This window comes from Paenibacillus sp. FSL R7-0312 (genome assembly GCF_038004445.1).
Lineage (GTDB): Bacteria > Bacillota > Bacilli > Paenibacillales > Paenibacillaceae > Paenibacillus_AQ.
The window spans coordinates 5,012,709-5,128,051 of sequence record NZ_JBBORE010000001.1; the positions used below are offsets into that span (position 1 = coordinate 5,012,709).

Consider the following 115,343-nt stretch of genomic DNA (forward strand, 5'->3'; position numbering starts at 1 on the left):
ATCTCCGCCTCATCGTCCACCGTCCAGGGATTGACCTCGAACCGGCTGCGGTTCGCCAGCTCCATGAAGGCTTCATCTACGCCGGGGTAATACGGATGCAGCACATCCGCCCGGCAATTCGCCGCATATGCCTCCAGCCGGTAGAAGCTCTCCATGAACGCAATCGCCGTCTTGAGCTCCGGGTAGTCACGCTTCAGCCGGGCTACCGCTGTATGATTGATCGAAGAGATCAATGTATTCTCTGTATAGCCATAGCGGCGTACCAGCTCCGCTGTCCGCAGATTCACTTCACCGTAAGGCCGAGAATAATCCTTCGTCTCGATGTTGATGTACAACCCGTGCTTCATGGCGAACTCCATCACCTCTCCAAGCTCGGGCAGGCGGCTTCCGTCCGTTCCGTATTTCCCGGCAAAAGTATACGAGAAATCATACTGCCGCAGCTCCTCCAGCGTCAGCTCTCCGACCAGACCTGTCCCGTTCGAAGTCCGGTCAATGGAGAGATCGTGGATCACCACCAGCTTCCCGTCCCGGGTCAGCTGTACATCCAGTTCAATGCCGTGTGCCCCCATGTCAAGGGCCAGCCCGAAAGCAGACATCGTATTCTCCGGCGCATAGGCGCTTGCTCCCCGGTGAGCCAGTATCTGTGTCTGCTTCATGCCCGTACCTCTCTAAGCGGATAGCAGACATCGGGACGGTCAGTGATGATCGCGTCTACACCGGCCTCCATCACCATGCGGATATGGACCGGATCATTCACTGTCCAAGCATTGACCTGAACCCCCGCTGCGTGCGCTTCTTCTACCAGTTCGCGGTTAACCCCGATGTACAACGGATGCAGGGCATCGGCTCCGGTCATTTGCGCATATTTCCCACCCTCGTACAGCCCCGCGATGTAGAGCAGCGCTGTCCGCATCTCCGGACAAGACTCCTTGAGCCGCACCATAGAGGTATGATTGAAGGATGAGAAGATGACATTTGCACCGAGGCCGTATTCCTCTACCAGCTTCGCCGCCTCATTACCGAGCCCGGAGTAGAGCTCCGACTTAGAGAGGATATCTTTCACTTCGATGTTCAGATATAGATCATGCTCCTTCACCAGTTCCAGCACTTCTCGTAGAGAAGGAATTTGAGCATCCGGGTATTGCTCCTCGAAGCCTGTATTGAAGCGGAAGGTCTTAAGCTCAGCCAGCGTGTAGGACATAATATCTCCTTTGCCGTTAGAGGTGCGGTCAATCGTATCATCATGAATCACCACGATCTCTCCGTCTTGGGTCAGGTGAATGTCGATTTCCAGACCGTCGGCATGCTGCTGCACCGCGAGCCTGAAGGCTTCCATCGTATTCTCCGGTGCATAGGCGCTTGCACCGCGGTGGGCGAGTATTTTACAATCCTGCATCGTTTCTCATCCTCCTGTTATTGGGGTTAGACTTACTTGTTGAACAGATCGGCCAGGGAGTCCAGAACATAACCCGGAAGAATCTGCTGCCGCGCAATATCCGCTCTTGTACTCACGCCGGTAAGGACTAGGGCCGTCTGCATACCGCAACGATTCCCCATCAGAATGTCTGTCTCCAGCCGGTCGCCCACCATCAGGCAATGCTCCGGAGGGTGAGCCAGCATCCGAAGCGCCTCCTGCGCATAATAGGGAGAAGGCTTGCCAATAACCAGCTCAGCCTCTGTCCCGGCCGCAGTTTCCAGCGCTTTGACAATCGCCCAGGTGTCCGGGATATAGCCTCCGGGTACCGGGCAGACCGGATCGGGATTGACCGCCACCAGCCTGGCGCCCCTTCTTGCTGCTCTCATTCCGAGCACCAGCTTCTCATAATTGAAATTGCGGTCCATGCCTACCAGTACATGGGTTGCTTCCTCCGGGTCCCCGGTGACGGCCACTCCGGACTCCTCCATTTGCCTTCGCATCACCGCTTCTCCAACCAGATACACCCTCGCCTCCGGTTCCTCCCGGGCGAAGTAGCTGCCGCTGACATAGAGTGCCGTCAAGATTTCATCTTCTCCGCAGGCCAGCCCCATGTGCTCCAGTCTGCGCTGACAATCCCGGGGAGTATGGACCGAGCTGTTGGTCAGAAAAAGAACTCTCCGGTCTCTTCGCCGCAGCTCCGCAACCGTCTCCACCACACCTGCAAGCAGCTGATCGCCAATCAGCACGGTCCCATCCAAATCAAAGCAGTAGGCTTCATATGAAGCGATGTCCATCCGCGCTTGCTCCTTTTCATTCAGGTTCACTGGTTCTCCGCGCCGGAATTTCCGCGCAAAAAAACCAGCTCCAGAAATTAAGCCTCCGTCTACAGCCTGGCAAGGCTCCATCGAATGCTAATGACTGACCGCTGGGTTTTCTCATCGTCTCCACCCGGGGGTACGTTATTCACTTGTTCCACGCGTCCACTGCCACAGGGCCGCATCCCCAATGGAGACATAATCGGCGCCGCTGTCCAGCGCACTGCTGATTTCCTGCTTTTCCCGGATCAGTCCGCCTACGATCAGCGGCTGCTTAATGCGTTGCTTCATGTCCCTGATAATTCTCGGCATCAGTCCGGGCATCAGCTCGACCTCGTCGGGGTTACAGTTCTTGATCATCCGCAGGGCAGTCTCTACTGCCGCCGTATCAATGGCGAAAACCCTCTGGATACTGGCGAGCCCGTGCGCTCTGGCTGTGGCGATGGCATTGCTCTTGGTGGTAATGATTCCGTCGATCCGGAAGGCTTCAGCCAAATACTGAATCGCCGCCGCATCTCTGCCAATCCCGCCGACCATCTCTACATGGACGAATACCTGCTTGCCTGCCTGCTGCAGCGGCTTCACAATCTGCCCCAGGTTGTTGATGTTCCCGGTCATCAGATTCACACGCTTCACACCGCAGGCAACCGCCTGGTCCAGCTGTGACTCCTCGGTGATCGAAGCAATAATGGGGTTACGCTTCAAGTAAGCATCCTCCCTTCACTTATAGCTTGCAGCTGCCAGCTTGTCTTCCTGCTGGTCCTACCCCCTATGTTACAGAGCTTTTATTCGCTTAATATCAGAGCGCTGTAAAAGTTACAGTTAACATTCAGGCAAGGAATTCCATTGCCGCAGATAACTGACAGGGTATGCAGTGATATATTGGAGCCAGCCAAGGACATGTAATTTTGAATAAGAGTACCCCGGGCAAAAAACGAGGAATTGATAATCATTTAACGATCAGCGTCTCACCATCCATCAGATTCAATCTATGATTATTTATTAGAATCATGTTTTACTATTATTTATGGAAATTCCGATCTATTTACGTTGTTTAATAATTAAAAATGACCTTAACTATAGCAACTTAATTCACTGTCATGTTCTATAGTACCGTCCATAAAATACCCAACTTTTGTGGAAAGTTAGACTTGCTGATATAAAGGCAAACACTTACGACCAAAATTCGCTCCTAAGTTCCATTCTGGCGCAACTAATCATCTCGACGGTACTCAATGGAATCATATTCCTGGTGTTAGCCTACCCGTCATTTTAATGAGGCGCCAGCCAGTCTAATACTTGTTTTTCAGTCTATATAGAACGCATTTAAGAAGGGATCGAAGTCATTCCAATCGCCCAATCGGGTAATAGATAGGAGTGGATTGAGCAGGAATTTGGCATCAAAACGAGCGAGCGTGAGCAACACTAAAGCCGATGAGGTCTTACCCAGACCGATGATTTGACTATAGTCTAATCAGACTATACAATATATTTAGTCCAATTAGACTAATATTGTGATGTGAAGGAGTGAAGCCTAAATGATAAAGTCATTTTTAATGCTGGGTCAGTCGAATATGGCGGGCCGTGGTTTTTTGCATGAAGTCGATCCTATCTATAATGAAAAAATAAAAATGCTGCGCAATGGACAGTGGCAGATGATGACAGAGCCGATTAATTATGACCGTCCCGTTTCCGGGGTTAGCCTGGCGGCGTCATTTGCCGAGGCCTGGTCGAAAGTAAGTCCCGATGAAGAAATTGGTTTGATTCCTTGTGCGGAAGGTGGCAGTTCATTGAATGACTGGCATCCGGAAGGCATCCTATTTCAGCATGCGTTGTCCGAAGCCCGCTTCGCCCTGCGATCCAGTCAAATCTGCGGAATCCTGTGGCACCAGGGTGAGAGCGACAGCTATCATTCGCTACATGAAACTTATTACGAAAAGTTGTCCCTCATCATTGAGACCCTCAGAAACGAATTAAATCTTGATGGGGTACCTTTGATCATTGGCGGACTTGGTGATTTCCTCGGGAAGACCGGTTTTGGACAGCAAGCGACAGAGTACCGGCAGATTAATGAACGATTGCAGAACTTCGCTAACGAACAGCCAAATCGTTATTTTGTCACAGCGGAAGATTTGACCGCGAATCCCGATGGCATTCATCTAGATGCGGTTTCGCAGCGCATATTCGGCTACCGCTATTTCGAGGCTTTTTCGAAAAAGTGTCATGTCCTGGTACCCATCCCGGGGGAGGAACAGTCACTGAAAGTCGAGCGCGACTATTCAAAAACAGAGCAGATGTATCTTCATAGCCTGGACTTAGCTTCGGGTAAAATCACGTACGCGGAATTCGAGGCGAAGATGGTGACGGTGATGCAGCCTTGATTCCCTTACTCATCCTTGGCTTGCTCATCCAAAACCCCGGTGCTCACGGATACGAACTACTGGCCTTAATGGAAAAGCGCCATTACAAATACATTGTAAACTTCACAAAGGGCTCGTTTTATTACAATCTGCAGCAGCTTGAAGAAAAAGGCTGGATTGAACAGATTCAGCAGAAACCTTCAACCAGCGGGCGCGAAACTCGGAACTTTAAAATCACCGGATCAGGAATCACTGAATTCGAAAAATTAATGGTCACGTACGGCAGTAAATCAGAATATGTCAACCTGCAATTTTATGGTGCGCTGCTCTTCGCTGATGAATACGACAAAAGCAAATTGCTGGAACTGATCCAATTGCAAATCGACCTGACTGCAGCCCGAATCTCCCGCCTTGAGGAATACCTGTCCGGCACACAAGAACTTCCCGGTACAATCGATTACTACCGCCGCATGAACGAAAATTCCCGTTCCCATCACTTTGTTAACTTAGAGTGGTTTAAACAATTAAAAGCAGAAATAGAGGGTCCTGCTGTATAAAGACGAAGAGGCATCCCCCATACATCATTCACTGATGGGGATGCCTCTTGTAAGCATGCAGACTTCTTCAACAAATTAGATGGTAATCAAATCCTTGATGCGGACCGGTAGTCCGGTCCGCATGGCCTGATTGGCGGCGATTCCGGTCATGATGGAGCGGGCTCCGTCCCGGTGGTCGGCCGCACGATGGTAAATATCCTCGTCCGGGGTTCCGAACAGATCATTCAGCAGCACAGGATCGCCGCCGCCGTGTCCTCCCGTTCCTTCATCCACATGGACTTCATAAGGCGCTCCAAACATGGGATGCACCACAATATGTTTGCCCTCCACAGCTCCCTCCAGGGCGCGGTCGCCCCCGGCATTGACATAGGATTTTTCCACGATACTCATTTCGATTCGGCCCTTGGAGCCGTTAAAAGCTATCCGGTAACCCTCCCAAGGCATGTAGGCGTTCAATGAATACGTAAGAATCGCCTTATTGCTGTACCGGACCATTACCCCCATGGTGTCCTCAATGCTGATTCCGTCGCCGAACACGCTTTGATCCCGCTGATAGCCGTCCTCTGCTTCCGCATCCAGGTACATCTCCTTCAGAACGGGATTCTCATCCAGCTGCAGGGCAAAGGGATCGTCCTTGGCTGCCGGATTTCCGGTGGCACGCTGATAGAATGAAGTTACGCCGCGGTTCTCGGCATTCTCCCGGCCATAGAATCGCAGGTCACCGAAGGCAAACACCGTTTCCGGCTCCGCACCGATCCAGAAGTTGACCAGATCAAAATGATGAGTGGATTTGTGAACGAGCAGTCCCCCGCTGTTGCGTTTGTCCCGGTGCCAGCGGCGGAAATAATCCGCCCCATGCTCAGTATTCAGCAGCCATTCGAAATGAATGGAATGCACTTCCCCGATTACCCCGGAGGCAATCAGCTCGCGGGCTTTCGTATGATGCGGAGCATAGCGGTAATTGAAGGTGACCCTGACCTTGCGTCCGGTACGCTCCACCGCTTCGTAAATCTCCTTGCATTTCTCCACATCAACGGTCATGGGCTTCTCTGTGATCACATCACACCCAAGCTCAAGCGCACGGATAATATATCTGTGATGGGTCCGGTCGACACTGGTGACAATGACAATATCCGGTTTCTCTGTCTTGATCATGGTGTCAAACTGTTCAGCCAGGTAGGTGTTCACCTGCGGATACCCATGTGTCTCCGACAACAGCTTGTTGGCGTAATCCATACGTGTCTGATTCACATCGCAAAAAGCGGTAAGCTCCGCAGAATCCCTGTACTCCTTCGCGATAGCTTCATAGAAAAATTGCGCCCTGCCGCCAATGCCTACCTGTACATAACGCTTCTTGTCCAATTACGTGTGCCTCCTAAAGTTAGCTTTTATATCGAATTTCAGTTTTTGAATATCACATTCCCAGACTGAACAAATAGGGGGTCAGCGGCTGAAGCTCTATAGTCTGGCCCGCAGAGCTTTGATCTGTAATCAGATCCATGAAGCCGTTTGCCGTTACTCCACTGCGGACCGCCTTCACCTCGACGGGTTCCGGGCCATAGTTAACCACATTCACCAGTGTTTGTCCCCCGTATTCAACGGTCCTCCACTCCACATTGTATACGGGAGCATTATCCGCCGGATCAAGTAATAACAGCTGCCCCGGATTTACGGCCATCAGGACCGGCAACAAGAAATCTCTGATTTGGCCTGCGGTCCAGTCCGTTGCCGATATCTTGTCCGCGTGGGTGAATACATAACTTCTGTCTGCGGCAGAGAGCGGTGCGCCGTGCGGTGTTAGCTCCAAAGCGTGTGAACCGATCAGCAGCACCCGTCCGCCCTGCTCCATAAACTGCCTGATGCCGGTCAGCGTCTCCGGATTGACTCTTGAAGCGTTTGGCACAATCAGCAGCTTATACGTGTCCAGCCCGCCATTGTCCACCTGCTTTTCAGATACATATCCGGCCTTATAGCCGCTGTAAGACAATGCTTCATAAGCGCGGAGCGAGACTGCCGAGTATTCTCCCGAAAAGACACCCGAGGCGGTAGAATACAGAATCGCTGCTTGCGGCTGTTCATTCTGGAAGGCGGTAACCTGTCCGGACAGCCGGTTCAGGTCCAGATTGGTCCGCCCTGCCTGCGCTATAACATCCGGCCGGTGCAGTATACTGCCCTCGGTGCTGGCCGTCTCATTGTAAGTCCGCTCCCATACCCAGATGGCCGAGCCGCCCCGGCCGTGAATCGCGCTCTGCCACAGTACCGAACGGACATGCTTCGCCTGCTCCGGCGTATACATTTTGTCCCCGTCAGCGATCAGATGATGCTCCGAATTAAAGACTGGGGCTTCTTTGAAGGAGGCCTGCAAATCATAGAAGCTGAGTTCTTCCATGAAGCCCTTCGGGCCTTCGTTGATATAATTCCAGTTGTCATTGCCGTTGATCTGGCTAAATTCCGAGAAGCGCTCGATATCCACCCCCCAGGATAGGCTGCCCCGGGGATCACCCATGATTTTTGCCTGCACGGGCAACCCGGGAGCAAGCTCATGGATAATTCCGGCCATCCATTCATGCCAGCTGGCGAAGTAATCCTGGTTGAACAGCACATAGTCATAAGACGCCGGAGAAGCTGTAATATTCTCAGGCATAGGTACTCCGGTAAAAGAGCTATAGGCCGTTTGATAGACGCCGTTAAGCTGCCCGATATCTCCGTCATAGATGCCTTCAAGATACTCGTGCCAGGCAGGCAGCGCATAGGCATCCTTATTAGCCGTATAGACCGATTCGTTGGTGAGCGTAAGACTCTGCAGCGAATCATAATCCTTGATGGCGGGAATCAAGGCCCGCAGATAATCCTCTATAATGGATTGGGCCATCGGCTGAAACAGGGAGAATTTGATAGAGCCGTTATTCTCCACCTTCAGCTCCGGCCACTTTGCGAGCACCCAGTCCGGAAAATAATGCGGGGAAATCAGGAGATTGACCGCTACATCATAATCCTCAGCCCGCTGCAGCGCCGGTAACAAATCCGATTGGATTTTGCGGGTGGAGACAACGTATTCCTTGTCTGGGGAATAACCACCCAGATCCTCAAAGCCGGGATTCTGAATCAGATTCACCGTGCTCCCGGCCTTGACGACACTTAAGTCATCCACCCAGACCGTACCTGTGTTCTCGGATAAAACGACCAGCGGGTAGGATACCTCCCCCTTCGCTGTGGTATATTCGAACGTTACCTCCGTCCAGTCATAGGTTCCGCCAGGCAACGGCTGACGCTGCTTCCAGCCCGTTCCGCCCGGGAACCAGACGTTCCTGGCATTGTCACCCTTCACCCATACCTTGAATTCATAGGTAGTCTCCGGCTCTACTGCTATGGTCTGGGCGACATTGATGAATACATTCGACTGCCGCGGCGATGCATTGGCAATCTTCAGGGAATGATTGCCGGAATGGCTTATCCCTTCTGTAATTGCTGCTGTAGCGGACACCGCACCGGAGCGGTTGACGGTGTAACGGTTTACGAAATCTTGTTTGTCCAGAATGACATCCCTTGGCCCCAGCTCAATCTGGATTACGTTAGCTCCGAGATCCTGAAGCTTCGGAATATCCCGCTTCACCTGGTTGAAGTGACCGTAGCCCGTGAAGAAGATTGGCCGTTCTTCGGTGACGCCCGTACTCCTCACGATGGTGTCACCCACGAAGGAATATCCGGAAATCTCCGGGCGTCCGGAGACATATCGGGGTGCGGACTGCGGGGTCAGGCTGCCATCCAGATACCCTTCCAGCTGCTGCTTGCTGCCTGCAAGCATCGTTTCCAGCTCAGCCGCCACATACTGTGCTCTGCCGAGCCGCCCCTGCACGATATCCTCCTTGCCGTAACCAATGAAGTCCTTGATTACGGTATAATCAATGCGCTCATAATCTGTGGACAGTCCTTGTGCCTCACATTGCAGCAGCAGCTGCTCCAGACCGGGCAGTTGTGCATTCACACTGTCCAGCATGGCCTCAATCTCTGCGGGATCGAGCACCGCAGTCACCTTCAGCTCCTGCCGCTTGCCGGCAATACTCCCTTGCTGCGCAAGCGTGAATTTAAGCAGATGCTCTCCGGGGTCCGCCGTGGTGAACGGCAGGCTCCATCCGGCAGCCGAGCCGGCAGGCAGCGTGAAATCCACTTCAACGCCCGGCAGGCTGGATGACAGATGGAGGTTATGCGGTTCACTGGTCGTATTCACAGCGTACACCGAATAAGAGACGGTCGTATTCACATTGATCTCCTTGGGGCCTTCCACCCAGAAGCTCCATGGATCGGTATTGGGGACCAGATGAACCACTGCATGGTCAGCCGGACTTTTGGCTTTGCCGATGCCCGGTGTCCATTCCAGCCAGCCCCGGCGGCCCGCGCCGTCATTGTCGTTGAACAGCAGCGTGAACGGAAGCTCTCCGTTCTCCGGGATACCCGTGGAGATGGCTGACCACGGCATCCGTACCTCAAAGGAGGTCTCCTGTCCGGTCCGGCTGGCTGCAGCCGTGATCACTTCCTCTCCTGCTGGGGCTCCGCCTTCGCTGAACTGCCAGACATGTGCTTGCCCGTCCATATAATTGATGGCGTATTCCGGCCCGTAGCTGCCGCCGGGACTGAAGGCGAACTGGATACTGTCCCCTCTCCACATGGTGCTGTCGGAGACAGGAACATGCACATTATCCTTCACCTTCGCCGCCCAGTAGAAGTAGCTCTGGTCATAGGCGAGATACACGCTGGCAGACACATCCGCAGGCCCTCCCCAGCCTTCGACCAGTACCTGTCCGGCAGCCTCCGGCAGCCGCATCTCTGCGTAGCGGCTCCACTCGTCCACTGCACCGTCAATGACGATGTCCTCCGCTTCCAGAGCCAAAGCGTGCGTATGCTTACCGAAGCTGCCACGGAAGTCTTCCCAGTCTGTAATGACCGGGGACCCCAGTTCTTCATAGACGGACTCCGTTACGCTGGCGGGAGTACCCGAAGCATCCGGCGGTATGATTCCCCCAGTTGATGCAATCGCTCTCAATTGTTCTCCGTAGACAGCAGAGGGGAACCCCTCTGCCGCCATGGAGAATACCAGCAGGATGATCAACGCCCACACTGCTTGCTTGCCTCTTCTCCTCATCGTTGCCCGTTCCTCCCTTCTGAATGGTCAGTCATGACTTGACTTGAAGTTCGGTTCCAATGATACAGGCTGTTCCTGATGCGGACTGGCCGGAAGCGGAATCCGCTCCACTTCACCATCTGTGAATTGCCCCCGCAGCTGCAGCACATAACGGATATGTGCAGGCATCACCTCCCTTACATCCGCCTTCCCCTGAATCACGGCCAGCGAGGCAGCAACCCCCGCCGCTTCACCGATGGCGCTGACCGACGCCATGATCCGGTAAGAGCTGTGCGCCTCATGGGTTCCGCTGATGCAGCGGGAGGCAAGCAGGAGATTGGAGCAGCCCACGGGGATCAGGGAACGATAGGGAATATGGTAATATCCGTCCCCGGGAATGCGCTCCAGCCGGGTCGCTCCTCCATCCGGGCTGTGAATGTCCAGTGAGTAGGCGCATGCTGCAATCATATCCCCGAAATGCCGGTTGTTCAGGCAATCTTCGGCTGTCAGGACATACTCACCAGTGATCCGCCGGCCTTCCCTGACACCGAGTCGCGGCGCGATATAATCCAGCTTGGCCTGCCGGAATGCCGGATGCCCGCAGATGGCCCCGAACAGTTCATTGGCTTGCCGGGTACCCTCCTCCATGCCCAGGCTTACTGAATCCCGACAGGTAGGGTCCACTCCCAGCACAGAGGTGGAGTTGAAGAGCAGCGACTTGCCGTCCGGATAAGGAAAGCAGGTGATGCTCTGCCTTGGATTAGCGGTCTCCCCCTTGTCCTTAAGCTCCTGATAATACGGCAGCAGCTCAAGCCGCAGGGAATGGATCGCCGGCCAGGTCTGGATATCCGGATTCTTCAGCTTCATGGGATCGAAGCCGCTCACTCGAAAGGTGGCGGTGGCTGATTGCAGCTTGCCGTCACCTTCACGGCCGATTTCGTACTGCATCCCTGCCATTGCGGACAGATTACCGTCCGCCGTTGCATCCAGAAATACCTCTGCGGCAACCGTTCCAGCCTGATTGCCCTGAAGGTGAAGTCGCTGAATCCGACCCTTCTCCACATCAACCTCTTTCACCGAGCACCCGGTCCACACAGTTAGCGTTGGCTCGGCTTCCAGGAGCTGCTGGTAGGTGGACTTCAGAGACTGCTCATCATAGGTCGGCACCCGCTGTTCGTTGTAATGGGTATACGCCGCCGGGAACAGCTCTCTGTGAATGCCGCTTGTAACCGGGCGTCCCATTCTGTCGCGGAAATTGCAGATCAGCGAGACGCTGGAGAAGACGCCGGTGCCTCCGACTTCAGGCCCCGCCTCAATCAGCAGCACCCGCCGGAACAACCTCGCAGCGGCCAGGGCTGCGCTGATCCCGCCGACTCCGGCTCCCACCACCACAAGCTCGAAATTCCAGTTTCCCTTCATAGCGTCCGCTCCTTTCTCTCTCTTCAATTCCTCCGGCTCCCGGTGGACTGAACAACCTCACGGAGGCTGGGCACACCGCTGTAGATTACCTCTTCATCACAGATGATTTCGCACCATTCCGGGCTCATCCGCACATCAATGATATGCCCCCGGAAAGCGAAACCGGAAAGAGAGACCCTTCCTTCAGCGGGCGGGCGGGGATGAATCCATAAGCTGCCGTCCAGGCGGGGATCAAGACCGGCCAGGCCGAACAGAATGGCTTCCGCACCGGCCAAACCTGCGACCACATTCGCCCGCTTATGCACGGGTACAGCCGGGCGGTCACAGTAATGCTCCTGCGGATAATACGGCAGATGCTGCCCCATCCAGAAGTGACGCCTCAATGTATCCCACGCCAGCTCATCGCGTCCGGATTCCCACAATGTCAGCGCCAGCATCGGCCCATCCCCGGTATAGGCTCCGCCTCCCGACCAATCCGGATCATTCTGCTCATAATGCAGCTCATCTTCGGCCGAGATACTGCTTACGCCGTATTTGCCGAGAAATGCCCCATCCCTAACCTGTGCGAACATTCCCTCCTTCATCTCCTCGGTGCAGGCCCCGAACCGCAGCGCGTCATAATATTGAATCGAATAGATCGATTCCGCATGGCCTTCGGGATATATGGCCTTGAACCAGGCTTTGTCCTCATCCCACAGATGGGTGCGGATCGACTGGCGGATACGCTCCGCCTTGTCCCGCCATTCCTGTGCGGGTTGATCCGCCGCCAGATCCAGATGCTGCGCCAGATCGGCCAAGCGGTCATAGCTCCAGGCCCGCTCGGCATTCGGACTGGCTACAATATGTTCATAGCCTGCCCCCCGCATTTCCAGCAGGTTCGGTTGAAGGCCGTAATCCAGCAGCTCATTCCACTCCGGCAACCGGCTATCGTCATATAAGGCCAGTGTCCGCATGGTCGGGAACAGTTTTGCCCCTTCTCCGTGCAGTACAAAGATCGACCAGGCAAAGTTCAGGAAGGACCATAAGCTATACGAATAGGGCACATGGGCGCCTTGTCCGCTGGGAGCAAACCGGGAGTGCCGTTCAATGCCGCTGGCTGCCATCAGACTAGCCAGCTCTGCCGCTTTGTCCTTCCCCAGCATCAGCGCCAGCGTTCTTGCACCGTATCCCCCCGCATCCCATGGATAACAGCAGATTCCGGCACCTTCCAGCCCGGAAACGGCAGGAAACGGCTGAATGGCGAATTCCGGATTCTCCCACAGACAGACCATCCCGCTGATCAATGAGCGGCGGTAATAGTCTTCCAGACCCGGAATATCCGATTGCAGCACCGGCAATTCACGGCAGGCCTCCTCAAGCCGGTGCTCCCAGACAGCGGTTGTCCGCCCCCCCAGCTCTTTCAGGGTCTGCCCTTCTTCCCAACGGAACTCTTGTCCGGCAGGAGTCAGAACCGCAGCCAGCCGGAACACGGCCTCCTTCCCTTCTCCAAGGCTCAGCTCCTGATCGCCTTCCCGAAGCAGGGTAATACGGACCTGTTCATTCTCCCAGATTCCTTCCTCAAGCTGCAGCGCAGGACCGGCAGAGGTCAGCGGTGCTCCATAGTCCCAATCGTCCAGCGGAACCATGGCCGGGCTTCCCGGCACCAGCTCCGGTAGAACCGCAACCGTTACCGTTCTACGACTGCGGTTCTTGATCCGCTGAGTCAGGAGGAAGCCATGGGTATCCGTCAGAGGCGTCAATTCACTGGACACCGCAAGTGATAACAGCTCTCCTTCCATCAGATGATGATAGGTCCCTTGCCTTTTGATCTGATCAGGCTGCCAGACGCCCTTCGCATACAGTACGCCACAGTCCCCTTTGCCTAAGTCTCCGTTATCCCGGACAGGATGTCCGTCCGCTGTTATATGAAGTTTCACGCCCAGATCCTTGGCGGCAAAAGGCGGTGAATAGCAGCCTTGAACGCCGCAGACCGTTCGCGCGGAAGGCGCAACTGTACTATAGCCGCTGCACACCCATAGATGTTCCGGGGGGGCCAGACTTTTCCGTAAATCAAACGCAAATGAACCGAGTGTATAGTTTGTAGTCACCTTCATGTGTTCCCTCCGGAAATGGAATTCTGCACTTCAGCCCTTCACCGAGCCCAGCAGAACCCCTTTGATAAAATGCTTTTGCAAAAACGGATAAACGCAGAGGATTGGCAGCACAGTGATGATGATCGCCGCGGCCTTCAGCCCCTCCGGCTGGATGTATTGGGAGGAATCCCCGCCTGCAAGCAGGGAATCAATCGGCGTCTGCAGCATCTGGTACAGCTTGACTGTTACAGGCAGCAGCTGCGATTTGCTGATGAAATACAAGGCATTGGAATAGGTGTTCCACAGAGCAACCGCATAGAACAGCGAAATCGCAGCCAAGATGGGCTTGGATAAAGGCAGCGTCAGCTTGAAGAACACCGTCAGATCCGTTGCGCCGTCAATCGTCGCTGATTCCTCCAGCTCGGCCGGCAGGCCTTCAAAAAATGATTTCATCACAAACAGATTGTAAGCACTTACCAGCCCGGGAAGCCAGATCGCCCAGAAGGTATTGATCAGGTGCAGCTGCTTAACCAGCAGGAACAGCGGGATCAGCCCGGTGCCGAACAGCATGCTGAACATGACCATAAACGTAAAGATCTGCCGTCCTTTCAATCTCCGTTTCGAAAGCGTATATGCGGCCAGTGTGGTTGCAATCATCTGGAGTATAGTACCTACGGCTGTGATGATCACTGTATTCTTGAGGGCGATGAGCAGCTGCCCGTCGATAAACAGCTGTTTATAGGCCTGAACGGTAATTTCCACCGGCCACAATACCACTTCACCCGAAATGATCGCCCGGCTGCTGCTCAGCGACATCGCCAGAATATTCAGGAGCGGAAACACCGTTATGAACGCACACAGGGCCAGAAACAAATACAACGGCATACTTTTGAGCCGGTTTACCATAATCCGCCTTCTCCCAGCTTTTTCACAATTTTGTTGACAGTCAGCACCAGAATCAGCCCGATCAGCGCCTGGAATAATCCCACAGCCGTTGCCAGACTGTATTGCGCGTTCTGCAGCCCTGTGCGGTACACGAACGTGCTGATGACATCGGATACACTGAAGACAGCGGCATTCTGCAGATTAAAGATATGCTCGAAGCCCACATCCATCATCTTCCCCATCTGCAGAACCAGCAGGACACCAATGGTCCCGCGGATACCCGGCAGCGTAATATGCCAGATCTGGCGCAGTTTGGTGGCTCCGTCGATTTTGGCCGCTTCGTATAAGCCGGGGTCAATAGATGAGATAGCGGCCATATAGATAATCGTACCCCAGCCCGCGCTCTGCCAGATGGTGGAGACAATGAACACCACAGGCCACCATAAGGTGCTGGTCATGAAGTAAACCGGATCGATCCCGAACAGGCGCAGGGCCGCGTTCACTACTCCGGTGGAAGGTGACAGCAAAGAGACAATGATCCCCGCCAGAACTACCCATGAGATGAAAAAAGGCAAATATAGCATGTTCTGTACAGCCCGCTTGAACCAGTTCACCCGCAGCTCATTCAGCAGCAGGGCAAGCAGGATCGGAGCCGGGAAGGCAAAAACAAGATTGTACAAATTCAGCAGCAGGGTATTGCGCAGCACATTCCAGAAATCAGCGCTTTCAAACAAAGTATGGAAATGCTTAAGCCCCACCCAGGGACTGCCCCAAACCCCGTCCAGCAGACGGAAATCCTTGAAAGCGATCAGCTCGCCGTACAGGGTGACAAATTTGAACAGGAAGAAATAGGACATGGCCGGAATAAGGAACAAGTACAGATAACGGTCCCGGTAGAGATAAAATAACAGGCCCCGCCCCGGCTTGTTCAGGCCTTTGGAGCGTATGGCAGCCGGACCGGAGGGCTGGTGCAATGTTTTTGGCATATAGCTCTTTCTCACTCCTCTATACATTTCGGGAGCCTGGAATAGGGTACATTCCGCAGCTCCCTTATATCCAAGAACCGTATGTTTTACTTCAGCTTGTCTTTGTTCGCATCGTACCAGGCCTGAACCTTGGCGGTTACACTGTCTCCGTCCAGACTGTTCCAGGCTTGGCGCAGCTCTTCGACCGCTTCATCCGGTGTCTGATTGCTCATCGCCATACGGGTGTTGATTTCTTTCCATTTGGTTTCAAACTGGCCGGCGATGGAGGCGTATTCCGCAACTGGCGGGATATATGGCAGATCCTTGCGGAAGGTATAGGTCTCACTGTTCTTTATAATCGTACTTTTGAGGGCAGCCATATCCTGATCATCCTTGCTGTCCCCTGCCCGGGTGACCAAATAATCCGGTGTCTGCTGCTCCTGCTGAACCAGCCGGTATTCCGAAGCATAGCCGACCTCCGTCTTCCATTTGTCAAAATCGGTTGTGACCGGAATGCTGTCCTTCAACTGATAATGTACGCCTTCAGTTCCATAGGTCAACGGCTCCCAGCCTGAATCCAGCATCCAGTCGATAAATTCCATCGCGGCCTGCGGATTTTTCATGTTTTTGTTAAAAGCGGTCAGCAGATGGTTAGGGACTTCGACCTCATAGCCGTTCGTTCCATATTTCGTGGACAGAGGCGGAACTGCGGCCAGTGTGGCCTCCGGATTATTTTTCCGCAGCTCGGTAATGGTATTGTCCATGTTCAGGTTACTGAAATAGATGCCGGAGCGACCCGTGGTCCACAGCTGCTTCTGCCGCGAAAATTCCTTATCTGTCGCAAATTCCTTGTCAACGAGACTCTCATGGTAAGCAAGCTGGCGGAAAGCAAGCGCGTCTTTATACCGTTCGGTGAAGAAGCTCTGGGTGAGCTTCCCGTCCTCTACGAACCAGGCCGCACTGCGTGCCATATACCAGTCGTCGGTTATCGCCGTGTAGGCCGTTGACATCGCCATTGGAATGGTATCGGCCGCACCGTTGCCGTCTGGGTCTTTGTCCCGGAAGGCTTTGGCGACCTCCACCAGCTCATCCACCGAAGTCGGCATAGCCAGCCCGAGTTTATCCAGCCAGTCCTGCCGGATGAATATGGCGGTATTGGCACGGGCAGGCCGCATGCTGGCGATGGCATAGATTTTACCGTCATCCAGGGTCAGGTACGGCTTCAGCTCGGGATGCTCCTGCAGATATTTTTTGTAGCTGGTGCTGTACTTGTCGATATACTCATCCAGCGGCTGAATGGCTCCTTCATCGGCCCAGCGGACAATAAAGTCGCGGTTGAAGGTAGTCATCATATCCGGCGCCTGATCGGAAGCAATCAGCACATTGAATTTATCCGCCTCCTGATTGCGCGGAATCGGCACCCAACTCACCTTCACTCCGGAATTCTCATTGATATACTTTGTCCAGCGGTTCTCTTCATAAGAGCCTTCTCCCGTTGCCACCTGCCCCCTGTCATAAATGGAACCGGATATTTCCTTGGGCAGCGAAGCATATGGATCTGCGCTTGGCGCCTGTGAGGCAGCGGCCGGGGATGGCCCTTCGGACGTGCCGGCGTTTCCGTTACTGTTGCCGCATGCGGACAAAGCCGCCGTTCCTAGCAGCAGCACCGCGAGAAACGCGGGGGTGAGCTTTCTGTTTCTGTACATTCTTTTGACCTCCAATGGACTTGTGATGTTGGGCAGATCATGTCTTGCTAAGACGGTGAAGCCTGGCGCCTGGCCTCCACCTAACTATAGCGGGCTATCCGGCAGACTGAATAGTTGCAGAACCTACAATGAACTCTCATCTCCCGCTATCGGGCGAATATTTGTAGATAACGCTACATCATAATGGAAAGTGACACCCGCTTACCGCTGCAATATGTCATATAATGAAGTGAACATCCGCCGGTTAAGGAGCGATAGCAAGTGAAGAGAAGAATTTCTGCCAAAGTACAGCTCATCTATACCGCATTATTCATCCTTATTATCCTGATGACTGTGGCGATCAGCTATATCAGCTCTATCCGCCAGTTAGAAAGGCAGGTGATTGGTTCCAATCAGAATGTGCTGAGCCAGATCAGCAAACGGGTGGACAGCACACTTCAGGAAATCGATTTGACCACCATCAATCTGCTGCGGAGTAATGATACCCGGTCTTTTTTTGAGGACGCCGGCCCGGATTCCGCACAGCATTTGCTGGGCCTCTCTATGCTCCAGGATCAGCTGGGCAACAATCTCGCAGCCAATTTTAATATGAAGGCGATCTATCTGTATTCGGAGAAAAGCGGCAAGCTCCTCTCTGCGTCCGACTATTACCCGCTGGAATCAGCGCCTTCCATGGGCTGGATCAAGTCCTTCACCGGCAGCGGCAAGACCGGCAAATGGAATGCCTCTCCTCCGGCAGCAGAGAGCAGCGATTTCCTGCTTGTCCGCAATTACCCTTTTACCGCCGGACCCAAAGACAGAAGCGGTGTAATGGTCACGCGAATTAATGAAAAGAGTATCTCGAAGATGTTCGGCGATCTGCAATTCAGTGACAGCTACAATGTATTTCTGGTCGACCGGAACGGGAACGTGCTGTCCCATAAGGACCCCAAGCTGATTCATCAGAGCATTCTGGACAACAGCTACGCATCCCGGGTACTTGCACGCGAAGGGCGGGGGTACGTGGTAGAGAAAACGGCCACCGGGAAAAATCTCGTATTCTACGATAACTCTGCGTATACCGGCTGGAAGCTGATTTACATCGTATCCCAGCAGCAGCTCAGTACGCTTTCGCTTACAGTGCGCTATATTCTGATCGCCATGGCCGTGCTCATGGTTGTCATCGCGGTTTCTGCAAGCCGCTTCGTCAATCACCGCTGGTTTGCTCCCATGGAGTTTTTCATTGCAAGGCTGGAAGAGATTACAGTGCGCACGCCATCTGGTTTCCAGAGCGCAACATCCTCACAGGCTCTCTCCTATAATGATCTGCAGAACAGAATAGAGCAGGTATTCACCGGCTATTCCAATGCAGAAAAGAAGCTCCACGAGAGCATTCCGGCGCTGAAGCTGCAGATTATGTTCGATATTCTGACCGGCAACCGGACGAAATTCACCTCCGCTGAGCCCATGCTTAATCATGTGGGCATTGAACTGTATCCGCAGCATTATATTGTTCTCACCATTGAATTCGATAATAAGGCTATGCTGGAGAAGGTTGGAGACATGAATCTGTACCTGTACGCGCTGTGTAATGTAGCTGAAGAGATGATCCGCTCCCGGCAGGACAAGGTCAAAGGGGCTGCGATTCAGATGAACGATGATCAGGCGGTAATGATTCTGAGCTTCAGGGATGCAGGTCGTGCGGAGAATACAGCGGAAGCCAGGTCATTCGGAGAGTATTTCATGGCCTATGTTGAGGTGCAGTTCAGACGGACAATTTCTGTCAGCATGGGTGAGTATTACGATCATTTTCAAGATATCCGCAAATCTTATCTGGAGTCGGCAGGGCTGATATCCTGTAAAATTCTCATGGGTCATAATGCGCTCATCACCTCAAACGATGTTGGCGCATGGGACAGCGGCAGGCTGCTTGAGGTCTTTGAATCCGTTGATGCCGTGCAGGAAACGGTCAAGCAGGTGGACGCGGAGAAAACCGGAATCGTGCTGGAGGAGCTGTTCAAACGGGCGGCGCGATGCAATCTGTCCAAAGAGATGATGGTCCAGCTCTGCCTGCAGGTCATTCTGAAAGCGCTGCGGACCGCAGCAGACTCCAGCCTGAATGAACAGTTTCAGACGGAGCATGAAGCGGTGTTCATCCGCCTTCAGCAATGCGAGACATTGTACGAGATGCGGATGGTTCTAAGCTCGCTGATGACTGAACTGATTCAGTCTCTGCAGGAGAAACGGAGCAGTAAGAAAAAAAGCAGCGAGTTGATTGAAAGCGTTCTCTCTTACATTACGGAGCATTACGCCCAGAGTGACATTTCCGTTAATTATCTGGCGGATCGGTTCAGCATCAGCCCCAATTATTTAAGCAAGCTGTTCAAGGAATATACCTTCAGCAATTTTGTCGACTATCTGATTGAAGTACGCATGAAGGCCGCCCACCGGCTGCTGCTGGAAACCCCCATGAAGCTGAATGATATTGCCGAGCAGGTCGGCTACACCAACTTCTCCAGCTTTCTGCGCAATTTCAAGAAATACTATGGCATGACCCCGACGGAATACCGGCAGCTGCATTTGAATTCCTGATTGAAACCTCTTTGAAAACACAGAAAGCCGCCCATCCGGCGGCTTTCTGTGCGTATATGTTCTTGTCCGACAATGCTGTTATCTATTTACGGTTCAAATGCGCTCCAGAAAAGGAACAGCCAGCTCAGCAATCCGCTGAAAGCCAGCCTCGTTCGGGTGAAGACCGTCAAGGGTGAAATAATCCAGGGTCAATCGGTCTACAATGCTACCAGTTACGGGTTACGCACAAATCTGACCGCATCGGCAGCAACATATCCGCTTGTTCCGTTATTGCGGATCGTCACACTGCCGGAGGTGCCGGCATTGAAGGTGTACGTTCCGATTAAGTTCCATACCCCGCCGTTTGAGGTCTGGTCTATGGTGAGTGTTGCCGTCCCGCCGGCATGAATGACTTCAATTGGGATTGCAGTGGAGCGGTTAAAATGCTCCGGCCACATCATATAGACGCTATAAGTGGCGGTGACGGGCAACTCGGGTGTATACGCAATACTTTTGCTGCCTTTGCCGCTGTTGTCATCATGTACATAGTTGATTCCGTACCGGTCGGTCTGTACCGCAGAGGTCTTCCAGCTTCCCGTCTTTAGCACACCTGTGGTGTCGCTATTGTCCACAATAACCTCTTCTCCAGGAAGGGTTGGCGGCATACCGCTGCCCGGTTCAAAGAAGGCCTTGAACGTCTTGCCTTTGGCTGCGTTGACATTGACTGTTAATTTGATGGTCGGGCTGAGCTGCGTCACTGTAATTCCGGGATCTGCAGTATATCCGCTTGCCGAACGGTCCAGTTCAACCTCAATTACACCGGTATTTAACTGTGTCGGATCGCTGACCGATAGTTCCAAAGCGCCCTCTTCGGCTTCTCTGGTCATGACCGATGCTTTCTTGTTCACTGAGATCAGATCGACGGAGCTGGCCCCATCTTCCCAGAAATTCGCCCCAATGATGCCCAGCTTCGTTTCTTTTACCGCTTGAACAGAGGATGTGTTTGTCAGTACTTCAATATCAGGCGCTGCGGCATAAGCAGCCACTTGAGCAGCGGTCTTGCCCGGCAGCAGGACATATTGATATTCCCCGCCACCCGGATTCACGCCATGATCCAGCCATAAGGTCATATAATTGCGGGTTATCGTTGTGGACGGGGTTACCGGACGTGGATTGATCTGCTTCCAGTTCCCTGTTCTGGCCTCTCTCTTGGCGGTAAGCGATACATTCTGGGGAAAATAATATCCGGTATCAGCACCGGCTGTGCTGCCGGACAGGTGAGCCCAGTCTACCTGGTCTAGGGTATCCGCCCATCCCACAGCTGAAGGCTGTACTTCGCCATTCACAGTGAGCGTATTGCTGCCCGCCGTGTTCAGCTTCCGGTTCTCCACGATGGTTTCAACGGCAATATTGTCCGTGCTGTTGATGCCTGCACCCAGGGAGACGATTTCGTCGTCAAACATGAACCAGGATTTCCGCGCGCCAAGCGTATGATCCGCATACTGCAAATCCATACCTGAGCTGCCGTATAGGTTCTGAATGCCGGTGCCGCCGGTCCACGTATTTGCACTAGTATGGCTGCTTGACGGGGTCTGGGACAACACGGTTGTTCCCGGCAGGCGGTAATTATCGACGGTTGGCCAGAAATCATCGCTGTATTGTCCGAGATCGCTGTTATACAAGCTGGTCATCCCGGCCGAGGTGTACCAGGCTTTGGCGTTCTCGCTGTTGATCGCTTCAAAGCTGCTGATGCGCTTCGAATACATCGCCAGTCCGATGCTGTAGCCCGGCCGGTGCTGGACTGCGCGGTCCATCGCCGAGAACTGCTTATAGACCTTAAGCTCTTCCGCCGGCTCAATCAACGGGTCAGCGCTTATGCTCTTGGCCAGAACGATGGATGGGATCGGTGCACTGGAATAGAAGGACTTGAAGGTATCCGACATTATCCAGCCCTTAATCATCTGCTTGAAGTCAGCCGCTTGCGCGGGCGGTGCGATCCCCGACAACAGCAGTATACCTTGCATTGCTGTATGTCCCGCGTCATGATCCTGACTGTAGTTTCTGGAGATTTCCCTGCCGCGAACCATATCCATCATGGCGCCTTTGTACATCAGCGGCTGATAGGTATTGTATACCCAATCCCAGACATTAGACTGGTTGGGATCGGTGACCTGCCATGTTGAACCGTGGAGCATCCCCATCAGATCGCTTACAGCCAGCAGCAGACTGAGTCCATACCCTCCGGTATAGGGGATATTGCCATGCTGAATGAATGATCCATCACGATAGAAGCCGTCTCCGCTAACCGTGTAATTAAAAATTGAGGAAAGCCCGTCACGCGCAGCGGCAATTTTGGCACCATCTTTGACGAGGATTCCCCGAACGCCTACGACGATCGCTTTCCACGAACGGTTGGCTCCTGTTAAGGTGACGCTTGGCGAGAAACGTTCTACGGCTTTCATATAATTCGTAATTTGAGCCGGACTTAGGGAGTCATACATCAGCACTGCTGTATCGTTCAGCTGCATCGGTATGCCGATCTGCCAATCCCACCAATTGCTGGTTCCGCTGGCGGTCGTAGTTACCGCCTCATGGTATCTGGTTGCATACATATAATCGAGTGCAGCAACGATGTCGGTCTCAAGCTGACTATCCTCGTACAATGCCGAACCGTTGGTGGCATAAGCTAGCGCCAATGTGTACAGACGTTCATAGGTCACCCGGATGTGAATCGAATTCCCAATACCAGGGTTATCGCTCCACAGATAGGTACGGCTGGGCGAGGTATTCATTGTCTGCCAATAGCCGTTCGCTTCGGTAGTCAGCCTGGTAATTGCAGCGGCTATATCGGTATCCGCAGTATTCAGCGAGGCTCCTCCGGTCAGCATAACCCTGCGGTGCTCCCTCATCCCGTCGAATTCATCCGCTGCGCGGGCACGATCCGTACCCGTTATTCCTCCAAAGCCGCTGACAGACAGGAGCAGAATTAACATAATCATGCAGCTTTTGATTAGCATTCTTCTCATCCATAATCCTCCTTTTTCATCCATTGCTTCGTTTGCTTCGTTTTCGTAATCCAAACGCTTTTTTTTCCAGCCATAATTCTTCCTTTACCACGCCTGTAATTCCGCCTTACGATGAAGCGCTTACATTTAATAGTATGATATGGAAGGGCCGCTAAAGAAACTACGTGAATTCGAGAAAAGGTATGAAATTTCGAGCGATCTTGAAAGGCCACCTTTCATTTTGGACCATCAGCTAGTCAAACCAAACGGACTGAAAATCCGCTATTTCCACAAATATTCCAATTTTGCTGGCTAAGCGGACTCAGATTCCGTTAATGGGGCTGCCGCAGCCCGTTTCAAGCCCAAATGAACAAGTTAGCGGATTCTCAGTCCGCTTAAGCCCCAGAAAGGGGCTTGGCTGCGAAATAAGGGCTTTTGAGTCCGCTTCACTCTGCTGACGGCACACTCCCCTGATCTTCCAACTGTAGCTTGGCTAGGACTCCTCCATTCATGAGCAAATGGAGAAAATCCAACTATTCCAAGCCATCTGCGCAGACAACTCTGCCAATGTTGTTCCTCATTTCATAGATTCGCTAGGGCCCAAGCTCAACGTGAAACGAGGCTCCCCGGCACCATCCGGGTCAAACCACAGTCTCACCTTCCCGGGTTCAATGTGTTCTACCGTTATCCGGTCTGACTTGTTCATCACTCGGGTAACAGAGTGATTGAATTCAATCCCGATTTCGATCAGACTGTGCTGCCTTTGTGTCGGATCGGCTATAGCCAGGCTCCAGCCTGCCGGATTCCTTTGCAGCACAATGGAGGCCTGACTGCTGCAAGCAATCCCCCCACTTGTATACCAGCCGGGCTTCCAGAAATGGGCTGCTGTAATTCCCAGTTCAGAATCTTCAACCGCATGCACCTGAGCATTCAATTCCAGGATTCTCACCCTTGGTTCCTCAGCAAAACAAGCAGTCTCTTGCTCACTGTAGCCAGGCAGAAGCACATATGCATAGGTATCTCCCGCCGGGGCTTCGCCATGATCGAACCACAACATCTGATAGAACCGTTCCATCTTCTCAGGTGAACCGGCATCGTTGATTTCCTTCCAGGTCCCTTGCCGCTGTTCACGCATGGCATGTACACAGCATTGCTCAGGAAAGAAGAAGCCCACATCTGCTCCCCGCTCACTGCCCGCCATATGAATCCATTTGGGGTTAAGGGTCTCTATCTCGCCAGATCCAGGCTTCCGGCAGATCCTTGTTCCGTCTGCTGTAATCGCATGTTCTCCCAACGGGCTCAATTTCCGGTTGTCTATAATCGTTTCCACTTTAGCGGAATTACGGCTCGTAATATCCGTTCCTAAGGCGATAATATGGTTTCCGAACAAAAACCAGCTTTTGAGCGCTGTCAGTCCATCGGCCTCGTTAACTACATCCTCCAATTCCATGACGATGGCGCCGCACTGGTTATGAAGTACGGCCCCGCCGACAAAAGACTTGGTGCTTAAACGGCCTTGCCCGGCTCCGTCTTCCTTCCGCATATTAGTTACTGTAGTTCCGGGCAGGCGGCAGGGATCAACCGTCGGCCAGTAAGCATCGGCATATTGCCCCAAGTCACTATTATACAGCTGGCACATGCCATACGAAGTATACCAGCCCTTTAGATTTTCCCCATTGATAGATTCATAGCTATAGATCCGGCTGGAGAACATACTAATGGAGTAAGCAAAACCCGGACCCTGCAGCACCACCCGGTCCATATGCGCAAACAGCTTGCAGAAGGCTTCTTCCCGGGCAGGCTGCACGAGTTCATTGTCCAGCAGAGCTCTGGCTTGTGCGGCAGTATCTGGCGGTGCACCGGCTGTATAGGATTTATACGTGTCAGCCACAATCCACCCTTTCACTCTGGAGAGCAGCCGTACCTGCTCTACTTCATCCAGTATGCGCGAGAAGCGTAAGCAGGAGGTGATCACCGAATGTCCGCTCTCATGATTCTGCGAATCTGCCCGCGAGATTTCCCTGCCGCTGGCCATATCCAGCATAGATCCCCGGAACATAAGGGGCACAAATGAAGCTTCAATCCACTTGGCTGTCAAATCGCGGGCTTCACCCGGAAATTCCCAAGGAGTATCATGTAGCCACACCATCAGGCGGACCACATCCTGCAGCAGTGAGACCCCATATCCGCCGGTGTACGCGTATTTATCATGCTGAATAAAGGAGCCGTCCTCATAGAAGCCGTCCCCTTCGCTAGCATTCTTGAATACCGGAAGCAGCGCACTAAGGGCGGCGGACAGCTTCTGCCCGTCGCCCTGAATAACGGCAGCAAGAGCAACTGCCGTAGACTTCCAGACCAGATTCGCTCCGGTGGACGGCGGAGCCTTAGCCACGAACCACTGTGCATGAAACGCCGGATCGCCCACATATTTGTCTATGGTGAGGAGCAGCCGCTCTATAAGTTCTGTATCCAGCAGCTGCTCCATGAGCAGCAGTGTTTCCAGCAGCGCAATCGACACGCCAATCTCCCAATACCACCAGTTTCCATAGGGACGGAAGCTTTCGTTGTATCTCTGTGCATTTAGCCATTCCAATCCATAGATCACCTGCTGCCTTAATGTAGAGTCCAGATAACAAGGAGACCGTGATGACTTCAAAGCGATTGCCATCCCTCTTAATCTGCCGATGATCATAAACACATCCGAAGCGTTCTCAGCATAAGGAACATCAGCCCATAGCAACACCTGGTGATAGAGCATCGTCTCCTGATCATGCCTGACACTTTGCAGCGATTCATGACTCAGCGTATCTCCCGAGATATATTGCAGCCATTTGTTTTTCAGAATCTGCATGCGTATTCTCTCCTTGAGCCAGCGCCTACCATGATGTTTGTTTGCCTTGCTCCCGTTCCTTGAGCGGGGAAGGTGGAATCATGCTTCCCCACTCTCCGGCTTCAGAACCAAGCTCCAGCAGAAGCGTGCCTCCTCCGGCGATTTCTTCATGGCGGACCCAGGCACGGTTCAATTCCATACCGTTGATTGAAGCAGACCTTATATACCGGTTGCCGGACCCGCTGCATTCACCCTGAGTCTCGATCGTCAAAGGAACGGGAGTCTCCTTCGCTCCCAACAGCAGGGTTACCTTATTGAACAACGGTGGAACGAGGAAATAGATGTCCTGACCCATCAAAGGGTACAACCCCATAACTGAACAGATGAAAAAGGCACTCTGACAGCCCATATCTTCGTTATCACCCAATCCGTCACGTTCAGCCCTGAAGTATGTCTCCAGACATTCCCGGACCCGGTCAGCCGCCCGGTCGGGTCTTCCCGCATAAATATATAAATAAGGAATATGCAGCATCGTTTCTTTGGAGTTATAGAATCCGCCGTCAAAAAAACGGTCTAAATGCCTGATAAAAGCTTCTCTCCCCCCATGCCGTTCGACCAGTCCATGAAAGTCATGATGCGTGCTGAACGACCATTGCAGGCTGGTTCCTTCGTAGAAGTAAGGATCATTCCATGAATCCGGCAGGCAGGATGTGGGGTCAAAGGACCTTGCCCATTCCCCGTCCGGAAGCCGGGGCGCGAAGCATTTGAGATCCTCCCTCCATAAATTCCATAGCTTCTCCGAGCTTTGATAATATTCTTCTGCCGTCTCCTCCTGACCAAGAACCTCGGCCAACCGGCCGATACACCAGTCCTGATAGGTATACTCCATATGACGGGATACACAGTTCTTCTTCACATCCGTCGACAAGTACCCCAGGGAATGATAATCCTTCAGGTGACGGCCATAGAGCCAGGTGTCCGGGGACGTAACCTCATTATTCTTGCGCATTTGCTTCAGGGCTTTGGCATAGTCGATTCCCTCAAGCTTCTTAAGCGCCGCTTCACAGAACAGCACATCTGCGGAGCTTCCTCCTTGAATCATCGCGCTATGTCCCATAATCCAGGCGTCCGGCAGCCAGCCGGTATGATCCGCGATATCCAGCAGACAATTGAGGATATCCGCTTCAAGCTGCGGGTCGAGCAGTGTAATCAACGAGTTGGCATTTCGGACGCTGTCCCACAGTGCATACAGATCAGTGAAGTGCCGGACCCCGGATTCCCAGGCGAAGTTCTCATCGTCTACACCCAAGTCACTCGGCATACAGAACAGCCGGGTCATCAGGGTATAGAAGAGCCGCGTATGCTCCCCGCTACCCCCTTCCACCGTGACTCTGCTGAGTTTATCCTCCCAGATGCTACTTGCCGCTTGCCGGATTTCATCGAATCCGGCGGACGCTTCCCGGTCCACACTGGCTCTGGCCTTGCCGACACTTACATAAGAAATACCCGTCTTCGCCACCAGAACTCCGCAGTCACCGAAGCTAAGGGAAGCCTTACAATTCGGGCCATCTACAGACGGGCTACGCCGTACTCCGCCGGCGTCTGCCAGCAGGCTGCTCTTCATCGGCTGATCGAAGCGGATATAGAAGTAGACGGAATAAGGGAACTCATGCCCCCAGCCCCCGCGCAGGTCGGAACGGCCTGCGATTTCGTACTCCGATATCACTTCAAGGTAACCGCCCGTGGAGACGCCGGTAGTCTTCCCCGGCTCATCTCCGCCTACCTGAATGACTGCTCCTGCATCAATCAGCAGGTTGGCAGCATCCCCGGCCTTGAAGCTGTAACGGTGGATGCCTGTGCGCGCTGTGCTGGTCAATTCAGCCTGTATGGCAGCGGGCATTAATTGCACGCTGTAATATCCTGCTTGGGCCTGCTCATTCTCCTTAAGGTAAGGATCGATATTGAACCGCTGCATACCGGTATAAGGGGTGAAGCCCACATTGCCGTAACGGCCTCCGCCCCCCGTTCCGCTGACATGCGTATGACTGAATCGGATAATCGGCCTCGAACTGTCGTAGCCGTGGGATAGCTGCGGCGGCAGCGTATCCGGGCCAAGCCTTACGATGCTGCCCGGCAGATAAGGCCCGCACAAGCAATTGTTTTCCCCATCCACACCTATAAACGGATCGACATACTCCACTCTTCTTCTCATCAACGTTGTACCTCCTTCATTGCCGGTAAAGCCTTTCCTCTACCAAAAGATTTCGTTCTCTCCCTTTAACTTCAGCAAGGCTTCCAGAAAGAAAAAGTCGCCGTAGATGATAGGCACCTCTACTTCGGCATTGGACGGGAAGCTGCCAGTGCCCTTGGTAATTAACGCTTCTTCCTCTGGGTCCTCCGGCGTGTAATGACGGAACAGCGATTCCGTTATTGCCGCGCCGAGCTTCCGGTAGCGCGCTGCTTCTTCACCTTCCAGCAGAAAGGCAATTTCCAGCATTCCGCTGGCTGCGCAGGCCGCAGCTGTTGAATCTTTGGCCCATAGCTGTTCGGCAGGCGCCCGGAAATCCCACGGAGGCACAAGATCCTCCGGCAATTGTGCGGCGAAATAATCCGCAGCCGCTTTGGCCGCATCCAGAAACCGGATGTCGCGCGTATAGCGGTACCCTATAGCGAATCCGTAAATCGCCCAGGCCGATCCGCGGGACCAGGCGGAATCCGGACTATACCCTTGTCCGCCAAGCGCTTCTATCCGCTCTCCCGTTCCGGGATCGAAGCGGACGATATGGTGCACCGAGCCATCCTGACGGATGAATTCGCGGAGCGCCATCTCAGAATGTGCAGCGGCTATATGCCGGTACCGCGGGTCCTTAAGCTCTTCGCTGGCCCAGTACAGTAAACCAAGATTCATCATGCAATCTATAATAGCCAGGCCTTCACTGCCTTCATACAGCCAGGCACGGATGAATTGCCCTTTAAGATTAAAGCGGCTGGCTAAATGGCTGGCAGCAATCAGCCCTCTTCTTCTGGACAGCATATTGCCGGTAAGCTTGTAATCGGCCACCGCTGACAAGCTCCAGAGGAATCCGTTGTCATGATGGAGCTGTTCGTATTCCTGAAGAGGCGCATCCAGCTGCTCCTCACAGTTCTCGGCGATCCTCCGGTATTCCTCATCGCCGGTAGCACGATAAGCCAGCCACAGGATTCCGGGCCAGAACCCGTTGGTCCAGCAATCGGGGTCACGCGCATCATATTTTCCGCCGTAAGAGGCATTGGGGAAGGTTGCTCCGATTCTGTAGCGCGTGTTGCTTAATTTGCCCAGGGAATAATCCCAGGCCTCATTGATCCAAGTCTCCATCGTGTATGTCTCCTTTTCTCTTGTACAGTTAAATGGCAGGACGTCCTGAAACAACAGACCTCCTGCCATGCTTCAATCCGTTAATTATTGAGCTGCTTTCCAGGCATCAATTTGGGTCTGCAATTCTGTTTGGACCTTCTCAATGCCGGCCTTCTTTAATTTGTCATTTCTTTCCTCAAGCATTTTGGCAGGGTCAGGAATTGCCCCCGTGCTTGCGGCCCGGTACTCGCCAATGACCGAGGTGAGCTGAGTAATCTCGTTTTTGACGGACGACTCATCGAATACGAACCCTAACAGCGGTGAACGTTTGGCCTCATTGTTGAATTCCTTCCAGCTTGAATACAAATCATCAGGCTGACCCGGCTTGAGATAATTGATGAGCTGATTACCGATCACCCAGAACAAGGCGCTGGTGCCATATCCGGAATCGGCAATCGGCTCGATGCGGTTCTCGCTAATCTTCTTATAGTGGGTGCCTTCAATTCCGTTAACGAACAGATTCACGGCGTAAGGATCAGTATGCAGCGCATTTAATACCATCATGGCCCGCTCAGGATCTTTGGAGGTGCGGGAGATGGAGAACATCGATCCGGCGGCAAGGTCCGTGGTTACAATAGGCTCTTCAATAACCTTAGAGACGAAATCATATTTATTGTCGGTGGCAATTTTCAGTTCAATATCAGCCCCCGGCTTCCAGACGGCCTGCTGCATCCAGATTTTACCCTGTTTTCTTAAATCACCGATGTCAGTCGTTGTTGTAGCTGCATCGCTATTGATGTAGCCCTTCTCATAGTAGCTGCGGTTCAGCTCATACTCCGCTTTGGCAATCGATGAGATTTCCGGATCAACAACCGACTTTATCTGGATGTTATCTGTATTCGTATAGTCATATAAGAACAAAGGAATCTTGTTAGGCGTCGGCCCGATAACGCGGAAGTTCGAGCGGGTCTCATACATCATGCCTTCACCCGACTCCTTAATGAAATCCAGAATCAATTCCGGCTCTTTCTCCTTCAGCAGATTGAACCAGGGTTCAAAGTCTGACATCGTCTTAATATCCTCAATAGGGATACTATATTTGTCGACTATATCTTTCCGGTAAGTGTAGGCCTTGCCCTGGGTAATCTCTTTGTTTGTGGGAATCCCATACAGCTTCCCTTTGTAGCGCGGAGCCTCCAGGTAGATCGGATTCAGGTTCTCTGAGATGCCCTGCCCGTATTTGGCCAGCAGATCATCCAGATCCAGGAAGGCGCCCTTAGAGACGTTGCCGAAGAAATTAAGCCATGAGGCTGTGAATACAAGATCCATCGGCTCACCGGCATTTAACATCAGCTCGGTCTTCTGCTTGTATTCGCTGGAGGCGATCGGCTGAAGATCAACAGTGGCATTGAATTTCTCTTTGAAATATTCACTGAGCTTGGCTTCGACCAGCGCATCATCCCGCTGCGGCGCACCGAAGTAGATAATTGACACCTCGTAAGGCTTCAGTGATTCCGGACTGTCAGCAGGCGCCGCTGTACTCGTGCTCTCTGTGCCTTTTGATGCTGCCGGTTCAGAAGTCCCCCCGTTATTACCGCCAGAGCATGCCTGCAAGGATAACGCAAGAACCAGAATAATCGCTGTGAATAGCGGTTTGCGCCCTTTTAACTTTTTCATATTAACCCTCCCTAAATGATTAAGCTTATATATAGAACGGCAGACAGAATAGGCTGCTTGCCGGTTCCACCGCTGCTTTAGCCCTTAACAGCCCCTACTGTGAGGCCTTTGACAAAATATTTCTGAAAGAAAGGGTACGCGATCAGGATCGGCCCCATTCCTATGACGGCCATGGCCATCTGCAAGGATTCATTCGGCAGATTCTTCATCATCGTTGGATTCTGGGCGGCCAGCTCTACGTTATTGCGCAGATACTGCACGTCATTGAGGACACGCATCATCAAATACTGGAGCGGATATTTGTCCTCACTGCTGATATACAGCAGCGCATTGAACCAGTCGTTCCAATAGCCGATAGTGCTGAACAAAGCCATGGTCGCCAGGACAGGCAACGAGAGCGGCAGAACGATCCGCAGGAAGATTCTAAGCTCACCCGCACCGTCAATTCTAGCCGATTCAATCACTGCAGGATGAATGGTCGTCTGGAAAAAGGTCCGCATAATGATTACGTTGAATGGCACAATCAGCATGGGCAGGATCAGCGCCATATAGGAATCCTTGATATGCAGCACCTGTGTGTAAATTAGATATCTGCTGACCATCCCGCCATTAAACAACATCGTGAAGAACAAAAAGAACGTAAATGCATTACGGAACGGATAATCCGCACGTGAAATGGGATAGGCATACAGTGCCATGAGTAGCACACTGAGCGCTGTGCCAAGAATGGTTATGGTGAAGCTCACCCGGTAGCCCGACACAATCGTCTGAAAATCCTTAAAGATGGATTCGTAGGCAATCAACGACCATTTATCCGGAACAAAGCTGTATCCCTGAGTCAGAATGGACTGTCCGTCTGTGAAGGATACAATAATGACTAGCAGAACAGGCAAAAAGCAGATTAATGAGAGGATTACAAAAGCAATGTTTAAAATTAAACTGGAAGCTACAGAAATTCCGCCGATGCGGCTGCCGGAGTCGTTGGCCATGATTGTTCTCCTTTATTTAGAATAATGCCTGTTCCCGGTCAATTTGTCTGACCGCGCTATTGGTTGCGATCACCATGATAAACCCAACCACCGATTGAACAAGCGCCGTGGCCGAGGACATCCCGATATCATTTAATTGCATCAAGGCCCGGTATACATACGTATCCACGGTATCCGTAACCGGATACAATGCCCCTGAGTTCATGGGCACCTGGAAGAACAGCCCGAAGTCTGAACTGAAGATACTTCCCATCGACAGAATTGTCATAATAATGATGACCGGCCGGATAAAAGGAATCGTTATGTTCGTAATCTGCTTCCACTTGGAAGCCCCGTCGATAAGTGCAGCCTCATAATATTCGGGGTCAATTCCGGCGATCGCCGCAATGTAGATTACAGCACCGAAGCCGGCATGCTTCCAGGCGTTCACGAACACCAGGATATAAGGCCAGTATTCCTTCTCCGAGTACCAGAACACCGCATCCTGCCCAAAGGCTTTGAGGACGGTGGCATTAATGAAGCCATGATCCGGCTGCAGGAAAGCGTATACGAGATAACTCACTACGACCATCGACAGGAAGTGCGGCAGGATAATGAAGCTTTGGTAAGCTTTTGCCAGAAACCGCCTCCGGATCTCATTGATGGCCACCGCAATCGATACTGACAGCACCAAGTTCAGCATCATAAAGGTTAAGCTGTACAGGAGCGTGTTTCTTACAATTCTCCACATATCCCCCGAGGAGAACAGGAATTTGAAATTATCGAACCCTACCCATGGACTCCCCCAAATTCCGTCAATGTAATTCACATTCTTGAACGCAATGAATATACCGAACATCGGCAGATAGCTGTGCGCCAGAAGGACAAGAACTGCCGGCAGCATCATTAGTGTCAGCGCCTTGTACTTCCACATGGCATGGATAAATCTTGAGAATTTAGTAGGCCTAGTCATGTCCATTACTCCTTTCATGGACTTATTATAGAACCATCTCTACACGGCTACGATGATGCATTCCTGTAAAAATGTGATCTTTTAAACGCCCATAGCCGTTAGTACCTCATTCGGGCCTGCGCAAAGGCAGGGTAATGATTGCCCGTGTCCACCCCTCTCCGCTTCGTTCATAGGTTAAGCCATACGCCTCGCCGTAATGGAGCTGGACCCGCTGATGCACATTTCTGATTCCGTAGCCCTTCGGACTATGCTCTTCCTGCATAATGGCGGAGAGTTCATCCGGATCTACAGGCAGATGCCCGTTGTCCTCTACGATGAAGCGGAGGGTATCTTCACTTTGAACGGCAGATACCCGTATCTCGCCTTCCCCATCCATTCCGCGCACGCCATGAATAATGGCATTTTCTATCAGTGGCTGAATAATGACTTTGGGAGTTTCATAGCCTCTCAATGTTTCATCAATCTGCCAGCAAACCTCGAAGGTGTCAGGGTAGCGTTTCTCTTGCAGCCGTGTATAGGCCTGGGCATGCTCCAGCTCTTCCCCGGCTGTAATCATTTTCCGACCTTTACTGAGGCCGATACGCAGCAGCATGGACAAGTCACGGACCATTTCACCAACCTCGGTATTTCCGCTATCCAGCGCGTACCAGTAAATCGAGTCCAAGGTATTGTACAGATAATGGGGGGTGATCTGGGATTGGAGCATCAGCAGCTCATACTCTTTCTGTTTCAGCTGCATCACGTAATTTTCTTCAATCGAATAATCCAGCCTTTTGGTCATTTTCACAAATGATCCATATAGAATGCCGAATTCATCATGCCTGAGCGGCTCCTCCGTCCATGACAGCGTTTTGCCGGGTTCATAAATTTTCATTACCGAGACAAGCTTCACTACGGGTTTGACGACAAGCCGTACTAAATAGAGAACGAACGTGAGGACAAACGCTAAAAAAACGACGGAGATAATGACGAGCATATTTTGCAGCCAGATTTGCTTACCGGTAATGGACGCTAAGGGGATTTTGTACAATAATCTGGTGTGGAATTTCGGGCTGTCCGAATAGGCATAGAGCCACTCTTCCCCTCCTTCTTCAGCGAAGGTGAAGCCGTAAGGCGCCGCAGGTCCGATATTCCTGTCAATCTCAGATAGTGAAATGCTGCCTGAACCGGCTGTCATTAGCAGCTCATCCTTGTCATTGAATAAGAAGATACCCGCAGTAGACGGTACCTCAACTGCAACCATGTCCCGGGTTAAAAGCACCTCTACCTTGTTGACCACCAGCAGGCCGATTGCCTCATTATAGTCCCGGGGATTGAGAATACTGCGCATGAACGAGATTGTTTGCTCACCGGTCTCTGTATGCGTAATGCGCAGTGCCCCGCCACCGCTGTCATCCATGTTGCTTACCATAGCGTCAGGCAATCCGCCTTTGTCTTTATCCAAATATTTAAATCCCTTCGTCTTATGGGAAAGATCAAAAGGCGTATCTCTAGACTCAATATTTCTCATATAAATTGCATATTCTGTGCCCCCGGTAGACCAGCTCTCCAGAATATTATCGGCCTGCTGGATTTCATTCAGCGTGTCTATTCCGGTCCAGAAGCTGTACCCCGCCGGATTACTGAAAAAATGATTATCCAGCAGTGTGATCGTCCTGTCATTGATCGCGGATATGGTTTTGTCGATCGTCACATGATTTTGTTTAACCAGCTGTAGTGTAGTACTGCCTACTTCTTCCTTGATGGTGTCTACAGCCACGTAAGCTGAAATCCAGCCCACGACTATAAAAGGCAAAACAATCAATACGAGGAATGCCAGGGTGACTTTATGCTTCAGCTTCAGTTTCGGTTTCAGTCCGGTTCCCTCCTCTGGCTTGCTTACGGAATTCTGCCGGTGTGAGCCCCAGCATTCTCTTGAACATCCGGCTGAAGTGCTCAGGCGACTCATACCCTACCGCAAAAGCGATTTCATACCGTTTCTTGTCCGTGGTAATCATCAGCCGGCGGGCCTCTTCCATTCTTAGTGCCGTCACATAATCCCAAAGGTTGGTTTTCATATCACGTTTGAAAATATAACCCAGATGGGCTGCACTGAAATGAACCTCCTCGGAAATATCCTGGATTTTCAGCGCCGGGTTACGGTAATTTTTCTGGATGTAGCTGGTAATCCGCGAGATCACGTTCTGATCTCTGGCCTTAGAGAGCTGCTGCAAAAAAGCAACCGAATCTTCAATATACCGGTGCAGCCGTTCCAGCTTCTGCTGTCCGCTAAGTCCCTGGAACACCCTATCCGGGTTGAAATCATAGAGGGAAGCCCCGTTCCCCTGTCCGTATTCGACCAGCAGTCCGTAAATCCGGTAAATCAGCATCCCGCAATAGCTGTTCGTGACTTCCTGCGACAGTTCAGACACCGGCAGCTGGCCAAGGATGCTTTGCGGATTCAAGTCCCCGGAGGATTCTACCGCTGATTTCATCTGCTCCATGAATTCACTGACCTTATTCATCCAGACCACCATACTCAGGTTATCCTGCACGGCTATATCGTGATAATAGAAGACTCTTTGTCCGGGATGGACTTTGGTCCACTCCGCCGCAGTGTCTGCTTCTTCCATCAGCTTGGGGAGCATCAACACATCCCCGCCTAAAGTGCTAAGGCCTATCGTTGCCTCCACATTCAGATACTGCTTCATATTCATAGCGATCATCTGCCCGATCATATGGATCTGCGAGTGTACTCTAACCCGGGGATCGCCCATTTCTTCGGCAGATAACTGGATGATGCTGATGATCGAATGGCCGAAGCCGTTGAAGGTCAAACCGTTCCACTCCATTAAGGTTTCATTCATAATATTAATCGCCGCATATTTCAATAATTTGCGGTCATGGAGCGTGACCTTCTGATGGCTGAAGCCGGCCTGGCTATAGTCAATGCGGCTGGAGATCACGCCGAAGAATTGTCCTTGTAAAAGCTCTCCCAGCTCACTGGTCACATCTTCGATATCCTCCCGGGTCAGATTCCGCTGCGTAACCAGCTCCATCAGCCACTCATTACGCCTTGAATGGTCCTGTATCGGCCTGCTTTCCGCCTCAAGGCTCTTCCCTGGAAGCTCTTTCTGGGTTAAGGCTTTGCGGACTACCCGCAGCAGCTCTGTTCGCTCTACGGGCTTGACCAGATAATCCTTTGCCCCCAGCCGTAGCGATTTTTTGGCGAAATCAAACTTCTCATGGGCGGAGATGACAATCACCGGGACATTCCACTGCTCCATATAGATATTCTCCATTAATTCAATACCGCTCATCCGGCCCATCTGTATATCGGTAAGCACCAGATCAAAGCGGTCCATGCGCAAATAATCAATCGCTTCAAATCCATTGATAGCTGTTTCTACATAAGTAATGTTCATATCCGAAGCGAGCAGGAAATTTTTGATTCCCGCACTCACTCTCGGCTCATCGTCTACCACGAGAATTTTATACATGATGCTCCCCCTTTTGTATCACAGTACACTCGCTGCAAATTACGGTAGATGATCTATTTCATCTTTTGTGTGATCTATATCAGGATTGTTGACCGTCAGGCTTTGAAGGAACTCTGTTTCATAGGTTCGAAGCCGTTACAGCCCTAGTATAGATCATATATTTCCCGTAATTCATCATCGACTAGTGATAGTAACTCTTTTATGCTCTTTTTGCAAGCGTTTACATAAATGAGGAAAGGAGATTAGGGTTCACATTATCCGACTATGAGGAGGTTAAACAGATGTTCAGATCAAGCCTATTCCCCGGTAGACTCAAAAAGTTATTGCCGGTATGCCTCAGCCTGTTGTTGATCATAAGTACTGTTGCTCTTTCTCCCCGGCATGCCGCAGCAGCGGTTAACCCCTTACCGGGACCCGCCCACCCTCTTCTGTATGATGATTTTGCCGGCGGGGGGCTGTTCAAGCAAAATTGGACGAACTGGTACAATCAGAACGGGGGAAGTGGCACTTTCACCAAGACGGTCCAAGGCACCCGCACAATTGGAAAGTTCACACAAACCCCAAGCTCCTCCACCTCCTGGGCCAAGTTTCAGCCGATGAACGAGACCTTTGACCTCTCAGGCTACCGGTATATGAATCTGTCTTTGCAAAATGCAGGTTATGCCCAGTCACTCATTCGTGTTGTCATAAGCGACGGCATCACCAATTACAATCTTACCGGCGGTTATGTATCTGCAACGGATACCTGGACCAGCCTGCAGTTTGATCTGGATGCCCTGTCGCCCAAGATTCAGAAGGAGAAAGTCAAACTGGAGGTGTGGCTAAGACAAGCCGGCGGGACTTACGGGGAAATGCTGATCGATGATATCGTGTTTACCACGGCCTCCGGCGGTACCGCGCCTCAGTTAAGCCCGGCTGTGATGAGTGCGGATACAGATGGCAGCTATAACCAGAACACTAATTTTACCTTCGATGCCACTTATACCGACCCGGATAACGAGGCCCCTTATGCTGTTCAGGTGATCATTGATGACACGGCCTATACTATGCGCGAAATCGATCAAGCTGATGTAACCTACACGGACGGAAAAGATTACAGGTTCATGACCAAGCTTCCGGCGGGAGCCCATTCCTACTATTTCCGTACCACGGATACGACTTCGAATGAAGTCACGACCGGAATTCACAATTTGAGCGTAACCAATTCCTCTTCTGTAATTGATATTGTAGTGAGCCAAGCCGGCTACAGTGCAGACGATATCAAGAACGCCAAACTCATCTCCACCACAACCGTCACAGACGCCACTTATGAAATCTTGGATGGATCAAATGTCGTGTCTTCAGGCACCATGACTTACGAGGGCTTTTACTGGAATAAGCATGTCTACTCTATCGGCTTCTCCTCCGTCACAGATTCCGGGAACAACTACAGGGTGCGAAGTAATCAGCAGTACTCCTATCCTTTTGAAATCACACCTAACCTGTGGGATCAATACAAGGATGAAATGACTGCCTTCTACCGTCTTCTGCGTGCCTCAGTAGCCACAAGTGATGCTTATCCTGAGGGTTACAGCAGTGTAGCTCCTTCCGCCAAGCTCTACCATGCCGCGGGTCACCTGGATGATGCCCAGTCTGCGGACGGCCTGACCCATTATGATCTGACAGGCAGCTGGTACGATGCCGGTGATTACGGCAAATATGGCGGTAACCAATGGGTCGGCGCGGAGATCGCACTTGCTTATACGCGTTATGCGGACAAAGACAGCGTGAAGTACGATAACGACAGCAATGGCATCCCGGACCTGGTAGATGAAGCTGTCTTCGGCAGCGAATATCTCATCAAGTTCGCGGATCAGCTAGGCGGGGAAATGTATAATCTCAGGAACAATGCTTCTTTCGTTCATCCGGAGAAATCTACCGATAACCTATCCGGCACAGCGGATGACCGGAAGCTGACCGATTTAAGTGTCGGCGGCTCAGCCAAATCAGCGGGTACACTTGCTGCTACAGCTCGCGCGATCCGCACGGCTATTAACGAAGGCGATATCGCGTCAGCTCAGATTGCAGAACTCACGGATTTTGCCGACCAATGCGAGAGCGCAGCTGTAATCTTTTATGAATATGTGGTTGCCCATCCTGACGGTCCCATAGGTTCATACTCCACAAGAGGAGGCATCCCCAATTCCAAGCTGCTCGCTGATGTGGAGCTGTTCTTGCTGACGGGCGAGAATCAGTATAGGAATGCAGCTTCGGCGACAATCAACGCCTTAACCCTGGGTGACATCTCCTCCACGAACTATTGGGACATGAGCCCAATGTCCATGGCCGAGTTCTATCCGGCTGCCGATGCTGCGACACAATCTCATATTCACAGTCTGTTAAAAGGACAAGCGGATTTCTTCCTCTCCACATCAGATGATACACCGTATGGTGTACTGAACCAGTTCAAAAACTTCGGTGTAAACGAACCTCATGCTTCTTATTTAGGGGACCTGCTGCGGTACTATGAATTATTCGGTGACCCGTCAGCACTGGAGGCGGTGGTGAAGGGTATGTATTGGCTGTTCGGAGAAAATCCGTGGAATATCAGCTGGGTCTCCGGCATCGGCACCCATCATGTGATGTTCCCGCATACCCGTTACAATGAGGATTCCAATACTGCGGGTGATACCGGAATTATCTTTCCCGGCGCCATGGTCAGCGGACCGAATATGAAGGATCCTAAGAATCGAAACAGTATAAGCCCCTGGTACGAGGACCGGTCGCTCTATCTGGATGATACGAATCAGTGGCGGTATAACGAGTTCAGCATCAGTATTCAGGCAGGACTCCTATATACGGTAATGGGGCTGAGTGCAGCTCCGGGAACAGGTGCGGACAACACGGCGAAGCCGCCCGCCCTGCCGGTACTCTCTCCGGTGATTGGAGAATGGGTCCGCGGAAATGTAACTGTTTTCGCTGAGGCTGGGGATGGTCTGAGCCAGGTAGAGTATGCGGCAGCCGGATTGCCTTATCAGCCGATGACGGTTTCCGGTAATGTATATTCGACTGTAAACGATGCGGTGTACGCTGCGGTTATCGATGAGAGCCAATCCTTGCCCTACGTAAGCCGGAGAGTAGATGTTCGTGCGAAGGACTCTTCCGGCGGATACACCTACAGCTCGACTCATTACACTGTTGCTCCGGCGTTGCCGGACCCCTCCACTCCGCTGTTATATGATGATTTTGGAGGCGGCGGCTTCTGGGGTGGCTCTGCGGCCAACACGACCTGGGTCAACTGGTATAATCAGAATGGCGGCACGGGAACGTTTACCAAGCTTACAGCAGACGGACGTTCAGCCGGCAAATTCGCCCAAACTCCGGCAAGTGTGGCTTCAGCAGCTAAGTTCCAGCCGTGGAATGATGTGGTCGATCTGAGCGGCTACCGGTATTTGAATCTTACGCTTAAGAATCCGGCCTCTCCTGACCTCAGAACCCGGATTGAAATCAATGACGGCAAAAGAACGTACAATCTGACCGGAGGCTGGGCACTGGTTCCATCGGAATGGAGCGATCTGCAATTCGATCTGAATGCACTTAGTCCGGCTATTGATAAAAAGGCACTGAAGATGTCCATTTGGTTGAAACAAAATACAGTCACTGCCGGAGAAATGCTGATCGATGAAATTAAGGCGACCAATCAGGTCAGCGGGAGTGCGCCAACGTTAACTTCAGGAGGCGTAAATCATACAGACGGCACTCCGCAGACCGAGTATACTTTCACAGTCACTTATACAGATGCGGATAATCAGGCCCCATTTGCCATGGAGCTGGTCTTGGACGGCGTTGTCCGGACCATGCAGCCTGCTAATCCGGGTGACACTAGCTATGTTGACGGCAGAGTCTATCAATACACGACCAAGCTGCCTCCCGGCCAGCATTCCTACTACTTCCACACTACTGATACTTTTACCGATGCTATAAGTACAGAGGTTCAGAGTGGCCCTGAGGTTAGTTGGGGTAGCTAATAATCCCTTTTTTTGGCGTAGAATCATCGTGTGTACTTGAGTGGACGCTGCGCGAACGGACCTCTGTTTAAGCGGGAATTGTATCAACAATCTTAAAAAACAAATTAAGAAACCTCTCTTTTAGTCAAATGGAGTTTCCACACAACCATTTCAAAGGAGAGGTTTCTTTTTACATTCAATAGTGCCTGGAGCCACTCTGCTTGCTGTCCAAGTGGCCTGAGCAGAGCCATTAATTCGAATAGGCCGTTACCCCCGCTGTATATAGGTTGTCCACTAACCTGTGGAATTCTTCAGGCGGTAAATCCTTTTCCCGCTGAAGCCATAGTCGAAGCAGAGAAAGTGAGGTTGAGATCTGAAACTCAATCAGGTATGGCTTTAAGGAATCGTTGTGCGGAACGTTTAATTCCAATCTATCCAGGATCATTTCTCTTTTCAAGCGTTCAATAAAACGGATACTGCCATAATCACCAAGGAGGGCCTTGAGGACCGAGAGATATTCCTGGTTTTCCAGACAATGAAGCGCATCCTGAACAGTATAGGCAGCCAGCTTTTTATTCGCCAACTCTTCTTTGATGTAATTCAACAAATCATTCTCAACAGAGTCCAACAATTCGTAAATATCAGTGAAGTATTGATAAAAGGTGCTGCGGTTATATCCCGACTTCTTCGCAATCTCTTGCACCGAGATTTTTTCAATCGGCTTTTGGCTATATAGCTCACAAAAAACATCCATGAAATTTTGTCTCGTTTTTTCCGTGATTTCGGGCTGTTTTTTCATTCCATACTCCTTTGCAGACAAGATTATCATCCGACACATCCTGAAAAACTGATGGTTGATGAGGGAAGACTAAAGATTTATGATCACATCATACAACACGTTGTTGGATAGTCAATACCGGAATGTTAAAAAAATAGGGGGATTATTATGCCAGTAAAACAAAATAGAATTTTGATTTTTGGTGCAGGTGTTATAGGGAGCGCGTATGCAATCAAATTCTTGGAAGCAGGGGTGGATGTTACTCTGTTTGCGCGTTCTAGCCGGTTTATAGCCTTGAAAGAGAAAGGCCTGCAATATAATGAGAAAGGTGCTGTTAAAGCGGTACAGGTAAAAGTCATCGATATGCTTGAGAATGATGATGTATATGATTTTATTTTGGTAACCGTTCGTTACGATCAAGCCGAATCCGCGTTGCTGGCACTCAAAGACAATCAAAGCAAAAATATTGTTACCATGACTAATAATTCGATTGGATTTGCTTCGTGGCTGGATATTGTGGGAGACAGACTTTTACCGGCTTTTCCCGGGGCTGGCGGACAGATTAAAGAGGGGATTTTGTATGCCCGGTTCCCGCCAAAGATTCTGATAGCTACTATGTTTGGCGAAATAAACGGTGCAGTGACAGAACGTGTAGAAAACCTCGCACAATTATTTAAAGCAGCAAAGCTTCCCTACGCAATCAATAAGGATATGAGAGCTTATCTAATTACACATTCCGTATCGGACATTGCACTGCTTAGTGTTTTACACTCTGACCATAAGATCATTGACGAACAAACAATCAGAACCAGACAAACGGCACACCAAATAACAGTCACCTTAAAAACGTATTTAAGGGCCATCCAAAAAGCTGGTGTTGCTATTCATCCATCTGTATTTAAATTTGTGCTTTTATGCCCAAACCTGATATTAGATTTTTTCTTTATGCTATGGCTGCGGAGTAAGATGGTGAAGGATATGCTGCTTCCGGATTACGCGGATAGTGCAAACAGGGAAATTGTGCAGCTGAGGAACGATTTATTGAAGCTCTTAAGCCAAAATGTTAGCTCTTCAGCTTAATATAGGGACGAAGCAGATAACTTGCTATCTTTAAAGGATTAAGGTTTGGGCTTGTTAGCAATTTTATTCCCTAGCAGCTGTCGAGATTACGGATAATTAGATCCAGGGTCTCATCCGAGAGATGCTCCATCGTCCTGCGCAGAACAATCGAGTTCTCATAACTCGCTCTGATCGGCTTGGTAAGCTCCTCATAATTACCCAAACCGCATAAATCCCAGGCGGCATAAATTCCTATCATCCAGGAGGCATGATGCCCGAAGCCCATGAACGGCATCATTGCCCCGAAGCAATTACCGACATAAAATGTATTGCCGATCCTGCCGGAGCGACATACCCCTAGGGGATAACCGGTGAATTGGAATTGGTCCGTGATGGGCAGCGCTAATTCTTATGTCTTCCACGAATAGCACTTCGGCATTCACAAACCGGTCTCCATTCATACTGCGGCTCTCAAAAATTACGGGTTCTATTCCATGCTTTTCAAGATGATTGCAACTTTCATCAAGCGCTCACTCCTTCCAGACATTCTCTTGCATACATTCTTCCCGTAACAGCAGAGTGAGTATTCATTTAGGTTTGAGCGATTTTACACAGAAATACCCAATTTAATAGTTTATCTGTAATTAATTTCATCGTCAATCTGCTAACTCATAGGTCTGATGGTATTTTATAGCATATAATCTCTTTAATTAGCTAAAGGAGGTGAATTTACATGAAAAAGGAAGAAAAAGAGCTGCTTGCAGCTATTTTGGAAGTCACCGAAGCATCTGATAACGATGTTACACGGCAGAACAACGTCAATAACATTCACTAGTAGCTCTCCGCAGCCCATCCTCCTCATTAAATCTTCCAATGAGGAGGTATTCTCTTCATGATGGAGGTTTTGGAATGGTAAAAACTGCGCTAATATACCCTCCGGTCAGCGATCCTACTTCAGGTTATCACAGCCTATGTTGCTTGGCGGGCTATGCGCGGCAATTCGGCTTTGAAGATATTGATATTATTGATAGTAATATAGACTCCTGGCTGTATACCGTAACGCCTGAGCAAATCGGAAGAACAATGCAATATATAAATGACCGGACTGCGCAGCTTCAAGCACTGGAACAACCTACGCCCATTGAACAGATGGAGCTTTATTACGCGCTCAAAGTACAAGGCATGAATTTTGCCGGGGCGCTGCCAGCCGCGCTGCATACTTTCCGTGATGAAACAGAATTTTTTGACTACAGGCTGTATACCAGCGCCGTTGAGACCGTAATGCTCTGGATGGATGCCTTATCTCTAAAGGGCTTCCCGGGGCAATTCAGAGGGTTCAGCTTAGCCACTAGCGGTTTTTTCAATGTATTTAACTCCATGGATATGCGCGATACCCGAATTACCGGAGTGATCTCTGCACCTTTCACCGATTATTTCAGGAACGAATTGATTCCCGGCATCATCACTGGCGGTTATTCTCTCGTCGGGATCAGCATCACCTATGTCGCCCAGCTTCCTTTCGCGCTCAGCATGGCGCAGCACATCCGGGAGAGCTGCCCGGAAATCCGGATTATATTTGGCGGGACTGCCGTCTCAGATTACTGGAAATATATTTTGATCAAAAGCGATTTCTATGCTGTATTTGACTCTGCAGATGCCTGCATTATCGGCGAAGGTGAAAGTGCACTGGTCTCTATCCTCCAGGCATTGAAGCACCATAAGCCGCTGCCTGCGTCACCGAACATTGCACTACATCCCCGGTACCAGGCGGTGCATGGTGCCTCCGTTCTGGAAATCAAATACGAAGATATCTGCTCCTTTCCGGTGCCGGAGTACAGCAAGCTGCCCTGGGAGAAATACTTATCCCCCTTTCCGTTCATTTACTATTCTCCTTCGCGGGGATGTTATTGGAACCGGTGCACCTTTTGTGATTACGGTTTAAATACCGATTCGCCTACCAGTCCCTGGCGGCAATACCCGCTGGATAAGATTATGGAAGATTTGAGGACGCTCGCCGTCACCTACAAATATATCTATTTCTCAGTGGACGTGTTATCTCCGGCCCTGCTGCTTAAGCTGGCGGCAGCGATTATGGAAGAAGGCCTTGACATCCGCTGGGGAGCGGAGATCCGGTTAGAGGAATACTGGACACCTGAACGCTGCGCTTTGCTTCAGCAAAGCGGATGTACCGCCATCTCGGTCGGATTTGAATCCGGCAACCAGCGGATATTGAATCTGATTAATAAAGGAACCAAGGTGGACCGGCTTCAGGAAACGATCCAAATGTTCAGCGAAGCCCGCATCGGCGTACAAATTATGGGATTCACCGGATTTCCTACGGAAACGGTTGACGATGCCCTGAGTTCAGTTGATTTTTTGCAGCATAACAGCAGGCACTGGACTTTTGGCGGGCTTGGCCAGTTCGTCTTAACCAAAGGTGCCATTATAGCCAAAGAACCGGAGCGCTTCGGCATTCAGGATCTCCGGCCTTTTGAGGGCGAAGATATCGCCTGGAGGCTATATTACAGTGAGCAAACGCACTTGCTTGCAAACACTTCCCGTTGGGGACCGAAGGAGCTGACAGAGGCCAAAGCATCCCTCAGAAGCAACCTGTTTGACCGTCCCTGGGTGGGGGGAGTGGATACTGCGCATTCGATGTTCTATCACGACCGGTTTGGGAACAAGGTCCTCCAGGTCATCAGAGGGACAACCCAGACGGCAGCTAACGAGAACTCAATTTTGGAATTAAACGGACACCTTCTAGAGGGACATTATTACCTTCCGGTCCACAAGCTTTTTAACAGAAAGAACCTGGATAAGATCCTGGACATCTCCGAATGCGATGGAAAGGCAGTCACCGCGCAAAACATTACTGAACTTCTAAGTCAATGGACACCGGATTGCTCCAATTACCCGCAGCCCAAAGAGCAGCAGCTGTTCGTCCGGCGGGATGGCACTCTTTTTCCGTTTCCTGTACCCATGATCGAGTTTTTGCGGAATTTCGTGCCTGGCTTAAGTTTGACAGAGCTGCTGCAGCAATCGGCGCAGCATGAGTTCCATACTGAGCTATGGCAACACTGTATCTCGAACCGGCTTCTGCGGCTGAAACGGTTACCGGCAGCAGAAGCTTGAAGATCGCTATATGAAGGAGGTGTGCTATTCCTTGAACCCCGCAATCAGCAAACCTAATTACAGACTCCTGTTAAAACATAATGCCGATTTCCGCTATCTATGGCTGGCCCGTGCCAGCTCCGTCTTCGGGGATTCCTTATACAATCTGGCTATCAGCTGGCTCGTGTACTCGATGACCGGCTCCTCGCTCCAGGTGGGGCTGGTCATTGTCGCCAAGTTCCTGCCAGAAATGATATTCGGTTTATTCATTGGCGCCTGGGTAGACCGCTTGAACAAAAAGATTCTGATGCAGATCGCTGATGCCGCTCAGGCCCTGCTCACCGGAATCCTTGCAGTACTCATGCTCACCGGGCAGCTTCAGCTGCTGCATATCTATCTGATCACAGTCGGCTTATCGATTATGGGCAACCTGTTTGCTACCTCGCAGAGCTCCTTTCTGCCTGAGCTCATCGCGGATAAAACCTATCTCATCTCAGCCAATTCACTGTTGTCCGTTTCCCTGCAAATCACCCGTATTCTCGGAACGGTTGCGGGTGGAATATTGGTGGCCTCCATTGGGAATTCAGGGGCTGTGATTGTGGATGCGGTAACCTTTATCGTCTCACTTGCTCTGATTCAGCAAATTAAGCAACGCGGCAAGGCCGGGAAGAATTCCCGCGCCTCCACCGGCTTATCGATCTTCGCGGAAATCCGCGAGGGCTGGCAATGGCTGCGGGGACAAACGGCCATGCTCGTGCTTATCCTTCTCGGTACGCTCAGCAATATTGCCTTAGGGCCAAGCAATGTGCTCCCCCCCATGCTGGTCGGTGAGCTGCTAGAAGGCGGTTCCAGTGAGCTCGGTATTTTCAATGCAGCTATAGCTGCGGGGTTACTTCTGGGCGGTCTGTTCGTCGGCAGCAGGTCTCCCCGGAGAATTGGTCTCTGGTTTTCCTGCGGCCTGGGAGTTCAAGGCCTTGGTATGTGTGTGATCGCCTTATCTTCCGCTCTCTGGCCGGCTTGCTTCGGCAACTTGATCCTGGGCTTTGGCGTAACAGTCACGGTGATCCCGATGAGCACCTTGTTCCAGCTGCTGGTTCCGTCTCCGCTTCGGGGGCGTGTCAATAGCATCAGCTCCATGGCCTTTAACATCTCCATCCCGTTAACCTATGGCGGAGTAGGTATTCTGGCCGACAGAATCGGCGTGGAGGTATGCTTCGGTCTTGCCGCTGCCTTGTTTGCCGTTTGTCTGATCATCGGGCTCACCAATCATCATCTGCGCAGCCTTGACATCCAGGCTCCACAGTTGTCCCCATCACCTCAGACCGGTCAATCGCTATAAGTAATATTAATTACTGGCTGGACTCAGCAGTTATTTTCCCCACACTTATTGGGCAGTTAGAATCAACGGACCGTCCGCCGTGATTGCGATCGTATGCTCATATTGCGCCGACAGCTTGCCGTCTGCTGTTCTTGCCGTCCACTCATCATCGTCAATCGTGATGCGGTACGTACCTTCGTTGATCATGGGTTCAATGGTAAATACCATGCCTTCCTTTAACCGGATGCCTTTGCCGGCTATGCCGATATGCTCGTAGCTCGGCTCTTCATGCAGGCTCCGCCCGATCCCGTGAGCCAGCAGATCACGCACAACGGAATAGCCGCTGGCTTCTGCGTGTTGTTGAATCGCCGATGTGATGTCGCCGAGCCGGCCTCCGGGAACCGCCTGGGCGATCCCCAGGTCCAGACATTCCTTCGTCACCTTCATTAAATGCTGCGCCTCCGGCCGGACGTTGCCCACCGCATAGCTCACACACGAATCGCCGAACCATCCGTCGTATTCCGCGACGATGTCGAGCTTCAGCAAGTCACCATCCATAACCGCCCGATTCGAAGGAATGCCGTGTGCCACCACATCGTTAATCGAAATACAGGTTTCAGCGGGGAACCCGTTATAACCTTTCGTAAACTGCTTGCCGCCCAGCCTGGTGATGTGCCTGGCTACAAAGTCATTGATTTCTTGGGTGGTAATCCCAGGTTCGATCAGTTTGGCCACCTCGCGGTAGCAATCTGCCACGATTTGACCCGCCTGTTTCATCTCATCGATTTCTCGGGGTGATTTTAGAATAATCATTTTTGATTTATTCGCTCCTTATCCATGCTAGAATTTCAGAAGCCGGATGATATCCCCGGCCTCCTCGTGCAGCTTCCCACGGCGAAGCGAAAGTGAAGCGCAGCCAGTCATGGCGGCCAGTAGCATTTCCGCTCGCTGCAGCTTACCCGGTGATTCCGCTGCGTTTCCGCCGGAAGCAGCAGCCCCCTCCACCGCGCTCCCGGTTTCCAGCAGTGCAGCAAATGGCATGAGCACCTCCTGGCAGAAAGCGTTCAAGAGCAGGGATGAACGCCCTTCAGGCAGCGAAGTAAAGCCCTCCCCCGCCAGCTTATAAAGCAGGAATACGGAGTGGTCCTCCGCCCAAAGCTGTAGCAGCCGGACGCTGGCGGTGGCGGGTTCAAACTCTACGGCTGCGGCCGTTTCACCGCTGCCGCTTAAGGAATCCGGGGCTCCCGTGCTCATGGTGTCTGTCACAGCAGCCAACCCCATATGTCTACCCGCCGTTGCCTCCATTGAAGTTGAATCGCGTAGAACCTCCAATGGGATTTTCCCCGGAGCCTCCCGCTGGGCACCCATCCATCCCCCGGCCCGGTCCAGCGCGTCCCATAGCAGATCGTTGAGCAAATCGCCTTTATTGCTGTAATAGTGATATACCGTACCATACCCGAGTCCCGCCTGAGCGGCCACATCGCGGATTTCCAGCAATGGCCCTTTATCCAAAAACACATCGGCTGCGGCTTTGCGGATCTGTGCCAGCCGACGCAGCCGGATATCCTCATTTTGTTCCTTCGTACGTGGAGTCATCTCGTCCATCCACCTCTTTTGTTTTTGACCTGCTGATATGTCAATATAAAACATCGGCACGGGAATAACAAGTATCTTTTTGAAGTTGGCTACATATGAAGTATGATTAGTGAAGGAGTCCGTTGCGATATACCTATGAACGGGAGGCATACTAATCATGAGTGATGAGAAGAACATAGCTTACATTCCAGAGGACCATTCGCTGGGTATTTCGGTAATTACAGCGATTCATACCGGCGATATCCCGATGCTGAAACTGCTGCTTGATGAGAATTCCGGGTTAGCCGCCTCAAGAATGGTAAGGAACGGGGAATTGCGTTCAATGCTGCATATTGCAACTGATTGGCCCGGCCATTTCCCTAACAATACAGCTACAGTTGCAGCACTGATAGAGGCCGGTGCGGATGTGAATGCCCCGTTTACTGGCCCGCACAGCGAGACCCCGCTTCATTGGGCTGCGAGCTGCGATGATGTCGAAGTACTTGATCTCCTCCTCGATGCCGGTGCTGACATCGAGGCTTCCGGTGCCGTCATAGCCGGCGGAACGCCGCTGGACGACGCAGTGGCATTCGCGCAATGGCGGGCAGCACATAGATTAATTGAGCGTGGAGCCAAAGCTGCTCTTTGGCATGCAGCTGCGTTGGGTCTGGTAGATGCTATGGAAGCTCACTTTGCCGGAGACCCGCTCTCACAGCAATACCCTTGGGGAGCGGGACACTCATCGCCTCCGGACGAGGTGAACGTCGCTTTCTGGTGCGCTTGCCACGGCGGACAACGAGATGCTGCCGAATACCTGCTCGACCGTAAGGCTGATATTAACTGGATTTCAGTGTGGGACGGCCTCACTCCCTTAGACGCTGCTCAGCGCAATGCTGCTACTGAGTTGGTACAATGGCTGCAGGGTCTGGGTGCTAAATCTGCTACCGGACTTCTTTGAGGTTTTTCATCCATGCCTCGGTATTCAGCTCATTATTCATGACTGCAGCCACAAATGAGCCCGCCGAAGCCGAAGCTATAGCCTGATGCATCATGGATGCTGCATCCCCGGCGCTATAAATGCCCGGAATGTTTGTTTTTCCGTATTCATTAACGGCGAGTACTCCTGTTTCCGTACATTCACATCCGATAGAGCGCGGAAGATCAGAGCCCATCACCAGCTCGGGTTTGAAAAAGATTCCCCTGCACGGAATCGCCGTTCCGTCTTCCAGCACAACCTGGTGAACGATGCCATCATTCGAGTCGATGTGCCGGATCGGTGAGTCGTACAAGGGAATATCATTGTGCTGGAACTCCTGGCGCTGAGCCTCCGTCAATTCATCCGGACCATTCGTACAAACCGTAAGCTGGTTTGTCCATCCGGAAATAACCGGAGCGAAATGCATGAGGACTGTCCCCTTCGAGATGACGACAAGCGGCTGATCCCTTAATTCCCAGCCGTCGCAATACGGGCAGACGAAGGCGCTTTTTCCGTATACATCCTTAAGACCCGAAATAGAAAGCGGCTGATCCTTCATGCCGACAGCAAATAATATTTTTTGGCTTGATATCATTTGTCCTTCCACCGTGCTCAATTCAAACTGACCGTTGGTTCCTGCGATCGATATCACTGTATCCGCTACGAATGATGCCGAAGGATAAGCCAGGATCTCTTCTTGTGCAATTCTCCGGAACTCCCCCGGAGGGATCCCATCGCGGGTAATAAACCCGTGAACCGCGCCAGTTACAGCATTGCGTGGACGCCCCTCATCAATTACAACTACCTTTTTCTTTGCCCTTGCCAGCACCAAAGCAGCATTCAGACCAGCCGGTCCGCCGCCGATAATTGCCACATCAGCATATTGTTTCTCCATAATGAATAACCTCCTTCATAGATTCTAGATGTCTATAATTAGACCGCAAGAAGCCTGGGACTTCTTGTTTGATTCGATAAAACAGATATAAAAGAGCTTCTTTATCCACAATAGATGGTTTATTACTATTTTGCAATGATTATTTTTAAATTAATAGTAGCTTTCAGTGGTGGCATCAGCTCCGATTGGCCGCTTGGATCAGTCCGGCAAGGTATTGCTTCTGCTCTCCCTCAGCTTTGTCAGCAAGCTTCTGCAGCTTACTCTTTCCGCCCCAGATCAGGTAGACAAGATGTTCCACCTGGTAGTAATGCAGGCCGTGTACCTGATCGAGCAGCAGTCTAAGCAGCCCTACATTCTCCAACTCTCGCGTCATCTTCAGCTTTAATGAATCTGTACAGTACAGCATACACGGCAATAGCACGGGAAGCATCTCTCTGTTAATGCCGTATTGTTCAATTAACGCAGCTGTGAATCTATTCTGGACAGACTGATGTTCAACATCTACCTTCTCCATATATTGAAGGGCCAGCGGGAAATAGGCCTGATCTGTGAGACCCAGTCCAAAGACCGCATAGCTGCCCGGCATACAGCACTTCTCCCCTTCCGTGTCCGTATACCATTCGAAGGTTTCCATCGCAGCTATGGCGTACTCTTCAAGCAATGGATATAACTCCGGATATTCAAGCGCATTCGCAAAGAAACGGTGCGTGCCCGTTTTGGCGAGTCCTTTGAGCGGCAGCCAGTGCTTAACTGAGGAGGTTAGCTTGATCTGATAGCTTTTTGGAAAGCCCGACTTCAGCAGATTCGTCAGAAACCGGAGCGCAAACGCATAACTCTCCTCTGTCTCCTGATTAATACGGATGCGTACCTCGGCAAATACATCATTAGCGCTACATTCCACCTGATCATAGCGTAATCTCGTAACCTCTTCAGCAAAGGCACCGCTGCCATAATTAATTAGCCGTGCAGCCTGGACACTGCCGAGTTCGAGCGCACATTGCAGGAAGGCAAGCCCCGCACTTCTGCTGTAGGAAGGCTCATATTTGAGGATGCAAACTGCAGCATAGATCACGAGCGCAACCGTTTCTTGCCCGGCATTTTCCAGTACAGCATCTTTCTTCTTCGTAAATCCCGTTTGCCACTGGGTTCCTGTGTTCTCGAAATAACGCGGCAGCCAATGATCCTCTACCCAGTTCCTAAGTGCTACGGTGATAGTATTGCGATGCTCAGCCAGCTGCTTGTTCCCCTTGTTCAGCTCTTGTATCTTGTCATACACAGCGATGATTCTGCCGGAATCCAAGACGGGATACAGTCCTTCATCCAGGAGATGCCGGGCCAGGAAAAAAGTTTCTAGCGGCTTGGTCGGATATTTGCCAGATTCGAGCTTATTTATGATATAGAGGCTGATGCGTTCCAGAAGCTGTTGCCTCTTCGCCTCATCTACATATTCAAGAATGCGCACATGGACAACACCTTCGTTCACCTTGAATTTCCCGTCAAACCTGAACCGGTAATCCAGGACTGCCGGCGGCAATGCATTTAATTTGTTCTGCATATACGAAGCAAGCTCAGGAATGATTTGCTCCCGCACTTGTACCTCTGTCAACTGCTCAGGAGTAGTCTGCTTCCTTTTACCCGGTTCGTTTAAACCAAGCAAATTATCTGTCACATCCACTCTGCCATCCGTATATTCGAGGAGAGCATACCCGTGAATGCCTGCCTGCAGCGTGGTCCGTTTTACAATTTTCTCTGCTTCTTTATCACTGATATAGATGAGCCACTTGTCTATTTCCATCTTCATTTCTTCAAGAATTGCTTCCAGCGTATAATCCATGTCTATTACATGCTCCTTTACACTGCGATATCGGCAATGAAGTTATTCATGTCCACTCAAAAATTAGGTACATTAAATATTACCGTATCTTGATTTACCGTTCAAATCGGTTGGGGGTATCTGTCTGATGATCAATCATGAATTGATGCCGGAATCGTTAGCGGCTTAGGCCGAAATGATCCTGTTTATTAAAAGGATATCTGTAATTTTCAAGGTGAAACCTTTAATTTCCATACTTCCATATAAAGTTAATTATGATAATATCATCTATAGCCCTTTCGGCCGAGAGCTCAATTCTTATGAAGGGTTTGAGAAAAGTGAAAAAATAAAATTGAGATCGCTTTCAGTATTTTTTTGTTCGATTATCTCTGCTTCACTTTTTACAGCAAGTGTATACGGCGCTTCTGGCCTTAGCATTCATGACGTAAGTGCCCAGAAACAACAGGGAGGCTATTTGTGCTGGGCGGCCGTATCCAGTATGGCAGGACAATACTTCTATCTATACTTGGGTCAATACAGTAAACAATATAAAAGTGAATTAACTGTAAAATAATCACTATCCATTAAGGAGGGTTTTTTTTGAAAATTCGCGCCATTATATTAACTGTTTTATTTGCTCTATTCACATTGGGAAATGCTGTGTATGCAGATTCAAGTCTGGAGACAGCTGGGGCAGATATCAAAGGGGCGATCGCTAGGGAATATACAGAGTATTATGCTGATACTCTTGAAGCCCAGAGGACTAGCTTTCACGGCAGCGACAAAGCAAGCTTTCATGAAGCAACTTTGGGAGAAGGAGTTGCCTATTATCAAGTGAATGTCCACGGAGATTCACTTTCACATGAATTGACTGGTTATAAATTCCCGCTTTATTTAGAGGGAACTCAGGTTGCGGTGGTCGATGCCACTTTTGAATCAGGTGCCTGGAAAATTTTCAACATCAGTAACCATGATGATTTTGACAGTGCAATTAAACGGGTAGAAGCTGAGTATGCTGGAAACGGTAAATTCGAGCTTATTGATGATAAACGTTATAACCTAAATTATGTCTATACTAATAGTACGATTAATGAGGAATATATCAATTTAACAAATGATGAGAGTATAAGTCCTGCAGAGATCCTGAATGTTATCAGCGAGTCTGTGGATTCTCTTAATAATTTGAATCGAAATTCAAATGACGGAGTGATTTTAGTCGGTGGCGGCCCCAATGTCTCTCCTTCTGACAATCAGACCTCTTTGCTTCTGCCAATTATTTTATTCGGATTATCTCTTGCCTTTGCTGTTCCACTAATAGCCATAGCGACTCAAAGAAGAAGAACCTCAGGCACATTGGAATGAGAATGGTCCGAATATAATGAGACGAAAAGGATGGGTATTCCCTCTTCTATGCCTTGTGCTGATAACAATGATAGGATGCAACAATGAAGATTCCGCGGCGGGAAAGACCGACGAACAAATCGCCGCCGATTATCTTCAAGCTCTTGGTTATACAATTGTTGCGGATGAAGGAGAGGTCGCAAAATATACCTTGGAGCAGAATATGCTTGAAAACTTGGATTATATGCTGCTCTGGGCAGTTCAGGAGAAAGAACCTTCTGCCTATTTCGGGAAAGAAATCGTCTCTTATGATTTTCTTGTAAAGAATCATCCGCTGGAAAAGTTGTTTAGCCCGGAAGATTACTTTATTTCTATGGCTGTCATGCTTGTAGACGGTGATGTTATAGGCGGAACCTCCGGTCCAAGAAGTAAAATCAAAAACCTAATCATGGCGGGCGGAGAGTATTCAATAGATGGAAAAACACTGAACGAGATAAAAGGAACCGATTATCCGCAATGGCTGGACTATTGGAAGAAAACGTACGGTAAGCGAACGGAGTGAGCTGAAAGATCTGAAAGACCGCCGCTTCAATTAGAAGCGGCGGTCTTTTGTTTACCATTATTTTTTTTGAAAACTGTTCTTTAAAAAGGACTGCAAAGCCGTTTCTACTTGCGTGTCTTAAATCTCTTCGAGAGCACGAAACCAAGGATGATCAGACCCATTCCTGCTAGGTACATGCCTATCGGACTTTCTTCACCGGTCTGAGGCAGCTTACCCGGCAGACCGCTTTGATTCGTTGGTTCATTTTGTGAAGGTTCATCAATTGTTCCTTTAGGCACTTCATCTACCACTACTTCGATCTCAATCTCCTGGTCCTCTCCATTATCGCTAACGATAATAGTGAACTTGTCTTTTCCGGTGTAGCCAGGGTCAGGTGTATACTTCCATTTCCCGTCTGGTGTAATCACGACGGTTCCATGCTCAGGATCTTCACCCAGGCTAGGTATTCCTCCAAGCGGAATTTCACCCTCGACCGGAATATCCTCAATTGTGTTGACAGCTGTTGGTTGAGGACTAGGCGGACTGCTAATTACAGGTGTTGATGTCGGTGCATTTGTCGGTTCACTTGTAGGTTCTGGTGAAGCTGATGGTGAACCTAATGGTGTCACCGTTGGAACTACTGTTGGACCCGGTGTGACTATGACTCCTGGTATTGAAGGAGTTGTTGGCGTTGATGACGGTGTTGACGGCACATATGGTGTTGCTGTTGGCGTAGCTGGCTCCGTCGGAGCTGGCGTTGCTGTTGGTGCAACTGTTGGTGTTGCCGTTGGCGCAACAGTCGGTGTTGCTGTTGGTACTGGTGTTGGTGCAACAGTCGGTGTTGCCGTTGGTACTGGTGTTGGTTCAACTGTTGGTGTTGCTGTTGGTACTGGTGTTGGTGCAACAGTCGGTGTTGCCGTTGGTTTCACTGTCGGCGATGGCGTCGGCGCAACTGTTGGTGTTGCTGTCGGCGATGGCGTTGCTGTCGGTTTCGGAGTTGCCGTTGGTGATGGTGTTGGCGTCGCTGATGTTTTGTTTGTGATTTGCAGCACTATACCTGTAGTTGAATTAATCTTAACTGCATGAGGTGTCGTATCCAACAGATAACCTGCAGGTGCAGTTTTTTCAACTATTGCATAATCTCCACCCAGAAGCTTGGTGAATTCAAGCTTGCCTGCGTCATCGGTTACTCCCTCATTAATCCAAATCTGCTCATTGCCGATGACGCGGAATAAGTCAAAGGATGCTCCTTTGAGAGTATTGCTGTGATTGTCCGCATCAATCTTTTCAATGCTGAGCGTACCTCTGACACCACTGCCTGTGCCTGAACCGCTGGAGAGCTTAACCGTGACTTCAGAATTGGTATCTTTGATAACCTCTTTCACATTCGTACCTGTGAGACCTACCTCGTTGCTGACTGTTTCATTATTTTGTGCAGTGATTACAGATTGGTATTGAAGAATGTAAGCTTCCGAGATTTCTTTGGTAAACTTCAGTTCGAAGCTTTCTTTGCCTTCACTGTCTTTCAAGAAGTTCAGTGTATAATCTGTGCCGCGTATCAATTCCTCGCTTGCGGGTGTTATTGTCCCGTTTTCTGCAACATTTGTCTTATAGAGGTGATAAGTGTTAGTAAGCAGAATTTGATTCTCACTCGGAGTATCTGTTACCAGAGCGTCCTTCACAACAGATTGATTACGGTTGATATAGACCGTCCAGTCAATCTTATTGTTGTTTTGTGCGCCTGTCTTGGCGATATATTCGCCTCCGTTAGGAATGTTCACCGAAGCATTCAGGTCAGCGGATTCCTTGGTTGTGCCGTCATACAGCAACGCAGTATTATCGACAGTCTTTACGTCAATAACCTTATCCGCGAAAGTAGTCTTAAAGGTAACGTAAAAGGCATAATTGATCGTTTTGTTAAAGCTTACCTCAAGCTTCCCGTCGTTCAGAGTTACCTTGTAATCATCTTCATCGACGTTTACGTCCACCGAAGGGTCTCCATTGGCACCGTAGATCCATTTGAATACCTTAACGGAATCCGGAACCACAACTTGACCGCTGCTGATCGTGTCCACCAATTTAGCATTAGTCAGGGTTTTCATATTATAGTTGGCCCCAACATTCCAGGAAATCTGTTTGGTGAAGGCATTGTACGAACCGTTCTTGAGACCGTTATTCTTCACTTCTGCTCTTGGATCGAATGTCGATGTTCTTGTAATGGTCTTAGACTCTCCATTCTCCACCCATTCCAGCAATGCCTGATTGACAAACTGGTTTTTCCCCTCTGCCAACCAATCAAAGTTAAACTTAGTGAGGTATGTTATGGTATACGGTTCAGAGATTGGAGCTTTAAAAGTAATCGTGAACCCATCGTTAGCCTCTACAGGATCATGTTCGGTATAAACAACCTCAGTAACGACAGCGGGACCTCCAGCGACCGGTTTAATGGTAAGGCTTCCCGGTACCAGCTTGAGTCCAGCGTTAACGAAGGTGTCCGTTACTTTCAGATTTTCCATCGTCTTTGAATCTTTGTTGATCGTAATTGTCCAACGTACTGTCTTGTTCAGATAATCTTTTTCGCTGTTACCCTTGACCAATATTTGTTGGGTGATATTCTGGGAAGCTGAGTCCGAATGTTCACCGTAAGTCACTGTATTAGTGACCTTGCCATTTTCAAAAACACGTTCCGGCGCTTTAGTTTTGTATTCGATGCGGTATGCTGAATCAATAGCATCTTTGAATTTGAGTTCAAATTGATTTTTACCATCTACCACTGATTTTGTGATCGTGTATTTACTCTCCGGAAGTGGCTCAGTAGTCTTAACCCCTGTACCATCGGCTTTAATAGTCACTGGGTATACGTTCAGTGAACCTTCGATGAGCTTATGATTGAGGTCAATTGTATCCTTCAGGATCGCGTCGTTTGCAGAGATGTTTTTTTCATTGTAATTGAATTCAATCGCCCAAGTCGTAGTCTGGCTTGCATCATCATGATGCACGACTACCTTGTTAAGCGGCTTGCCACGTCCTACGGTTACGGTAGTCTTCGATTCTTTTGATAAACCGTTGTCTCCTGTAAAAATAGCTGTATTCTCATAGCTGACTGCATCCTCACCGCTGGCTGTAATATCGGTGGTGAATTCTACACGATACGCCTTGGTGATTGGGCTCTGTTTAAATTTTAAATCCAGCTTCGCCGGGGTGGACCCGGTGGCATCATAACTGCTACCCGGAACAATGTCACCTGCTATAACTGTACCGTCCAGCTTTACCTCAAGTTCACGGACAACAATGGTGCTTGTGTCAAGCGTCAACCCGTCCGGAATCTCATCGGTAACGACAGCGTTGCCCACACTTTCCAAGACCTTGTTGACATCGACGGTCCAGCCGATTTGCGTTGGATTGTAGAATTGAGGCAATGGAGTACCTTTCTTCTCTACAGTTGAACTGACGTTAGGCTTGAAATGAAGTTCAATTACCTGGGTGCCGCCATTGATCGGGAACTCCACAAGCTGTGTGGTCGACCCTTTTATTTTTTTAGAACTAAGCAGTGAACGGACAGTAAAGGTCCCCTGCACATGATCATATTGTTCAATAAATTCATTAAACGTAAAGACAACATGATTATTACCTTTATCGACATGATAGGTACCTACTGTATCCCCACCAAATAGAAGATCCCCATCCAAATCATTATAAAGCTCAAACTGATCGGGAATATTAAATTCAAAAGTGGAGCCTGCTTCATAACCATGCCCATCTGCTAATGACCACGTGTAGTTCAGCTCAGAATAGGAATCAAGCTGATATACATTGCCGGTGACTGTCTCTGAGTAGTGCTCATCCGTATACACGGCCAGAGAAACGCTGGTGATCAGATTTTCCGTAATGTTGCTGGGTTCTGCATGAGCACGTTCAGTGAAAGAGCCAAAGCTTGTTGTCCATTGGGTAACCAATAGAATAAGTACGAGCCAAATGCTAATCTTTTTCATTTTCATTGATGAATACTTCCTCCTTTTTCGTCATCGATTGGTTTGAAGTCTACTGCCCATTGTCTGCGTAACCTGTATCATCCCTGCGCTGACAGCAGTTTAAGTTACTGTAAACCTGACATATGAACAATTTCTGAACAGCTTCGGGAAAACGAACATATGAGTCTCTAGAACTACGCCTATTGACCTGCTATAATTGGTAAATAATAGATTAAGAGAGAGGTGTAAGTCATGAAATGGAAATGGATTAAGCTTGTTTCTGTGATGGTATTCGCTCTCGTTATAAGCGCCCAACCCTTATCAGCAGCCGCTAAGACTCAGAAAGTCAAAGTTACATTTGTGAGCGCGAGCTTAGTAGAGAACAATCATGTGGGTAATGAGTGGTGGTCAGGCGGGTACGTAGATGGAGAAGAACTTGCAGAAGGTGAATCCGTCACAATAAATGCTAGTTCAACAGGAACTATCAAGCTGCTTGCCGAAGCACAGGAACAGGATAAAATTCCTGAGGAAGGGTCAGCAACCGTTTCCATTAAAGTGTCGACCTTGAAGGCAACACAGAATAAATCACTGTCCGTAAAAGTTGTCGAGAATCGAGGACGATATTCAGGGAATACCGCAACTTGGGAATTTGTGTTTAAGCTTGAAAAAGTGAAATCATAACCATGAGAAAACCAGCCGCGTGAGAGGCTGGTTTTCTTCATTAGGATTACCATTGGAACCCATATGGATTATCGGAATCAGTCAGCTGTGGGCTGGCTGTCCCCCTGTTCCCTGTTCCTCAGACCCGCCCGGTACTCGCTCGGCGGCATGCCCGTGTGCTTGCGGAATTGCTTCGAGAAATACAGCGCATCATTGAAGCCCACGGACGAAGCTACCTGCTCAATGGTCAGCGGAGCCCCGAGCAATTGTCTGGCTTTGTCCATCCGCATTTTGAGCAAAAACTGTTTGGGTGACAAGCCGGTTCGCTGCTTGAAAGCTTTGGACAGATGCACCCGGTGGTAGCCGAGTGAGGACGCCAGTTGATCAATACTGATCTGTTGGTGGAACTGCAGCGAAATCCAGCGGATGGCCTGGTCAATCTGCCGGTCAATAATCTCGGGCATTTCGGCAGGATGCAGGGGCAGCGCACTTAAATTACCCAGCCCGAATTGATGAAGCAGCAGCCGCGCCCAGCCTGAAGCCTCCAGACTCTCCAGCCGCGGGTAAGCAGACTGCGTGAAGGCATGCCGAATTCGTTCGTACAAGCTATGAAGCTCTGTGACATTACCGGAATGCATGAAGGGTTGTTCTCTTGTAATGCCGACAGCGGAGAGAAGTCCTTGAACGCCAATCCCCTGCATGGCTACCCAGGCATAATGCCAAGGGACATCCTGATCTGCCTGATAGCTGAAGAGCGCGCCGGGGAAAATAACGAAGGTGTCTCCACTCCTGCACTCGGCAGAGAACATACCGCTCTGAAACAGCCCCCCGCCTTCCAGAACAGTATGTATCAAATAAAAATCGTGAACGGAAGGTCCGATTTTATGGCCAGGAAAAGGTCTTGCCTCCCCGCTGAACAGAACAGACAGATCCTGCTCCTCCGGTGTTAGATTAATCCCTAAAGTGAAGTCATAATGGTCCGGATTCATATGCAACATTCCTCCATATTTATCTTGTCTTTCTCCATAGTGGTTCCTTCTGTTCTATTCTATAGTGATTATAGAATATAACAGCGGAAAAAGCTTCTACAACAACGATTCTCATTCGGATTAATATTCATATTTCCAAATGAATGAAGCGTATTCCGCAAATTACAGGAGGCTAATGTCTAATGTCAAAAGTTACATTTATCGGTGCAGGTAGCACGGTTTTCGCCAAGAACGTCCTAGGGGATATCATGGCGACAGCTGCACTTCAGGGGTTTGAGATTGCTCTATATGATATTGATCTTCAGCGGCTCAAAGACTCCGAGAATATGCTTACGAACCTGAAGAACAGTGGCGGCAGCACCTGTACCATCATCGCCTATACCGACCGCAAAGAAGCGCTGCGCGGCGCCAAATATGTAATCAATGCCATTCAGGTCGGTGGTTATGATCCATGCACCATTACAGATTTTGAAATTCCGAAGAAGTACGGCTTGCGTCAGACCATTGCGGACACTGTAGGCATTGGCGGATTATTCCGTAATTTACGCACGATTCCGGTCATGCTTGATTTCGCAGCGGATATTCGTGAGGTCTGTCCGGATGCGCTGTTCCTGAATTACACGAATCCGATGGCCGTTCTAACGAATGTGATGAACACTTACGGCGGCGTGAATACGGTGGGATTATGCCACAGCGTGCAGCAATGTATCCCCGGATTATTCAGTCACCTCGGGATAGAACAGGAAGGTGTACAGGCGACGATTGCCGGTATCAACCATATGGCTTGGCTGCTTAAGGTTACCAAGGACGGCAAGGATTTGTATCCGGAGATCAAACGCCTCGCTGCAGAGAAGCAGCTTGAGCCTCACGGTGATATGGTCCGCTATGAGATGATGCTGAAATTCGGCTATTATATTACAGAATCCTCCGAGCATAATGCGGAATACCATCCGTATTTCATCAAAAGAAATTATCCTGAGCTGATCGAGCGGTTCCAGATCCCTCTTGACGAATATCCGCGCCGTTGCGTAGAACAGATTGGACGCTGGGAACAGATGCGTGATGAGCTGGTGAATAATCAGGAGCTTACGCATGAACGTTCACATGAATACGCCTCTTATATACTGGAAGCGATGGAGACCAATGTGCCGTTTAAGATCGGAGGCAACGTTATGAACACAGGACTGATTCCTAATCTGCCCAAAGAAGCCTGTGTCGAGGTCCCTTGTCTGGTTGACCGCAGTGGAGTAACTCCGACCTACGTAGGCGATCTGCCTCCGCAATGTGCCGCACTGAACCGTACGAATATCAATACACAACTGCTTACGATTGAAGCCGCCATGACACGCAAGAAAGAGCATATCTACCACGCAGCTATGCTGGACCCGCATACAGCAGCAGAGCTATCGATGGATGATATCATTAATATGTGTGACGACCTGATCGATGCCCACGGTGACTGGCTGCCTGACTATCAATAAAGATGAAAGTTGTTTTATCGCCATAAGCAAAGAAGCCTCCTATAGGAGGCTTCTTTGCTTAGTATAAATTTTAGTTCAATGGCTCCATTCACTCATACTATATACTCTCTCCGGCGGACTTTCCACGCTTTTACCCGTAAGTACAAGCTGGTTCCCTCCTTCAATGGGATAATTCCTGAACTATAATCCTGAACCGGTATCCTCAAAAGAATATTTGTTCAAATCACTCCAATCGAGTGTGGCGCCCTTTTCCGATAAACCCCTTAATTCATTCATTGAAATATAGCTGTCTGGCCCTCCCTCCTGGTTGTTTTGGCATGCAGAACCAATCATAAGAACGAATAATATTATTATTCATAACTTCAAATATTTAGCTAGTCTCATATATTACCCTCCCCAAAATACCATAATATAGAAGTCGACACTAAGTCTGCAATAAGAGTCTCCTAGTTATTAATAATCTCAATAATCTTCCTCTGGGCGTCTAATGCTTCGGGGATAGGCATGATCACAAACACATGATTCATTTTGGGGTATACAAAGGTATTGATTTCAATTCCTTGTCCGGTCAGCATATCATCGAGCTTCATGGCATCGGGATATAGACCTTCGTGCGTTCCGATGAAGTGAGTGATTCTTCCGAGGTCTTCAAAGTCACCGTAGATGGGACTGATTATAGGGTCGTTTAAGCTTTTATCATCCGCCCAGATCCTTGTAATGACTTCCATTCCACCCACCGACAGCATCGGGTCCTTCTTTTCATATTCAGGAATAAGCGGGTTCGTAAGGGCCATATCCACACAGGCAGAGAATAGAATGATGTCCTTGGGCTGGGGAATCTCATTCATCTTGAGCAGATGGGCCAGGCCTAGAGATAGGTTTCCGCCTGCAGAATCGCCCATAATCGTCAATTGTTCAGAACTTTTAACGGTTCCCAGAATATCTTTATACAGGTTTAGGAGCTTCGGATAGGTGTTTTTATAATTATAGTTAGGAATTTTAGGATAAATAGGGGCTATTATTTTCGCATTAAGCGACTGTGCCATTCTATCCATGAACGTCCAGTGGAAGCTTAAAGGCTGGTTAACCCAAGCGCCGCCATGGATATAGAGAATTACTTTTTGCGTCATGGATTGTTGGTCATTTATTGTAAAAACCTTAATCCCCTCAAACGCTTCCTCCTTAATTCTGCTGATGAATTTAACAACACCCATCCTATAGGGCTTACTGTTTTCTAGGCCTGCCCGTTTTACAAACTGTGTCGTATTTTCAATACTGGAAAAGCCTTTTTTAGTATTTCGTAAAGCTAAATACTTCTCAAATAGAAAACTCTTTGTTGAACGTCTTTTGGTATAAACTTGTATACTCATCCTTACCCCTCCTGCATGATTACTGTATTTATAATATTTCAACATACCCTTCGGTTCCATGCACGCGGATGCGTTGCCCGTCCTGGATGAGTCTGGTGGCATTCTCCACTCCGACAACTGCCGGTAAACCATATTCCCGTGCGATTACTGCGCCATGGGTCATCAGTCCGCCTACTTCGGTAATTAGGCCTTTGATGGAGACAAACAACGGGGTCCAGCTGGGGTCGGTAAACAAGGTGACCAAGATATCCCCCTCCTCCAGATTAGCCTCTTCCATGTTGAGGATCACACGTGCCCTGCCTTCAACCACTCCCGAGGAAACAGGCAGACCTGCCATAGCGCCAGCCGGGAGTTGATCCCGTTTGTACTGGCCTGACAGGATTTCTCCATCAGAGGTAATCACACGCGGGGGAGTGAGCTTGACATATAAATTATAATCATCTTTACGTTTATTGATGAGCTGATAATCGGTTGTATTCGTGCGGACGACTTCGTGAAGCTCTTCAAAGCTGAGGTAGTAGATATCTTCTGTATCGCGGATAACGCCTGCTTGAACGAGCCGTCCGGCTTCCTTCAGTAACGCCTGCTTATAAACCAGGTAACGGCTAACCATGCCGTATTTAGGATATTCCCGGTAACCGATGAAATTCCGGACCAGGTCAATCTTCACTTTGGCTTCTTCGGCTTTGTGTACTCCATCCGGTAACTGCTTCAAGCGGTCTAACAGCTCCTGTTCTTTATCCCAAGCTTCCTGCCGTCCCTGCTCAAATTTCTGTCTGCTGGCACCCGGTGCGAAGTTCCTGATGTTGCTAAGAATCATGGGGATCAGTATCGCCGGTTTCTCGCTCCAACGGGTTCTGGTAATATCTATTTCTCCGGTACACCGCATTCCGTATTTGCTGAGATAATTATTTAGTGCGTCATATGTTTCTTGCCCGCCCTGTAAGCTATTCAGTCCCTCCAGGAAGTCCTCCTCTTGTGTACTCTGTAAATAATCAATGACCTGCGGGTAAGGACGAATCTTATCTGCGACGTCCATCAGTTCCAGACCCATTTCCGAAGTAATATTGTTCTGCACCGATTGTGAAAGGGTATCAGCCGCGTTAATTTCACCTAACCACTCGTTCATTTTTTCGTTAATCCATGCGGAAGCATCCATTGCGGCCATGAACACTGCCGTACTTTGCGGGTTGAATAGAACCCTCTTCAGTTCCTCGATATCTTCAAGGATGAACTCGAATAGAGCCGAGCCTGATTTCGTCTTGATGTTGTGTTTCAGCTCTTCTACCGATGCTTCATTACTCTTGATCAGCTCCGCAACGATGGCCGGATCGCTGCCGGCAGGTGTTTGATCGCCTGCCGGCAGCTTACCCGGATTGCTTTTGCCGGACTGCGCCGCCGCTTCAACTTGCGGTGAGATTTGTATGAAATCTCCCCGCTCCACGATCGTCATAAGCGCGTCTTTGACGAGCGGATCAGATTTCCCCAAGGTATCAATGATCATCATTCTGGCGGGCGAAGCCAAATAGGAGGTGACATCGACAAACAGTCTTCCGCCGGCTATACGCATGGGAGCAGGAGTAATTAACAGGTGAAAAGACAGTCCCAGCGGCTTCATAGCATCTGTCATCATTTGCCCATGACCTACAGATACATAAGCGCGGTTCTCTTGATCAATGGCTTCAGGGATGGGGAATAACGTGGTGATGGGCCGGCTCTGCACAATATAGAAGGTACCATCAGCCAGACACCATTCAATATCCTGGGGTGAGCCCAAATAAGCCTCGATTTGTCTTCCAATACGTTCCAGCTGTAGAATTTGCTGTTCCGTAAGCGTCTGCGCCTGTTGCTGTCCGGAATCAAGCTGCCGGGTTTCGGTCCCCCCTTCCGGCAGTCCGTAGATAGCCAATTTTTTGGCTGCAATCCGCTTATCGGTGATCTCGCCTTCCTTCACCTTATAGCAATCGGGAGACACCAGGCCTGAGACCAATGCTTCTCCAAGTCCAAAGCTGGCGTCAATGGACAGCAGCTTGCGGTTATTCGTAACCGGATCGGCGGTAAACAGAATGCCTGAAGCCTGCGGGAAGACCATCCTTTGAACGATAACCGATAAATAGACCTGACTGTGGTCAAAACCATTCTGCATCCGGTAGATTACCGCGCGCTCCGTGAACAGCGATGTCCAGCATTTGCTGATATGCTGTAGGATGGCATCAACGCCGATAATATTCAAATAGGTGTCTTGCTGGCCGGCAAAAGAGGCATACGGCAGATCCTCAGCAGTCGCGCTGGAACGTACCGCGTAAGCCTGTTCACTACCCAGCCGGGAGAGAACCTGTGTAACTGCTGTTACAACCCCGGACGGAATTTCTGCTTCCGTAATAATCCGGCGGATCTCCCTGCTGATTTCACTAATCTGCTCCCGGTTGTCCGCCCGCAGCGTGGTTAGCCGGTTCAGTAAAACATGATAGGTTTCGTTATGCAAGATTGCCTCCTGATAAGCGGCGGTTGTAACACAGAAGCCTTCGGGGACTTGGATGCCATCTATTCCTGATAGCATCCCCAGATTTAACCCCTTTCCGCCAACCAGCAGCAGCTGCGTACTATCCGTTTCCTCAAAACCCAGAACCAATGCATCCATTCCGTATCTCCCCTAACTATTGACTTGAAAAAATATTTGACAAGAAATTTCCGGCATGTTATATTTAATATATAAGATGCATTAACTACGTTTACAGAAACTAGTATAGTTGTGAAATGATTATATCATCGTGTATGTATATATGCAATATGAAGAACCTGAGCTGCAGCTCAGGTTCTTTTTTTGACGAATGGCAAGTTATATTGAAGCGGACTGAGGATCTGCGAATAACGCCTGATTAACACAAATAAAGGAATCTGAGTCCTCCTCTATTCGTCTATTCGTTACGCCCGTAATAGAGCTTGAGGTTCGTCACATCCACCAGATATAGGACATCGATACCCTTGGGACTGCGTTCTACCGCCAGCCGCTCGACCGGGATACCCGGCGCAAGCGATGTTTCGGTCCAGCCTGTGCCCGTATTTACGGCCATCAATGCACGATCGCTGCCGCTGCTTTTCACGTAATAGATTCTTGCGGCATTGCCTGCCCAGGTCACATCAATCGCGGCTGTAGTCGGAGCTGCATTATAGACCGTCTGCAGCGCCCAGCCTCCTGTGCCATACGTTGCCTGCTTAACCGAGAAGCTCGTGGCTCCTTCTTCACGATAGCGGTAGGCGATAACCGGGCGGCCAAGAGTATCAAGCGTCATCTTTGCGCTCTGAACGCCCGGTCCGCCGGGATCGCTGCCACTCTGTACATAGGCTTCAGCAGGAGCCATAGGCTGCACAATATCCGCGGTAGTCAGTGAGACCGGAGCTGACACAGGCGTTCCGTCTGCTTTGGAGAATACCCCCGTGGAAGGACTATATTTCAGATAAGACAGCTGGTGGCGCAGAGGACTGGCTGCGAAATACGCCCACTCGAACAAGATATGAAGATCTCCGCTCGCATCAAAGACCAGATCGTCAGGGTAGACAGACCGGTTAAGGTGCGCAGCAATCACCTTGACCTGGCTCCACACAGATTCGGCATTATTCCACCGGAACAGAACAGCCTCTCTTTTGCCTGCCGGATCTTTATCAACACGCACCATTAAATACAAATCACCGTTCGGAGCCGTCGCCAATACCGGATAGGTTACCGTCATGCCTTGAGGCAGCTCATCGGAGTGATTCTGCGGAATCCCTCCTACCGTATCCGAGCGGAAGTACTGCCACGGATTACTGTGCATGGAGGCGAATACGTGGAACCGGCCGCTCCCGTCTCTGGCCATGGACGGCTGATTATGCCCCAGATCATCCGTATATTCTGCAGGCACGGCACCATTCATGAGCGGCAGCTTGCTCCAAATCCCATCGTTATCCCGTCTGGCAATGGCTACGGTATGTTTACCGGCAATAGTTCCCGGTGCATTATAGGCCATGTACGCATACTCATAACCCAGTCCATACGTGGCAAGGGGAGACCACCATCCAGCCTGATTGCTGGAATCCATCGGAAAAGGCACCTCTTCCAGCACAGTGGCTGCGCTTCCGGTTCCCGCCGGTATCAGCAGCATCAGCACCGTCATCATGAGTCCGAGCTTCCATTGTTTTATTTTCTTCAACCCTTCCGCCTCCCTCAGATAAATGCTTCTTACAAAGCGCAATATTAACTATCCATGTAAACGTATTCAATTTTGTCGGACGTACCTCCTTCCTTAGGCTTTTTCAAGTATTTCTGGCCCAAGAATAGCACGCGGAAGCGGGAAATGTTACTGTACTTTTGCAAGATTACTGTATAGAGGGATTGCAAATCTAAATAAAAAAGGAAAGTCCGGGTCGCAGACTTTCCTGAATTTGAAGCTTAAACATCTGCCAGTCTATCAGCCTGACCAGTCTATTTCCGTACCGTGACGATCATCTTCGGCGTTCTGGTTTCACCCGCCGGGTTGCGTAACACCACCTCGTATTCATAGGTCCCGGGTGCTTTGCCGGAAATTGCAGTGACTGCCGATTGTGCACCTGGTGTCTGTGCCCGCAGGGTTTGGGTATCTACCAGAATTCCATTCTCATAGAGATCATATCCGGTAGCATTCGTCCCCCACCACAGATTCATACTTACATTATAGCTGCCGTCCCCGTCCCAGTTGTCGTTAGACAATACGGCTTGCCCTGGAGAGGCATCCGAGACTGTTACACTCAGCGGGGCGCTCTTCGTTGTACCGAGTGAATTGCTCAGTTCGCCTGTATAGACATACGTACCATTCCGTTTGCCGGCAATATCGATCTGTACAGACTGGGCGGCAGGTGACTGGTCTGCCAGAGATACTTCATGGATCAACTCACCGTTCTCATACAGCTTGAACTTTGCGCCGTTGTTACCCCACCAGAGATTCATGGTGATGGCGTAATCTCCGTCTCTCAGCCCTGTATCATGGCCGTTGTTGTCAGACAATACAGGAGTACCGGGAGCACTGTCCGCTAGTGGCGTTCCCTGGCTGATCCATGCTGCCCACTTACTCAGTACATCTGCCTGTTCCGCTGTAAATACCGTATTTCTGCCGGTATTGACATCATTGCCATAGGCTGCTAGCAGGTGGCGTGCTCTCGCACCTTCATGTGCACCCGCTGCAAGTTCTGCCTGCTGCAGCTTGCCGCTAAGCTCTTCGGCAAGTGCCCCTGCATCCGGATCATCCGAAGCAGCTGCGAAGGTACGTGTCAGTTCAGCCAAACTTGCAAAGGTAGCCGAAATACCGAAACTGAAATCCACACTCGTTTCCCGGCCCGCCAAGTCAAAGACCGTAGCTGTTACCTCATGCAAGCCAGGCTCCAGCGTATAACCAGGAGCGTTCAACAGCACACCGCTTGGTTCTGCCACACCGGACACGGTATCGGAAGCTGTATAAATAATCTCTACCTGCTGGTCAATCGTGTATTCCGGCTGTCCCTGAATATCGATGTCCGGAGGGGCGAGATCCACAGGTACTGCAAGTGTCTGTTCAGCCTCCTTATTGCCGTCCAGGTCAACGCTCCAGTAAGTGACGGTGTGCTTGCCCTCATCACTTATCGTCAGTTTCGTGCCGGTCTGGATCTCCCCGCCGTCGATTTGATAGTAAGTCGAATCGACTCCAGAATCTTCATCCGTTGCGGTAAACGTTACTTCTACCGCTGAAGTATACCACCCGTTCTGCAATTCTCCTGCCATAGCCGCTGTAGTCTGCGGCGCTGTCTGATCCGAAGGCTCTTCTTCAAGGGTAACCATACTAGAGAGCGGAATGTCCAGCTTTTGCACAAGCTTTGCGACCATCCCGGATACCTTTACCGCACCGTTCATCTGAAGATGTGTGTTGTCCTCGGTTGTACCTACCCACATAAATATGGATTTGGTACCTTCCGGCCCAAGCTCCTGGAAAGATTCCCAGCTGGCTTGATTCAGATCGATCAGAAGGGCTCCAGTCTCCTGTGCCGTTTCTTTCATCGCCTGCACATATTCCGGGAAGCTCTTGTTCAATACTTCTCCGGTGAAATCGCGCCGGTTCACCGGTGTGACCAGCACCGGAATTGCGCCTCTCTGCACAGTACCGTTAATGTAATCTTTCAGATACACCTTGAACTGCTCCGGTGTAAGATAACGTTCCGGCCGGGACGGTGTGGAATCATTATGCGACCACTGCATGAACAGATAGTCACCTTCATGAATACCCAACAGAATATCGTTAAGATATCCGCCAACCAGGAAGGTCTTACTGCTTAAACCGCTGACAGCACGGTTATCAATACGAATCTGTTCCAGATCGAAATAACCGCCTAGCGTCTCACCCCATCCAGCCTGCGGGCGATAGCTTTCGGCATAATTGGCGACCGTGGAATCGCTTGCCAGATAGAGAGTCGGCTGGTCAGCCGCACCGGTCTCCGGCAGCCGCTCAATCTTCAGCGCATTGATCTTCGGCGAATTGCCGGAGAACGTAAAGTCAAAGACTCCGTCAATCAGGGCAATGTCATACGTAAATTCCTTGAATTCACCCTTCGGCACGGATGTAACCGGCACCTTGGTCATCTGTTCGACAACCACAGCAGCGTTAGTCGCTTCCTGTGCATCGCCAATGGTCATGGTTACACGGTAATTAGCCGGCTTCATTTCAACCAGGAGGCTGCTGCCGTTCATGCGGATGAAATCCTCTGTCAGCGCATTTCCGGTTTCGCGGTTCTCATCCTGTACCAGCGCGGTATCCGTAAAGCCATAGCCATTCCCTTCAATATAAGCCCTTTTGGAATCTACTCTGGTGTATCCTTGGGCAGCGCTTCCGGAGCCGAAATCAAATTTGTATACGCTGATATCACCAGCCGGGCTACTGGTCAGTGATTCCCTAGCGACTGTCAGCAGGTTCACTGCATGGTCGACTTGAGCCTGTGTAGCAGCTGTACCCAGCACTGCTTCCACAACTGCCAAAGCTTTATTCAGCACAGCTATGGATGTGTCCGTATAGGTTGACAGATCCAAAGCTTTTACTTCTTGATGCAGCGTAATCAATGCCGCCTGATCGCCTGCAACCGGTGGAAGCATCTTGCCTTCGAGCTTCACATTATCGATCTGCGTGGTCCAGCTCAGCGTGCCGCCGCCTCCCTTTCTCGTTCCCAGGAACCGGAATCCCCTTACGTTATTGGCATAAACGCCGGGGCTCATCGGGATATCCTTGATCGTCTGAGTGACAGTGGGCTCAGCCAGACTCGTCAATGTCAGATCAATCTTCTTCTCGGCAAAATTAATCTTCACATTGGCATTGACCCACTGGTTCTTCAGAATGTCCGTTGCAATTCCGCCATCTGGAACAGCTGTGGTGCCCGTTCCGTAGTCAGGTGTGTATGGGCCTACAAAATAATGAATTTTTGTACCAGGACTGGTTGTTCCTGTTTTTGTTAACAGTGTGAGAAGGATATTCTCGTTTGCATCCTGCAAGGTCAGATGTCCCTCTGACGGGGTAGCACCTACGTTGCCGGAATGCCAGTTGAAATTAACATTAACGATGTCCCCGTTCACCGCATCGAACAACCGGAACACTTTCGCGCGATTCCCGGAACCGGAACCGGTGACTGACATTACCTTGTTTCCGCTTAGCTCGGTGACCGTGCCTGTCATTGTCCCGGCTATACCCGTGGCATTCACCATTGAATATTGAGCGGCAGCCGGATCACCCTCAAAGTTCTCCTCATAGACCTGAACCTCCGGTTCTGGCTCCGGTTCCGTAATGTCCGGATCGATTACTAACGGTGATATGGTTAATCCCATGTCTTTCACCGCACCGGCTACCAGACCGGCAATAACCTGCGCACCGTAGCTGCTGAAATGCGTATTATCCCCTACGCCGTTCGGGTACTTCGGATATTCGCCGGGATTAGCGTACAGGAAGATTTTCTCCGTAGCCGCCAGGCCGATACGATTGTAATCCGCAATGCTTAACTGGCTCAAATCGATCAGCGGTACATTCAGTTCAGCCGCTACTTCTTTGGCCGCCTTCACATATTCGGGGAAGCTTACGTTAAATTCCTGAGTGACTGTATTGAAGTCTCTTCGTCCTACCGGCGTAAGCAGGACAGGGGTTGCACCGCGCTGCTTGGCTCCGTTCACGTAACGGGTCAGGTAAGTTTTATAATCCGCCGGGGACGCATAGCGGTCAGGAATTCCTATGCTGGCATCGTTATGGCCGAAGGAAATGAAGAAGAAATCTCCCGGTTTGATCCGCTGCAATATCGTATCGAGACGGCCGTCAACCATGAATGATTTGCTGCTTCTGCCGCCGATCGAATCGTTCTGGACCACCGCACCATTCGCAAAATATCGTCCGAATTGCTGGCCCCACCCTTCCTGAGGAGCCTGCGCACTGCTATAAGACTGCATCGTGGAATCGCCGGCCATATAGATCGTCTTTGCAGCTCCCGGCGTCTTCTCCGGGTACCTCTCGATGATGATTTCCTGCACGTCGATGGCTGTGCCAGTGAAAATGAGCTCCAGCTGACCGTCTACCACCGCAATATCATACGAGTAGACCAGAGGTGCTCCCGCGCTTACACCAGTGACGGCCAGCTTTTGAACAAATTCAGATTTGACGCCGATATTGGAATCCCGGGCATCAGCACCAAGCTTCAGTGTTACCTTGTAATTGGCACTCGGCAGGTCAACAGCAAACTTCGTGTTGTCCGGAAGCGAAACATGATTTGCGCGCAGTGTAATTCCGCTTGTACTCTCAAAGCCGTATCCGGTTGCCTCTGTGTAAGGTGTATCCTGAACTGCTGTTGCTCCGGCAGCCGTGTCCGTACCGAAGTCAAAGTGATAGACCTGCTGAGGTGTTCCTTGTGCTCCGGTTAGAGTGACATTCGCTTTAGGGAATTCGGTCGCTTCCGTTCCGAGATAAAATCCGGTGTGCGGCGGCTGGTTATAGGCGACATTCTGCCAGGCTATCCCTAAACGGTATACGGGATCTTGCATCAGCGCAGGAATCCTGTAATTCGTAGGAATGGTTGTCGTATAGAGTCTATACTCCGAGCTGTCTTCGCTGCGCAGCAGCAGCTCCTCACGCCAATCACCCAGGATATCCGCCTGAAGGGCAGGGTTTCCTTTGGTATGATTATTGGTCAAGGTACCGGTTGCCCGAAAAATCTCCTTCAGCTGCTTATTCTCATAATCCCACTTGTAAACGAGCGGAATGCCTTTCGCTGTAGTGTTATTCCATTCATGGTCGAACAGCTCCCGCTGAAGATCCCCGTCCCACCAGACCGCAAAGTTGGCGCTTCGCGGCACTTCATTCTGTTCATAAATAACCTCTCCATTAGCCGCATATCCGCGGGATAAAGGGTCCATCTGACCCTCAACAATCGTGGCTGCCCATGATTCATATCCCGGGTAGTTCGGATCAATATCCGCGGACATTCCGCGTCCGGTATCCTTACCGGTATACTGGCCCCAGATAATCTCACCCGTTGCAGCATCACGCATCTCCAGCCCGTATTCAGCGTTCGTATGCTCATGCACACTCACGATCTGGTAACCTTCCCGGCCCGGATCGAGCTTGCCGGCATGCATCGCATCGCCATGGCCGAGTCCGGTACTGTAGATCAGGGTTCCATCATCATCAATCGCCAGGGATCCGTACATGATTTCGTCTTTACCGTCACTGTCAACATCAAGCACGCTTAGATTGTGATTTCCTTGTCCTTCATATTGCGATCCGGCTTCATTGGTATCAAAGTTCCAGCGCTTTACCAGTTGACCGCCAATATAGTCATATGCGGTAAGCGTGGTGCGTGTATAGTAGCCGCGGGCCATGACTACGCTTGGCTTCACGCCATCCAGATAGGCAATCCCCGCCAGGAAGCGGTCTACGCGGTTGCCGTATCCGTCCCCCCACGCACTTACATCCCCTCTTGGGGGGTCGTAATTCACGGTGGATACGGCTGCTCCGGTCTGACCGTCAAACAGCGTCAGATATTCTGCTCCGGAGAGGATATATCCGCTCTCATTGCGGTAATCCTTCGTACCGTCACCGATAACTGTGCCTTGGCCGTCCTTCGTGCCGTCCGCTGTTTTGACGACGACTTCAGCTTTGCCGTTGCCGTCCAGATCATACACCATCAGTTGTGTATAATGGGCTCCGGCGCGGATGTTAACACCCAGGTCTATTCGCCATAACTTCGTGCCATCCATTTCAATGGCATCGATATAGACGTTGCCGGTATACCCGGCCTGTGAATTGTCCTTGGAATTGCTCAGACTCCACAAGAGAACGATTTCATAATCACCGTCGCCATCCAAATCTCCTACAGAAGCATCTCCGGCGTAGTAGGAATACGTGCCGCCGTCTTTGGTGCGGCCGTCAGCCGGTTTATCCAGCGGAATGGGCATATAGCCGTTGTGCAGCACAGATACGGTCTCCGCCTGCATCTCTTCCTTACCAGCAATGACGGTGGAAATCTGATACTGGGAACTGTCTGCGCCTGTCGCGTCCACGTAATTGGTGGAGCCGCTGATCGGAGCTGAGTTTACTTTATAGCCGTTTTTATATATATTGAAAGCGATTTCATCTGAATCCGTATTCAAGTACCTCCAGCTTAAGTAGACACCGTTATCAACCAGGACCGCTACTAATCCCCGGTTCAGATATTCAGCCTGACGTGCGGGAAGACTGCCCGTTGATTCTGCATGTACCGGAGATGCCGGAATGGCAAGCGGGATAACCAGTAGTAATGATAATAAGAATGCGAACAGTGATTTTTTGACGAAAATTATTTTTTTGCCCATGTACTTAACTCCTCCTATTATTCTAAACTCATTTAGAAATCGGGGGAAACTTGTACGTTCACATCATAGTTGTCATTTAACATACCTGCTGCAGTCCTCTTAACTTAAATATGCTATACCCGCTCAGCCAGAGGTTATCATCCCCTTTCATTATGTCCCACCAAATATGCACAAGTGTATCAAATAATGGGATTCAATTCTGCTCAAAAAAACGCACTTTCAACCCAGAATCGACTATTTTAAAATATAAGGATTTATATAGTTCACGTTATAAATCATTCTTACAGGCACAAAAAAAAGAAATCCTGAGAGGCAAACTACCTGTCAGGATTTCCAGTGGAATTATACCTGTACGCTTACTATACTCCTGCTGTTCTTACTTCATATACAACTCGACCAGCTTATAGCACCGGTCCCGGGTAACCCCGGCCAGCGTGGCGGCATACTCCAGCCCCTCCGCTGTCCCGCCTTCGTATTTGGCTGCGGCTTTGGCCGCTGTCTCATCGCGGAGTGTAATCCAGTTACGCTGTTCCTCTTTCAGCTTAGACATTTCTGCTTGGGGGAGCTGCTGCTTGAGCACCTGATAAATCTCATTCAGTGCTTTGTCCCACCGTTCGTTCTCCTGAACGGCCGCTGCTGTCATTGCAAGCGTTGTACCTTCATCCGACAGAGCCTTCAGGTCTGACAACCCCTCTTCAATCTTATCCAGTTTGTCAAAATAGGCCTGACGCGTGGACTCCTCCGGCTCCGGGGTAGATTCAGCGGTTGTCTCCGGCGAGGGAGCTGCCGTCGTTGTGGCTTCGGGAGCGGGCTGCACAGTGGCAACGGCTGTCGCTGCTGGTGTTATCTCCGGTGCTGCAGAAGTTTCCACCCCGGTCTGCTCAGGAGCCGCTGCATTGCCGTTGCCGGCCTCATTATTGCCGCAGCCGCCTATCAGCAGACTGGAGATCAAAAGTGTGGTTATTATTGCTTTTTTCATAAGTCCTCATCCTGTCGGTTTGGTATAGTAGTTAGCATACTTCACAGATCCGGCTGGAATCAACAGCCTCTAGACTTATTACCTGTAACTGCCGCTTACTAATCATTACCGACCCTGGGATAATAAAAAGAAGAGCCCAAAAGGCTTAACGCCTATCAGGATCCTCTTCATTCAAATCTAATTATGTACGGGTCCTGCAATCTACATTCTGAATAAATTCACAGATTTCCCCGTTGTTTTTGCCGAAGCTATGCTTCACTAATAATATTGTACCGTCAGAATCTACAATCACTGCTGCTCCGGTTAATCCGGGCACCATCATTCAACCTTCTCGCTCACAAATCAAAACGTCCCGATGATCTGCACAAGCATCATCCGGGACGTTCAAATTACACGCTATCTTTTTATAAGGACGGACTGTATTCCTCATAGGACAGCACAATGTGCTCTCGTGTTAAGGGGCTATGCTCTATAATTGCCTTCCGTTTGGCTTTCAGCACAATCTGTTCAATATCTGCAAAGCTGCATCCGGCAAGGCGCCCACATACCTCTTCAGTCAACCCTGCTTCACCATCAAATCCGTTAATCAATTGTTCAATATATTGACGTCTGCTGGATTCATCCGGCAGGGAATAGGTCATTTTCGTATCAAATCTTCTCCAGATCGCCCGGTCCAGTTCATTCTCCAAATTCGTTGCCGCTACAAAAATACTGCTATCGCCGAAGTCATCCAGACATTGCAGCAGGGTATTTACTGCGCGTGCCATCTCTTTGACCTCATCATTGCTCTCCCGTGTTCTGGCAATCGCATCAAATTCATCGAGGAAAAGGACGCAAGGTGTTGCTTTGGCATATTCGAATATTTTGCGGATATTACTGCCGGTTTCCCCCAAATGACTGTGAATAACCGCGTCCAGCCGAACCAGAATAAGCGGAAGCTCTAACATCTGGGCCAAATAGAATGCGGTCAATGTTTTCCCCGTACCTGGCGGACCATACATGACCACTTTATTGGGAATGGGTACGTTGTGTTCTTCGAAAGTTGCCCTCATCCCGAGTATAGTAATGAACTCCTCAACAATCTTCCGGTTCATCTGGGGCAGTACAAGTTGCTTTACTTTTCTGGCACATTCTTTTGGTGTGAAATACGTCCCCATATCTATACCCTTCGCTCTAGGAAGACGCTGATTACTGCTGTTTTTATTCATTATTGTGTTGAAGCTCCTTAACTGGATTATGAGTATTTATTCGTAATTTTTACGTTTAAATCAATATACCTGCTTACTCCCCGTATTGTCAACCGGGGGCACTCAGAGCGTCTAATCCTCCTAAATGGAGCTTCAGGATGAATTGAGCGGGAAAAATTATGCTGCGGGAGTCTTGACAGCTACTCAAGTCAGGAGTAGTATTTTGGAATACTTCTAATGTTCCTGGAAAATCATTGAATCCAAAGGAGGCCCCCTATGATTGATGCTCTACGGAAACTCGGATTGTCCGATCTCGAAGCCCGCTGTTATCTGGCGCTGCACGGTCAGCCCCCTTCTTCCGGCTACGAAGTCTCTAAGCAGGTGTCAGTTTCACGTTCGAATGTCTATGCTGCGCTGCGCGGCCTTGTAGAGAAAGGTGTCTGTCGTGCTGAGGAAGGTGATCCGATTACCTTCGCGGCGATTCCAATCGGACAGGTTGTTAAGCTGCTGCAATCGGAGTTCGAACGAACTGCACGCCTACTGGAGAGTGAGCTGACTACCCTGCCGGATACGCCGCCCTTCTTCAGTAACTGGAAAGGAGATCAGCAGGTAGATCTGGCGATCCGCCGCCTCGCCGCCAATGCCAGGGAGGAGATTCTGGTCGATCTTTGGGCAGAGGATCTGCACTGGGTCGAGGAATCGCTGCTCTCAGCCGAGCACCGGGGTACCGCCGTTCATCTGATGGTTATCGGTGAAATGCCGACGGAGCTTGAACATGTCATCGTACATAGTGTGCCGCCGGGGGGACCGCATCGGTCACGCAATTTCTCCATGCTGCTGGATAAGGAAACGGCGCTGCTCGGCAGCTTCAGCCGGCACGCGCCGGTATCGGCGCTGGAGAGCAACCACCCGGCGGTGCTGAATGTACTGCAGACCTCGTACTTCCACGATGTTGTGATGATGCGGATCGAGAAAGATTTTGCCGGGGAGCTGGAGGACCGGTACGGGAAGGATTATGCACTGATCCGGCGGGAGCATCCCGAGATGCATGCGAAGAACTCCGGCATGTAATGAGTTTAATGTATACCTGTGAATTAGAAAGGATGACATGTTTTGAATTCAAAAGGCTCGTCCGTACTACATAACCGCTCGTTCCTGCGCCTGTGGATCGCACGGATATTCTCGACCAGCGCTTTTCAGATGCTGTCTGTCGCTATTGGCTGGCAGATGTACGCGCTGACTGACAGCGCCTTCCAGCTGGGTCTTGTCGGCCTGGCGCAATTCCTGCCGATGCTCCTGCTGACACTGCCGGCCGGACAGACCGCTGACCGGTACGACCGCCGGACCATCGTCTATCTCTGCCAGCTGATGGAGAGCGTAGTTGTCCTGCTGCTTGTCCTCGGCAGTGTGCAGGGCTGGTTGGGCTCGCTTCATCTGCTGGTCGCCGCCGCCATTCTCGGCGCCTGCCGTACCTTCGAAGGCCCAGCCTCTGCTGCGCTTGTGCCGGACATCGTGGACCGGGAACAGCTGCCGAAGGCCGCAGCCTGGTCTGCCTCCGCAATGCAGACCGCGATGATCGTCGGCCCGTCACTTGGAGGAGTGCTTGTCGTTTGGGGGACTGCCGCTGCCTACATCGCCTCACTTGCAGCGCTGCTGATCTCGACCGTGCTCATCTTCTTCGTCAAGACCGTTCACTTCGTGAAGAAGCTGGACGCCGTCAATATGGACACGTTCCTTAGCGGCTTGAAGTTTGTCTTTGCCCGCAAAATCATTCTTGGCACTATCTCGCTAGACCTGTTCGCTGTGCTGCTTGGCGGTGCGACTGCCTTGCTTCCGATCTTCGCCGAGGATATCCTGAAGACCGGCTCACTCGGTCTTGGTCTGCTGCGTTCTGCACCAGCGGTCGGGGCGATCCTTGTCTCGCTGATTCTAACCCGATATTCGGTGGAGAAAGCAATCGGCAAGACATTGTTCGCCTCCCTCGTTGTATTCGCCTTGGCGACGATTCTGTTCGGGATGTCCCGCAGCTTCTGGCTCTCGCTCTTCGCGCTGTTCCTCATCGGAGCCTCCGACGTCGTAAGCGTTGTAATCCGTTCCACGCTGGTTCAGGTCAACACACCGCAAGAGATGCAGGGCCGGGTCAACGCCGTCAACTCCCTGTTCATCGGCACCTCGAACCAGCTGGGCGAATTCGAGTCCGGTACGATGGCCGGTCTGGTCGGAGCCGTACCAGCGACAGTTATTGGCGGGCTTGGTACACTCGTCATTACCGTGATGTGGATGTATTGGCTCTTCCCGGTCCTCCGGACGCAGAAGACCTATATGGCGGAGAAAGGGTAATAGAGAACGGTTCTTGGAAATTATTCACCCTGTAGATAAAAATAATGGTCTAAATAAAAAAGTTAAGGCTGCCAATGGGCAGCCTTATTTGTGTACCTATAAACACTCTCTATGCTTCAATACAGTTGGGCAGCCGCCTCAGGAGTAAAGGCTTGAATCTCCTCCCCCCTGCCCTCGCGGATTTTCTTTGCCCATGCCGGATCACCCAGCAGCGCGCGTCCTACGGCTACCAGATCGAACTCCTGATTGTCCAGCCGCTTCAGCAGTTCATCCATCCCTTGATGATCCGCTTCCCCGCCTTCAGCGGGATCATTGTCCATGCCTACGGAACCAACAGCAATCGTTGTCTTCCCGGTGAGCTTCTTCACCCATCCGGCGAGACCCAGCTCCGAGCCCGCGAATTCAGGGTCCCAGAACCGGCGGGTCGAGATATGGAAAATATCTACGCCGGTCTGTACCAGCACATCCAGGAATTGCTTCAGCTGCTCCGGTGTATCTACTAGCTTCGCCGTGTAATCAGTCATTTTCCACTGGGATAACCGGATGGAAATCGGATAATCCGGTCCGACTGCAGCGCGGACGGCAGTGACAACTTCGGCTGCGAATGTGGTGCGCTTCAGGAAATCGCCGCCATAGCGGTCCGTCCGCTGATTGGTTTGTTCCCAGAAGAATTGGTCAATCAATAAGCCGTGGCCGCCGGAAAGCTCTATCCCGTCGAAGCCAGCCTGCTGCGCATTCACTGCTGCATCGGCATAAGCCTGAATGACGCCGGAAATCTCTTCTTCTGTCATCGGCTCGCTAATCTTGTTTCCTTGCATATCGAGACCTGATGGCCCGATCGATGGTGCATCCGGGTAAGGCTGGGAACCCATTGGACGAATCATTCCCATATGTGACAATTGGGGAAAAATAATCCTGCCGGCCTCATGAACCTGTCTGACGACTTCACGCCAGCCGCTCAGAGCGGCTTCGCCAAACAGATTAGCGAGTCCCGGATCACTGCTCGCCGCCGGATGGTCAATCATACCAACGGTGATGATCAGCCCCACCCCATTCTCAGCGCGGCGGCGGTAATACGCTGCCATATCCTCCCCTGGAATACCCTCAGGTGCAAAAGCACGCGCCATCGGTGACATTACGATCCGGTTGGGTATATTTAATTGTTGAACCGTATAAGGTTCAAATAAGGTCTCCAGTGAATGAATTTGCTCCTGCTGTTTAGCCATGGTTAACGCCTCCTCTAGATTATATGATTATTCTCAAAGCGGGGTATGAATGCAATAGTAACAAGCTCCAGCCCCCCCATCAACCAACAATCTGCCCAAGTTGTTGCTTAAGCTAGAAGCCGGAAAAACTGTCGTATTGGCAGATCCTATTTGTTGTCTGTCAATAAGGTGATTATAATAAAGGGATTCTACTCACTACTGAAAGGGGTGTTCCTTGGATGGCTGGCATACTCCCCCCCAATCCTAACGACCCGCGGGTGATTCGGACCCGTCAATTAATTCTGGATGCCTTCATCCGACAATTGAATATCATGGACTTCAACTCGATTACCGTCGGCGATATTACCAAAGCTGCCACTATTAACCGGACCACCTTTTATGCACATTTCCAGGATAAATATGCGCTGTTCGAAGCCTTTTTGTTAGACGCCTTTACGAATATGGTCCTCCATAAAGTCGATGCAACGGGACCGTTGACCGAAAAGACCCTTCAGGAGCTAATCGTAGCCTTATGTAACTATCATGAAACCAGCCACCGCTGCTTCAAAAGATATGATTCTGTCGCTCTCCTGCTTGAGGAGAATATCAAGCTGCATCTTGAGAAGCTTATCCTGCAGCTTATTAGCGAATCAGACTCAGCTGCAGATTCGAAGCCGCTTGCCACTGCGGCCACCCTGCTAAGCTGGTCCTTATACGGCGTAACCTACCGATGGAATGTGGAAGGAAGAGCGGAGTCTCCCTCCGAACTTGCGGAGCGGGTCATGCCGCTGATCACGGGCGGATTCCCCATGTTCAATCCGCAAGTTTCCTAATCAGACTGGCCCAGGTGTAAAATCAGCGGCAGCCTCGGACGTGAAAATCGTGTCCAGGGCTGCCGCTGTTTATATTGAGCCAACGTTGTGGGACAATATCGAGATACATAAGCGCTGAATGGTGAAGGTTGTCGCGCACACGGTAGATAGATCATCTTGATTTACGTTTGTTATCCGGATGTGGGGCAAATAATCAGTCTTCAAGTCCGGAAAAGATTGATGGAAATGCGTCAACACCAGCTACACCAATTCCCAATACACTACTATCCGAGACTTCAGATAAGAAAATTGCTATTTTATGGTGTTCAAGAAAAAGCACAAAAAGACATATTTTCGTCATTAGATGTTGTAATAAATGGAGAAACGAAAACATTCAATTGGATCAATGTAACGAACCCCTCCTTCTATCCTCAAATATCGGTCATTGATTTAGATGCAGATGGAGAAGATGAAATTGTCATTGTTCTGACAAAAGGCGCTCAGTGAGAGCGATTCAAACGATTGGTTTGAGCAACCGAAGCCTCCCCCCCGACCTCACATTATAATGGATCAGCAAAAAGATGCCCCGCGCGCCGGAATCCTCCAGCGCCGCGGGGCATCTTTTATCAAAACAACTATTCCAATTCAACCGTCTTGTTCAGATCCGACTTCTCTGTATCCTGATTGGTTATTCGTTTGAACATATAAGTCGCCATCTCCGCCAGATTACCGCTCTTCCAGTATTCAGCAGCTTCGGCATGAACCTGAATCAGGATCACGTTCGGGTCATCATAGGTGGTCTTCAGGAACGTGTTATAGCCTGCACTCCAGAATTCTTTTTTCTTCTCCAGGTCCTCCACGATCTTCGCGGTTCCGCGGATGGAGACATAGGATTTGTCTGCGTACACAACGTTAACCCTCGAATCATGCAGGATCTCATCGAACTTGCTGGTATCCTTCTTCGTCAGGAACCACAGGTCTCCGTCAAACTCAACCTCCTGCGTTTTCATGGGACGGGATACCAGGCCTTCGGGTGAGATCGTCGTGAACATCGCTGTATCTATACCTTTGATAAGGTCTCTGACCGTCTCGACAGCCTCCTGATGATTTTTATCCAATGTCGACATGCTTATCGCCTCGTTTCTTCCGGGTTATGGAATAGGATATCCAAATGCGTATCTATTATTAACCCGATTAGGCGGAAACCTATCTCTAACGGTTCAGTCACAGCTTCACCACCAGGTTCAGTATTCGCCTTTGATGACGAAGAACGAGCCCCTGATCGTTCCGGCCAGCTTAGACTTCTGTCTGGCGAATTTGAACTTTGTCTCCTGCTCTTTGGGAATCTCCATGCCCTCAGAGAGCTTGAATCCGACAGCCCGCTTCTTGGGATCATCCACGGTATACATCACGTTAAGCGCCAGTCCGTCCTCATAAAAGACGTAAGCAAACCGGATATTCTCTACCTGAAACCGCGAGGTCTCCAAAGGCTTGGCCGAAAATTCAAGATCACGTTCTTTTTTCAGAATTCCATTCACATAATCCAGAGTCTCCTGGCTTTCGCTGGCCGGAACAACCGTGAACTCATGCTTGTATTTATTCATGAAGTAACGCGCTTCATTCGCACGCAATCCTGCAAGGGCATCCACTACAGGTGACGACTCCAAACCAGCCGTAGACACCTCTTTGAAATTAACGATATAAGACATTGCACTTCCTCCTCGGCTAACCCGTTATTTACTTACAACAGGAATCCACATTTCACCTACAACCTGTCCGTCCTGCTGCCCCATCTCAACCGATGTATTGGGCCCGCCCACATAGGCGACATCCTTCGCTTCCGGCAGAGCTTGACCAAAAGCAACTCCGGCGAGCTTATTATTCAGTTCTTCAGCCGTTGCCGCTTCCCCTCTAACCACCAGGTATTTACCCTTAGGAAACTGGATAACTCTGGCCTCTTCCGGCGCAGCTGATTCGGTCATGACACCCGCATAATACATCATTTTGTTGTTCACCGCTTCACTCACGGCAAAAATATATTCGTTCACGGCCATCGCCTTCAACTTATCGAGCCTTCCATCTACACTGACGGCCTGCCAGAAGTCTGACTTTTCTTTGTTAATACCGGCATAGTCCGTGTAATCGCTCTTAAGCTCCGTGCCCAGACCTATGACGATGAAGCTGTCTTTTTCTTCTAACGTGTAATTTGCCATGATCGCAACCATCCTTTGTAGTTGAAATTTGTCTTCCTGTCTTGATATGTATATGATAGCCTTAAATCATGTCATAAAATGAAACTGTTTAGGAGTCGCGATGAAAAAAGTTGAACGGGTTAATGTCATCATGCGATATATCAACAACCGTGCCCACTTTACCATTACTGAAATCATGCAGGAATTTAACATCTCCCGTTCGACTGCGATTCGGGATATCCGGGAAATCGAGGCGCTAGGGATGCCGCTTGTCGCTGAAGTTGGACGGGATGGCGGGTATTCTGTGATGCGCAATTCTGTCCTTCCCGTGGTCCGATTTACAGATAATGAGCTCAAAGCCCTGTTCATTGCCTTCATGGCCACAAGAAACGGGCAGCTCCCTTATCTCAAGAGCCGTCAGTCTCTAACGGAAAAATTACTCGGACTCGTCTCGGAGAACCAGCAGGAGGACCTGTTTCTTCTGAATCAAATCCTGCTGTTTGAAGGGACCAACCCGAACAATCCTGACCTGCTTGATCTGTCTGATCTCCCCCACCCCATGCTTGAGAAGCTGATCCAGATCCTCCTGGTTGACCGCTATTTGCTGATTACCAGCGAAGAAGCGAAGCTCCTCCAGGTTTATCCCGTTTATCTCTTACGCCTCTATCGTGAGAAAAGCTTTTGGCTGATTGAGGCCTTCGACTTAAACGATGAAAGGAAGCGGATTATTCCTGTTGACCAAGTCACCGATGTTGTCCTAAATCCGGATAAAAAAAGATTAAGCAGGAAAAAGATTCTGGAAAAACTGAGCAGTCAGGAAGAAGAAGTCAACCTCGTTCTTGAACTCGGCCCCAAGGCGATTGCCCAATTCAAAAAATATCATCCACTGAAGGTATCGCTCTCCTATACGAATCCTTACCAGAGCACAGCCATTCTCAAGACGTATATCCATGCGGATATGCCCGACGAACTGGCGGAAATCATAAACTGGCTGCTTTTCCTGGGCGGGGATATCAGACTTAAGGAAGCGCCGGAGGAAATCTGGGAAGGGTTAAAAGAGAGACTGCGTTTATTATGCCTATAATCAGTGTGCCACTAAGTGTACCGGATATTCAGATTACTATGGACTCTATACAACCTGTCCAAAAGAGTTTAATATTTTCAAGTAGTGTAATGACAATATCTGATTTGGCAGCAGGGAACTTATCCGGTAAAGGAGACTTTAGAAATCATGCTAAATTCAAACACAACCAGCCTATTGAAAAAAACATTGCGAGCCAGTATCGGTAACCAGGAAATCGCAGGTGCGAACCTGATGGTCATCAAGGACGGCCGCGAGGTGTTCTATCACGAAGACGGCTTAGCCGATGTCGAAGCGGGACGTCCTATCGCCCGGGATTCGATCTTCCGTTTATACTCCATGACGAAACCGGTTACATCCGCCGCTATCATGCTGCTGCTAGAGCGCGGAGAGATCGATTTGTTCGATCCGGTAAGCCGTTATATTCCAGGGTTCAAGAACCAGCTGGTCGAAAAGAACGGAGAACTGGTGCCTGTCAGCCGGGAGGTTGTCATTCATGATCTGCTGAATATGACCTCGGGTCTGGTATACGGAGGCGGATCAGACCAAGCCGCTCTGCATACGGAGGCTTTATTCCAGGAGCTGGACAGCCGCTTGCACGGCGATAACCGGATGAGCACCATGGAATTCGCCACCCGTCTGGGTGAAGGCCCGCTTTCGTTCGAACCGGGATCGTTCTGGCAGTACGGGACATCGGCGGATGTTCTGGGAGCCATTGTGGAAGCGGTTAGCGGGATGCGGTACGGCGAATTTTTGCAGAAGGAAATATTCAGCCCGCTGCAAATGCAGGATACCGGCTTCTGGCTGCCTGAAGACAAAAGAAACCGCCTGGCCAGAGTCTACCAGGAGGACGGCGAAGGCGGCTTGAAGCTGTATGCGGAGAGCCATCTGGGTATCTATCATCACATGGATCGGGAACCGGCCTACGAGTCAGGCGGAGCGGGCCTAGTCTCTACGATTGACGATGCCGCCAAGTTCACCACCATGCTGATGAACCAGGGCAGCTTGAACGGCGTTCAGCTGCTCAAGCCTAGAACCGTTCAATATATGACTACAGCTGTTCTAAGCGATTGGCAGCAAAAAGGCTTCGATACCTGGCATTCCCTGCAGGGGTATAGCTATGGCAACCAGATGCGTATCCTGAAAGACACCGGAAAAGCCGGAGTGATCGGCGGCCAGGGTGAATATGGCTGGGATGGATGGCTGGGAGCTTATTTCACCAACAGTCCGCAGGACGGCCTGACCTTCCTGTTCATGATCCAGAAAAAAGATGCCGGCACACTGCCAGTTACTCGCAAGCTGCGTAATATTGTGTTTAGTTCGTTGTAAGTAACCTGCTCTTCTTGTCGAATATACATACAGGGTCCAACTCTTGTCCTCCATAAAGAACAAGAATTGGACCCTGTGCTATGAAATAAGAAATTTGCGCTCTCTCCACACGCTCTGCTAAGTTACCAGTTCGCGTTCTTCCTGTTCGTCTCAATGACTTCATGGAAACGGTCAGGAAAATTCGTATAGACTCCATCTACCCCCCAGGAATAAGCTTTATCCATATTGAGCTGATAATTAATGGTATAGGGCATGACCTTAAGTCCCGCCCGCTTTATCTGCGCCACATAAGACGCGCTGGTCCCCTGGAAATTCGGGCTGATGCCAACAGCATAGGACTTCACATCCGCCAGATAAGCTTCGGTCAGTCTTACCGAGGTATAATCATTCCATACAAGCTGGTACAACGGGATATCCGGGTTGATGGAATGGAACTTCCGCAGACTGGCTGCGCTGAAGGAGTGTATGGCCACTACTTTTTCCAGATCATATTTCTTAATGTATTCATTCAAGAGGACTTCAATATTAATCTTCGGCGTTGATTCCTTGATTTCAAGGACATAGCTGATCTCTTTGCCAAAGGTTTCGAATACCTCATCAAGTGTGGGGATGGTGGTCCCTACATATATTTCTCTGGCAAACATCGGATACGCCTTATTGAACCACGACCCGGCATCCAGCTGTTTGATCTGCTCCAACGTCATGTTCCTTACATACCCTTTGCTATTGGTCGTGCGGTTGACTGTATCATCGTGGATAACAACAGGTATCTGATCCTTGGTCAGGTGGATATCCAGCTCAATTGAGTCGGAATCCATTTCACGCGCCAGCTCGAAGGCCGGTATCGTGTTCTCCGGAGCATATCCGGACGCACCACGGTGGGCGATCGTATATACTTTTTCCGCCGGATCGATGATTTCTTTCACTTTAACCCGGATGGTCGGGAAGGAAGCGTACAGTGTTGTAAATAAGAGTATACATATTAGTACATGCATTCCGATAAAATAAGCTTTATGGCTGACTATCTTCTTCATTCCGTCGTCCTCATTTTCCTGTAACCTTTACTTTTGCAAATATTATTATATTAACAGTTAGGGTGATTGAAATCCACATTTTTAATTAACGCTTCTCCGGATGCTTCTATAGTATGTTCCCACCAGGCCGGGCGCTCTTGAATTAATTCTAACTGATACCGGGCATTCAAAAGCGGCATCTCCCCATTATCTAATGGTGGAAATGCCGCTTTTATTATGATTCAACTTCCCATATACTTCTCCACACCGGCCGGATCCATGAGCACCAGCTGCTTGTTACCAATCAGCTTGATTAGACCCGAATCTTCAAACCTGGAGAACTTCCTGCTAATGGTCTCGCGGGTCACCCCGACATAACTAGCCAGCTCTTCGCGGGACAGCGGAAGATCAATATGAATATAGCTGCCATGCCGCTTGCCGTATTTGTCACTGAGTTCCATGATCATACAGGCAATCCGGATTTCCGGATCTTTGGTCGCCAGGCTCTGCGCCAGATTCTCTGTGTGGGCGAGTCTTTTGGTTACACTCTTCAGCAGCCGTAGAGAGATATCCGGATTATCTGTCATTAACTGCTCCATATCCTTCCGGGTCAGCATACAAATATTAGTGTCTTTCAAGGCATATGCGTTAAAATTGCTAAGCTCATCACTGTTAAAAATACTGAGCTCCCCGAAGAAATCCCCGTTCGTCAGAATGTGCAAGATTTGTTCCTTGCCTTCTGGAGTCATTTTGGATAGCTTCACATGCCCCTGTTGAATAATGTACAGCGTATCTGACGGCGCCCCCTCGAGAATTAACGGCTGGCCTTTAGTATATTTGCGGTGCTTAATCATAGCGCTAATTCTGGTGAGATCATCGTCCGTCAATGCAGCAAAAATCGGCACCTTGCGTGTACAAGGTTCTGCGGCGTGCTGGCAGGAGTGCTCTTTCATACCGTTCCCCCTGAAATGTAGTATTTAGAAGCTGCTTACTCTAATGAGTAACAGATTTCTTATCTTCAACCGCTACGAAATGACTTGTATCCTCTCCGCAGACCGGACATACCCAGTCTTCAGGCAAATCTTCAAACGCGGTGCCGGCGGCTACGTCCTCATCAGGATCGCCTATTGCCGGGTCATAGATATAGCCGCAGGGTGTACAGATGTATTTCTTCATTCTTCTCAGCTCCTAATAGGTTGTTTTTTTAGTTCAATCGGGATTGCACTTCAGCCATAATGGCTTCTATGTTATTGCCGGCAAGATGAATTCCGGTCAGGCTGATCCCCTGTTCAACAGCCGACTTATAGGTCAGGGAGGCAGCGGCTCCTTGCCAGGATAACGCACCGGTAATTGTATTATCTTTCACATAGATCCGCGTATAGGCGCCATTCTCTTCTCCGCTGACCGCCACATCGCATTGCCGTTCATCTGTGTTGCCAATAGAGAACAGAGAGATCCCAAAAGCATTAAACAAAGTAACCGGAACCGCCCTGCGGTAAACGGTCAGACTGTCAGCCATGTTGCTGCCGGCAATCCTTCCCTGTTCTATTGCGCCGCCCCATAGTCCTTCAACATGCCCGTTAATTTCAGCAACATCACCGGCAGCAAAGATGTTCGGATCACTGGTTTGCAATTGTTCGTTTACAATAATGCCGTTCCGGACTTGAATAGCCGACCCGCTTACAATCGCCGTGTTAGGGACAATTCCGATAGAGTATACAACATGGTCACACGGGAAGTTAGAACCATCTTCCAGCGTAATCCCGGTAACATAGTCTGTACCCGTAATAGAGTTTACCCCTGCTTGCAAGATCACCTTCACTCCGGATTGTTCCAGAGTCTCCTTAAGCAGGCTGGAGGAGTGCCCGTCCAGCTGTCTGCCCATCAGGGACGGGGCTGCTTCGATCACGGTTACCTCGTAACCTCCTTCGAACAAGGCCCAAGCCGTCTCGATGCCCTGCACGCCTCCGCCAATTACCGCTATGCGGCTGCCATTCTGCAGACTATCTTTTAACCGGTCCGCGTCGTGCATGTCTCTGATAGTATGGACATTCTGAAGTCCGGCACCTTCAATAGAGAGTGCACGGTTCCTCGCGCCCATACACAACAGCAGCTTGTAATATTCCACACGCTGACCGTCCTCTGTCTCTACCATCCGGCAATCCGGCTGGATCGAGGTGATCCGGGTTGAGGTCTTGACGTTTATACGGTTATCACGATACCATTTCTCTTTCTTGATCAGTACTTTCTCGCTGTGCAGGTCGGTGAACAGGCCTTTGGTCAGCTTAATCCGGTTATACGGAAGCCCGCTTTCCTCTCCGAGAATCGAAATTTCCGCTTCCGCGTCCTGATCGCGTATTGCTTTGGCCGCATGGACGGCGGAGACGCCGCCGCCGACGATTACATAATGCTTTGTCATGAGTTGTTCCTCCTCCCTAGATTGAGCTCAGCAGCAGATCCGATACAAATTCAGCCGCATTTTTAATTTTCTGGACCTTCTCTGGCTCTTTAGGGGAGAATCTTACTCTTACTGGGAACTCAACATGTGTCATGCCGGTGGTTTTGATGACCTCCGAAGTGCTTTGCACGGTCATATTCGTTCCGTTCAGATAGTCCTGAATGACCTCGATGGCTTCTCCGCTCCAGCCGTACGAGCCAAAGGATGCCGCAAGCTTGCCTTCCAGATTCATATGCTGCAGCTCCTTCAGCACATCCTCCAGGTTCCCGATCATGTCCGCATATTTAGTAGAGCTGCCGATAAAGACAGCGTCTGCAGAAGCAATGCTGTTCAGAATATCCGCAGTGCTGCTTTTATCCGCATCCCAGACTTCCGTTCCGATATTATTCTCCTGCAGGCAATCCTGGATGATTTTGGCCATTTTCTTCGTGCTGTTCTTGATGGTGGTATATACGATGACTGCTTTTTTACCCTGAGTCGTTTCGCGGCTCATCGTGGCGTACAGATCAATGAATTTACGAATATCCTCCCGGATCAGGAATCCATGGGATGGGGCAATCATACGGATATCCAGATCCTTGACCGCTTCCAGCAGTGTTCTTACATATCTTCTGTGCGGATGAATAATGGCGGCATAATAGCCCTTGTAATCTTCGGTGATATCAAATCCAGCTTCATCACTGAACAGATTCTCCACAGCTACATGTGTACTGAAGATATCGCAGGGGAACAGGATCTGATCCTCGATACAATACGTGATCATCGTCTCGGCAGTATGAAGGTACGGCGTTTCTTTGAACAGCAGGGTTTTCCCGCCGATATCCAGCGTATCGCCATCTTTAACGACCAGGAAGTTCCGGCTGTGCAGCTTATACATTTCCTGCAGTTCCGGCACAGCGATTTCGGTGCACACGATCGTGGCGTTTAGAGCCTGGGATGCAAGGGCTGCCAAGCCGCCGGAATGGTCGGGCTCCGTATGGTTAATTACGATGTAATGAATATCCATGAGGTCAATCATTCCGGCGAGACACTCGGCATATTCACGGCCGAACTCCATATCTACTGTATCAATCACGGTCGGCTTGCCCGTTTTTAACAGATAGGAATTATAGGTTGTTCCTTTAGCCAGAATCAGGCGGTGGAACGGAACCTGACGGTTATCTATTTTGCCTACCCAGTAAGTATCCCCGGCGATTTGTTTGAATTGTGTACTCATATTGTGAACCTCCAATGTTTGATTGATAATCCTTATCAGCAACCTCATTCTATTACGGCTGCCACACAAAAAGGAGGATTCAAATCAAATTCCGGAAGTTTATTAAACAGCTCAACGCTATACTTTTAATGTAGACGATTGAACAGAAGTGGTGGTGCGTATAGTCACAGTTGGACAGAAATAATGAAATTTCTCTTGCGTGTCAGCGGTCAAAATAAAAAGCCGATCCCCATGAGATCAGCTCTTCTTAGCAACAAACGTTATACAATCCGAAGTCAGCCTAACAGGTTTACCCTTTCTGCTGATTTCATATTCCAGCGGTTTTACGAAGCGTTGCTTAACTTCCCAGCCGGCGTACTGCTGGTCCAGCAGCTCAAACATTCTTGCAGTAGATAGATTCACTTCAAACATGGGATCGAGTTCTTCCGCTTGTGCGAGGTTAACTTCACGAATGTTCGACGCGATAATAATACAATTCGCTCCATTTCGTTTCGTTCCGGCATTCATTTCCTGCAGTTTCCGCTCCAGTGCCTGTTCCGAACTGATATGCTCTAAAGAAGATACGGCTACGATAATATCATACTCATCTGGTTCAATGGTGAACTGTTCAATATCGGATAACCTTGCCACTATGTATTGCTCAACTCCAAATTCCTTACTGTAATGATATAGTTTATCTATAGCCGATTCCAGCAGGTCAACGCATACCACTTTACCATTTCTGTGCTTCAAAGATTCAGCGATAGGCATGCTGTTCCGGCCGATCCCCGATCCCAAATCCAGCACACTTAAGTATTCCCGCTCCTTATATTCCTCTAAAAGGCTGATCACCGTCTTAACGGGCCTGTGCAGCCAGGACCCTGGCTCGAATAAGTCGTATGTATCGTAACAGTCATCATGATATTTCTTTTCTTCGGATCTGATATTGGCTATTCTGTCCATTGGTTCACCTCAAGTTACATTATAAGGGTTATCGCAGAAATAGTATGTTATAAAAAGAGCCTGTTGAGAGTTATCAACAGGCCGTACACTGCCGTAGGGCAGTTAAATATAACGATCTTCTATCAGGCTATTTCTGTGCCGCAGTAGCAGCTGCCAATTCCGCCGGAACCGGCTGTGGAACTGACCCTTCCTGAGCTGGCGCGAGGACATTGTCAGCGGGACCTGGCACAACTTCCGGAACCGGCTGTGGAACTGACCCTTCTTGAGCTGGCGCGGTGACACTTTCAGCAGGAACAGTAACAGTAACAAGTTTCGGGGCAGGCTGTGCTACTGGTTCTTCCTGGGCGGATACGGAGTAGCTCTCAGCGGGGACAGTAACTGCTTCCGGGGCAGGCTTTGAGGTTCCCCCTTCCGGGGTAGCAGCTGAGGCACTTTCGGAAGCCACTGTGCTGGATGCTGTATCCGGTTGGATTAAACTTCCGTCAGCTCCTGCGAATTCCGCGGCTTCAGTAGGAGAGTGCTCTGAATCAGCTACCACCTGCGGCGTGATCTTTGAAGCCCATGCTGCAGCTGAGGTACTGATTCCTGCGATTAATAATACTGCTGCTACCGATAAGATAATGGTTTGCTTTTTCAGCTTCTTTGCATTAAGCATATGAGTCAATCTCCTTTTTAATTGTTTGCCGTCACCGGACAACGGGGTATAGAACTGTTCGGGTAGACCTTTTGAGCCGGCCATTACGTTCAAAAGTGTCACGCCATAGCGCTTCCGCTCGGCATGGGACATCTCCTCTACAACCTCTTGATCACAGGTCAGCTCGCTCCAGGTATGAAGCTCCTTGCGAACCGAGTGAACCATCGGATTGAACCAGTGCAGAGCACTGACTCCGAGCATTAAGACCTTGATCCACAGGTCCTTCCGCTTCAGATGAATCAATTCATGGCGGAGTACCATGTCCAGGCTTGCACCATTCTCTGCCGGCAGGTAAATAGAGGGTTTCCATAGACCGGCAAGAAAGGGACTGCGTGCTATGGGACTGTACGCAAGCCCAACATTACTTTTCAGGCCAAGCTTCTCCTTGATGCTCCCCAGCAGGATAGCAGTCTCACTATCCGCCGGTACAAGGGTACGCGTACGTTCGAGTTTTATCATAAATCTGCGGTAACCGTATAATTGCCAGGCGGCATAACTGATCCCCCCTGCTGCCCAAATGCCCAAGATTATATAGGCAGCATGGGCTGAGAGGATCACAGCAGGCTGGAACGGGTCAGATATGAACCCGGTAAACTTGGCCGGCTGTGAACCCTGTAAGCTTGTTGCTATGCGTGATGCGTTGAGCTGTGATAACCACGGAAATATAAGGGCTATAGGGAACAAATACAATGCCACAGCCAGCTTAATGAGTCCGTAACGCCATTTTGCAGGAAAAAGCTCGGTAGATAACCAGCCCAAAGCATGAATACTGGCAGAAACTATACTTCCGGCAACAGTCAGGGAGAACAGAATTTCAAGTAGGGTGTTCATCATCATCACCTACTTTTCCGAGAACCATTGCTTCAGCTCATCAATATCCTGGTCCGAGAGCTTGTCGCCGTCATACATAGCGGAGATCAGGTTCTTAACGGAGCCCTGATACAACCCGTCCAGAACATGCTGCGCTTCGACCAGCTTATACTGCTCAGGCGAAATCCCGGGAACATATTTGTTTAACCGGCCGTGCCTGGTGGCAATCAGAAACCCTTTATCCACTAACCGCGACAGAAAGGTGGATATGGTCTGCGCTTTCCAGTCCTTCCCCTTTTGCGCAAACCTGTTCAGCAGCTCAGTCGATGTTACAGGGGGTGTACCTGCCCAAATGGCTTCCATTAGCTCTAATTCCGTATCCGATAACTTTGAAACTTTGTTCAATGTGAACACCTCTTAGCTTCGTTATGCGTCCATAACGTTTATTACTACACTACGTAGTAGTTTTAATCTACTACATATTGTAGTGGATAGTCAAATGTACGCTCTGCTTTTATAAAAAAAAGAACCCGCATTAGATGCGGATTCCAGCATTTCAAACGACGATTACGCCAAATATCTTCCCGTAATTGAATGCTCCGCAAGAACAATCTGCGAAGGTGTGCCCTCGAATACGACCTCACCGCCTTTGCTGCCTCCGTCCGGTCCCATATCAATGATCCAGTCTGCCTGGCTAATCACATCGAGATTATGCTCGATGACGATCACCGTATTGCCGGCATCCACCAGCCGGTTCATGATCTCCAGGAGGTGCCCGATGTCGGACATATGCAGGCCAGTCGTCGGCTCATCCATCACATAGATGCTGCCCTTCTTATGCAGCTCGCTGGCCAGCTTAATGCGCTGGCATTCTCTGCCCGAGAGTGTGCTGAGCGGCTGGCCAAGTGTAATATAGTTCAGCCCCACATCACTCATAGCCTGAAGCTTGCGCACCACCTCTTTGAGCTGGAAGAACTCAAGAGCTTGTTCAACAGTCATCTCCAGCACCTCGGCAATGGATTTGCCGTTCAGCTTGTAGGCAAGCACTTCCTCCTTGAACCGTCTGCCTCCGCATACTTCACAGGGCAGCTTCACGCTGTCGAGGAAACCAAGGTCTGTGTACACGACACCAAGTCCCTGGCAATTCTCGCAGGCCCCCTTGGAGTTGAAGCTGAACAGCCCTTGATTCACCTTATTGGCCGCAGCAAAAGCCTTGCGGACATCATCCATAATCCCCGTGTAGGTAGCGGGATTGGAGCGTGTTGAGACGCCAATCGCCGATTGGTCAATAACGATCGTATCCGGATGCTGATTAAGAAAGACGTCATTAATCAGCGTGCTTTTGCCAGAACCTGCGACACCTGTTACCACTGTAAGTACTCCGGTGGGAATATCCACACTTACATTCTGCAGGTTGTGCAGAGAGGCATTCTGGATGGACAGCCTGCCGGAAGACGGTCTGCAATCCTGCTTCAGCTGAAGCGGCCGCTTCATATGGGTGCCTGTCAGTGTACCTGACTCCAGCAAGCCCTGGAAGCATCCTTCATAGACAATGTTACCGCCCCGGCTGCCGGCGTGAGGCCCGACATCGACAATATGATCCGCAAGCTTGATGACATCGGGATCATGTTCAACGACAATAACGGTATTCCCTTTGTCGCGGAGCTTCTCCAGCAGCTCATTTAGCCGGTGGACATCCCGCGGGTGCAGCCCGACGCTGGGCTCATCGAAGATGTAGGTCACATCCACCAGGCTGCCGCTTAGATGCTTCACCATCTTGACGCGCTGTGATTCTCCGCCGGACAGCGTATCGGTCTCACGGTCCAGCGTCAGGTAATCCAGCCCGATATCGACCAGATGCTGCAGCCGCTCCGCCAGCGACTTGACGACCGGAGCTGCGGCAGGTTCCTCTATCTCCCGGATGGTGCGGATGAGCTGACCGACTTCCATAGCGGACAGCTCCGCAATGTTCCTTCCATTGATCCGGCAGCTGAGCGCAGCCTGGCTAAGTCTTGCCCCGTGGCAGCTGGAGCAGGTGCCTTCGGTGATGAACGGGGCAACCATTTTTTGCGTACGCTCAGATTTGGTCTTCACATCCTGCTTGATGTACTTGCCCGTAAACTTCTCTATAACACCTTCTACCGTAATGTTGGTTGCCTTCCCAGCAAAATCCATCTTCACTTTCCTGGCCTTGCCGTGCAGCAGCTGTTCCAGCTCCGACTCTGAATATTCGCTCAGCTTCTTGTCCAGATCGAAGTCACCGGCCTGCACAATCATGTTCCAATCCCAGCCGCCGACCGAATAGTCCGGCAGCATAAGGGCTCCATCATTCAACGATTTCGACATGTCTACTGCCCGGCTCATATCGACACCGAGCTTGCGGCCGATCCCGTTACATTCGGGACACATCCCCTGCGGATCGTTGAACGAGAACATGTTCACTCCGCCTACATGAGGCTGACCCACTCTGGAGTACAGCAGACGGAGAATTGGCGAGATGTCAGTGATTGTGCCCATCGTGGAATGAGAACCGCCGCCCAGCCGCTTCTGATCTACGATAACAGCCATGCTCAGGTTCTCGATCCCGTCTGTATCCGGCTGCGGATAACGCGGAAGGAAGGTTCGCACGAACATGCTGAAGTTCTCATTGAGCAGCCGCGTCGATTCAGCAGCGATCGTATCGAAGACGATAGATGACTTGCCTGAGCCGGATACTCCGGTGAAGATGGTGATTTTCCGTTTCGGGATCCGCAAGGACACGTTCTTAAGGTTGTTCTCCCTTGCACCAGATATCACGATATACTCCTGATTCATTTCGTTCATGCTTAGTATTCCTCCAGACGAGATCGTTTTGTTTGTTTTGTTTCTATTGTCTTTAGCTTTTGTTTACATCTTTGCCCCATGATTTTAAGAAGATATATGATAGTTATATTGTTGCTGTAGCTGTTACACTAAAGGAGAGAGAGTCTGATATCTATTGAACGGTATAAAATGAGGGTTCTGACTGGGAACGGGGTTCGGATCAGGGTTATTTGTGGTTGCTCATTGCGTATTGGCGGGAGCAGTTTGATTGGCGCGCCAGAGAAGCCGAGGTGAACCGCTTGTCACATTTTCGCTGTACCATCGATGGAATGGATGTGCATTTCGTGCACGAGCGGGGCAAAGGTCCTAACCCGCAGCCGATTATTCTTACACACGGATGGCCGGACAGCTTTGTGCGATACGAGAAAATTATCCCTATGCTTTCGGACCCTGCCCGTTATGGAGGGAATCCCGAGGATTCCTTCGATGTCATTGTCCCTTCCGTACCCGGCTTCGGCTTCTCAAATGGCCTGAAACGCGCTGGTGTAAATAATGCCTATGTTGCTGAGCTGTGGGCCAGACTAATGACTGAACAGCTGGGCTACGCGAAATTCGCTGCGGCAGGCGGGGATGTCGGCTCTGGTGTTACACGGTATCTGGCATTCAACCATCCTGAGCTTCTGAACGGCATACATCTTACCGATATCGGTATCATCCGGAATCTCCTGGCTGTGCAGGATAAGTCAGGGCTTACTGAAGTAGAGCTCCTGTATATCAAGAATACTTCGCAATGGATAGCTGATGAGGGCGGGTACATGTCGATTCAATCGATGAAATCACAGACGCTTGCTTACGGACTGAACGACTCACCTGTGGGATTGGCAGCTTATTGAGAAATTCCATGCATGGAGTGATTGCAAGGGTGACCTAAGGAACAGCTTTAGCGAGGATGAACTGCTTACGAATATTATGATCTATTGGGTTACCAATACAGCAGGTTCAACTGCGGATATCTATTACGAGAACACGCATTCACTGCCGCCTCTCGGGCGTATTGAGGTGCCCACCGGAATAGCTATTTTCCCGGGAGATATCGCCTTGCCTCCCCGGGAATGGGCTGACCGCAATCTGAATATTACCCGCTGGACAACCATGCCCAGCGGCGGACATTTCACAGCCATGGAAGATCCCGCGCCTCTGGCGGAAGACATCCGTGAATTCTTCAGAGCATTAAGAGGATAAAAGATTTCACTGCTTCACCAGCACAGACAGCTCGCCCTCAAAAACCTGATCGTCTGAGCTGGTGAACGTTGATAATAACACCGTAACCAGGCCTGTTCCATTCCGCTTCTCTTCTACCCCGGTCACTTCAACCATGGTATACAATTCATCACCCGGATAGACGGGGCGTATGAATTTAATGTTGTTCATCGCAGTTCCGGCAATAACCTCATCCCCATAGCTGCCTGTCTCCACCCACAGCTTAAACGACACAGCCAAGGTCTGTATTCCTGAAGCAATGATTCCGTTGAATCGGCCTTGTGCTGCCTTCTCTTCATCCAGATGCATATATTGCGGATCAAATTCGCCGGCAAATCTGATGATATCCTCCTTGGTTATGCGCTGAGATTGGGTTCTAAACACTTGTCCGATATAAAATTCATGAAACCGCATGATTGCACCTCTTGAAGTAATTTTGCTCAGTTATTTTAGAGTAGGATTATATCACAGATCCGGAATTTTGGTTAGACAGGGGCAAACTAATCATCGTCCGGTCTAATAATGCCCATATCTGTTCGGCCATCACTGAAGCCGCTGCTGCGCTTACGGTAGCCTTGACGGCCTGGCAGGCACTTTTTGAGCACGGCAAGCTTCAGCCAGGTCAGCGTGTTCTCATTCATGGAGGTGCTGGTGGTGTTGGACATGAAGCCATTCAATTAGCCAAGCATTCTGGCGCTTATGTAATTACGACAGCAACCGGACTACGTGACAAGAATATCCGCACCTGTAGATAGGGTTCTGGATACAGCTATGCTGGGGAGAAAACAGAAATAATCATCTCTCCATGCTATTTCAACGAAAATTCTATTGAAAATTAACTTCCTGGTCCGGGCTAATCTCCAGTCGTTACACCGGATCATCGTACCTAAAGGATATTCAAAATCACATTCGCCCATAAATGTGAAGCCAAGCTTACGGCAAATGGCTTTAGAAACTTCAGGCAAGTTTCTTCTATAATAAACCGCACTTTAGACTGAATCAGCCAATCAAAGTTGTACGGATCACAACTTTGATTGGCTGATAGCAGGGTGCATTGGAGAATTGCTGCATTTCATACAACAATCACCCCTTACCAAGGCAGCGTAGTACCCGCATAGTCAATCAGAGTGAGCTCTTGCTGCCCGTAATCCGGCTTCAGGCGATTCTCCATTCGTTGCAGAATAGACCCGGCTGATTCATCAGCGGTGAGGCTCCCGGTTGTATCCAGCTTCCCTTGCATATAAGTCTGGACATGCCCGGGATGGACAACCATTACCTTGCCGCCCTGCGCCGCTATCTGATTCTGAACTAACTGAGACTGCATATTAAGCGCCGCCTTGGACATGCAGTAAGCGTACCAGCTGGTGCGCCAGCAGGTTCCAATACTGCCAGCTTCTGATGAAATGTTGACGATCAGCTTGCTGTCACTCCGGAGAATAGAATCAATTAAGCTATTCGACATCCGCAGCGAGCCTAGCGTGTTCACCCGGAAGACCTGCTCCATTTCACCAAAATCCAGCGTATCCTGAATCGTCTTGCTCATATCTCCCAGGATCGCCCCGTTGTTAATCAGTATATCCACCCGGTCCGTGCAAGCTGCAATAGCCTCGACCGCTTGTTGTACACTTTTTGCGTTGCTTATATCCAGGTTCAGCACCTGCAGCTGCTCTTCATAGCTTGCCTTCAGCTGTTCCAAGGCTTCATTGGTCTCCTGCAGATACTGCCCGGCAAACACATGATACCCCTGCTCCAGTAGTGCCTTAACCAGACTCAGTCCAACGCCCCGGTCGGCCCCCGTAACTATAGCCCATCGATTCTCCAACAGGCTCACCTCCTGTCCAATTTCTCTTAAGTGAAATGCTGTACACCCGTTGATTATACGAGACTAGGCGTGGCATATCCATAAAAACAAAAAAAGAGTGTTCCAAGAAGCGGATTTCGCCTTTTGGACACTCTTCATGTACATTTACCTTCATTTATCAGGTGACAGTCCTTCGATGACCTTGTCAATATTCCATTGAATCATCTTAATGTAGGTGTCGCCGTCTTCCCCTTTTTTAGCTAAAGAATCAGTGAAGATCTTAGAATGTATAGGAACTCCTGTCTCATTAGAGATGGTTTCCATCGTCTTGGGATTCACGCTCGTCTCCAGGAATAACGCTGGCACCTGATTCTCTTCAATAATACTGATGATCCGTTTCATTTGCTCCGGCGTCCCTTGACTGTCCGTATTAATCTCCCAGATGAACGCCGATTCGAAGCCGTAAGCCTTCGAGAAGTACTTGAATGCCCCTTCGCTGGTAACAAGAATCCGTTGTTCCTGCGGGATCTTATTTACTTCCTCTTTGGCGTATTGGTCCAGCTCATTCAGTTCCTTCACGTAGGCTGTCTGATTGTTAAGATAATACTCCTTGTTGTCCGGGTCCTGTTCAATTACACGTTTGGTGATCACATCCACATACTTAATGGAATTCTGGATATCCAGCCAGGCATGGGGGTCCACTTGCGTTTCCTTGCCTTTCTCAGTCAGATACATCGGGGTCACTTCATCAGAGACAGCAAAGGCAACCTCGTTCTTGTTCGTCACCTTCAGCAGGTCCTGGAACCATCCTTTTCCCGTCTCCAGATTCAGGCCGTTATAGAAAATCAAATCTGCGCTGGACACCTTGCCCGTATCTGCGGGTAATGGATCGTACATATGCGGGTCTGTTCCGATGGGAACCATACTGTATACTTCAGCTTTGTCCCCGACAATATTCTCGGTCATATCCGCGATGATGGAGTACGTGGCAACAATCTGCAGCTTATCCTCACCCGCTTCCCCCTCATTAGCGTTAGAACAAGCAGCGAGCAGTGAGATCAGAACGATAGAGGATAGCCATTTGAGTTGTTTCATCCTTGCTTCAGCCCTTTCCTTAAGAAATTATTTTTGGGTGACAGTATGAAGGAGACTGCGAACAGGCTCACACCCACCAGCACTATCGTGGCACTTGTCGGGAGATTAAAGCCAAAACTGAGATACACACCTACAATTCCCGATACCGCACCCACCGCAGAGGCTAAAACAATCATGTGGATCAGCGTGTGGGTCCATAAATAGGAGGTGGCTGCCGGGATTACCAGCATTGCAATGACCAGCACAATCCCCACTTGCGATAACGAGGATACCGTAACTACAGACAGCAGCATCATCAGCAGATAATGGTAGAAGCCTGTTTTTAAACCATAAGCCTTGGCTACTACCGGATCGAACGAACTGATCAGCAGCTCTTTATACAGCAATACAATAATGGCAATCACAACGAGCATGATGATGAAAGATTGCGTTAACTCAGACTGCGGAACGGCGAGGATATTCCCGAAAAGAATATGAGTCAGATCCAGACCGCTTTTGGCAAAAGTAATAAGAACTATCCCCAGGGCGAAAAATGAACTGAGTATAATGCCGATGGAGGTGTCGCTTTTGATCGTACTGCGGCTTGTAATGAATTGAATGAGGATGGCGGCTAACAGGCCAAACAGGGATGCGCCCAGCAGGATGTTGATCCCCAGTATGTAGGACAACGATACACCAGGCAGTACAGCATGAGATAAAGCATCGCCCATCAGCGACATCTTCCGGAGAACAATGAAGCTGCCCAGCGCTCCCGATACAATGCCCAGGATGATGGCGGATAAGCCGGCGTTAAGCGCGTAGACCGGGATGTTGAACAAATCTGACATAACATTAATCATGTTCGGCCCCTCCTGCCCCTTTGATGATCACATTGCCCAAGGAGGCACCATAGGCCGCGCGGATATTCTCGGTAGTGAAGGTATCTTTCACATCTCCAAAGGCGATCAGTTTTTTATTCAGGATAATAATTTTGTCAAAATACTCTTCCACCTCATGCAGATCATGGTGAACAACGAGAATGGTTTTGCCCTCTTCGCGAAGATGCTTAAGCAGATTCACGATAATCTTCTCACTGACCATGTCGATCCCGACAAAAGGTTCATCCAGGAAAAAGACGTTTGCCCCCTGGGCGAGTGCCCTGGCAATAAAGACCCTTTGCAGCTGTCCGCCGGATAAATTGCTGATTTGTTTATTCGCAAGATCGCTTATATCCACCATCGCCATACATTCCTCGGCCCGTTCCCGTTCTTTTTTGCCGGGGCGCTGGAAGATTCTCAGGTTCGGGTACGTTCCAGTCAACACTGTATCCTTCACCGTGATCGGAAACGTGAGATCAATATCGTTTTTTTGCGGCACATAGGCAATCTTCCGTTTGTACTCCGAAATATCCCTTCCCTCAACCCTGACCGAGCCAGTTCTCTTCTTAATCACTTCTAATAATGCCTTAATCAGTGTTGATTTCCCTGCGCCATTCGGTCCGATGATACCCACGGTATGCCCGAACGGGATCTCGAGATTCACATTCTCCAGTGCTGAACTGCCGAAATAATCAACGTTTAGGTCTTTAATCTCGATCATATGCTAACTCCTTATCTGCTAATAGCTGTCTGAAATCTGATGTAATTATGAGTCTGAATACTTATTGTTTCCTGAATGAAACAATAAGTTGTGAATACATAATAGTTTCCTGTGGGAAACATTTATTCTCATGAACAATATATTTAACTAGAGGCAAATTGTCAATAATAATTTAAATTTGTGTTACAATTTCAGCAGAAAGGGTGGTTGCATGTTGAGAATCGCAGATTTGAACCTGGAGCAGAACAGTCAGGAAATATCGGGATTACTGGAGGAGCACAGCCGGCGGATGGATGATACTATCCCGCCCTATGAGCGCGAAATCCTCTCGCTGGCAGCTTATGAAGGAGATACATATGTTGGGGGTATTACTGGAGATATGGTCTGGAAGATTCTAAGTGTTCATCTGCTGGCCGTCGATCCCGCCTATAGAGGCAATGGATTAGGCGGAATATTGCTCAAGGAGCTGGAAGACAGAGCCCGGTTGCGCGGCTGTAAAGTGAGTGAATTAACCACCATGAGCTGGCAGGCTCCGCGCTTTTATCAGAAGCAGGGGTACGAGATTTTCGGTGAGATCCATGATTGTCCCCAGGAAGGCCAAACGAAATATTATTTGAAGAAAATTCTCGAATAGCACGCAAAAATGCTCCCACACTGCCTGGGAGCATTTCTTTTATCTGAGTAGAATATGAGTTCATTGCCGATTTCAATTGAAACTCGTAGTGGGTGTGCATGGACCGCTGAGAGCTACCTATGTGCTATAATTCTGCATGGGCTGCCTACTGCTATGACGTTATCGGGAATATCCTTGGTCACCACGCTGCCAACTCCGATCACTACATAGTTACCTATGGTTACACCGGGATTCACTATAACATTGCCGCCTATCCAGACATTATTGCCGATCGTTATAGCAATACCGTACTCATATCCTGAATTTCTGGAATCCGGATGGATGGGATGTCCTGCGGTATAGAGCGATACATTCGGAGCAAACATGACATTATCACCGATGACGACTCTGCCGACATCAAGAATAGTACAGTTGAAATTAGCATAGAAATTATTCCCCACAGAGATATTTGTCCCATAGTCACAGTGGAAGGGCGCTTCGATATGAACTACGTCCCCTGTCTTGCCGATAATCTCCCGGATCAGTGTTGCTCTCTCCTCTTCTTCATCGGGACGGAGCAGATTGAACTGATGGAGCCTCAGTCTGGCTGTTGTTCTCTCTTCCGTAAATCCATCCAGCCAAGCTTTATAAGGGAGACCTGCAAGCATTCTTTCTTTCTGGTTCATTGTTTGTTCCTGCCTTTTCTTGGCTGCAAGACATTTTACATAGTTACATGCGTTCTCTTGTATAGAACCGGTATAGCCGCTGCGATTAGGATCATCCCCATAACAGCGGGCGCGGCATGTCCAAGCGATACATAGATTTGCCCCCCAATGAGAGGCCCGATCATCCTGGCCAACGCCTGAATCGATTGGCTGCCGCCTTGAATCCTCCCTTGTTCGCTCGAATCGGCAGACTTGGAGAGCATCCCGTTGAACGAAGGTCCAAAGATCGAATCACCAAAGCCGAAGATGAACATTCCAGCAATGAAAAGCGGATAGAACGTAAAGAGAGACGAAACGGCAATGAACCCATAGCCTATAATCTCCGAGACCATTCCCAGAATGGCTATCTGTTTATCATTTAATTTCTTCAGAAGCTTGGGCATAATGAAGCCCTGTGACAGGATATCCTGGAAGCCCATAATGGAGAACATCAGTCCGATGATTGCCGGCTTCCAGCTGAAGGTATCCATTGTAAATTGTGAGAACACAGCCTGCAGGGATCCATTGGGTATCCATAGCAGGAACGCTGAGATAAGCAGTCTGTTTAGATTCTTCATGGAGAGCAGACTGGCCAGCTGTGAGAATGGATTCAGTCTTACCAAGGTAATCTCTTGCAGTCTGTTATTCTTGTCCAGGCTCTCCGGCATGAACACAAGTCCATATACAACATTCAACAAAGTAACAACCGCTCCAAAATACATCGGCACAGCATAGCCAAACTTGGCAAGTAATCCGCCTACACTTGGGCCAATGATGGTGCCTGCACCTACTACCGCACTCACCCAGCCAAAGTACTTCGTTCTCTGCTCCGGAGGAATAATGTCTGCAAAATAGGCAAAAATCGTGCTGATGCTCCCGCCTGTTATACCTTCTATGATCCGTCCGGCGAACAGTACCCATAGAGCTCCTCCTAAGCCAAAGATAAAGTACCCGATTGCAGAACCTAACAGGCATAGTAAGAGCAACGGACGGCGGCCGTATTTGTCGCTTAGTGCTCCAAGCACCGGAGCCGCAAAAAACACGCAAAAAGCATAAACGGAGGTCAGCAGTGTAACCATTATCGCTTGTTCTCCCGGACTGCTGGTATAAGGCTGCACTAAGAATGGTACGACAGGTGCGATGATGCTGAAGCCTATTCCGCACAGAAATACAGAGATGAGACCGAAGATTAAAGCATGTCTGTCTACGGTTTGTTCTGTGTTCTGTATAGGGTGTGATCTGGATTTGAACATGTACTTCTCCCTTCAAACGTCATGATTATGTTTCCTAGGAAACATAATCATCCTACTGCATTTTTGTTTCCTCGTCAACAAAAAATGCAATATCAAAATCTCCAGGGGCGCCCCTCAGTCCGCTTCACCCGCAGCTTTCTATGCAATAAAAAGACAACCGTTCTCGAAAGAGTCCGGCTGCCTGAGGTTTCATTATCAGTATTCAATTCATTCCGATTTCAAATCTGCACCGAGTTTTGTGATTTCTGTATCCAAATGCCTGCTATACTTCTCAATGAAGCCAAGCATGTTGTCATATTGCTCCTCGGTTACCTGCTCGAATACAGCTTTATCCCGCTCGCGGAACTCCTGATGCAGCTCCTCATGGACTTTGCTGACCGCTTCCCCTTGCTTCGTAAGCCTGAAATAGATTTCTTTCTTATTATCCGGCTTCTGGTAGCTTTCGATATAGCCCTTTTCCATGAGCTTCTTGGTTATTTTACTTATGGCACTTCTAGTCATATAAAAATGCTCCGCAAGTATGGTCACGTTGGAATCCGCATTTTGCCCGATATATTCGATGCAATGTACCTCAGAGGGCTTGTACCCCTTAAGACTCTCTTCCATCTTGGATTTATTCAGCCAGCTCAGCTTGTTAAATAAATCCCTGAAATTCATCAGGACCTGTTCTTCTTTGTTCATGGCCTGCCCTCCCGACGCCTTAGTGCATAAACATTATTATTTTATTGTAGCACTTATACCCGGTAGGTCCAAAAGGATTCCCGTCCGAAGCGGATTTGAATCTCCTCCGCGGTCAGCTCCCGGCTTCCCACAAGCTCCGCCGCTTGATATTGCGAACGGTGGGACTGAATTGAGGCCATTTTCTTCGCTAGGAATGCAGTTACGTCTACGTTCACATCCGCCGGGCCGATCATCTGCTCATGGTTGCTGGAGAACGCTATGCAGTGCACTATTGGCCGCTGCGCAGCCGGGAGCCTGCTGACCGCCCGGATGACAGCGGCTCCGGTTGCATCGTGATCGGGATGGACACTATAGCCGGGATAGAAAGTAATTACGAGCGATGGGGTCAATTCCTTGAGCAGTGCCAGCAGTGTATTATCCAGCAGCTGCGGGTCTTCGAATTCGATCATTTTATCGTGGAAACCAAGCATCCTTAAATCTTGTATGCCAATCGCACGGCAGGAGGCTATCAATTCTTCCTTGCGGATCTCCGGCAAAGTCACCCGATTCGCGAATGGCGGGATTCCCATGTTCCGTCCCATCTCTCCTAAGGTCAGACAGGCATAGGTCACCTTCGAACCGCTGTCTATGTACTTCGCCAGGGTTCCTGCAGCAGCAAAGGCTTCATCATCGGGATGCGGAAATACAACTAGAACGCGCTTATGCTCATTTTGATTCGTATCCATGGGTCACAGCCTCCTTCATTCTTCATTGTTTCCATTAAAATATTCAATAACAACGTCACGGAATATCCGTCCAGCCTGTGAAATGTAGCGGCTTTTAAGCCATAACAAGGCGATTTCCCTGACCAGTCCCTGATCCTCAACAGGGATCAACACTATATTATCCTGGGCATTCTTGGCCGTGCCGGGTATGAAGGCTAAGCCGATTCCGGCTTCCACCAGGGCGACGAGCCTTGCCGGTTCATCCCCTTCATACACATACTGTGGGGTAAATCCTGCGGATTGGCATACGGAGTCCACCAAATCACGAATCCCGTAGCCTCTTGTGACACCGGCAAACCATTCATCCTTGAGCTCTATTAGCGATAAGCTCTGGCGGCCTGCCAAACGGTGCCCCGCTGGAACGGCAACATAGATAGGGTCGGTGCAGACGATTTGACACTCCATATCTTCTCCCCATACCGGAGGTGAAGACAAGCAGAAATCGACCTCTCCCCTTCGAAGAAGGGTAATCATCTCCTGCATGGACAGCATTTGTACGTGAAAATGGACAGCCGGCAGCTTTTTGCGGAATTCCCGGAGAATATTAGGCAATGTGCTTGCGGTGGTGACGGCTAATTCAAGTGTATCCGGTTCCAGGCTGGACAGATCTCTAAGCTCCTGCCTCCCCTGCTCCAATTCAAACAAGGCCTTCTCCGCACGCTGAAGGAATCTGCTGCCGGACTCATTTAAGCGCAGCTTCCTCCCGGTCCGGTCAAACAAGGGAACCCCAAGATCCTCTTCCAGGCGCTGAATGGTCTTGCTGAGCGAGGACTGAGTCACATGCAACGTAAGTGCAGCCTCGGTCATATGCTCTAAACGGGCCACTGCGATGAAATATTGCAATTGAAGAAGTTCCATATCCCGCCTCCATTCATTCCCTCAAGTCTATGAAATCATAACATAAAATGCGTTGGAGTAAATAACCCATTTCAAGTACGATATCCCTAACGCAATGATAGGGGGAAATTACAATGAATACCCGCAGCTGGTGGTTAATGATATCCGTCGGGCTGGGAATCCTGCTAAACCCGCTCAACTCTTCAATGGTTTCTGTGGCTATACCACGATTACAGCATCAGTTCCAGCTTGATTATACCGTAGTTTCCTGGATTATCTTCTCATTCTATATTGCCAGTGCGGTTGCTCAACCTGTCATGGGCAAAGCCAGTGATCTATTCGGCCGCCGGACCATCTTTCTTACCGGGCTGATTATCGTCTTCGTTGCTTCTATATTAGCTCCTTTGGCTCCGGGCTTCGGGTGGCTGATCGTATTCCGGATTGTACAATCCGTTGGAACCAGTATGGTGGTGGCGGTAGGAATGGCCATTGTACGGGTGCATATTACGGAGAAGCAGGCTACCGCGCTGTCTGTTCTGTCTATGTTCACATCGGGAGCCGCAGCTATTGGGCCTTTTATCGGAGGGGTACTGATTCACTTATGGGGCTGGTCGTCCATCTTCTTCATCAACGTTCCCTTTGTGACGGCAAGCTTTGTGTTAGCCTGGAAGACTATTCCTAAGGACCAGCCGCTGGCGGCCGCTGCCAATAAGCTGTCTGTACGCCAATGGATGAACCGTATGGATGTAACTGGTATTCTGCTATTCTCTGTAGGTCTGGTTGCCCTGCTAGCTCAACTGCTGTCTGCCAAATCCGCCGGACATGTCTCTTTATTCAATGTTATAGCCGGACTTGCCGGACTCGTTCTCCTTGTATTCTTCGTGCGGCATGAGCTCATCGCCAAGTCGCCCTTTATTCCGCTGCGGACTTTCGCGAGCTATCCGGCGCTGACTTGGGTCAATTTCCAGTTCATGCTGGTTAATCTTCTGTTTTATTCTGTCTTTTTCGGCTTGCCGTCTTACCTGCTGCTGGTTCGTCATGTCAGCGAGTTCCACACGGGAATTCTTATGTTAAGTCTGGGGTTATGCTCACTGGTAGTCTCTCCGCTGGCTGGGAAATGGATTGATATGTCCGGGCCAAGGCCCGCCATGGTAGTATCCGCAATCCTTATGACACTCGGGTCAGTATGGATCGTGATGTTGAATCCCTCATCTCCGTTAATCAGCATATGCCTCGCTCTGGCGGCCTTCGGAATCAGTAACGGACTGAACAATGTCGCGATGCAAGCCGCCTTGTTCAACAGTTCCCCCAAAGACATCATCGGCGTATCCTCCGGATTATTCAGTACGTCCAGATACTTCGGGACCATCCTCTCGTCGTTGCTGATCGGCATCGTGATGGGGAATCAGTTCAGCTTCGGCGGATTCCGGGTACTGGGGATCATCCTCACCGTTGTTGCTCTGTCTCTGGTATACATGGGCTGGCGGCGTATGGATTCAGGGCAGCAACTATAGAATCTTATAAAAAGGCTCCTCCGCAGTCCTTGTGACTGTCGGAGGAGCCTTGATAAGTTCATATTAAGTATCTGCAAACGTCTAGGCTTCTGCCATAAGCCCCTTCAGTCTTCCTGAAACAGATTCACTATCAGGGAAGATTGCGGCGGCACAGGTAAGAACGCGGATAGCTTCTTCACGGTGGCCCCTCCAGCTTAAAGTATCGGAGACGCGCACAAATTCAAAATCAACATAATAATATTTATTTTGCTCCAAACTATTGATACGCTGGTATTCATCAAGTGCCTTATCGACTCCATTGGTTACAGCAACCTTGGCAACGCGATGTGCCATCGACTGCTTGAGCTGACTAATATCTGAACCCAGCAGCAGATCAAGGATTGGGTAGGTTACGCTGCCCAGCCATACATAGTCACAGTTGGTCATTATAGAGATGCCGATATGATCATCCGGGAACAGAATCAGGTCACTCAGAAAGCCGGTATCCCATCCGGAATGCGAGAGAATCCGGGAGCCCTTATACTCACCCAGGAACCAGCCCAGCCCGACATGCCCATGTTCAGGGTCCCAGCCTGTAGCCATAGTAGGATTCCACATCTGATCATAGCTGCCGGGCTGTAAAGCGTTATACCGGTCCTTTGCCTTCCCCTGACCCAGCTGCATCAGCATATATTGGCTCATATCTTGGGCGTTGGTATACAGCGTGGAACTGGGAGCATGCGCCCTGTTGTATGGAAACACCTCACTTACGCCGGGGCCGTACCCTGTTGAATTCCTCAGCACATGAGGAGCAGCTAGAGCCGCTTCCACCTCCTGCTTCAGAAATGAACTGGATGTCATCCCCGCCGGTTCAAGAATATGCTCATACATATACTGCTCAAAGCTCAGCCCACTGACCTTGGCGATCAAATCCCCCAGAATCTCATAAGCGATATTACTATAAGCAAATTGAGTGCCGGGTTCGCTCAGCAGCTTGTGACGGCTGACGCTTTTCACGTACCGTTCGAGACTCTCTTCATCGTATTCAGGCCGGTCCCAGGCATAATCCTCTTCATCCGGCATGCCGGAGGTATGGTTGAGCAGCTGTCCTACTGTAACCTGAAGATAACGTTCATCCTCCATTTTGAAATACGGAAGATAGTTCGTGACGGGCGAATCCAGCTCTACCTGTCCGCGTTCCACCAGCTGCATAACCGCCGTAACTACGAATGTTTTGGAGACGGAGGCTTGATGAAACAAAGTGCTGCTAGCCACAGGCTCACCTGTCGCCACATTGGCTGTTCCATACTCACCTGTGAAGATAACCTCGTTATCTTTAACAATGCCTATAGCTAATCCCGTAAACGGTCCATTCTCAACAAAATCGGTTAACATCTCGTGCAACGCACTTTCGATCGTCCGATAGATATTCATTCCATTGCCCCCTAAATGTGCCATACTCATTGGACAAATATAACATCACCAGGTGTTACTTAATGTGTAATAAACAGATTAACCTGAACTTTCCCTCAGCTACCCTTCAACCACGTCAGCCCGCAGGGCGGTGGCAACCTCAAGCATTACAGGAACGATGGCTTCTGTTGAAAGGGCTACGTACAAATCCCCCATGTACAACCGGAAAGGGAATTCCATCCCCTCATAGCTCCACATGAAAAATTCACCTTCAATGGACATCGTGCTCTCGGGTCCTTTTACGGTTAAGACGTGTGAGTACGAGAAATCGGGTTTGTCTGCAAAATACTGTGTGCACTCTTCCAAAGTAATGGCTTGCTCTGCATTACCTTCCTGCATCGAACGGGTGATACGCAAACGCTGACTCATTAATGAACCTCCGAAATTAAGAATATGAATGCTATGACTGCATTGCTTCTGTTAGATAAGATCTGACGGATTGAGAATCGCCAGAATCTGATGATCCTCCCATACTCCCCTGATTTTCACGTTGCGCTGGGCAATTCCTTCCTTGTGGAACCCGGCATTCTCCAGGACACGGATTGATCCGGGATTTGCGGGGGAAGCTTCCCCTGTGATCCGGTGGAACTTCAGCTCCTCGAAGGCATAGTGTACTACTTGCTTCACAGCTTCCGTCATGTAGCCTTTTCCGTTATAATCCTTATCCAGGCTGTACCCGATCATGCAGCTCTGCAGCGGTCCCCGCACAACAAAAGACAACCCTACGGTGCCGATAATCCGGTCATCTGCCTTATGACATACCAGGAAATCGTATCTTTCGTCCTCTGCCCTGTCTTCCTTATACTGTGCAATCTTGTCGCGCTGGTATTCTTCTGTATAGAACTCATCAGGAACATCAGGCGAATGTTTCTCAAAAAACTCCCGGTTGCGCTTGTACATCGCTGTAAGCTCACCGGCATCTGTATCCTCAGGGAACCGGACGTACACTTGTTGTTCCGTCATCTGTAACACTCCTATCGAGCTAAATTCATCACATAATTCATTGCATCTTCGAGAGTAGCTGCAATATAGTCCAGCTTGGTACCGGAGCATTGTTCTCTGTACTTAGCACTTATGTCTGCGCACACAGCATTTCTCCTCTCGGTTTTGCTGCAATGATATCCCCGAACTGGTAGGTCCAGAACCGTTCTGTGCCGAACTTGCTGCGGATTACATCATCTGTTATATCACGGCCGCCAAGAAGCTTGTCTGCTTGGAACTGGGAGCTGTGCGATAGAATAGACTTAATCTTCACAGCGAGGAATGAGGTCACATCTATAGTTACATCCGCTTTCCCGATCATCTTCTCATGATTGTTAGAGAATGCAGAGCAATGTACAACTGGCCTTTCTGTCAGAGGTAACCGGGCAATGGTCCGAATAACAGCAGCGCCGGTGGCATCATGATCAGGATGGACACTGTACCCCGGATAAAAGGTAATGACTATCGACGGAGCCAGTTCCTGAATCAGCTGCATAATCTGACTATCCAGCAGATTCGGGTCTTCGAACTCGATCATTTTATCATGGAAGCCGAGCATTCTTAAGTCTTGAATACCTATTGCCTGACAGGACGCAGCGAGCTCCTCCTTACGGATCGCCGGCAGGGTAACGCGGTTCGCGATTAATGGAACCCCCATGTTGCGGCCCATCTCGCCGAGTGTCAGACAAGCATAAGTAACCTCAGCCCCTTCTTCAATGTACCTAGCCAAGGTTCCGGATACAAAGTACGCCTCATCATCGGGATGGGGAAGTACAACTAAGATCTTCTTATTGTCCATAGGTCTGCTATTCACGGTTGCTTGATCCTCCATTTGCATTAAAAAGGGTTCCGGCTAAGCTGCAATGCCACAATCAGCTTGCCTTGATTATCATGTCCGGCCAGGATTAGCCGCTCAGTTTCGTTCTCATCCACATGGGTAAGCCCTTCTGCATAAATCCAGCCCTGCTCTGTCTTCAGGCCGACCCGGTAAGGACCCGTTCCCGAAATAGAGCCGTGCGTGTAGCGGATAAGTGCATTACTGATAAACGCCGATCCCGGCGGACGCGAGCTGTCAATGTGACTGGCATAAGCACCAGTTGTGAGCTCCAGGTGTATATAAAGGTCCTGACCGGTGAACCGGTCGATTTGAGTTTGGATGTCTTTGGGGTGAATTAGCTGCATATTGTCCTCCTACAGTGTACGATTATGAATATTTTCAATAGCTTGTCCAGAGCCAGTGAATTCATTATACAAGAAAATTATTGAGCATGAAACGAAATAGTCCTTGTAATCACTGTCACCAACATCCCTCCTTGTGCATATGCTAAAGCCATATTGCTTACAGGAAGGAAGCTGAATGAATTGCTACGTACGGACCCGGTATATCAGATTCTGAAGTTGCTTGAAGAAGAGAAGGAACCCCGCTTCAATCAAATAGGGATGAACGAAAGAGATTTCAATATTACCCTGACCCATATTCACGAAGCCGGTTATGCTAATTCAGGTGAGTTAACTCACTCAGGCCTCAACTATATTCATGGGTATGAACAAAGGTTGAAATTTAAAATTAACCAGTCCCTGCAGAATTCTTAGTATTGTATTCCAAAAGAAAAAGCCTCAACGGTGAGGCTTTTTCAGTGAAGTACCATTTACAAATGACTTAGGCACAATCATCTACAGTTCATAATAATATTTCAGCTTGTTATTAACGAAATACAGATATTGATGGCCGTATACGATATATCCCAAATCTTCGTTATAGCTGTCGGGCTCTCCCCATGACAGATAGACCTGTTCAAACGTCATGTCGGTAATGATCCGCTCATCGCGGATAGCAGCCCATACGGCATCACTGCTGGGATAAGCTGTTCTAGGATTCTTAAAGTAGAATAGCTCCTTAAGGTAATCAACAGGGTTAACGGTCGTGTCTAGACTGATATAGATTTCCTGACCGTTCGCCCGGCGGATCTGTACCTCTAAACCGCCATCACCGGGACTGGAACGGAAATCTTTGACCGTAACCTTCTCCATGTTCTTAAAAGGACTTTCCGGAATCTTTGCATTTACAGCCCATGCCGAATCACCGTTGAAATTCTCTTTGAAAGCAAAGAGATTCTCTTCCGTGTACAACGTGTCGGTCTCACTGTCGTCCAGATCTAGCGTCCAGGTTATTCCAGCTTCGCTCAGCATGGTGAAAGTAGAAGTATTAGTATCATCCGCGTATTGAACATCGGTCACCCAGTGGCTGCCGGGATGTGCATATAGATAGACCTTCTTGCCCACAGCCTGGCCCATTGTTCCTGGAAGCTTGCTGATGGCGTAGAGCATACTGTTGCTCTTTATTTTGCCTTCTTCCGTACTCCAGATGAACAGTGTATACGAGCTGGTGGCATACTTGCCGTCTATGGCTCCAAGCTTAAGCAGTGTTTTGAACGCGACATAGTTGGAGTTTTTATACAGTATGGAATTGTCCTTGTTCAACTTCGCGCTTCCCTTACTTCCGGTGATTGTCACAACAGAGGCTGCGGTAGCAACGGTAAAGCCGGGAATCTGATTCAGCAGCTTCACAGGGACATAAGCCGAACCATTGACGAGTACAGACTTGGATGCCGAGATCATAAGTGTCCCGTCCACAAATGTGGAAATCTCCGTGTACTTCGATGCTGCGGCTGCCGCTGCCTGTCCGGTGCCTCCCGGATACCCCAGTCCGATCATGAGCAACAGTGTAGTGAGCAGTAATACAATCTTTTTCATAGTTGTTCTAGTTCCTTCCCCCAATGGATATAAGCTGCCCCTGGCTGTACGCTGGATTAGCTCAAATCAGATAATTCGACAATAAGTTAATTATTTCCTGCTTGTTCCTTGATTCATCAACTTTCTGTAGCACAGAATACAACATTTCCCTCGTAATATCGGCGCAAATCCAAAATTGTTGTCTACAGCCATAAAACAGCTGGCACCTGTGGAACGTATTCCGGGGTACCTGCTGTTTTATCTGCTTCGTTAGTTGAATCCACTTCTCCATTACACTCTGCCTTGAAGAGTTCTCTGCTGATGAGATTTCCGGTGACATTCCTCTGAAAAGATAAACAAAAGAACAGAGCTTCCCCCCCAACCGGAAGAAGCCCTACTCTTTATTATCCGCGGTCTGATCCAAATACAAGCCCGGCGCTGGCCTTCGCCTGCTCAATAACCCGCATCACCCGCTCACTGTGTGCGAGCATTTCCGCGGCCGTCTTTCTGTCTTGCTCTCGGATGAATCGTTCGAAGTGAAGGAATTCGTCATACATCCGGTGGGGGTGATCCTTGTGATCCACGCGGACGGGCTTCTCCCGGTTAAGGACATAATCGTAGGAGTCGCATCCACTGGCAGAACCATTGATCTGAATGTACCCTTCCGTCCCCTGAATGTTCACTGCACCTGGAGCTGAGCTGTCTTTGGCACCAATGCAGACGCATTTGAAATCTCCATAGTCCAGCAGCAGCATCCCCGACGTATCGATTCCCCGTTCCATGTTCGCCCGGTATTCCACGTACTGTGGACTTCCGAAGAAGCCGACAACCAGATGGATATTGTAGATATTAATGTCCATCAAGGCGCCGCCGGACATCTCCGGATTGAATGCAGGCAGTATCTCACCGCGTTTGAAAGCATCATAACGGGAAGAATACTGCGAATAATTGCACGTCACCATTTTAATGGAACCGAGACCAGCCAGCTGCTCCTTCACCGCCGTAACATTGTTCAAATATTGATTCGAGATGGCTTCAACCAGGATAAGCTCCCTGTGTTCAGCGATCTCTTTCAGCTCCAGAAACTCCGCCAGATTAGACGTGAACGGCTTCTCGCAGATGACATGCTTGCCGCTAAGCAGCGCCTCCTTCATGAAGGCATAATGCAGATGATTCGGCAGTGCTACATAGATGGTATCCACGTCTGTATCCTGAAGCATAGCGCTGTAATCAGTATAGAGCTTGGCTATCCCGTACTGGTCCTGCAGCTCCTGCAGAGCGCCTTCCCTGCCGGGTCTGGCGAACACGGCTGTCAGTGATATTCCCGGAATCTCTCCGATGAAGCTGAGCAGATCCTTGACAATCATTCCGGCTCCGGCTATTCCTAGGTTCATTTAGCGGCACCCCTTCATTCCCTGCTCCAGAATCTGCATAACGCCTATGGTCTCTTCATCCTTAATCAATTTATCCGTGCCGAGGACGATGGCATCATAGATCCCGTCATACACCCTGGCATAATCGCCTTTGGCTGAGGAGACCTTCTCTTCATGGTACTTGCCCTCATCATCGAGATACGTTAGAATACCATAATGCTCCGGCAGGTCAATACCGAAGTCACTGTGACCCTCAGGCAGGTGAAATAACTTCAGATGCTCCTCCTGACGGTCCTTCGTCTGCTTGACGAACACACCTTTTTTACCATAAAGTACGAAGCTTGGCCGCTCTTTGAGCCGGAAGTAGCTGGATTTAACCGATACTTTTAGCGAAGGGTAGAAGAAATCCAGATCGAAGTAATCGTTCATCTGCTGCGGTCCCAGCAATTGGCGGACGTCGTAATGAATGGTATCCGGTTTGCCGAAGTATGACAGCACCTGATCAATGGTATGACATCCATGTCCATACAAGTAACTGTAGTACACAGAGAATGGAGTTGAAGCCGGAACCTCGGGACGATAGTAATCAAAGTGCATTTCCACTTCCAGCAGATCTCCAAGCTTACCGGATTCTATAACCTGCTGTGCGGTGAGGAAATCTGAGTCATAACGTCTGTTCTGGTAGCACTGAATGACAAGATTCCGCTCTTTGGCATACTGAAAGATAGAGACTGCTTCTTCTTCCGTCAGCATAAAAGGCTTCTCCACCAAAACATGCTTGCCGTGATCCAGCGCCATTCTGGCATAATGATAGTGGGAATCGGTGTTGGTGCACACTACAATCAGCCGGATCTCCGGGTCGTTCATTATGGATTCAAGATCGTCCGTGTATTCAATCCCGGGCACTCTGGGCCATTCCGCTTTCGTAAGCGTACGGGCATAGATCGTCTTGACCTTCAAGTGATCGCGGTTCATGGAAAATGGAAGGTGGTAGCGGTTGGTGCTTTTGCCGTTGCCGATATAGCCGAGTGTTAACATCATAATTCCTCCTCTTCTCTTTCATTAATTATAGAAAAAAAAGACCCGCCGTGAAGACTTAGCAGGCATAACGGTACAATTATCCGTTCATATGTAATTACCGCTATAAATCCTTGAACATTATGTTCAGAGCCGGGTCTGTTATAGCTTAGAAATTCAATTCTTGAGGTGAGCCTTAGTCATGAAGCTGCTGCTGCAATTAAAGGAAATGAACCATTTTACCCCCAACGAACGAAGCATTGCTGCGCATATCCTGACCCATAAGGAAAGTATACTGCCGATGTCCATACAGGAGCTCGCCAAAGCTACCTATACCTCGCATTCGGCGATTAACCGCCTGACGCATAAACTCGGACTTGCGGGCTATAAGGAATTCATTCTAAAGCTGGCCCGGGAGTTCCAGATGGATGTCCATAGCATTTCTAATGTGGATGTCAACTATCCGTTTGAGCATGGTGAAACTCCCATCCAGGTAGCCAAAGAAATTGCGGAAGTAATGAAGGCAACCATTGAGAAGAATTTTGCCTTCCTGGAGGACGCCCAGCTTGCTAAGGCCGCAGAAATTCTGGACCGGTCCGGCAAGATCTTCATCTATGCGCTGGGCGATTCCGAGATCCGGGCGAAGAGCTTCCAGAATAAATTAATCAAAATCAATAAATACGCCGTGATTGCGACGGAGCTGTCGGAGTGGGAATATCATACGGTTAATCTTACGCAGCAGGACTGTGCCATTTTCTTAACCTATCACGGGTTATCGGCAAATAATTTGCAGGCGGCAAAGTACTTCACGCGCAACAGCATTCCCTTTATCACCATCACCGCTGCTCATGGTACGGAATTGGCCAAGCTCAGCACACTGTGTATCCAAGTGCCTGAGGATGAAGTGAAGCATGCCAAGATTGGCACCTTTTCCTCGCAGATTGCCTTTGAATATGTCCTAAATGTCATCTATTCCTGCATCTATAGAATTAACTACTCGAAGAATAAACTGGCTGCCCGGCAGGTCGTGAAGGATTTCTATACCGATGACGTGAAAACAGAGCTATAAGTTGGGAAAAGCGAGCTTATCAACCTTAATATTCACGATTGGCGGAGTCAGACCCAGCATATGCTCAACAGCCTGATGGACGTTATCTTTAAGAATCTGGCATACCTCAGGAATCTTGTATCCGTAGTTAATAATGATATCCAGCTGAATCGCCACGGCTTCATCCGTAACATCCACTGATAATCCATTGGTGCCAATCTTACCGCTTAGGCGCCGGGCCAGATTCCCGCTGACCGGGTTGCCGGACATTCCGGCAATGCCCGGTGTTTCGGTAACTGCATAGCGGATTATACTTGAAATCACCCGGTCAGAAATCTCCACAAGCCCCTTGAACGTATCCTGCTTCATTATTATTCCTCCTCGTATAGTTATTTATCTGGGAATCCGGATCATGAACACCGTCGGCTCCCCTTCCCGGCTCTCCAGGATCAGAGAACCGCCCATCTTCTCAACGTTCTTCTTGGCTATGGATAACCCTAGACCTGTCCCCCCGCTTGCTGTCGTCCGGGCTTCATCTCCCCGTACAAACGGATCAAAGATCGTGGACCAGAGCTCCTTGGGAATGCCCACTCCATTATCAGCAATCTCGATCCGGACATCTGTATCCTCCGGAATAACCGTCACACGGATGCGTGTCCCTTCAGGATTATAGGCAAGCGCATTGGAGATCAGATTGTTGATCACGCTTGCGAACAGCTCCGGATC

At 49.9% G+C, this 115,343-nt stretch carries 90 protein-coding genes and 1 pseudogene (2 of these 91 cut by a window edge); 24 read left to right on the top strand and 67 right to left on the bottom strand.

Annotation, left to right across the window (positions count from 1 at the left end; translation table 11 throughout):
- From MKX70_RS21860 to MKX70_RS21875, 4 genes are all read right to left on the bottom strand, one after another.
- Positions 1-656 carry the 5' portion of a glycerophosphodiester phosphodiesterase gene (locus MKX70_RS21860; RefSeq protein WP_340840711.1) on the bottom strand. It extends 79 nt beyond the left edge of the window, so the window shows 656 of its 735 coding nt (coding positions 1-656); the start codon lies at positions 654-656; its stop codon lies beyond the left edge, outside the window.
- Positions 653-1,396 carry a glycerophosphodiester phosphodiesterase gene (locus tag MKX70_RS21865; protein WP_340785994.1) on the bottom strand — a complete coding sequence of 248 codons (744 nt, stop codon included), beginning with the start codon at positions 1,394-1,396 and terminating at the stop codon, positions 653-655. Before MKX70_RS21865 ends, MKX70_RS21860 begins: the two co-directional genes overlap by 4 nt.
- 32 nt (positions 1,397-1,428) lie before the next feature.
- Entirely contained in the window at positions 1,429-2,211 is a 783-nt protein-coding gene (locus MKX70_RS21870) for an HAD-IIA family hydrolase (RefSeq protein WP_042236555.1), read from the bottom strand.
- 165 nt (positions 2,212-2,376) lie between these two features.
- Positions 2,377-2,937, bottom strand: a complete 561-nt coding sequence (locus MKX70_RS21875; protein ID WP_340785998.1) for a glycerol-3-phosphate responsive antiterminator — start codon at positions 2,935-2,937, stop codon at positions 2,377-2,379.
- A gap of 833 nt (positions 2,938-3,770) precedes the next feature.
- On the opposite strand from MKX70_RS21875, the gene MKX70_RS21880 reads away from it, so the two are divergent.
- Both MKX70_RS21880 and MKX70_RS21885 read left to right on the top strand, forming a co-directional pair.
- The gene (locus MKX70_RS21880) at positions 3,771-4,613 is read left to right on the top strand and encodes a sialate O-acetylesterase (protein WP_340840712.1); all 843 of its coding nucleotides are present in this window, start codon (positions 3,771-3,773) and stop codon (positions 4,611-4,613) included.
- On the top strand, positions 4,610-5,149 hold the full coding sequence (locus tag MKX70_RS21885; protein WP_340840713.1) for a PadR family transcriptional regulator: 540 nt from the start codon (positions 4,610-4,612) through the stop codon (positions 5,147-5,149). Before MKX70_RS21880 ends, MKX70_RS21885 begins: the two co-directional genes overlap by 4 nt.
- Before the next feature lie 75 nt (positions 5,150-5,224).
- Here the strand turns inward: MKX70_RS21885 and MKX70_RS21890 are convergent, their stop codons facing one another.
- The 7 genes from MKX70_RS21890 to MKX70_RS21920 form a co-directional block, all read right to left on the bottom strand.
- Positions 5,225-6,511, bottom strand: a complete 1,287-nt coding sequence (locus MKX70_RS21890; protein WP_340840714.1) for a Gfo/Idh/MocA family oxidoreductase — start codon at positions 6,509-6,511, stop codon at positions 5,225-5,227.
- A gap of 52 nt (positions 6,512-6,563) precedes the next feature.
- A complete protein-coding gene (locus MKX70_RS21895; RefSeq protein WP_340840715.1) occupies positions 6,564-10,289 on the bottom strand; it encodes a sugar-binding protein in 3,726 nt (1,241 codons plus the stop codon).
- Positions 10,290-10,316: 27 nt separating this feature from the next.
- Positions 10,317-11,687 carry an FAD-dependent oxidoreductase gene (locus MKX70_RS21900; RefSeq protein ID WP_042236546.1) on the bottom strand — a complete coding sequence of 457 codons (1,371 nt, stop codon included), beginning with the start codon at positions 11,685-11,687 and terminating at the stop codon, positions 10,317-10,319.
- Positions 11,688-11,710: 23 nt separating this feature from the next.
- Entirely contained in the window at positions 11,711-13,780 is a 2,070-nt protein-coding gene (locus tag MKX70_RS21905) for an MGH1-like glycoside hydrolase domain-containing protein (protein ID WP_042236545.1), read from the bottom strand.
- A gap of 30 nt (positions 13,781-13,810) precedes the next feature.
- Positions 13,811-14,665, bottom strand: a complete 855-nt coding sequence (locus tag MKX70_RS21910; protein ID WP_042236544.1) for a carbohydrate ABC transporter permease — start codon at positions 14,663-14,665, stop codon at positions 13,811-13,813.
- A complete protein-coding gene (locus MKX70_RS21915; RefSeq protein ID WP_081956538.1) occupies positions 14,659-15,630 on the bottom strand; it encodes an ABC transporter permease in 972 nt (323 codons plus the stop codon). Before MKX70_RS21915 ends, MKX70_RS21910 begins: the two co-directional genes overlap by 7 nt.
- An 86-nt stretch (positions 15,631-15,716) precedes the next feature.
- Positions 15,717-17,315 carry an extracellular solute-binding protein gene (locus MKX70_RS21920; protein ID WP_042236543.1) on the bottom strand — a complete coding sequence of 533 codons (1,599 nt, stop codon included), beginning with the start codon at positions 17,313-17,315 and terminating at the stop codon, positions 15,717-15,719.
- Positions 17,316-17,576: 261 nt separating this feature from the next.
- Between MKX70_RS21920 and MKX70_RS21925 the strand changes: the two genes are divergently transcribed.
- Positions 17,577-19,886, top strand: coding sequence for a helix-turn-helix domain-containing protein (locus tag MKX70_RS21925; protein WP_340840717.1), 2,310 nt, complete (start codon positions 17,577-17,579; stop codon positions 19,884-19,886).
- Positions 19,887-20,098: 212 nt separating this feature from the next.
- Here MKX70_RS21925 and MKX70_RS21930 read toward each other — a convergent pair whose 3' ends face one another.
- The 9 genes from MKX70_RS21930 to MKX70_RS21970 all read right to left on the bottom strand — a co-directional run bounded on the left by MKX70_RS21930 (position 20,099) and on the right by MKX70_RS21970 (position 36,131).
- Positions 20,099-22,891, bottom strand: a complete 2,793-nt coding sequence (locus MKX70_RS21930) for a polysaccharide lyase family 8 super-sandwich domain-containing protein (RefSeq protein WP_340840718.1) — start codon at positions 22,889-22,891, stop codon at positions 20,099-20,101.
- Positions 22,892-23,447: 556 nt separating this feature from the next.
- Positions 23,448-25,721, bottom strand: coding sequence for a polysaccharide lyase 8 family protein (locus MKX70_RS21935; protein WP_340840719.1), 2,274 nt, complete (start codon positions 25,719-25,721; stop codon positions 23,448-23,450).
- Between the two features lie 25 nt (positions 25,722-25,746).
- Positions 25,747-27,912, bottom strand: a complete 2,166-nt coding sequence (locus tag MKX70_RS21940) for a GH92 family glycosyl hydrolase (protein ID WP_340841684.1) — start codon at positions 27,910-27,912, stop codon at positions 25,747-25,749.
- 39 nt (positions 27,913-27,951) lie between these two features.
- Positions 27,952-29,055, bottom strand: coding sequence for a glycoside hydrolase family 88 protein (locus tag MKX70_RS21945; RefSeq protein ID WP_340840720.1), 1,104 nt, complete (start codon positions 29,053-29,055; stop codon positions 27,952-27,954).
- Between the two features lie 84 nt (positions 29,056-29,139).
- Positions 29,140-30,711, bottom strand: a complete 1,572-nt coding sequence (locus MKX70_RS21950) for an ABC transporter substrate-binding protein (protein ID WP_340840721.1) — start codon at positions 30,709-30,711, stop codon at positions 29,140-29,142.
- 77 nt (positions 30,712-30,788) lie between these two features.
- On the bottom strand, positions 30,789-31,700 hold the full coding sequence (locus tag MKX70_RS21955; RefSeq protein ID WP_340840722.1) for a carbohydrate ABC transporter permease: 912 nt from the start codon (positions 31,698-31,700) through the stop codon (positions 30,789-30,791).
- Between the two features lie 16 nt (positions 31,701-31,716).
- Positions 31,717-32,652 carry an ABC transporter permease gene (locus MKX70_RS21960; protein WP_340786032.1) on the bottom strand — a complete coding sequence of 312 codons (936 nt, stop codon included), beginning with the start codon at positions 32,650-32,652 and terminating at the stop codon, positions 31,717-31,719.
- Positions 32,653-32,758: 106 nt separating this feature from the next.
- Positions 32,759-34,591 carry a sensor histidine kinase gene (locus MKX70_RS21965; RefSeq protein ID WP_340790198.1) on the bottom strand — a complete coding sequence of 611 codons (1,833 nt, stop codon included), beginning with the start codon at positions 34,589-34,591 and terminating at the stop codon, positions 32,759-32,761.
- Positions 34,479-36,131: a response regulator transcription factor gene (locus MKX70_RS21970; RefSeq protein ID WP_340840723.1), complete on the bottom strand. Its 1,653-nt coding sequence runs from the start codon at positions 36,129-36,131 to the stop codon at positions 34,479-34,481. Before MKX70_RS21970 ends, MKX70_RS21965 begins: the two co-directional genes overlap by 113 nt.
- Positions 36,132-36,412: 281 nt before the next feature.
- On the opposite strand from MKX70_RS21970, the gene MKX70_RS21975 reads away from it, so the two are divergent.
- Entirely contained in the window at positions 36,413-40,138 is a 3,726-nt protein-coding gene (locus MKX70_RS21975) for a glycoside hydrolase family 9 protein (RefSeq protein ID WP_340840724.1), read from the top strand.
- Between the two features lie 229 nt (positions 40,139-40,367).
- Here the strand turns inward: MKX70_RS21975 and MKX70_RS21980 are convergent, their stop codons facing one another.
- Positions 40,368-40,916: a TetR/AcrR family transcriptional regulator gene (locus MKX70_RS21980; protein WP_340840725.1), complete on the bottom strand. Its 549-nt coding sequence runs from the start codon at positions 40,914-40,916 to the stop codon at positions 40,368-40,370.
- A gap of 147 nt (positions 40,917-41,063) precedes the next feature.
- Here MKX70_RS21980 and MKX70_RS21985 point away from each other — a divergent pair, with 147 nt between their 5' ends.
- On the top strand, positions 41,064-41,975 hold the full coding sequence (locus tag MKX70_RS21985) for a ketopantoate reductase family protein (RefSeq protein WP_340840726.1): 912 nt from the start codon (positions 41,064-41,066) through the stop codon (positions 41,973-41,975).
- Positions 41,976-42,045: 70 nt separating this feature from the next.
- Here MKX70_RS21985 and MKX70_RS21990 read toward each other — a convergent pair whose 3' ends face one another.
- Positions 42,046-42,177: a hypothetical protein gene (locus MKX70_RS21990; RefSeq protein ID WP_269322067.1), complete on the bottom strand. Its 132-nt coding sequence runs from the start codon at positions 42,175-42,177 to the stop codon at positions 42,046-42,048.
- 686 nt (positions 42,178-42,863) lie between these two features.
- Here MKX70_RS21990 and MKX70_RS21995 point away from each other — a divergent pair.
- The gene (locus MKX70_RS21995) at positions 42,864-45,086 is read left to right on the top strand and encodes a B12-binding domain-containing radical SAM protein (RefSeq protein WP_042236513.1); all 2,223 of its coding nucleotides are present in this window, start codon (positions 42,864-42,866) and stop codon (positions 45,084-45,086) included.
- A 31-nt stretch (positions 45,087-45,117) separates the two neighbouring features.
- Complete coding sequence (locus MKX70_RS22000) at positions 45,118-46,404, top strand: MFS transporter (protein WP_042236511.1); 1,287 nt, start codon at positions 45,118-45,120, stop codon at positions 46,402-46,404.
- 45 nt (positions 46,405-46,449) lie between these two features.
- On the opposite strand, the gene map is transcribed toward MKX70_RS22000, so the two are convergent.
- Both map and MKX70_RS22010 read right to left on the bottom strand, forming a co-directional pair.
- Positions 46,450-47,196, bottom strand: a complete 747-nt coding sequence (gene map / locus MKX70_RS22005) for a type I methionyl aminopeptidase (protein ID WP_042236510.1) — start codon at positions 47,194-47,196, stop codon at positions 46,450-46,452.
- A gap of 27 nt (positions 47,197-47,223) precedes the next feature.
- Positions 47,224-47,979 carry a TetR/AcrR family transcriptional regulator gene (locus MKX70_RS22010; RefSeq protein ID WP_042236508.1) on the bottom strand — a complete coding sequence of 252 codons (756 nt, stop codon included), beginning with the start codon at positions 47,977-47,979 and terminating at the stop codon, positions 47,224-47,226.
- A gap of 157 nt (positions 47,980-48,136) precedes the next feature.
- On the opposite strand from MKX70_RS22010, the gene MKX70_RS22015 reads away from it, so the two are divergent.
- On the top strand, positions 48,137-48,916 hold the full coding sequence (locus MKX70_RS22015) for an ankyrin repeat domain-containing protein (protein WP_042236506.1): 780 nt from the start codon (positions 48,137-48,139) through the stop codon (positions 48,914-48,916).
- Here the strand turns inward: MKX70_RS22015 and MKX70_RS22020 are convergent.
- Together MKX70_RS22020 and MKX70_RS22025 are read right to left on the bottom strand one after the other, a co-directional pair.
- Positions 48,900-49,829, bottom strand: coding sequence for an NAD(P)/FAD-dependent oxidoreductase (locus tag MKX70_RS22020; RefSeq protein ID WP_042236504.1), 930 nt, complete (start codon positions 49,827-49,829; stop codon positions 48,900-48,902). The two genes, MKX70_RS22015 and MKX70_RS22020, sit on opposite strands and share 17 nt — an antisense overlap.
- Positions 49,830-50,004: 175 nt before the next feature.
- Positions 50,005-51,663 carry a DUF6138 family protein gene (locus MKX70_RS22025; RefSeq protein ID WP_340840727.1) on the bottom strand — a complete coding sequence of 553 codons (1,659 nt, stop codon included), beginning with the start codon at positions 51,661-51,663 and terminating at the stop codon, positions 50,005-50,007.
- Between the two features lie 579 nt (positions 51,664-52,242).
- Between MKX70_RS22025 and MKX70_RS22030 the strand changes: the two genes are divergently transcribed.
- Positions 52,243-53,004, top strand: a complete 762-nt coding sequence (locus MKX70_RS22030) for a hypothetical protein (protein WP_340840729.1) — start codon at positions 52,243-52,245, stop codon at positions 53,002-53,004.
- A 16-nt stretch (positions 53,005-53,020) separates the two neighbouring features.
- Positions 53,021-53,545: a hypothetical protein gene (locus MKX70_RS22035; RefSeq protein WP_042236496.1), complete on the top strand. Its 525-nt coding sequence runs from the start codon at positions 53,021-53,023 to the stop codon at positions 53,543-53,545.
- Positions 53,546-53,649: 104 nt separating this feature from the next.
- On the opposite strand, the gene MKX70_RS22040 is transcribed toward MKX70_RS22035, so the two are convergent.
- Positions 53,650-57,522: a collagen binding domain-containing protein gene (locus MKX70_RS22040; RefSeq protein ID WP_340840732.1), complete on the bottom strand. Its 3,873-nt coding sequence runs from the start codon at positions 57,520-57,522 to the stop codon at positions 53,650-53,652.
- A 225-nt stretch (positions 57,523-57,747) separates the two neighbouring features.
- On the opposite strand from MKX70_RS22040, the gene MKX70_RS22045 reads away from it, so the two are divergent.
- A complete protein-coding gene (locus tag MKX70_RS22045) occupies positions 57,748-58,176 on the top strand; it encodes a hypothetical protein (RefSeq protein WP_340840733.1) in 429 nt (142 codons plus the stop codon).
- Between the two features lie 77 nt (positions 58,177-58,253).
- Here the strand turns inward: MKX70_RS22045 and MKX70_RS22050 are convergent, their stop codons facing one another.
- A complete protein-coding gene (locus MKX70_RS22050) occupies positions 58,254-59,144 on the bottom strand; it encodes an AraC family transcriptional regulator (protein WP_340840734.1) in 891 nt (296 codons plus the stop codon).
- A gap of 182 nt (positions 59,145-59,326) precedes the next feature.
- On the opposite strand from MKX70_RS22050, the gene MKX70_RS22055 reads away from it, so the two are divergent.
- Entirely contained in the window at positions 59,327-60,625 is a 1,299-nt protein-coding gene (locus tag MKX70_RS22055; protein ID WP_042236490.1) for an alpha-glucosidase/alpha-galactosidase, read from the top strand.
- A gap of 446 nt (positions 60,626-61,071) precedes the next feature.
- Here MKX70_RS22055 and MKX70_RS22060 read toward each other — a convergent pair whose 3' ends face one another.
- The 6 genes from MKX70_RS22060 to MKX70_RS22085 form a co-directional block, all read right to left on the bottom strand.
- Positions 61,072-61,995 (bottom strand): alpha/beta hydrolase fold domain-containing protein, encoded by a 924-nt coding sequence (locus tag MKX70_RS22060; RefSeq protein WP_042236488.1) that lies wholly within the window; start codon positions 61,993-61,995, stop codon positions 61,072-61,074.
- A gap of 28 nt (positions 61,996-62,023) precedes the next feature.
- The gene (gene ppsA / locus MKX70_RS22065; protein ID WP_340840735.1) at positions 62,024-64,636 is read right to left on the bottom strand and encodes a phosphoenolpyruvate synthase; all 2,613 of its coding nucleotides are present in this window, start codon (positions 64,634-64,636) and stop codon (positions 62,024-62,026) included.
- 277 nt (positions 64,637-64,913) lie between these two features.
- A complete protein-coding gene (locus tag MKX70_RS22070; protein ID WP_340840736.1) occupies positions 64,914-66,185 on the bottom strand; it encodes a BNR-4 repeat-containing protein in 1,272 nt (423 codons plus the stop codon).
- A 272-nt stretch (positions 66,186-66,457) separates the two neighbouring features.
- Positions 66,458-72,853 carry a rhamnogalacturonan lyase family protein gene (locus MKX70_RS22075; RefSeq protein WP_340840737.1) on the bottom strand — a complete coding sequence of 2,132 codons (6,396 nt, stop codon included), beginning with the start codon at positions 72,851-72,853 and terminating at the stop codon, positions 66,458-66,460.
- Positions 72,854-73,229: 376 nt separating this feature from the next.
- On the bottom strand, positions 73,230-73,832 hold the full coding sequence (locus MKX70_RS22080; RefSeq protein WP_340786084.1) for a lysozyme inhibitor LprI family protein: 603 nt from the start codon (positions 73,830-73,832) through the stop codon (positions 73,230-73,232).
- A gap of 404 nt (positions 73,833-74,236) precedes the next feature.
- On the bottom strand, positions 74,237-75,040 hold the full coding sequence (locus tag MKX70_RS22085; RefSeq protein ID WP_340840738.1) for an AAA family ATPase: 804 nt from the start codon (positions 75,038-75,040) through the stop codon (positions 74,237-74,239).
- 255 nt (positions 75,041-75,295) lie between these two features.
- Here MKX70_RS22085 and MKX70_RS22090 point away from each other — a divergent pair, with 255 nt between their 5' ends.
- Positions 75,296-76,090 (top strand): TrmB family transcriptional regulator, encoded by a 795-nt coding sequence (locus tag MKX70_RS22090; protein WP_042236480.1) that lies wholly within the window; start codon positions 75,296-75,298, stop codon positions 76,088-76,090.
- A 42-nt stretch (positions 76,091-76,132) separates the two neighbouring features.
- A complete protein-coding gene (locus tag MKX70_RS22095; RefSeq protein ID WP_042236478.1) occupies positions 76,133-77,359 on the top strand; it encodes an MFS transporter in 1,227 nt (408 codons plus the stop codon).
- A 116-nt stretch (positions 77,360-77,475) separates the two neighbouring features.
- Here MKX70_RS22095 and MKX70_RS22100 read toward each other — a convergent pair whose 3' ends face one another.
- Positions 77,476-78,585 carry an NADH:flavin oxidoreductase gene (locus MKX70_RS22100; RefSeq protein WP_340840739.1) on the bottom strand — a complete coding sequence of 370 codons (1,110 nt, stop codon included), beginning with the start codon at positions 78,583-78,585 and terminating at the stop codon, positions 77,476-77,478.
- 218 nt (positions 78,586-78,803) lie between these two features.
- Between MKX70_RS22100 and MKX70_RS22105 the strand changes: the two genes are divergently transcribed.
- Together MKX70_RS22105 and MKX70_RS22110 are read left to right on the top strand one after the other, a co-directional pair.
- Complete coding sequence (locus tag MKX70_RS22105; RefSeq protein ID WP_336100400.1) at positions 78,804-79,397, top strand: TetR/AcrR family transcriptional regulator; 594 nt, start codon at positions 78,804-78,806, stop codon at positions 79,395-79,397.
- Positions 79,398-79,616: 219 nt separating this feature from the next.
- Positions 79,617-79,883, top strand: coding sequence for a hypothetical protein (locus MKX70_RS22110; RefSeq protein WP_042236473.1), 267 nt, complete (start codon positions 79,617-79,619; stop codon positions 79,881-79,883).
- Between the two features lie 128 nt (positions 79,884-80,011).
- Here MKX70_RS22110 and MKX70_RS22115 read toward each other — a convergent pair whose 3' ends face one another.
- The 3 genes from MKX70_RS22115 to MKX70_RS22125 form a co-directional block, all read right to left on the bottom strand.
- Positions 80,012-80,503 (bottom strand): pyridoxamine 5'-phosphate oxidase family protein, encoded by a 492-nt coding sequence (locus MKX70_RS22115; RefSeq protein WP_340786106.1) that lies wholly within the window; start codon positions 80,501-80,503, stop codon positions 80,012-80,014.
- A gap of 117 nt (positions 80,504-80,620) precedes the next feature.
- Positions 80,621-81,085, bottom strand: a complete 465-nt coding sequence (locus MKX70_RS22120; RefSeq protein ID WP_340840740.1) for a phage tail protein — start codon at positions 81,083-81,085, stop codon at positions 80,621-80,623.
- Positions 81,086-81,109: 24 nt separating this feature from the next.
- A complete protein-coding gene (locus MKX70_RS22125; protein ID WP_340786111.1) occupies positions 81,110-81,589 on the bottom strand; it encodes a GyrI-like domain-containing protein in 480 nt (159 codons plus the stop codon).
- A 100-nt stretch (positions 81,590-81,689) separates the two neighbouring features.
- Between MKX70_RS22125 and MKX70_RS22130 the strand changes: the two genes are divergently transcribed.
- Together MKX70_RS22130 and MKX70_RS22135 are read left to right on the top strand one after the other, a co-directional pair.
- Positions 81,690-82,652 carry a helix-turn-helix transcriptional regulator gene (locus tag MKX70_RS22130; protein WP_340786113.1) on the top strand — a complete coding sequence of 321 codons (963 nt, stop codon included), beginning with the start codon at positions 81,690-81,692 and terminating at the stop codon, positions 82,650-82,652.
- A 147-nt stretch (positions 82,653-82,799) separates the two neighbouring features.
- On the top strand, positions 82,800-83,978 hold the full coding sequence (locus MKX70_RS22135) for a serine hydrolase domain-containing protein (protein ID WP_340786116.1): 1,179 nt from the start codon (positions 82,800-82,802) through the stop codon (positions 83,976-83,978).
- 122 nt (positions 83,979-84,100) lie between these two features.
- Here the strand turns inward: MKX70_RS22135 and MKX70_RS22140 are convergent, their stop codons facing one another.
- The 9 genes from MKX70_RS22140 to MKX70_RS22180 form a co-directional block, all read right to left on the bottom strand.
- Positions 84,101-85,012: a glycerophosphodiester phosphodiesterase family protein gene (locus tag MKX70_RS22140; protein WP_340840741.1), complete on the bottom strand. Its 912-nt coding sequence runs from the start codon at positions 85,010-85,012 to the stop codon at positions 84,101-84,103.
- A 221-nt stretch (positions 85,013-85,233) separates the two neighbouring features.
- Positions 85,234-85,944 carry a Crp/Fnr family transcriptional regulator gene (locus tag MKX70_RS22145; RefSeq protein WP_340840742.1) on the bottom strand — a complete coding sequence of 237 codons (711 nt, stop codon included), beginning with the start codon at positions 85,942-85,944 and terminating at the stop codon, positions 85,234-85,236.
- A gap of 40 nt (positions 85,945-85,984) precedes the next feature.
- Positions 85,985-86,167, bottom strand: coding sequence for a rubredoxin (gene rd / locus MKX70_RS22150; RefSeq protein WP_039307922.1), 183 nt, complete (start codon positions 86,165-86,167; stop codon positions 85,985-85,987).
- A gap of 28 nt (positions 86,168-86,195) precedes the next feature.
- Positions 86,196-87,410 carry an NAD(P)/FAD-dependent oxidoreductase gene (locus MKX70_RS22155; protein ID WP_340786125.1) on the bottom strand — a complete coding sequence of 405 codons (1,215 nt, stop codon included), beginning with the start codon at positions 87,408-87,410 and terminating at the stop codon, positions 86,196-86,198.
- Positions 87,411-87,426: 16 nt separating this feature from the next.
- On the bottom strand, positions 87,427-88,665 hold the full coding sequence (locus MKX70_RS22160; RefSeq protein ID WP_340786127.1) for an FprA family A-type flavoprotein: 1,239 nt from the start codon (positions 88,663-88,665) through the stop codon (positions 87,427-87,429).
- A 237-nt stretch (positions 88,666-88,902) separates the two neighbouring features.
- On the bottom strand, positions 88,903-89,607 hold the full coding sequence (locus MKX70_RS22165; protein ID WP_340840743.1) for a class I SAM-dependent methyltransferase: 705 nt from the start codon (positions 89,605-89,607) through the stop codon (positions 88,903-88,905).
- A gap of 127 nt (positions 89,608-89,734) precedes the next feature.
- Complete coding sequence (locus tag MKX70_RS22170; protein WP_340840744.1) at positions 89,735-91,138, bottom strand: M56 family metallopeptidase; 1,404 nt, start codon at positions 91,136-91,138, stop codon at positions 89,735-89,737.
- Positions 91,139-91,141: 3 nt separating this feature from the next.
- Positions 91,142-91,516, bottom strand: a complete 375-nt coding sequence (locus tag MKX70_RS22175) for a BlaI/MecI/CopY family transcriptional regulator (RefSeq protein WP_340786134.1) — start codon at positions 91,514-91,516, stop codon at positions 91,142-91,144.
- Positions 91,517-91,678: 162 nt separating this feature from the next.
- Positions 91,679-93,934 carry an excinuclease ABC subunit UvrA gene (locus MKX70_RS22180; RefSeq protein WP_340840745.1) on the bottom strand — a complete coding sequence of 752 codons (2,256 nt, stop codon included), beginning with the start codon at positions 93,932-93,934 and terminating at the stop codon, positions 91,679-91,681.
- A 215-nt stretch (positions 93,935-94,149) separates the two neighbouring features.
- Here MKX70_RS22180 and MKX70_RS22185 point away from each other — a divergent pair, with 215 nt between their 5' ends.
- Together MKX70_RS22185 and MKX70_RS22190 are read left to right on the top strand one after the other, a co-directional pair.
- Positions 94,150-94,806 carry an epoxide hydrolase family protein gene (locus MKX70_RS22185; RefSeq protein WP_340786141.1) on the top strand — a complete coding sequence of 219 codons (657 nt, stop codon included), beginning with the start codon at positions 94,150-94,152 and terminating at the stop codon, positions 94,804-94,806.
- Positions 94,807-94,882: 76 nt separating this feature from the next.
- Positions 94,883-95,155 (top strand): alpha/beta fold hydrolase, encoded by a 273-nt coding sequence (locus MKX70_RS22190; protein WP_340786144.1) that lies wholly within the window; start codon positions 94,883-94,885, stop codon positions 95,153-95,155.
- Positions 95,156-95,161: 6 nt separating this feature from the next.
- Here MKX70_RS22190 and MKX70_RS22195 read toward each other — a convergent pair whose 3' ends face one another.
- Complete coding sequence (locus MKX70_RS22195; RefSeq protein ID WP_340786147.1) at positions 95,162-95,587, bottom strand: MaoC family dehydratase; 426 nt, start codon at positions 95,585-95,587, stop codon at positions 95,162-95,164.
- 158 nt (positions 95,588-95,745) lie between these two features.
- On the opposite strand from MKX70_RS22195, the pseudogene MKX70_RS22200 reads away from it, so the two are divergent.
- A pseudogene (locus tag MKX70_RS22200) lies at positions 95,746-95,892 on the top strand (NADP-dependent oxidoreductase); the annotation flags it as partial.
- Positions 95,893-96,263: 371 nt separating this feature from the next.
- Here MKX70_RS22200 and MKX70_RS22210 read toward each other — a convergent pair.
- The 4 genes from MKX70_RS22210 to MKX70_RS22225 form a co-directional block, all read right to left on the bottom strand.
- Positions 96,264-96,995, bottom strand: a complete 732-nt coding sequence (locus MKX70_RS22210; protein WP_445323674.1) for an SDR family NAD(P)-dependent oxidoreductase — start codon at positions 96,993-96,995, stop codon at positions 96,264-96,266.
- 150 nt (positions 96,996-97,145) lie between these two features.
- A complete protein-coding gene (locus MKX70_RS22215) occupies positions 97,146-98,069 on the bottom strand; it encodes a metal ABC transporter substrate-binding protein (RefSeq protein WP_340786154.1) in 924 nt (307 codons plus the stop codon).
- Entirely contained in the window at positions 98,066-98,908 is an 843-nt protein-coding gene (locus MKX70_RS22220; protein ID WP_340840747.1) for a metal ABC transporter permease, read from the bottom strand. The genes MKX70_RS22215 and MKX70_RS22220 overlap by 4 nt, the downstream gene beginning before the upstream one ends.
- Positions 98,901-99,644 carry a metal ABC transporter ATP-binding protein gene (locus tag MKX70_RS22225; protein ID WP_340841685.1) on the bottom strand — a complete coding sequence of 248 codons (744 nt, stop codon included), beginning with the start codon at positions 99,642-99,644 and terminating at the stop codon, positions 98,901-98,903. Before MKX70_RS22225 ends, MKX70_RS22220 begins: the two co-directional genes overlap by 8 nt.
- Before the next feature lie 214 nt (positions 99,645-99,858).
- Here MKX70_RS22225 and MKX70_RS22230 point away from each other — a divergent pair, with 214 nt between their 5' ends.
- Positions 99,859-100,281: a GNAT family N-acetyltransferase gene (locus MKX70_RS22230; protein WP_340840748.1), complete on the top strand. Its 423-nt coding sequence runs from the start codon at positions 99,859-99,861 to the stop codon at positions 100,279-100,281.
- 113 nt (positions 100,282-100,394) lie between these two features.
- Here MKX70_RS22230 and MKX70_RS22235 read toward each other — a convergent pair whose 3' ends face one another.
- The 5 genes from MKX70_RS22235 to MKX70_RS22255 all read right to left on the bottom strand — a co-directional run bounded on the left by MKX70_RS22235 (position 100,395) and on the right by MKX70_RS22255 (position 104,520).
- On the bottom strand, positions 100,395-100,946 hold the full coding sequence (locus MKX70_RS22235) for a sugar O-acetyltransferase (RefSeq protein ID WP_340840749.1): 552 nt from the start codon (positions 100,944-100,946) through the stop codon (positions 100,395-100,397).
- 35 nt (positions 100,947-100,981) lie between these two features.
- Entirely contained in the window at positions 100,982-102,217 is a 1,236-nt protein-coding gene (locus tag MKX70_RS22240; RefSeq protein WP_340840750.1) for an MFS transporter, read from the bottom strand.
- A gap of 207 nt (positions 102,218-102,424) precedes the next feature.
- Entirely contained in the window at positions 102,425-102,898 is a 474-nt protein-coding gene (locus tag MKX70_RS22245) for a MarR family transcriptional regulator (protein ID WP_039291759.1), read from the bottom strand.
- Between the two features lie 53 nt (positions 102,899-102,951).
- The gene (bshB2, locus tag MKX70_RS22250) at positions 102,952-103,623 is read right to left on the bottom strand and encodes a bacillithiol biosynthesis deacetylase BshB2 (RefSeq protein ID WP_340840751.1); all 672 of its coding nucleotides are present in this window, start codon (positions 103,621-103,623) and stop codon (positions 102,952-102,954) included.
- A 15-nt stretch (positions 103,624-103,638) separates the two neighbouring features.
- Positions 103,639-104,520, bottom strand: a complete 882-nt coding sequence (locus tag MKX70_RS22255; protein ID WP_340786174.1) for a LysR family transcriptional regulator — start codon at positions 104,518-104,520, stop codon at positions 103,639-103,641.
- Positions 104,521-104,633: 113 nt separating this feature from the next.
- Here MKX70_RS22255 and MKX70_RS22260 point away from each other — a divergent pair, with 113 nt between their 5' ends.
- Positions 104,634-106,013, top strand: a complete 1,380-nt coding sequence (locus MKX70_RS22260) for an MFS transporter (protein WP_340840752.1) — start codon at positions 104,634-104,636, stop codon at positions 106,011-106,013.
- A gap of 81 nt (positions 106,014-106,094) precedes the next feature.
- Here the strand turns inward: MKX70_RS22260 and MKX70_RS22265 are convergent, their stop codons facing one another.
- From MKX70_RS22265 to MKX70_RS22300, 8 genes are all read right to left on the bottom strand, one after another.
- Positions 106,095-107,426, bottom strand: a complete 1,332-nt coding sequence (locus MKX70_RS22265) for a serine hydrolase domain-containing protein (protein WP_340840753.1) — start codon at positions 107,424-107,426, stop codon at positions 106,095-106,097.
- A 99-nt stretch (positions 107,427-107,525) separates the two neighbouring features.
- Entirely contained in the window at positions 107,526-107,834 is a 309-nt protein-coding gene (locus tag MKX70_RS22270) for a hypothetical protein (RefSeq protein WP_340786182.1), read from the bottom strand.
- Between the two features lie 51 nt (positions 107,835-107,885).
- The gene (locus MKX70_RS22275) at positions 107,886-108,428 is read right to left on the bottom strand and encodes a GNAT family N-acetyltransferase (RefSeq protein WP_340786184.1); all 543 of its coding nucleotides are present in this window, start codon (positions 108,426-108,428) and stop codon (positions 107,886-107,888) included.
- A gap of 109 nt (positions 108,429-108,537) precedes the next feature.
- Positions 108,538-109,245, bottom strand: a complete 708-nt coding sequence (gene bshB2, locus MKX70_RS22280) for a bacillithiol biosynthesis deacetylase BshB2 (protein WP_340841686.1) — start codon at positions 109,243-109,245, stop codon at positions 108,538-108,540.
- Positions 109,246-109,283: 38 nt separating this feature from the next.
- Positions 109,284-109,628 (bottom strand): YojF family protein, encoded by a 345-nt coding sequence (locus MKX70_RS22285; protein ID WP_042137271.1) that lies wholly within the window; start codon positions 109,626-109,628, stop codon positions 109,284-109,286.
- Positions 109,629-110,120: 492 nt separating this feature from the next.
- Entirely contained in the window at positions 110,121-111,200 is a 1,080-nt protein-coding gene (locus tag MKX70_RS22290; protein ID WP_340786192.1) for a hypothetical protein, read from the bottom strand.
- 383 nt (positions 111,201-111,583) lie between these two features.
- Positions 111,584-112,573: a Gfo/Idh/MocA family protein gene (locus MKX70_RS22295; RefSeq protein ID WP_340840754.1), complete on the bottom strand. Its 990-nt coding sequence runs from the start codon at positions 112,571-112,573 to the stop codon at positions 111,584-111,586.
- On the bottom strand, positions 112,574-113,590 hold the full coding sequence (locus tag MKX70_RS22300) for a Gfo/Idh/MocA family oxidoreductase (RefSeq protein WP_340790201.1): 1,017 nt from the start codon (positions 113,588-113,590) through the stop codon (positions 112,574-112,576).
- A gap of 181 nt (positions 113,591-113,771) precedes the next feature.
- On the opposite strand from MKX70_RS22300, the gene MKX70_RS22305 reads away from it, so the two are divergent.
- Positions 113,772-114,638, top strand: a complete 867-nt coding sequence (locus MKX70_RS22305; protein ID WP_340786196.1) for a MurR/RpiR family transcriptional regulator — start codon at positions 113,772-113,774, stop codon at positions 114,636-114,638.
- On the opposite strand, the gene MKX70_RS22310 is transcribed toward MKX70_RS22305, so the two are convergent.
- Positions 114,633-114,986, bottom strand: a complete 354-nt coding sequence (locus MKX70_RS22310; protein ID WP_340786198.1) for an Asp23/Gls24 family envelope stress response protein — start codon at positions 114,984-114,986, stop codon at positions 114,633-114,635. The genes MKX70_RS22305 and MKX70_RS22310 overlap by 6 nt on opposite strands.
- A 24-nt stretch (positions 114,987-115,010) precedes the next feature.
- Positions 115,011-115,343 carry the 3' portion of a sensor histidine kinase gene (locus tag MKX70_RS22315; RefSeq protein WP_042236414.1) on the bottom strand. Its footprint extends 1,089 nt past the window's final position, so only the last 333 of its 1,422 coding nucleotides appear in the window; its start codon lies off the right edge, out of view — the gene reads right to left on this strand; the stop codon is at positions 115,011-115,013.

What these genes read in the sequence shown, in the direction of transcription:
- MKX70_RS22265 (WP_340840753.1), bottom strand. Translation starts at nt 107,426, where the DNA reads ATGAATATCTATCGGACGATCGAAAGTGCGTTGCACGAGATGTTAACC.
- MKX70_RS21880 (WP_340840712.1), top strand. Translation starts at nt 3,771, where the DNA reads ATGATAAAGTCATTTTTAATGCTGGGTCAGTCGAATATGGCGGGCCGT.
- MKX70_RS21895 (WP_340840715.1), bottom strand. Translation starts at nt 10,289, where the DNA reads ATGAGGAGAAGAGGCAAGCAAGCAGTGTGGGCGTTGATCATCCTGCTG.
- MKX70_RS22025 (WP_340840727.1), bottom strand. Translation starts at nt 51,663, where the DNA reads ATGGATTATACGCTGGAAGCAATTCTTGAAGAAATGAAGATGGAAATA.
- MKX70_RS22085 (WP_340840738.1), bottom strand. Translation starts at nt 75,040, where the DNA reads ATGAATAAAAACAGCAGTAATCAGCGTCTTCCTAGAGCGAAGGGTATA.
- MKX70_RS21995 (WP_042236513.1), top strand. Translation starts at nt 42,864, where the DNA reads ATGGTAAAAACTGCGCTAATATACCCTCCGGTCAGCGATCCTACTTCA.
- MKX70_RS22020 (WP_042236504.1), bottom strand. Translation starts at nt 49,829, where the DNA reads ATGGAGAAACAATATGCTGATGTGGCAATTATCGGCGGCGGACCGGCT.
- MKX70_RS22180 (WP_340840745.1), bottom strand. Translation starts at nt 93,934, where the DNA reads ATGAACGAAATGAATCAGGAGTATATCGTGATATCTGGTGCAAGGGAG.
- MKX70_RS22275 (WP_340786184.1), bottom strand. Translation starts at nt 108,428, where the DNA reads ATGACGGAACAACAAGTGTACGTCCGGTTCCCTGAGGATACAGATGCC.
- MKX70_RS22115 (WP_340786106.1), bottom strand. Translation starts at nt 80,503, where the DNA reads ATGTCGACATTGGATAAAAATCATCAGGAGGCTGTCGAGACGGTCAGA.
- MKX70_RS22285 (WP_042137271.1), bottom strand. Translation starts at nt 109,628, where the DNA reads ATGCAGCTAATTCACCCCAAAGACATCCAAACTCAAATCGACCGGTTC.
- MKX70_RS22165 (WP_340840743.1), bottom strand. Translation starts at nt 89,607, where the DNA reads ATGGACAGAATAGCCAATATCAGATCCGAAGAAAAGAAATATCATGAT.
- MKX70_RS21985 (WP_340840726.1), top strand. Translation starts at nt 41,064, where the DNA reads ATGCCAGTAAAACAAAATAGAATTTTGATTTTTGGTGCAGGTGTTATA.
- MKX70_RS21945 (WP_340840720.1), bottom strand. Translation starts at nt 29,055, where the DNA reads ATGGAGACTTGGATCAATGAGGCCTGGGATTATTCCCTGGGCAAATTA.
- MKX70_RS21915 (WP_081956538.1), bottom strand. Translation starts at nt 15,630, where the DNA reads ATGCCAAAAACATTGCACCAGCCCTCCGGTCCGGCTGCCATACGCTCC.
- MKX70_RS22040 (WP_340840732.1), bottom strand. Translation starts at nt 57,522, where the DNA reads ATGAAAATGAAAAAGATTAGCATTTGGCTCGTACTTATTCTATTGGTT.
- MKX70_RS22190 (WP_340786144.1), top strand. Translation starts at nt 94,883, where the DNA reads ATGATCTATTGGGTTACCAATACAGCAGGTTCAACTGCGGATATCTAT.
- map (WP_042236510.1), bottom strand. Translation starts at nt 47,196, where the DNA reads ATGATTATTCTAAAATCACCCCGAGAAATCGATGAGATGAAACAGGCG.
- MKX70_RS22010 (WP_042236508.1), bottom strand. Translation starts at nt 47,979, where the DNA reads ATGACTCCACGTACGAAGGAACAAAATGAGGATATCCGGCTGCGTCGG.
- bshB2 (WP_340841686.1), bottom strand. Translation starts at nt 109,245, where the DNA reads ATGGACAATAAGAAGATCTTAGTTGTACTTCCCCATCCCGATGATGAG.
- MKX70_RS21950 (WP_340840721.1), bottom strand. Translation starts at nt 30,711, where the DNA reads ATGAAAAAGTTAAAAGGGCGCAAACCGCTATTCACAGCGATTATTCTG.
- MKX70_RS21955 (WP_340840722.1), bottom strand. Translation starts at nt 31,700, where the DNA reads ATGGCCAACGACTCCGGCAGCCGCATCGGCGGAATTTCTGTAGCTTCC.
- MKX70_RS22145 (WP_340840742.1), bottom strand. Translation starts at nt 85,944, where the DNA reads ATGAAAGAGCACTCCTGCCAGCACGCCGCAGAACCTTGTACACGCAAG.
- MKX70_RS21975 (WP_340840724.1), top strand. Translation starts at nt 36,413, where the DNA reads ATGTTCAGATCAAGCCTATTCCCCGGTAGACTCAAAAAGTTATTGCCG.
- MKX70_RS22140 (WP_340840741.1), bottom strand. Translation starts at nt 85,012, where the DNA reads ATGAAGAAGATAGTCAGCCATAAAGCTTATTTTATCGGAATGCATGTA.
- MKX70_RS21905 (WP_042236545.1), bottom strand. Translation starts at nt 13,780, where the DNA reads ATGAAGGTGACTACAAACTATACACTCGGTTCATTTGCGTTTGATTTA.
- MKX70_RS22035 (WP_042236496.1), top strand. Translation starts at nt 53,021, where the DNA reads ATGAGACGAAAAGGATGGGTATTCCCTCTTCTATGCCTTGTGCTGATA.
- MKX70_RS21900 (WP_042236546.1), bottom strand. Translation starts at nt 11,687, where the DNA reads ATGAAGGGAAACTGGAATTTCGAGCTTGTGGTGGTGGGAGCCGGAGTC.
- MKX70_RS22055 (WP_042236490.1), top strand. Translation starts at nt 59,327, where the DNA reads ATGTCAAAAGTTACATTTATCGGTGCAGGTAGCACGGTTTTCGCCAAG.
- MKX70_RS21930 (WP_340840718.1), bottom strand. Translation starts at nt 22,891, where the DNA reads ATGAGAAGAATGCTAATCAAAAGCTGCATGATTATGTTAATTCTGCTC.
- MKX70_RS21940 (WP_340841684.1), bottom strand. Translation starts at nt 27,912, where the DNA reads ATGAGAAGAAGAGTGGAGTATGTCGATCCGTTTATAGGTGTGGATGGG.
- MKX70_RS22160 (WP_340786127.1), bottom strand. Translation starts at nt 88,665, where the DNA reads ATGAGTACACAATTCAAACAAATCGCCGGGGATACTTACTGGGTAGGC.
- MKX70_RS22110 (WP_042236473.1), top strand. Translation starts at nt 79,617, where the DNA reads ATGGAAATGCGTCAACACCAGCTACACCAATTCCCAATACACTACTAT.
- MKX70_RS22105 (WP_336100400.1), top strand. Translation starts at nt 78,804, where the DNA reads ATGGCTGGCATACTCCCCCCCAATCCTAACGACCCGCGGGTGATTCGG.
- MKX70_RS21870 (WP_042236555.1), bottom strand. Translation starts at nt 2,211, where the DNA reads ATGGACATCGCTTCATATGAAGCCTACTGCTTTGATTTGGATGGGACC.
- MKX70_RS22270 (WP_340786182.1), bottom strand. Translation starts at nt 107,834, where the DNA reads ATGAGTCAGCGTTTGCGTATCACCCGTTCGATGCAGGAAGGTAATGCA.
- MKX70_RS22130 (WP_340786113.1), top strand. Translation starts at nt 81,690, where the DNA reads ATGAAAAAAGTTGAACGGGTTAATGTCATCATGCGATATATCAACAAC.
- MKX70_RS22305 (WP_340786196.1), top strand. Translation starts at nt 113,772, where the DNA reads ATGAAGCTGCTGCTGCAATTAAAGGAAATGAACCATTTTACCCCCAAC.
- MKX70_RS22060 (WP_042236488.1), bottom strand. Translation starts at nt 61,995, where the DNA reads ATGAGTATACAAGTTTATACCAAAAGACGTTCAACAAAGAGTTTTCTA.
- MKX70_RS22260 (WP_340840752.1), top strand. Translation starts at nt 104,634, where the DNA reads ATGAATACCCGCAGCTGGTGGTTAATGATATCCGTCGGGCTGGGAATC.
- MKX70_RS22245 (WP_039291759.1), bottom strand. Translation starts at nt 102,898, where the DNA reads ATGAACAAAGAAGAACAGGTCCTGATGAATTTCAGGGATTTATTTAAC.
- MKX70_RS22050 (WP_340840734.1), bottom strand. Translation starts at nt 59,144, where the DNA reads ATGAATCCGGACCATTATGACTTCACTTTAGGGATTAATCTAACACCG.
- MKX70_RS22230 (WP_340840748.1), top strand. Translation starts at nt 99,859, where the DNA reads ATGTTGAGAATCGCAGATTTGAACCTGGAGCAGAACAGTCAGGAAATA.
- MKX70_RS21935 (WP_340840719.1), bottom strand. Translation starts at nt 25,721, where the DNA reads ATGCAGATTCTGAAAAACAAATGGCTGCAATATATCTCGGGAGATACG.
- MKX70_RS21980 (WP_340840725.1), bottom strand. Translation starts at nt 40,916, where the DNA reads ATGAAAAAACAGCCCGAAATCACGGAAAAAACGAGACAAAATTTCATG.
- rd (WP_039307922.1), bottom strand. Translation starts at nt 86,167, where the DNA reads ATGAAGAAATACATCTGTACACCCTGCGGCTATATCTATGACCCGGCA.
- MKX70_RS21960 (WP_340786032.1), bottom strand. Translation starts at nt 32,652, where the DNA reads ATGACTAGGCCTACTAAATTCTCAAGATTTATCCATGCCATGTGGAAG.
- MKX70_RS22310 (WP_340786198.1), bottom strand. Translation starts at nt 114,986, where the DNA reads ATGAAGCAGGATACGTTCAAGGGGCTTGTGGAGATTTCTGACCGGGTG.
- MKX70_RS22120 (WP_340840740.1), bottom strand. Translation starts at nt 81,085, where the DNA reads ATGTCTTATATCGTTAATTTCAAAGAGGTGTCTACGGCTGGTTTGGAG.
- MKX70_RS21970 (WP_340840723.1), bottom strand. Translation starts at nt 36,131, where the DNA reads ATGTATAAAATTCTCGTGGTAGACGATGAGCCGAGAGTGAGTGCGGGA.
- bshB2 (WP_340840751.1), bottom strand. Translation starts at nt 103,623, where the DNA reads ATGGATACGAATCAAAATGAGCATAAGCGCGTTCTAGTTGTATTTCCG.
- MKX70_RS22100 (WP_340840739.1), bottom strand. Translation starts at nt 78,585, where the DNA reads ATGGCTAAACAGCAGGAGCAAATTCATTCACTGGAGACCTTATTTGAA.
- MKX70_RS21910 (WP_042236544.1), bottom strand. Translation starts at nt 14,665, where the DNA reads ATGGTAAACCGGCTCAAAAGTATGCCGTTGTATTTGTTTCTGGCCCTG.
- MKX70_RS22220 (WP_340840747.1), bottom strand. Translation starts at nt 98,908, where the DNA reads ATGATTAATGTTATGTCAGATTTGTTCAACATCCCGGTCTACGCGCTT.
- MKX70_RS22015 (WP_042236506.1), top strand. Translation starts at nt 48,137, where the DNA reads ATGAGTGATGAGAAGAACATAGCTTACATTCCAGAGGACCATTCGCTG.
- MKX70_RS22290 (WP_340786192.1), bottom strand. Translation starts at nt 111,200, where the DNA reads ATGAAAAAGATTGTATTACTGCTCACTACACTGTTGCTCATGATCGGA.
- ppsA (WP_340840735.1), bottom strand. Translation starts at nt 64,636, where the DNA reads ATGGATGCATTGGTTCTGGGTTTTGAGGAAACGGATAGTACGCAGCTG.
- MKX70_RS22090 (WP_042236480.1), top strand. Translation starts at nt 75,296, where the DNA reads ATGATTGATGCTCTACGGAAACTCGGATTGTCCGATCTCGAAGCCCGC.
- MKX70_RS22240 (WP_340840750.1), bottom strand. Translation starts at nt 102,217, where the DNA reads ATGTTCAAATCCAGATCACACCCTATACAGAACACAGAACAAACCGTA.
- MKX70_RS22075 (WP_340840737.1), bottom strand. Translation starts at nt 72,853, where the DNA reads ATGGGCAAAAAAATAATTTTCGTCAAAAAATCACTGTTCGCATTCTTA.
- MKX70_RS22135 (WP_340786116.1), top strand. Translation starts at nt 82,800, where the DNA reads ATGCTAAATTCAAACACAACCAGCCTATTGAAAAAAACATTGCGAGCC.
- MKX70_RS22195 (WP_340786147.1), bottom strand. Translation starts at nt 95,587, where the DNA reads ATGCGGTTTCATGAATTTTATATCGGACAAGTGTTTAGAACCCAATCT.
- MKX70_RS22170 (WP_340840744.1), bottom strand. Translation starts at nt 91,138, where the DNA reads ATGATGATGAACACCCTACTTGAAATTCTGTTCTCCCTGACTGTTGCC.
- MKX70_RS22255 (WP_340786174.1), bottom strand. Translation starts at nt 104,520, where the DNA reads ATGGAACTTCTTCAATTGCAATATTTCATCGCAGTGGCCCGTTTAGAG.
- MKX70_RS22125 (WP_340786111.1), bottom strand. Translation starts at nt 81,589, where the DNA reads ATGGCAAATTACACGTTAGAAGAAAAAGACAGCTTCATCGTCATAGGT.
- MKX70_RS21920 (WP_042236543.1), bottom strand. Translation starts at nt 17,315, where the DNA reads ATGTACAGAAACAGAAAGCTCACCCCCGCGTTTCTCGCGGTGCTGCTG.
- MKX70_RS21865 (WP_340785994.1), bottom strand. Translation starts at nt 1,396, where the DNA reads ATGCAGGATTGTAAAATACTCGCCCACCGCGGTGCAAGCGCCTATGCA.
- MKX70_RS22300 (WP_340790201.1), bottom strand. Translation starts at nt 113,590, where the DNA reads ATGTTAACACTCGGCTATATCGGCAACGGCAAAAGCACCAACCGCTAC.
- MKX70_RS22295 (WP_340840754.1), bottom strand. Translation starts at nt 112,573, where the DNA reads ATGAACCTAGGAATAGCCGGAGCCGGAATGATTGTCAAGGATCTGCTC.
- MKX70_RS22045 (WP_340840733.1), top strand. Translation starts at nt 57,748, where the DNA reads ATGAAATGGAAATGGATTAAGCTTGTTTCTGTGATGGTATTCGCTCTC.
- MKX70_RS22155 (WP_340786125.1), bottom strand. Translation starts at nt 87,410, where the DNA reads ATGACAAAGCATTATGTAATCGTCGGCGGCGGCGTCTCCGCCGTCCAT.
- MKX70_RS22215 (WP_340786154.1), bottom strand. Translation starts at nt 98,069, where the DNA reads ATGAAACAACTCAAATGGCTATCCTCTATCGTTCTGATCTCACTGCTC.
- MKX70_RS22080 (WP_340786084.1), bottom strand. Translation starts at nt 73,832, where the DNA reads ATGAAAAAAGCAATAATAACCACACTTTTGATCTCCAGTCTGCTGATA.
- MKX70_RS22235 (WP_340840749.1), bottom strand. Translation starts at nt 100,946, where the DNA reads ATGAACCAGAAAGAAAGAATGCTTGCAGGTCTCCCTTATAAAGCTTGG.